We start from the raw sequence: 115,040 nt of genomic DNA, 5'->3' as shown, positions 1-115,040 counted from the left end.
TCACCCCCGCGGGCGGAAGAGTGACGCTCGAGCTGGTGTCGGACGACAGGACCGTGCTCGTGCGCGTGAGCGATACCGGCCCCGGCATCGGCGAGTCGGAGCGCGAGGCGGTGCTGCGTCGGTTCTATCGCTCCGACAAGATGCGCAACACGCCGGGAGTGGGACTGGGACTGAGCCTCGTCGCTGCGATCCTGAAGCTGCACGGCTTCTGCCTGACCATTTGCCCGGCACCCGGCGGACGGGTGGAGATCCTCGCCACGACGGGCGCGACATCACGCGAACCCGCGGCATCGGCGCCGGTTCGTTCGCTTCACGCGAGCCTCGCGCCGATGTGACCGCCGATGCCACGTGCGCGACGTGCGAAGCGGAAAGAGCGGCGAGATCTCTGAAAGCGAATTCAGGCTTGTTAAGTGCAGTTTACTGGCGCCGTCAGTCGGAGGCTTCTTACGTTCCGTTTGCCGGTTCGAATGTGGGAGCAAAAGATGCCAATGCGACATGCGGGTTTGAGCAGGATCGAGACGGCTGAGCCGGGTAGGCGTACGGCGGCCGCTGTGTTCAATGCGTATTCCTCGGTCATCGGCCGTTACGACCTGCTCGAACGCGAGCAGGAGCAGCAGCTTGCGCGTCGCTGGCAGGAGACGAGGGACGGCGACGCCGCGAACGCGCTCGTCACAAGTCACCTCCGGCTCGCCGCCAAGGTCGCGCGGAGCTACAGGGGATACGGCCTTCCGTTCGCCGATCTCATGGCCGAGGCCAATCTCGGGCTGGTGATTGCCGCGTCGCGGTTCGAGCCCGACCGAGCCTCGCGATTTTCCACCTATGCGACGTGGTGGATCAAGGCCGCCATCCACGAATACATTCTGCGCTCCTGGTCGCTGGTCAAGATCGGAACAACGGCCGCTCAAAAAAAGCTGTTCTTCCGGCTTCGCGGCGAGATGAGAAAGGCCGGCCAGGGCGGGATGGCGCGGCTTACCCCCGATGTCGCCGAGGCGATCGCCACCAAGCTCGAAGTTTCGGCGCGCGAAGTGATGGAGATGGATTGCCGCCTGCACGGCGATCTATCGCTGAATGCGCGGGTTGGCGGCGACGAGCAAGGTACCGAGTGGGAGGCCTTGCTTGTGGACGAGGCGAGCGACGCCGAGACCGTCCTTGCCGATCAGGATCAGATGGAGCATCGGACCGATGCCCTGCGCATTGCGCTGAATGGCCTCACGGGGCGCGAGCGGCGCGTGCTGGAGGCAAGGCGGCTGGCGGAGCATCCCCCGACGCTCGATCAGCTCGCCCGCGAGCTTTCGATCTCCAGCGAGCGCGTCCGGCAGATCGAGATTCGCGCCTTTGCAAAGGTCAGGCGTGCCGCGATCCGTGCCACCCTGGAGCCCGCGGCCGCCCGCGGACAGGAACGGTGCGCGGCGTCGTCTCTGTCGCCACCCACCCGTCCCGACACTATCTCGAGCGCGAGGCGTTCGCATCGACGTGAACGATCGAGAGGTCACGATGCTGAACTCGATTTCATTTGAACGGTCAAGCATCGTCGCCATCTGAAAATTTCCCGCAACCTGCTCGAAGTAGTTGTCTCCATGGGAATTGTCCGCTTTGCGCTCCGGTTTCCGCACACATTCTATGTGCTCGCGGCGCTGATCCTGTTTCTGGGCGGCATCTCGGTCTGGTCGATGCCGACGGACATCTTTCCAGAGATCCGCATCCCCGTCGTCACCGTCATCTGGAGCTATACCGGCCTCTCGACGCCGGAGATGGAGCAGCGCGTCTCCACGTACAGCCAGTATTCGATCAGCGCCAATGTTAGCGGCATCAAGAATATCGAAGCGCAGACGCTCAATGGCCTGTCGGTTCAAAAGATCTACTTCCAGCCGGACGTCAATCTCGATCTCGCGATCTCGCAGATCGTATCGGCAACGAACGCCATCCGCGCCCTGATGCCGCCGGGCATTCAGCCGCCCGTGATCGTGCAGTTCAATGCGTCGAGCGTGCCGGTACTGCAGCTCAGCCTCGAGTCCGACAAATTGAACGAGCAGCAATTGTACGACTTCGGAATCTATCGGATCCGGCAGCAATTGGCTCCGGTTCCGGGGGTAACGCTGCCGACGCCTGCGGGTGGCAAATATCGCCAGATCATGGTCGACATCGACCCGAACAAACTCTCGTCGCGCGGATTGACGCCGCTCGACATCGTCAATGCGGTGAACACCCAGAACCTGACGCTGCCGACCGGAACGGCGAAGATCGGCGATACCCAGTACACCGTGCGAACCAACGCGACGCCGGCCTCGATCAAGGATCTCAACATGATCCCGGTCAAGTTCGCGAACGGCGCGACGATCCTGTTGAAGGATGTCGCCCAGGTTCGGGACGGATCGCAGGTCCAGCAGAATATCGTGCGCGAGGATGGTCACCGCGCGGTTCTGCTCAGCGTGATCAAGAATGGCAACGCCTCGACGCTTGCGGTCGTCAACGGGGTCAAGCAGGCCTTGAAGTCGATTCGGGCGTCGGCGCCGGCCGGGCTGAAGATCAGCGAATTGTTCGACCAATCGGTCTTCGTCACCCACTCCGTCGACGGCGTGCTGCGCGAAGGAGCGATCGCGGCCGGTCTCACGGCGCTGATGATCCTGGTATTTCTGGGATCTTGGCGGTCGACGCTCGTGGTCCTGATCTCCATTCCGCTCGCGATGCTGTCCTCGCTCATTGTGCTCCATTTTCTCGGCGAGACCCTCAACACGATGACGCTGGGTGGGCTGGCGCTCGCAGTGGGCATTCTGGTCGACGATTCGACGGTGACGATCGAGAACACGCATCGGCTCTGGACCGAGGAGGGGATGCCGCTGTCGCAAGCGACGCTGCACGGCGCGGCCGAAATCGCCGTACCGACGCTCGTCTCTACGCTCGCCATCAGCTGCGTCTTCACCTCGGTCATATTCCTTGAAGGACCGGCGCAATACCTCTTCACGCCGCTCGGCCTAGCGGTGGTGTTTGCCATGCTGGCATCGTACGCGCTGTCGCGGACTCTAACGCCGATCACGATCGGTCTGCTGCTGAAGGGGGAGCGGCGCCATGGCGAGGGCGAGAGTTCGTCCGGCATGTTTTCGCGCGCGTCCGCCGCGCTCGAGCGCGGCTTCGAGCGCCTGCGCGACGGCTATTCCGAGCTCCTGACGACCCTGCTCCGGAGTCGCAGCATCGTGCCGATCGCTGCCGTGCTCGTGCTGGCACTCGGGGCCGTCACGTTCGTCTACGTGGGCAGGGATTTCTATCCCCTGATCGACGGCGGTCAGATCCAGCTCCATGTTCGTGCGCCCGCCGGGACCCGGATCGAGCGCACCGAGGCCATCTTCCAGGCGGTCGAGGACAAGATCCGCGAAGTCATTCCGGACCGGGATCGCGGGCTGATCGTCGACAATATCGGTTTGCCGGCGCGTCCCTACAATCTGGCCTTCACCGACGGTTCGACGATAGGAGTGAACGACGGCACGATCCTGGTATCGCTCAAGGACGGCCACAGGCCGACTGCGGATTACGTCAGGAAGCTGCGCCAGGTCCTGCCGGCGGCATTCCCCGAGGACGTCTTCTATTTCCAGGCGGCGGATATCGTCACCCAGATCCTGAATTTCGGCCTGCCGGCGCAAATCGACGTTCGTACCGTCGGCTACGGCGCCAACAATCTGTCCGTTGCGAAGGAGCTGCAAAAGCGCCTGGCGGCCATTCCGGGAGTCGTCGACGCGCATCTTCAACAGGAGGTCGACGCTCCCGCGTTCTACGCCGACATCGACCGCACAAGGGCCGCACAGCTGGGGCTCAATGCCAGCACGGTGGCAACCAACATCAATGTCAGTCTCAGCTCGTCGGCCCAGGTCTCACCGAACTTCTGGACCGACCCGACGTCGGGCATCCCTTATTATCTTGCCGTTCAGACGCCGGAGTACAGGGCGAACTCGCTCAACGCACTGGGGAACACGCCGGTGTCGGCCTCATCGGCAGCAAGCGGACAGACGGTGCCTGGCCTGCTCAGCAATGTTGCGACCTTCAAGCGGGGGACTGTGCCCACCAATTTGAACCAGGCAAACGTTCAGCCGGTTTATGACGTCTATGCGAGCGTGCAGGGGCGCGATCTCGGCAGCGTCTCGGCTGACATCGAGAAGGTCACGTCGACGCTTCAAAAGCAGCTCCAGCCGGGAAATTCGATTCAGGTTCTGGGGCAGATCCAGAGCATGCATCAATCGTTCCGCGATCTCGGGATCGGGCTGCTGTTTGCCGCCATCCTGGTCTATCTGCTGATGGTCGTGAACTACCAGAACTTCGGCGACCCCCTTGTGGTCATCATGGCGTTGCCCGCGACCTTCTGCGGTATCATGACGATGCTGTTCATCACGGGGACGACGCTGAACGTGCCTTCGCTGATGGGTGCGATCATGGCCGTGGGCGTCGCATCGGCCAATTCCATCCTGCTCGTGACCTTCGCGCGTGACGCGCAACTGAATGGGCATACCGCGTTCGAGGCTGCGCTGAGCGCGGGCCGCACGCGAATCCGCCCCGTGCTGATGACGGCCGCCGCGATGATCGTGGGCATGATCCCGATGGCGATCGGAGGCCCGGGCGAGGAGCAGAACGCGGCGCTCGCCCGTGCCGTGATCGGCGGGCTGCTGTTCGCAACGCCGACGACGTTGCTGATCGTGCCCTATCTCTTCGCCTGGCTGCGGAAGCGCAACGACGGCAAGCCTCACCACGGCGTGTTCGAGGAGTTACCGGAATGAGCGATGTTCGGGTGCGGACCAATAGTCACGACGTGAGCGAGCCGCCCGATGCGGAAAGCTGCCGCATCGTGGAGCTGCCGGGCAAGGACGCGCGGCCGCGCCGCCGCTACGGCGGCGCATGGCTCGGCGGCGCCATGATCCTGCTCCTTGCCGGCGGTCTCGGCGTGGGCGGCTGGCGGCACTATCAGGCCGCACGCGATCTGGCTGTATCGGCAGAGCAGATCAAGGCTGCCGTCCCGGAGGTTCGGGTGGCGACGGTCCGCGCCAGCCTCGAGTTCACGAAGGTAACCCTGCCGGCGACGACGACGGCATTCGAGGCGGCGAACATCTTCGCACGGGCCAGCGGCTACATCGAGAAGCGCTATGTCGATATCGGCGATCGCGTGAAGAAGGGCGATCTCCTGGCGGAGATCACCGCGCCGGAACTCGACCAGCAGATCGCGCAGGCGCAGGCGACGCTGGCGCAGAACCAGGCGGCGTTGCAGCAGGCGCAGGCGAGTCGGGAGCTTGCCGACGTCACCAATGCGCGGGACAGCAATCTGGTCAAGCAGGGCTGGTTGACGGCCCAGCAGGGCGACAACGACCGTCTCACCCTGCGCGCCCAGCAGGCGGCCGTGAGCGTCGCCCAATCGAACATCACGGCACAAGAGGCGCAGATTCGCGTGCTTCAACAGGAGAAGGCCTACCAGCGCGTGGTGGCACCGTTCGACGGTGTGATCACGCAACGCAACGTGGACAATGGCAGCCTCGTTCAGGCGGGATCGACCTTCATGTTCACGCTGATGCATTCGAACGTGATCCGAACGCAAGTGTTCGTGCCGCAGGACGAGGCCTTCGGCGTCGCGCCGGGCGTCGAGGCCGAGATTCACGTTCCCGAGATCCCGGACCGGGCATTTCCAGGGAAGGTCACGCGCATCGCGACCGCGTTGCAGCCGGGAAGCCGAACGCTGCTGACCGAGATCGACGTCCCCAATCCCGACGGCGCGTTGAGTCCCGGCATCTACTGCACGGTCGAACTGTCGATCCCGCGCAAGACGCCGTCGATGTCGATTCCCGCCGATGCGCTGGTCTTCGACCAGAACGGCCTACATGTCGCAGTCGTGCGCAACGGCACCGTTCATTTGCAGAAAGTCTCGATCGCGCGAGATCTCGGCACGTCGGTGGAAGTGCGCGAGGGCGTGGAGCCCGGTGAGCAAGTCGTGCTCAATCCGGCGGTCAATCTGGCGGAGGGCAGCCAGGTCACCATTCGCAAGAATGAGGCGAGCGAGGGGAGGCAGACATGATCCGGATCGTGTGCGCAGCGCTCGCCGCCCTGCTGCTCGGCTGCCCCGCGGGCAAAGCCCAGGTCGCGACGACCGGCAGCACGGCGATGAGCCTGCCGACCGTACCGGGCGCCATCGTCACCTCACCGCTCAATAGCCCGGGTCCGTTCTCCGCAACGACCGTGCAAGGCGCACCCGATACCACGCTGGCACCCGTTCCGCTCGCGTCGGATCCGACGACCCCCGGTACCGCCGTCGTCTGCGCGCCACCATCGACATCTCTGACGTCGGTGCCGACAATGCCGATTGCATCGAGCATGGGATCGCCGACGGCGGGCAATGTGGCTCCAACCATACCGATCATGGGACAAATCGGGAGCTCGATCGGTACAATCTCCGCTGCCGCGCCGTCAGGGACAGGAGTGACGGTGGCGTGCAGCTCAACGCCGGGCGGGTTGGTGGAGAGCGCTGCGAGTTTGCCGCTCTCGATCCCGCAAGTGCAGGCCGGGCCGCCGCCGGGTACGATCCCGGTCGCGATCAGCGGCGATGTCGGCACGGGCATCGATCCAAGTGCTGTCGTCGCGCCCAGCCCGAACACCTCGACCTGTGCGGAAAGCATGACGATGAATCTGGCATCTCCTGCGACAGTGCTGCCGGCCAACGCGTCAGGTGCGGCGCCGACGCCGGGAGTCTCGCCGATCTTGCCGCCGGGGTGCTGAGAGACAGTCGTGCAGCGCAACCGCCTTATCGCCATGTCGCGACCATCGCGACAGACGGATGGATGTGCTACCCGAAACGGTCGTCGCCGCTCTGCCGGGTGGCGGCAATCATTCATGATGTCGGCACCTCCATCGCCCGTGCAGCGGCGATGACGGAGCGGACGACTCGAGAGTTGTCGATCAAATTGGAGGAATGACAGCATGAGGAGCTGCCATTCCTCTTTTCCGCGTAAGCCAAAAGGCCCCGAGACGCGCAACGACCCGCTTCAGTTCAGCACGCGCAACTGCGTTCTGCCGAGGCAGCGTTGTCCGGCCGGTGCGCTCAATAGCCGGACTTGGGCTCGCAGGGCGGGCGACGCCACGGGGCAGATGCATAGGCGCCGACGTCCGGAGCCCGCGTGCAACCGCGCTTGGAGGTAACCGGAACACGTTGAGCCGACGCGTAGGCATCGACATTCGTCCGCCGCGCGTTCGTATTACCTTCACGCGCCATCGCCGGGGAAGCAACCATGGCCGCAGCGATCAACCCGGCCGAGAACAGTTTCAGTGTAGTCATTGTACATCTCCTTGACAAAGCGACGCCGGGAACGCCTCGGCTCGCGCATCAGACATGTGCATGCGTGCACCGGCTCGGCAGTATCAATTGAACGATCATTTTCGTCATTGCACGAAGGGATGCATGCACATCCACGCCGCGGGGTACGCCGCATCGTGCGGTCGTACTCCGTTCGAGGCGTGAACGATGGTCATCTGAATCTGGTAGCTGTATTTGATTGCTCGTTCGGCTTGTCATCGGCGCCAGTGGTGGTTGCGAACCTGAACCGCGCCAAACACGGGAGCCGCGCCACCGGGGCGCTCGAGCCCCATTCGTCCTGCCGGGGTCAACGCGCCGCCATTCAGCACGTCGCGGTCGGGATACATCGAGGCAAAGGTTGCGGGCTCCTGGTCGGCGAAGGACCAGGCGGCGGAGGCCGACGACACTGTCGCAGTTGAGATCAGCACCGAGGCGATCAGGATCTTGAGTGCATTCATAGCGAGTCTCCATTGCGTTCTCGTGCGGAGAGTCGCTTGGCGAGGATCGCTGCTCGGCTGACGGCGTTTCCGGAATTGTATTCTATGCCGAGATATATAAGTCGCTTTGTTCGCAAAGCCCGTGATTGTGCATCACTGTTGCGAGAAGACGATGGCTTTCGCCAGGTACTTGCCGGCGTGGATTGCACGCGACAGCGCGGCGACCCGACGTCGGGAGGGTGATGCCGGGAAGGCCCGAAGCCGCTTCGCGTGCGATATCGGTGGTGATCTTATCGGACGGGACCGCCGTGCCTTCACGAAATTGACGGTGCGTTTGGGAAGATCGGCATAGCGGCGGTCCGCTAAGTTCCGCTCATGCCATCAAGCGGAGAGCTGCGCGCTTTCGAGCGCCGGGCGGCCGCCGCGTTGCGAGAGGACTTGATGAATCAGCCAGGTAGAGTAGAGCGTTCGAGCCTTGGATGGCTCGTTCTGATTGCCGCCGTGGTCGGCGGCAGCGCCGCCGCCTTTGCGTATACCGCGGGATGGCTCACGCCGGGGCGTCTTACGCCGGATCGCATGATTGCAGCGTTGACGCCTCCGAGCGGCCCGCCGCTGGGGCACCGGCGCAATCATGCCAAGGGAATCTGCTTCACCGGCATGTTCGAAGCGAACGGAAATGGTGTCGAGCTGTCCCGCGCCAAGGTGTTCGTGCAGGGCCGCTATCCGGTTCTGGGCCGTTTCAATCTCGGTACGGCCGATCCGAACACGGTGGACGCGACCGTGCGCGTGCGCGGCATGGGGCTCCAGATATCGGCGGCGGACGGAGAGGAGTGGCGAATGGCGATGATCAACCCGCCATTCTTTGCGGTGTCCACGCCTGACGCGTTTCACGATCTGCTGGTTGCGGCCGGCAAGAAGGATCCGGAGGCGATGAAGACGTTCATCAGCGCAAATCCGGAGTTCGCCGCTTTCGCGGCCTGGTCCAAGGCGGCGCCCTGGACCGGAAGCTACGCGGAGGACTCGTATAACGGTCTCGACAGCTTCGTCTTCACGAACGCGAAGGGCGATGAGCACACCGTGCGGTGGTCGCTGGTGCCCGCGGCAGAGCCTGCTTCCATCGCCCAGGCGGAGCTTGAGAAACGCGGCCCGAATTTTCTCGAGCAGGAGATCACGAGCCGGGTGCGGTCGGCGCCGCAACGGTGGACCATGGTCACCACTGTGGCCGATCCGGGCGATCCCACCGCTGATCCGAGCAAAGCCTGGCCGGAGAACCGGCGCAAGGTCCAGGTTGGAACGCTGGTCGTGCAGCGAATTGAACCCGAGCGGGATGGGCCCTGCCGCGACATCAACTTCGATCCGACGGTGCTGCCGCAGGGAGTCCGGGTTTCGGACGATCCCTTCCCGGCGGCGCGCTCGTCCGTCTACCGCAAATCCTACGATCTTCGCGCAGCCGAAGCCAGCGACTATCCGAGAACCGAGGTTGCCAAGCCATGACCAATGTCCCGCAACGCTTTGCCCCGATCCAGCGGCTGCTGCACTGGCTGATGGCGATCTGCATCATCGCCATGCTCTTCATCGGTGTAGGCATGGTGTCCACCGTGGCTCAGAAATATCTGCCGCTCATCCTGATCCACAAGACGCTCGGCGTTGCACTCCTCGTGCTCGTCCTGGTCAGGCTGGCGCTGCGGCTTCATTTCGGCGCACCGCCATTGCCGGCCGACCTTCCGGCGACGATGAAGCTGGGAGCGCGATTGTCGCATCTGCTGCTCTATGGCTTCATGATCGTCATGCCCTTGCTTGGTCTCGGCATGCTCTGGGCTGCGGCCTATCCGGTCGTCCTGTATGGCTGGATTCGGATTCCCGCGTTGCTGCCGCAGAGCGACCAAGCACACACGCTGCTTTGGAATGCCCACGTCTATCTGGGCCTCGCGTTCTTCGCCCTCGTGCTGCTGCACCTCGCAGCAGCGCTGTTCCACGCCCTGATCCGTCGCGATGGCGTGTTCGCGACGATCTCGCCTCTGCCGCAGCGGCAGCAGATGAAGCCCACCGAATGAGTCACCGCGCGCCTGTGGGCGTGCAATCCGGGAACGATGTTTCAGCACGGAAAGACCGGCTGCCGCCCTCGAGCTAGAAATCGTCCACTTTCCAACAAGGATGCCAACCATGACAAAAGCAGACCTGCAAGGCCCGACCGATCTGGGAGCCAATGCGAACCGGGACATTCCTGCCGCGCTGAGAGCGCTGCTCGCCGACGTTTTCGCGCTGTACCTGAAGACGAAGAACTTCCATTGGCACGTATCTGGCAGTCACTTCCGCGACTACCATCTCATGCTCGATGAGCAGGCCGAACAGATATTCGCCATGACCGACGATATCGCCGAGCGCGCGCGCAAGATCGGCGGCACCACGCTGCGATCGATCGGTCACGTCGCCCGCGAGCAGCGCATTCTCGACAACGACGCGGATTATGTCGATCCGCAGGATATGCTGGCCGAGCTGCGCAGCGACAATCAGCAGCTGACACGGGAAATGCGCCGGGTCCACGAGCTCTGCGACGAATATGGCGATGTCGCCACCGCAAGCCTGCTGGAGAACTGGATCGACGAGACGGAGCGGCGGATCTGGTTCCTGTACGAGACCGGGCGGAGCGGCGCGAATTCGTAAGAAGGCAAGTCGTTCGGCCGGGAGGCGGGTGAAGGATGAGCAGTCTCTCGGAGCTATCGCCGGATAGCGGCACCAACGCGGAGCGCATGTTGCTGCGCGAGCTGGCCCATCAGATCGAGGGCGAGCTCGTGTCCGTGATCGAATTGCTGTCGGAGGCTGCCGGTCGCTGCGAAGGCACGGAGGCGAGAGCGATACTCGCTTCCGTGCAGGATCGACTGGAAAGCCATGTGTGCCTCCACCACGCATTGCAGATGCCCCAGTTCGCCACGACCATTGATCTGGCCTCCTATCTCCGGCAACTGTGCAGGTCGATCAGCCGCTCACGGCTTGAGCATGAGGGCATCGCGCTTTCGCTCCTGCTCCAGCCGCTCAAGGTAAGCTCCGAGCGTTGCTGGTTGCTGGGCATGATCGTCTTCGAACTGATCACCGCCTCGGCGCGTCACCTCTCTCTCGATGGGGCCGGCGCCATCCGGCTCGAAGTCTGGGGAACGGCAAATTCGGTCACGTGCTGTATCATCGACAATAGGATAACTGCCGAAGGCCGGCCCGGGCTCGACCGTTCCGTCGCCGATATCCTCGTTGCGCGTCTGAATGGAACGATGGATATCCGCTTCGGACCCGACGGGACCAGGACCGTCGTCGAGATCCCGCGTCGGGCCTAGCGCGGTCTCGACGCGCGACGACGGGAAACTTCCCGTTCGTGCCCCGCAAGCTCACCGCGCCAACGCTCCGCATCGTGCAGATCAACAATATCGCCGTTTTTGCGAAAGATGGGGCGTGGGCCCGCTTGTACCCTTGCTCCCATTCATGACCGGGAGAGCGGTCATAAGTGCAAGGGTCAAGCCATGACGGACATGTCGAATTCGAAGGCGTCGCTTGGAAGAGCCATCCACGCGATCAGCGGAAAATGGGGCTGGTTCGTTGCTCTGGGCGCAGGCGAATTGGTCCTCGGTGGCATTGCGTCCGCAAACCTGATGGCCGCCAGTCTCGCCTCCGTGCTGGTCATTGGCGCCACCATGGCTGTCGCTGGCGTCTTCCAGATTGTGCATGCTTTTTCGGTGCGCGCTATGCGGGGATTCCTGTTCTGGCTGCTCGCGGGCATTGTTTACGGCGCGGCCGGGATCATCATCCTCTATGATCCGGTCCTGGCCTCGTTCACGCTGTCTCTCGCGGTGTGTGCCTTCCTCGTCGTCGCCGGTGTGATGCGGATCTGGGCAGGTGTTCATATGCGACCGGCTGCGGGTTGGCGCTGGATCGTCGCCGCCGGTGTTTTGACGTTCTGCGCCGGCGCGATGCTGGTGGCGGCTTGGCCCGCGATCGGCCTGCGGCTGCTCGGTGCGATGCTGGTGGTCGACCTGATCTTCCAGGGCTGGGGTTTCATTGCATTCGGGCTGGCGCTCAGAAGCCGGGCGTCCCGCCACTCGGCCCAGCCAGCGACGGTGTGAGCCATGATGACGGGATCGACTTTCACGCGACATTCGGAGATCGCCTGGCGCGGCGGTCAGACGCGGTCGACCTCTCGGCTGATCGCCGAGGAGACGGCCATCGCGCTCACCTATAACGGCTCGACCCATGCCGTGATGATGGGAACGCCCGCCGATCTGGAGGATTTCGGTATCGGCTTCAGCCTCACCGAAGCCATCGTGGGACGAAGAGACGAAATCAGGAGCATCGATCTGATTCCGAACGAGCTGGGCGTCGAGGTGCGGATGTGGCTCGATGGCGACTGCTCGGTGTCCCTGGCTGCCCGCCGCCGTGCCATCAGCGGTCCGGTTGGGTGTGGGCTATGCGGCATCGAAAGCCTTGAACAGGCGCGACGTGCGCCCTCGCGGGTGAAAGATCATAACATTGTCTTTCGCGCACGGGATCTGCTGGACGCGATGCAGGCCCTGTCTCCGCTCCAGACATTGAATCAGCACACGCGATCCGTTCATGCGGCGGCCTTCTGGACGCCGCGCAGCGGCATCGGTCCGGTCAGGGAAGACGTTGGGCGGCACAATGCCCTCGACAAGCTCGCGGGTGCGGTCCTCCGCGACGGCGGTTCGGCCGGCGAGGGCGCCGTGCTCCTGACGAGCCGCGTCTCGGTCGAGATGGTGCAGAAGGCGGCGATGATGGGCGTGCCGGTCGTCGTGGCTGTATCCGCTCCGACCGCGCTCGCCATCCAGACTGCGAAGGAAGCGGGCATCACGCTCGTGGCGATTGCCCGCGATGACGGATACGGCGTGTTCACACACCCGCGACGCGTTTTGCTGCCTGACGAGGCTGCCCCGCGCGCGGAGGCCTGACACTGGGCCGACCGGCATGGCGATGCAAGCCGTATCTCCGGACGCCGCGGCCGAGCCCCGCGCCGTCGCCTATGCTCCGGAGCGATCGCTCCTCGTTGCGGCTCTGCTGACTGTTTCGGGCGGCTTTCTCGATGCCTTCACCTGGCTCTCGCTCGGTGGTGTGTTCGCGAGCTCGCAGACCGGCAATGTCGTCTTCCTTGGCATCGATGCCCTATCCGGGCGATGGCAGCAAGCGGCGCACCATCTGCTGCCGATCGTCGGCTTCCTTCTTGGCGCCTGGGTCGCAATCCGCATGCAGGCGCCGCTGCGTTGTCTCGTTGCGCATATCGTCTGCCTCGCGGCAGCGATGTTGTTGCTGCATCGGATCCCTGATCCGATCGCCATCCTCATGATCTCCTTTGGCATCGCGCTGCAGTCGGCCAGCTTCAGGCGCATCGATCGCTGGAGCTATCTCTCCGTCACCGTGACCGGCAACATGTTGCGCGCTATCGATCAATTCGTGTCGACCTCCGATCGCGACGCCTTGCGTGGTGGCGTGGCCATGCTCGTGCTCTGCCTGACATTCCTTTGCGGCGCGGCCATCGGCGGCTATGCGACGACGTGGCTCGGGGCGCCCAGTCTTTCGGCGCCGATCGTATCGTCGGGGTCCGTGCTGCTGCTCTGCTTGCAGAGCCGGATCCGCCGCGATCCCGGTTGAGCGGTTCTTTCCCGGTGCACCGCCACGCCATGCCATTCGGCAAAGGGGCGTTCGTTCGCGAAAGCAGGCTTGCCGGGCGCAACGTATCATTTCCAGCACGCGTCAGGATGGCGCCTTCCGAGATCAACCGCCACGAGAGCCAGGGATGAACGACCTCCGCAAAGAGACAGACAGCCTCGGTGAAGTGTCCGTTCCCGCGGACAAGCTCTGGGGCGCGCAGACGCAACGTTCGCTCGAACATTTCAGCATCGGCAGAGACCTCATGCCGCGCGAGATGATCCAGTCCTACGCGATCCTGAAGAAAGCGGCTGCGACAACGAACTGCGCCGGCGGCCGCCTCGATGACAAGCTTCACAAGCTAATCGTCCAGGTCTGCGACGAGATCCTCGCCGGCCAGCACGGCGACATGTTTCCGCTCCATGTCTGGATGACCGGCAGCGGAACGCAGTTCAACATGAATGTAAACGAGGTGATCTCGAACCGGTGCTGCCAGCTCGCGGGCACGCCGCTCGGCAGCAAGGATCCCGTTCATCCGAATGATCACGTCAACATGTCGCAATCGTCGAACGACAGCTTCCCTTCGGCCATGCATATCGCCGCGGCGACAAGCGTCACCCAGCGACTCGTGCCGGCAGTCGAGGCGCTGCACGCCGCAATCGCGGAAAAATCGGCCAAGTGGGACGACGTCGTCAAGATCGGCCGCACCCACATGCAGGATGCAACCCCGCTGACACTCGGGCAGGAGTGGTCCGGTTACGCCGGCATGCTCGCGGACGATCTTGCACGCATCGACGACGCGCTCAAGGGCGTCTTCCGGCTCGCGCTCGGGGGCACGGCCGTTGGCACCGGGATCAACGCTGGCCCGGGTTTCGCGGAGGCGGTCGCTGCCGAGATCGCGCGGTTGACCGGCCTGCCGTTCGTCAGCGCTCCCAACAAATTCGCCGTGCAGGGCGCGCACGATGCGCTGGTGCAGCTATCCGGCACGCTGCGCACGCTGGCCGGCTCGCTCTACAAGATCGCGAACGACATCCGCCTGATGTCCTGCGGACCGCGCGCGGGCTTTGCCGAATTGCTGATCCCCGTGAATGAGCCCGGCTCGTCGATCATGCCGGGAAAGGTCAACCCGACACAGGCGGAAGCGCTGACGATGATCGCGGTGCAGGTGATGGCGAACGACGTCGCTGTCGGCTTCGGTGGCGCCGGCGGCTATCTCGAAATGAATGTCTACAAGCCGTTGATCATCCATAATATCGCGCAATCCGTCACGATCCTTGCCGATGGCTGCACGAACTTCCGCACGTTCCTGGTCGAAGGCACCCAGCCGAATCGCAAGAAGATCCAGGAATATGTCGAGAGATCCTTGATGCTGGTGACCGCGCTGGCGCCAGTGATCGGCTACGACAGGGCGTCGCGGATCGCGCACTACGCAATGGAGAACGATCTCACGCTGAAATCGGCGGCGTTGAAACTCGGCTTCGTCACCGAGACGGAGTTCGACCGTATCGTGGATCCCGTGAAGATGGTCAGGCCCTATGTTGCCGAGATCATGGCGTCGTCTGCGATTGGTGAGAAGGCTGGTTGAAGGGAGAGAAGCAATGATCCGCTGTGTACGTCTGTGGACTGGACAGGACGCCAATTCGCATTTCGAGGAGGGTTTCATCGAGCTGGAGCCCGGCCAGCGCGGCGACTTCCTGAGCGGCAAGATCGATGCCGTCAGCGTCTCCTTCCAGGAGACTGAGTCGGGCGGCGCCTTCTCCTGGCACACCGCGCCGGTCCGCCAACTCGTGATCACGTTGAGTGGAACGCTCGATTTCCAGACGCGTGACGGCCATCACTTCCTCATTCATCCTGGCCATGTCCTGCTGGCCGAAGACACCGCAGGATCGGGCCACAGCTGGAAGTTGACGGACGATTCGTCCTGGCGCCGCGCCTACGTGGTGCTGCGGCCGGGAGCAGAAGTGCCGTTCCGCGCCAAGGCGCCGCGGCCGGCGCGGGCCTGATCGGCCATCCAGAGCACAACATCGAACTCCAACTGAACGAAGAGAGGCGCCATGCAAGGAACTTCCGACCACGAATGCGACGTCGTCCTCATTGGCGCAGGCATCATGAGCGCGACCCTTGGGGTCCTTCTCAAGGAGTTGGAGCCCTCCCTCACGATCCAGATGCTCGAGGCCCTTGAGGATTGTGCGCTCGAAAGTTCGGATGCGTGGAACAACGCGGGCACCGGGCATGCCGCCAATTGCGAGATGAACTACACGCCGGAGAGGCCCGACGGCAGCGTCGATATCTCGAAGGCGCTCCAGGTCAATGTCGAGTTCGACCTGTCGCGGCAGTTGTGGTCCTATCTCGTTGGGCGTGGCGCGATCGCCGATCCGCGATCCTTCATTCATCCCGTGCCGCATATGAGCTTCGTGCACGGTGCCGACAACGTCGCCTTTCTCAGGAAGCGGTTTAAGGCGATGGCCGCCCATCACTGTTACGAGGGCATGGAATACAGCGAGGATCCGACGAAGATCGCCGAGTGGGCGCCATTGGTGATCGAGGGCCGCACCGGCGGTGATCCCGTGGCGGCCACGCGTATCATCACGGGGACCGACGTCGATTACGGGGCGCTGACTCATCTTTTGGTCCGTCACCTCGTCGGCCAGCCGGGCTGCACCACGCGCTACAAGAGCTTCGTCACCGATCTCGTTCGCGGGCAGGACGGCCGCTGGCGTATCGAGGTGCGCGATACCGACAGCGGCGACATCCGGTCTGTCCTCGCGAAGTTCGTCTTTATCGGCGCCGGTGGCGGTGCTTTGCCTCTGCTCGAGAAGTCCGGAATTCCGGAGGGACGCGGCTATGGCGGTTTCCCGGTCAGCGGGATCTGGCTGCGCTGCGACGATGCGGAGATCAACCGACGTCACCACGCCAAGGTCTACGGCAAGGCCGCCGTCGGCTCACCGCCGATGTCGGTGCCGCATCTCGACACGCGCGTGATCGGCGGTCAGCGGTCGTTACTATTTGGGCCCTATGCCGGCTTCTCGAGCAAGTTCCTCAAGCACGGCTCTCTGCTCGACCTCTTCGAGTCCATCCGTCCCGCGAACGTCAAACCGCTACTTTCGGTGGCACGCGACAATTTCGATCTCACCGAGTATCTGATCGGGCAGGTGCTGCAGTCCGAGAGCCACCGTCTGGCGGCACTCGACGAATATTTCCCGATGGCCGATCCGAAGGACTGGAGGTTGCAGGTCGCGGGCCAGCGCGTCCAGATCATCAAGCCCGACGTCAAACGTGGCGGATTTCTTGAATTCGGAACCGAACTCGTCGGCGCGGACGATCATTCGCTGGTTGCGCTGCTCGGCGCTTCGCCAGGTGCCTCCACTGCGGCGTTCATCGCCATCAGCGTGCTGGAAAAGTGTTTCCCCGGCGAGCTGACGGCAAGCGCTTGGCTGCCGAAGCTGAGGCAGATCATCCCGTCCTATGGCGTGTCACTGATCGAGGACGCGGATTTCTGCCGCAAGATCCGCGCGGCAACGGCGGAGGTCCTCAAGGTCGAAAACATTCCGCAGCCGGCCGCATGCGCACCGGCGCCCGTGAAGCGAGCGTGAGAAAAGAAGGGGCTTCCCATGGATCCGACGGCGCTTCTCCTGTCCCGGCTGCAGTTTGCCTTCACCATCTCGTTCCACATTATCTTCCCGGCGTTCACGATCGGGCTCGCCGCCTGGCTGACCGTGCTCGAAGCGATGCACCAGTACAGTGGCAGGCCAGTGTACCGGACGCTGTTCGAGTTCTGGCTCAAGATCTTCGGTGTCGCCTTCGGCATGGGCGTCGTATCGGGCGTCGTGATGGCGTTCCAGTTCGGAACGAACTGGAGCGTGCTCTCCAAGATGTCGGGGCCGATCCAGGGCCCGCTGCTGGCTTACGAGACGTTCACCGCCTTCATGCTGGAGGCGGGTTTCTTCGGTATCCTCATCTTCGGTCGGCCTCGGGTGCCGCCCTGGTTCTATCTGTTCTCGACCGCGATGGTCGCGCTCGGAACCACGCTGTCGGCGTTCTGGATCATGGTCAACAACAGCTGGATGCAGGTGCCGACCGGCTATGTCCTGCAAAACGGCCAGTTCGTGCCTGACGATTGGGCGCAGATCATCTTCAACCGGGTGGTCTGGGTCAGATTTCCGCACATGCTGCTCGCCTCTTATCTGACCGGCGCGTTCTGCGTGGCGGCGACCGGCGCGTGGTACGTGCTGCGGCGGACCTATCGGCCCGAGGCACAGGTCATGTTGCGCATGGGCCTCGCGCTCGCGGCCGTACTGCTTCCAGTCCAGCTGTTCATCGGGCATCTCGTCGGCGACTACGTTCACGATTACCAGCCGGCCAAGTTCGCCGCGATCGAAGCGCGCTGGCATGACGAGCAACCGGCTTCGGAGGTGCTGATCGCGATCCCGGATTCGAGCGCCGAATCGAACAGATATGCCGTCTCGATCCCGGTGCTCGGCAGCATCATCGCAAGCATGAGTCTGAGCTCGAAGGAGGTTGGCCTGAGCAGCTTCGCGCCGCAGGACCGCCCGCCGGTGGCAATCCCGTTCTTTGCCTTTCGCATCATGGTCGGCTGCGGCTTCGTGATGCTGGGGCTTGCCTGGCTCGGGACCTGGCTCGGGCTCAAGCATCGGCTCGAGCGCAGCCGCTTGCTGCTGTGGGGCATCTTCCTCAGCTTTCCATTGCCCTGGATCGCCATCCTCACGGGCTGGTACACCGCGGAAGTCGGCCGCCAGCCATGGACGGTCTATGGCGTGCTACGCACGGCAGATGCCGCGACGCCGTTCCTGACCGCGTCGGCCGCCACGGCTTCGCTGATCCTCTTCGTCGCGGTCTATGCCTTCATCTTCTCGTTCGGAACCTATTACATCTATCGGCTCTTGCGCGCCGGACCGGCGGGACTCGGCGGCAAGCCGCTGGACGTTCCCGTGCCCAACCGACCGATGTCGCTCGCCGACAAAATGCCGACAATCGTCGAGGCGGGAGAATAGCCATGGTGACGTTCTGGGTTGCGCTTCTTGCCATCAGCATCCTGATCTATCTCCTTCTGGACGGCTTCGACCTCGGGGTTGGGATGCTGTGCAGCCTCGCACGCAGCGAGGCGAAGCGGGAGACGATGCTGCACACGGTTGCTCCGGTCTGGGATGGCAACGAGACCTGGCTGGTCGTCACCGGCGTGATCATGTGGGGCGCGTTTCCGCTGGCCTATGCCACGGTGATGTCAGCCTTCTATATCCCGGTTATCGTGATGCTGCTCGGATTGATCCTGCGCGGCGTGGCGTTCGAGTTTCGCAGCAAGGCGCTCCGTTCGCGCTGGATTTGGGACGTCAGCTTCGTCGCGGGCTCGTTCGCTGCCAGCTTCATGCAGGGCGCGATGGTGGGCGCCCTCGTGGAAGGACTTCAGTTCTCCAACGGCCACTACGTCGGCGGGATGTTCGGCTGGCTGACCGTCTTTTCTACCCTGTGCGGGATCGGGCTCTGCTTCGGATATTCGCTGCTCGGCGCCTGCTGGCTGGTGCGGAAGTGCGATGGTCTCGTTCGGGACGCCGCGCGGCGCCAGATCCCGCCGCTGGCGATCGGCGTCCTGATGTTCCTGATCGTCGTCTTCGCCTATGCGCTTGCCGAACATCTGCCGATCCTGCAGCGCTGGACCGACCGGCCCTATCTGTTCCTGTTTCCGCTCGTCGGGGCCGGTGCCGCTGCCGTGCTCGCCACGAGTGTCCTGCGTCACGACGATTACTGGCCATTTCACATGGTCGCGCTGATCTTCGCGGCGGCGTTCGGCACGCTCGCCCTGTCTTTCTGGCCCTATATGATCCCGTTCGTCTTGACGATCGACGAGGCCGCGGCGCCTCATGCAAGTCTCGCGTTCATGTTCTGGGGCGCCGGCCTGTTCGTCTTTCCGCTGATGCTGCTCTATGTCGCGGTCGGCTATCGTGTCTTCCGCGGCAAGTCTACCCCGGCAGTCGATCACTACTGACGGCGGCATGGCTCGAACGTGCCGCGAATTGCAGCGGACAAGAAGAAAGGCGCCGTTTTCGGCGCCTTTCTCGTTGAAGGGCTCTCGTTGAGCGGCTTCATTCAGGACTTGGGCATGATGCCGGGACTGTTGTCCGGCCATTGCGCGATCAGCTTCTCGTCGATGTTGAAATGCTGGGCGACGAGCTTGGGCGGCGTGTGCGTCAGCCAGTTGGTGAGCGAGACCTCCTCGTAGCGCGGCGCACGGAACACGCCGACGAACTGCAGCTCGGTGTCGCCGACATTCTCGACATAGTGGCCCAGGTTGCGCCGGACATAGCCGATGTCGCCGGCCGCGAAATCCGTCGTCAGCGCGTTCGGACCGGTGTCGAACACCGTCATCCGCGCCTTGCCCTTGATGTAGTACTGCCACTCATCGGCGTTCGGGTGCCAATGCATTTCCCGGACGGCTCCTGGCGGCATCGTCACCAGTGCCGCGGCGATGGTGGTGGACACCTTGAAGTTGCTGCTGTCGGCAACGCGGATGCTTCCGGCAGAGCTCTCCTTGACCGGGGTCGAGCCGCCGAGCGTGTGGACGAAGGGGTAGGGCGGCGCTTCGGCGTGCCTGGCGACTGCAGCGCGATCGGCGGCGAGATCGCCGGGCACCGTCCCCTGGAAGATCCAGAGATTGTGCAGCGGGATCTTGGCGAAGGCCTCGGCCGGGACGCCGAAATTCTTCGCCAGGACCTCGGGCGGGGTATGGGCGAGCCAATCAGTCACCAGCAGCGTGTTGAACTCATTGGCATGGCCGTCATCGAAGCAGATCACGAATTCGCAGCCATCGGGACCCAATCCCTGCAGCGAATGGGGCGCGCCCGATGGAAAATACCAGAGATCGCCTGCTTTGACGTCGGCGACATAGGGGCGTCCTTGGGTGTCGAGCACCGTGATGCGGCAGGTGCCGTAGGTCATGATCGCCCATTCGGCGGCCTGATGCCAATGCAGCTCGCGGATGCCGCCGGCGGACAGCCGCATGTTGACGCCGGAGATCTCCTTGGAGATGGCGAAGTCCGCGACGGTGACCTGACGGGCCCAGCCGCCATTCTGGATGCGCTTCGGCGCATTGTTGAACGAGGCCCAATCCATCGGCTGACCGCCGACGTCGGTCGCGGGCGGGGTCTGCGCCGATGGGAATTGCCTGGCCAGCGCGGGATTCTGCGGACCGGGATCTGTCAGGCTGCCGGGACTCCTGGCGTTTACGGCCCCTTGCGGTGGCTCATCCGGATTGCCGAAGCTTGCGGCCTGCGCACTTGTGCCGACCATGGCGGCGCCTGCCGCGGACATAGCCAGCAAATCACGTCGTGAAAACATGTTGGGTCGCTCCTGAGGATTGTCCAAAGCCCTCTGTTTCGACGGGGCTCCAACCGCCCAGCCTAGTTTCCCATTGCCGCTTCAGCTTCCGCGAACGGCGCTCTTCTTGCCGGAATGCACGGGCTGTTGCGGCAAGCCGGCCGGGCTCGGCCGTGTGCAATTGAGAAATTCGGCTTCGTTTTGAAAAGACGGCTCTGTCCGCATGATCCTTAACTGACCCAAAGAAGCGCAAGATCGAGAGACATCGAGATGACCAAGAAATCGGTTCGTCCCTACCGTGAACCTGCCGGCGGCTGGGGCGCACTCAAGGCGCTCAGCGAGGCGCTTCTGCTGCAACGGGTGCCGCTGAAGGGCGCGGCGACGCTGAGCCGGATGAATCAGCCGCAGGGGTTTGATTGTCCCGGCTGCGCATGGCCCGATCCGAAGCACACTTCCTCGTTCGAATTCTGCGAGAACGGCGGCAAGGCGATCGCCTGGGAGGCAACGTCAAAGCGCTGCACACCGGAGTTCTTCGCGGAGCATACCGTCACCGAGCTCGCAAGCTGGAGCGACTATGATCTCGAAATGGTCGGGCGGCTCACGCATCCGATGGCCTATGATGCCGTATCCGATCGCTATCTCCCGGTGGAATGGAGCGATGCGTTCGACATGATCGGACGGGAGCTCAGGGCGCTGCCGGATCCGAACATGGCGGAGTTCTACACTTCCGGGCGGACCTCGAACGAAGCCGCTTTCCTCTATCAGCTCTTCGTGCGCGAATACGGTACCAACAATTTCCCCGACTGCTCGAACATGTGCCATGAGGCGACCAGCGTCGGCCTGCCGTACTCGCTCGGGGTCGGCAAGGGCACCGTGCTGCTGGAGGACTTCGACAAGGCCGATTGCATCTTCATTTTCGGCCAGAATCCGGGCACCAACAGCCCGCGGATGATGACCAGCCTGCGCAATGCAGCGCGTCGGGGCGCATCGATCATCTCGTTCAATCCGTTCCGCGAACGTGCGCTGGAGCGATTCCAGGCGCCGCAGAGCCCGGTCGAGATGATCACGCTGACATCGACGGCGATCAGCTCGAAGCTCTTCCAGGTGCGGGTCGGCGGCGACGTCGCTGCCCTCAAGGGGATCATGAAGATCCTGGTCGAGGCGGACGATGCCGCCCGCGCCGCCGAGCAGCCGGAAATCCTGGACTGGGACTTTGTTCGCGGCCACACCGTCGGCGTCGAAGCCCTGATCGACGATCTCAAGCGCACGCAATGGCCCGACATCGAACGTCAGTCCGGCCTGACGCGCGAGGACATGGAATATGCTGCCGGCGCGTACATGAAGGCCGAGCGTGCCATCATTGTCTACGGCATGGGCATCACCCAGCATTGGCGCGGTGCGCACAACGTGCAACAGATCGCCAATCTTGCGCTGCTGCGCGGCAATGTCGGACGAGAAGGCGCCGGCGTCTGCCCGGTTCGAGGTCATTCCAACGTGCAGGGCGATCGCACCGTGGGGATCACCGAGGTTCCCAAGGCAGACTTCCTCGAGCGCCTGGAGCAACGCTTCGGCTTCAAGCCGCCGGCCGCGCCGGGGCACAACGTCGTAACCGCGCTGGAGGCGATGATCCGCGGCGAGGTGAAGGCCTTCTTTGCAATGGGCGGCAATTTCGCCGCGGCCATTCCGGATTGGCAGGCGACGCAGGCGGCACTCGGCAAGCTCGATCTCACCGTCCACGTCTCGACCAAGCTCAATCGCAGCCACCTGATTCATGGCCGCGCGGCCCTGATCCTGCCATGCCTCGGACGCACCGAGATCGATGTCCAGGCGTCGGGGCCGCAGTCGATCACGGTGGAGGACTCGATGTCGATGGTGCATGCGTCCGGCGGCCGCAACAAGCCTGCGTCGGAGCATCTGCGCAGCGAGGTTGCGATCATTGCCGGCGTCGCCAAGGCGACGCTGGGCGAGCGTACGGTGGTCGACTGGGACGGCTTCGTTGCCGACTACGACAGGATCCGCGATGCGATCGAGGCGGTGTTCCCGATCTTCCAGGGTTACAATGCCCGTATTCGTGTCCCCGGCGGCTTCCACCTCACCTCGACGGCGCGCGAGCGGATATGGGCGACGCCGTCGGGCAAGGCGAACTTCCTGGTGTTCCCGGGGTGTGGCGAAGACCCGCAGAGCGATGCCGATTTCCTCTGGCTCACCACCATACGCAGCCACGATCAGTACAACACCACGCTCTACTCGATGTCCGACCGCTACCGCGGTGTGTTCGGCCAGCGCGACGTGGTCTTCCTTAACGAGTATGAGCTGAAGAAGCGGGGACTGGTCGACGGCGACCGCGTCGACCTGATAACCGTATCGACCGATGGCGCCGAGCGGATCGTGCGCAACTTCCGCGTCGTGGCCTATTCGTTCCCGACCGGCTGCTGCGCCGCATACTATCCGGAGACCAATCCGCTGGTCCCGCTCTATGCCCGGGATCCTCTCAGCTTCACGCCGTCATACAAGGGCGTTCCGATTCGCCTTGTGCGCTCGGTGGCGGCCGGGGAATAGAGCCAGCGCCGGGCGCGTTGCGGTCACGCATCGCAGCACGGCGCGTCCACCCGGACGGAGACCGGCAGCGTGAACCAGAAACGGGCTCCGCCATGCGCGCCATTGCCTTCCGCGCCGATCCGGCCTCCATGCGCTTCGACGATCGACCGGCAGATGGACAGTCCCATGCCCATCCCGGTCTCTTTGGTCGTAAAGAAGCTGTCGAAGAGCCGACCGACATGTTCGGCATCGATGCCAGGCCCGTTGTCCTCAACAGAGCAGCACAGTGTCGACGGGTCCGGCGTGACCGTGCTGATGACGATCCGGCGATCGTCATATCCGGCCTGGGTCATCGCCTGCACCGCGTTGATGGCCAGATTGACGATCACCTGCTGGAGTTGGGTGCGATCACCGAGCACCTGCGGCGCGCTCGGGTCGGGCCGGTGCACGATCGTCACTGCGCGGGATTCGAGTTCGTGTCGGAGGAAGAGAAGCGCTTCGTGAATGATGTCATCAAATGACAGGGATGCCCGTTCCGGGGGCCTCCGGGAAGCCATTCCGCGAACGCGCGCCACGATGTTCGCCGCCCGTTGCGCATCTACGACGATGTTTTCGATGGTCTTGCGGATCTCGATGATGTCGGGAGTGGGCCTATTCAGCCATCGCAGTCCGGCGGCGCCATTGGTGGCGATGGCTGCGAGGGGCTGATTGACTTCGTGGGCGATCGATGCGGTGAGCTCGCCGAGCATCGAGACCCGCGCGGCATGTGCGAACTCGGCCTGTACCTGCTGGAGCTTCTGCTGGGTGCGAAGACGCTGTGAGATATCGATCGTGCCGACCAGGCTTATTTCGAGATCATTGATAGGGCCGACGCGCGCGGTCGTGAAGAGAACGTCGACGATTCGACCGTCCCACGTGACCATCTTAGTCTCTTCCTCGAAATTCGTCTCGCCGCGATAGCGGGACTCCATCGCGCGGCGGAACGTATCGGGCCGTTCCCTCCAGGTATCCGCCATGGAAGGTCCGACAAATCCTTCGACGCCTCGCCCGAACATCTGGACGGCTCGTTCGTTGGCCTCCTGGAACGAGAGCGCATCCATGCAGATGCGGAGGAATTCGGGATGGCTGTCGAAATAGGCGCCGAGGTCTTTGACGCCATCGGCACGCAATCTTCGAAACAGCGCGACAAGTCTGCTGGCGTCGAGCTGCTGGAATGCGATCGGCATGCGGCCGAACAGCTGGCGGTAGCGCTGCTCGCTCCGCTCCAGCTCGGCATTGGTCTTCTTCAGGGCCGTGATATCCATGATCGCGCCGACGAGCGTCAGCGAAGCGGCTAGGAAAGCAGCGAAAGCGATCGCCGTGAAATTGTCTCCAAGCAGTGAACAGGCGAAGGACAGCAGGGTCAGAACAAGGCTACCCCAAGCCCACAGCAGAATCCGATCCTGTATTGTCTGGATCGGCAGCAAACGCCGCCACCATCGCTGGGGCTGTACCGGGGTTGAGCCATCCAGGCGTTCGAGCATCATGCGGAAGGTCTAGCGCGCCGCCGACGGGAGGTCTTTTGCGTTTTCGCAGGCGTCTTGTCAAAACGCACGAAACTGCGATCGGGCTTGCTGGATGCGATCCTGGGCCATCTCGGCGGTTGGCCTCGTGACGCCGAATCGCTGCTCGAACTCGGCGACATTGACGACGCCACGGCGGTGGGTGCCGTCGCCGATCTTGCGGTCGCCCTCCCAGGCCTCGACCTCGAACAGGACGCTTCTGGCGTCGATCGCGACGACCCGTGCCGTCGCTCGCACCGTGCGGCCGACCGGCGTCGCGGCCAGATGGCGGATATTGACCATCATCCCGACGCTGACATGACCTGCGGGAAGGAACGGCTGAACCGCCGATCCCGCGGCCATTTCCATGTGCAGGATCATCATCGGCGTGCCGTAGACGGCTGGCATGCCCGGCACCACGTGGCCGACCGTCATCTCGGGCGTGACGGTCACCAGTTTTTCGGCGGTCATGCCGGTCGTCACTTTCTCAAGCGGATTCATGGCTCAATTCCGTCTCGGTCGTGGATGGGGTGGATGTCTTGGCGGCCTGCGGCTTGCGTCCGGTGAACCAGTTGCCGAGCCGATCGAGATAGAGATAGACGACGGGCGTGGTGTAGAGCGTCAGGATCTGCGACAGCATCAGCCCGCCGACGATCGTGTAGCCGAGCGGCTGGCGCAGCTCCGCGCCGGTGCCGGAGCCGATCATCAGGGGCACGCCACCGAGCAGCGCAGCCATGGTCGTCATCAGGATCGGGCGGAAGCGAAGCGTGCAGGCCTGATAGATTGCCTCCTCCGGACTCAGCCCCTGCCGGCGCTCCACCTCGAGCGCGAAGTCGACCAGCATGATGCCGTTCTTCTTGACGATGCCGATTAGCAGGATGATGCCGATGATGGCGATGACGCTGAGATCCATGTGGACAGCCAGCAGCAGCAGCAGCGCGCCGATACCCGCCGAAGGCAGCGTCGACAGGATCGTGATCGGATGGATCAGGCTCTCATAGAGCACGCCGAGAATGATGTAGATCACGATCAACGCGGCCCCGATCAACAGCGGTGTGCCGGACAGGGAGGACTGGAAGGCCTGGGCGTTGCCCTGGAACGAGGTCGACAGCGAGGCGGGCTTTCCCGTATCCTTCTCGATCTTCTGGATCGCCGTCACCGCATCGCCCAGCGCGACGCCCGGCCGCAGGTTGAACGAGATCGTCACCGAGGGAAACAGGCTCTGGTGGTTGATCAGGATGGGCGCAGGCTTGATGACGGCATGGACCAGCGTGCTGAGCGGGACCTGCTGGCCGCTGGCCGAGTTCAGGTAGATGTCCTTGAGCGCCTCGGGCCCGTACTGGAAGCGCGGATCGACTTCCATCACGACGTGGTACTGGTTCAGCGAGGTGAACATGGTGGAGACGATGCGTTGGCCGAAAGCGTCGTCAAGCGCATTGTCGATCGTCGTGGGCAGGATGCCGAAGCTCGAGGCGACCTCGCGGTTGACGGTGACCTCCAGCCGTGGGCCGGCATTGGCCTGGTCGCTCGCGACGTCGCTGATGACGTCGAGCGCGCGGAGCTTCTCCAGGAAGATCGCCGACCAGTGGGTCAGCTCGTTGGAATCGGCATCCGTCAGGGTGTATTGATATTGTGTCTTCGACAAGCGTGCGCCGATCGTGATGTCCTGCGCCGCCTGCATGTAGAGCGTGATGCCCTGGATGTGGGATAATCGCGGGCGCAGCCGGTTGATCACCTGGTCGGCGCTCGCCTTGCGCTCCGGCTTCGGCTTCAGCACGATGAAGATGCGCCCCTGGTTGAGCGTCGCGGTCGGACCGCCCGGACCGATATAGCTCGCCACCGACTGGATCGCGGGATCCTTTGAGAGGATGTCCACGATCGCCTGCTGTCGTTCCGACATCGCGGGGAAGGAGATGTCCTGGGCAGCCTCGGTGATGCCGACGATCTGTCCGGTGTCCTGTTGCGGGAAGAAACCCTTCGGGATGATCACGTAGAGGTAGCCGGTCAGTGCGATGGTCGAGAGCATGACGAGCAGCGTCGCGAAGCGATGCCGCAGCACCACGCGCAAGCCCCGCGCATAGAGCGCAAGCAAGGCATCGAAGCCGCGTTCGAACAGGAGATAGATCCGGCCGTGCTTCCTTCGCGAATCGTCCTTCAGAAGGCGCGCGCACATCATGGGCGTCAGGGTGAGCGAGATGACCAGCGACAGCAGCAGCGCGGCGGTGATGGTGACGGCGAATTCCTGGAACAGCTTGCCGACATAGCCGCCCATCAGAAAGAGCGGGATGAACACCGCGATCAGCGACAGCGTGATGGAGACGATCGTGAAGCCGATCTCGGCGGAGCCCTTGAGTGCGGCCTCCTGCGGCGTCATGCCCTGTTCGAGATGGCGCACGATATTCTCGATGACCACGACCGCATCATCGACCACGAAGCCGACGGCGATCGACAGTGCCATCAGCGAGAGGTTGTCGAGGCTGTAGCCGAGCACATAGAGCACCGCAAACGTCCCGATCAGCGCCAGGGGAACAGTGATCGCCGGAATGACGGTGGCCCAGAAATTCCGCAGAAACAGGAAAATGACCATCACCACCAGGGCGACCGTCAGCAGCAGCGTGAACTGGACGTCGGAAACCGCGGCGCGAATGGTCGCGGTTCGATCTGCGGCGATCGTCACCTTGATCGCCGGCGGAACGGAAGCCTGCAGCTGCGGCAGCAGTTTCTTGATCCGGTCGACGGTCTCGATCACGTTGGCGCCGGGAACGCGTTGAACGGCGAGGATGACGGCCGGCTCCTTGCCGTACCAGCCAGCCAGAAGATCGTTCTCGGGGGCCTCGATCGCCGTGCCGACGTCGCGGAGTCGCACCGGCGAGCCGTTGCGATAGGCGATGATGAGGTCTTCGTAAGCAGAGGGTTTCAGCAGCTGATCGTTGGTGTTCAGCGTGTAGGTGACGCGCGGGCTGTTGAGCGTGCCCTTGGGCAGGTCGACATTGGCGCCGGCGATGACGTTGCGGACGTCTTCGAGGCCGATGCCGCGGGCGGCAAGCGCCTGCGGATTGACTCGAACACGGATCGCCGGCTTCTGCTGGCCGCCGATGCCGACGAGGCCCACGCCCGGCACCTGCGAAATCTTCGGCAACAGGATATTTTCCGCATAGGCATCGACCGTGGTCAGCGGCAGCGAGTCCGACGTCAGCGCGATCAGCATGATCGGCGTCTCCGCCGGATTCACCTTTCTGATCGTCGGCGGATAGGGGATGTTCGGCGGCAGGAAGGGGCTGGCGGCATTGATCGCGGCCAGCACATCCACCGCCGCGCTGTCCACCGTCCGCGACAGCTCGAACTGCACCGTGAGCTGGGCCACGCCGAGCGCACTGGACGAGGTGAGCTGGGTGATGCCGGGGATCTGGCTGAGCTGCTGTTCGAGCGGTGTGGCGAGCGACGAAGCAATGGTGCCCGGATCGGCGCCGGGCAGTTGCGCCGAGATCTGGATCGTCGGGTAATTGACGTTCGGCAGCGCGCCGACCGGCAGCAGCGGATAGGCCGCAAGGCCGCACAGCAGCAAGCCGGCCATCAGCAGGGCGGTTGCGATCGGCCGCAGGATGAAGGGCGCCGAGAGGTTCATGGGATCGCTTCCTGCACGGCGCTCTGCAAGTCGGCTTCTTGCGCAGCTTTGCCATGCAGTTCCCGGACGCGGCTGCCTTCCGTCAGCCGATACTGGCCGTCGACCACGACCACGTCGCCTGACTTCAGCCCCTGGTCGATCAGTGCCTGGCCATCACTGATCTGTGCGACGTGAACAGGGCGCAAGGTCGCCGTCTGGCCGCCGGTCACGACATAGACATAGCTGCCGTTCGGTCCCTGCTGCACGGCCGAGCCCGCGACGGTGAGCGCGTCTTTCCGAATTTCGAGCAGCAGACGCGCGTTCACAAGCTGGCCCGGCCACAGCCGGTGCTCACGATTCGGGAACACCGCCTTGAGCTGGACGGTGCCGGTCGTCCCTGCGATCTCGTTGTTGACCAGCAGCAGCGTGCCTTCGTCGAGCTTCATCTTGTTGTCCTGGCTGTAGGCAATGACCTTCAACGACCCCTTTGCAGCGTGCTCCTGGATTGCGGGCAGGTCGGTCTGCGGCAGAGTGAACAGCAGCGAGATCGGTTCGATCTGGGTGACGACGACGAGACCATTGGGGTCGGTCGGATGGATCACGTTGCCGACATCGATCTGGCGAACGCCCGTGATGCCGGGAATGGCCGACGTCAGGCGCGTGTAGCTGAGCTGGACGTTGGCCTGATCGATCAGCGCCTGGTCGGCCTTCACGGCGGCCTTGAGCTGCGCCACCTGCGCCGTCTGCGTCTCGATCAGTTGCGGGGTCGCGTAGCCCTTGTCGCCGAGCTGATTGTAGCGTGCGAGATTGGCCTCGGCGTTCACGAGTTGCGCCTGGTCCCTGTCGCGGTTGGCCGTCAGCTGCTCGATCTGCGCCTCGTAGGGACGCGGATCAATCTGGGCGAGCAGGTCGCCGGCCTTGACGGTCTGTCCCTCGGTGAAGGCGATCTTGACGATCTGCCCCTGAATCTGGCTGCGCACGACGTCGGTGTTGTAGGCGATCACGGTGCCGATGCCGCGCAGGTAGATCGGAACGTCCTTGCCGGTGACGGTGGCTGCGACGACCGGCACGGCAGCGGGCACCGGCGCGGCCGCCACGGCCGGCCTGTGGTCGCTGCCGTAGAACCAGAGGCCTGCGCCGATCAGGATCGCGGCCAGAGCAACCAGTGCAAGGGTGAGGTTCCGTTTCACGGTGATGGTCCTTCTCGATTTCAGGGATTGCCGGAACCGTTGATTGAATTCGTGTCGCCCATGGGAGCAGGGCCGGGCACCGGCAGGGACGGACTGATTCCGGCGCCGCCGAGCTCGGTGGATCCGAGCGGAATCCCGACGCGTCCGACCGTCGATGTCGAGGGTGGCAAGGCCGATTGGGTCGTCGTGCCGTCGGGGCAGCCGAGTGACGGGCTTCCGGAGAGTCCGCCGCCGTCAAACAAGGCCCCCGACGATCCGGTATTCCCCGTTTGGGAGCAGTTCGTCATTGCTTGCGAGGGATTGATCGGGGATACGCCAGGGGTGGCGATTTCGGTCGAGCCCAGCGGAATGCCTTCAGGCCGCGTGGAGCCCAGGTTGAGCGGCGAGGTTGCGGACATGCCGACAGGGGGCAGCGTCGTCGGCAGCGTCGTTTGCGCACTTGCCGCGGCCGGGATCAGCCATATCAGGCTGGTTGCGAGCGCCATGCCCAGATGCACCGATGCAAATCGGCGGCATCCGAACCACTTCGATGAGGGCTGTTGTCGCATGGGCTGCTCCGGGTTCTTTCATGTGTGCGGGACGATAGGGAGCGGCCGGCGTGCGGGTATTCCCTGAATGCACGTCCCGCTGTCTGGCCGCACGATCGAAAGCCATCCACCCCCGGGATCATTGGCGCCCCTTCCGAAGTAGTCGCTTTGCCTCGGACAGCTCCCGGCGGCACGTGGCGATGTCGCTGGAGCTGTTCGCGGCGCGCGCGCGGTCGAGGGCATCGAGCGCGAGCCGAAGGTACACTCCGCTCGCGCCTTCCGCTTGCGCCAGCGATCGCGGCGTGGGCTGATGACCGCGCAGTGCATCGAGGCTTTCCGGGCTCCAGCCATGTGCGCCGGCATTTTTCTCGATCGCGGCGTCCAGCTGTGCCTGGACACGCCCGATCGAATCCGAACAGGACGCAGCACGAGCCGGGGATGCCGCCTGCAGGAGGATTATAGTGGCAGCTGCAATCCGGATGAGTGAATTCGAAGTCATTGTCGATCCTTCGTGTCGGTAGCGAACCTCTGTCTCCAATGACAGGACCGGTACGCGCCGTCTTTCGCTTGCGAACGTCGGCTGGCTTGCACGCGCGCGAGATCGTGCCATCAGAGAAACCGGAATGTGAGCTGGGTCAGCGCCGGGCCCGATAATTTCCGGCGTGCGAAGTGGCAAGGGCCGTTGCTTGCCGAAATACACAGGCAGGCCGCCAACCTAGTGTCGCATCGTTCCAACCCGGAGTGATCCCGACATGAAGCACCTCGACGCAGGTCTCGCCTTTGTTGCAGCCCTCTCCCTGTTCGCGAGCGTCGCCCCGGCGCGTGCGGAACCCCCTAAGAACATCGTCCTGGTGCACGGCGCCTGGGTGGATGCGTCCGGCTGGAAGCCGGTCTACGAAATCCTGAGCAAGGAAGGCTTTCACGTGACCATGGTTCAGGAGCCGGAAACGTCGTTCGCCGACGACGTCACGGCAGCGAAGCGGATTCTCGATCTCCAGGACGGCCCAACACTCCTCGTCGGCCACAGCTATGGCGGTTCGATCATCACCGAGGCCGGCGTCCATCCCAACGTCGTCGGTCTCGTCTACGTCGCCGCGCACGCCCCCGACGTCGGCGAAGATGAATCGGCGCTGGGCAAGAAGACGCCGAGCGTGCTTGGAAAGACCGAGGGCGTCATCAAGGTCACGCCGGACAAGTTCACCTATCTCGATCCGGTGCAATTCCCAAAACTGTTCGCACCCGATCTGCCGCGTGAGCGTGCCGAGTTCGTGGCACGCTCCCAGGTCCCGGCCGCGGCACAGGTGTTCAGCACCCCACTGACGGCGGCTGCGTGGAAGACCAAGCCGAGCTGGGGCATCGTTGCCGGCGGCGACCAGATCATCAATCCCGATCTGGAGCGCTGGTACTACGAGCGGGCCAAGAGCCACACCACGGTGATCCCGGGCGCGAGCCACTCGGTCTACGAGTCGCATCCCAAGGAAGTGGCGGCCGTGATCACACGCGCCGCACGCGGCATCGATCAACCGGCCACCCGCTGACGATGCAGTTTGCCGGTCCTGACGTACGGCCGGCGAAAAGAAGGCCGGCGGGGGAGACAGCACTCCCGCCGGCCTGACTGCCCACCCCCGGAGAATTCCATGAGCGTGATCGAGAAGACCAGCGCAAGTCGGGGACCGGTCCGGGACCTGACGCGCGTCAAGGAGCAAAGGCCATGACGAGCTGGCAAACCAACCGCGCCATGCGTGATGCCCGCATCGCCGCAGGCGGTGGACTTGCCCGCGGCAAAGTCGTGGAAGCGGGCAATGCCACGCGCCTGCTCGAGGCCGTGATCCGGCCGGGCGACCGGATCTGCCTGGAAGGCGACAACCAGAAGCAGGCCGATCTGCTCAGTCGCGCGCTGCTCGCGGTCGATCTCTCCAGGGTCAACGATCTGCACATGGTGCAGTCGGGCGTCGTTCTTCCAGAACATCTGGATCTGTTCGACCGCGGCGTCGCGAAGCGGCTGGACTATGCCTATTCCGGGCCGCAATCGGCCCGCATCGCGCGCATGCTGTTCGGCGGCAAGATCGAGCTGGGCGCGGTCCACACCTATCTCGAACTGTTCGCACGCTACTTCATCGACTTGACGCCGCACGTCGCGCTGATCGCCGCCGTCAGCGCCGACCATGACGGGAATCTCTACACCGGTCCGAACACCGAGGACACGCCGACCGTGGTGGAGGCAACCGCCTTCAAGGACGGCATCGTGATCGCCCAGGTCAACGAGATCGTCGAGCAGGTTCCGCGGGTCGACATCCCGGGGGACCGCGTCCACTTCATCGTCAAGTCCGACAAGCCGTTCTTCGTCGAGCCGCTGTTCACGCGCGATCCGGCCGCGATCACCGAGGGGCAGATCCTGACCGCGATGCTCGCCATCAAGGGCATCTATGCTCCCTATGGCGTGCAGCGGCTCAATCACGGCATCGGATTCAGTACGGCCGCGATCGAGCTTCTGCTGCCGACCTTCGGCGAACGGCTTGGCCTCAAGGGCAAGATCGCGAGCCATTTTGCTCTGAACCCGCATCCCGCACTCATTCCGGCGATCGAATCCGGCTGGGTCCGGCAAATCCACTCGTTCGGTTCGGAGGTCGGCATGGACGACTACATCCGCGCCCGATCCGACGTCTACTTCACCGGCCCCGACGGCTCGCTGCGCTCGAACCGCGCCTTTTGCCAGACCGCCGGGCTCTATGCCTGCGACATGTTCATCGGTTCGACGTTGCAGATCGATCTGCAGGGAAATTCGTCGACCGTCACCACCTCCCGCATCGCCGGGTTCGGCGGGGCGCCGAACATGGGAGCGGATGCGCGCGGCCGGCGTCATCCGAGCGAGCCCTGGCTGAAGGCCGGGGCGGAGTCCGATCCCGACGGCTCGCCCCTGATGCGCCGCGGCCGCAAGCTGGTCGTTCAGATCGGCGAGACGTTCGGCGACAAGAACGTGCCGCTGTTCGTCGAGAAGCTCGATGCCATCGAGCTCGCGGAGAAGCTGGAGCTCGAGCTCGCGCCCATCATGATCTATGGCGACGACGTCACGCACATCGTCACCGAGGAGGGCGTGGCCAACCTGCTGCTGTGCCGCACCGCGCAGGAGCGGGAGCAGGCCATCCGCGGCGTCGCCGGCTACACCGATGTCGGTCGTCGGCGGGATCACGGCATGGTCGCGCACTTGCGCGAACGCGGGGTGGTCCGCCGCCCGGAGGATCTCGGCATCAATCCGCTCGATGCGGATCGCAGCCTGCTCGCGGCGCGCTCGATCAAGGATCTCGTGCGCTGGTCTGGCGGACTCTACGCGCCGCCGTCGAAGTTCAGGAACTGGTGAGGACGGGCCATGGAAGATCTTAGGTTTGAGCACAGCGTTCGCACCAGGGCCGGCGGCGCCAGGCAGAGCGCGATCGTCGGCGTTGTCGCCTCGGGCAATCTGGAGGTGCTGGTGGAACGCGTCCTCCCGGATGCGGAATGCGCCATCGAGATCAGGACCGCGGCGGTTGGCTTCGGCGAGGTCTGGACTGCCGTAATCGGCGATTTCGTCGAGCGCTATTCGCCCGGCGGGCTGAGATTCTCGATCAATGACGGCGGCGCGCGCCCCGATACGGTCTCGCTTCGGTTGGCGCAGGCAGTGCGATTGATCACGGAGAACGGCCAATGACCACACCACTCGAGGACGTGACGCCGGCCGAGCGCGCCCGCAGCACCAGCTTCTACGAAGCGTCGGCCCGCACGCGGCTGGAGTTGCTGCTTGACGCCGGCAGCTTCGTCGAGTTCATCGGTCCGGAGCAGCGCGAGGTCAGTCCGCATCTGAAGATTTTTGATCTGCCCGAGCAGTTCGACGACGGCATCGTCGTCGGCCATGGCCGCCTCGATGACTCGCCGGTGTTCGTCGCCGCACAGGAGGGCCGTTTCATGGGCGGCGCCTTCGGCGAGGTGCATGGCGCCAAGCTGATCGGGTTACTCCGCGCGGCACGCCAGATCGCATCGATCCCCGTCCTGATCCTGTTCGACACCGGCGGCGTCCGGTTGCAGGAAGCCAATGCGGGCGAGCTCGCCATCGCCGAGATCATGCGGGCGGTGATGGAGGCGCGCAGCGCCGGCGTGAAGGTGGTCGGCCTGATCGGCGGGCGGTCCGGATGCTACGGCGGCGGTGGGTTGATCGCAGGCTGCTGCTCGGCTCTCGCCGTCTCGGAGCCCGGGCGCATCGCGGTGTCGGGCCCCGAGGTCATCGAGACCAATCGCGGCGTCGAGGAGTTCGACTCCCGCGACCGCGCGCTGGTCTGGCGCACCATGGGCGGCAAGCATCGCCGGCTGCTCGGCGCCGCGGATGTCTTTGCCGATGACAATGTGCAGGATTTCCGCGAAGCCGCGCTCGAACTGCTGGGCCTGATCGGACCTTTCGGTCTCGACAGCCTGAAGGCAGAGCAGGAGCGGCTTGCCGACCGGCTAAGCCGCTACGGCGCCTGCCTGGATGCCGTCGACATCTGGGCGGCGCAGGGCATCGCGCGCGCTGAAACGGTTCCGGAGCTGCCGGCCGATCAATTCATTACGCTCGCCGACAGAATCGGGAGGACCAGCCGTGACGCTCGATGACATTCTTGCCTCGCTCTTCCCCGACGGCCATGAAGTCAGGAACGACAAAGGCGTCCTTCTCGGCTCGGCGACGCTGCGATCCGGCGACAAAATGCTCGTCCTCGGTGTTGCGGATCTGACCGCACTGGGCGTCGACGAGGCGATCAGATTGTCCGGCCATGTCCTGGCGTCGATCGGCCGGGACTCTGGCCCGATCCTGGTGCTCGTCGACAGCGACAGCCAGCGCATGAGCAAGCGCGACGAGTTGCTCGGGCTGAACGAATTCCTCGCGCATCTGGCGAAAGCGTTGATCCACGCGGACATGAATGGCCGCCCGACCATCGGCCTTCTCTACGGTCACTCGGCGGCGGGCGCTCTGCTCGCGACGGGACTTGCAACCCGCGTGCTGGTCGGGTTGCCCGGTGCACACCCTGCAGTGATGGACCTGCCGTCGATGGCGAAGGTCACCAAGCTGTCGATGGAAGCGCTCGAGGAGAAGGCGAAATCGACGCCGGTGTTCGCGCCGGGGCTGTCCAATCTCGTGCAGATGGGCGCGGTTCACATGACATGGAGCAATGACGCCTCGCTCGCCGATCAACTGGAGGCGCTGTTGGCCGACATGCCGGCCGCGCGAGACCAACGGGATGCGCTTGGTAAGGCGCGTGGTGGCCGGCTGAAGGCCGCGGATATTGCGGAGCGCGTTCGTGACCTGGCCCTGCAAGCACGGTGAGCTTTCACCGGGTCGTCATGACCTCGTCTTCGTCAGCCCGGCGGGATGGCGTGCGATGCTGGAAGCGCGCGGCGATCTTGCTGCCGATGCGTTGGTCGCACGTTGGTCCAAAATGGGCTGGCCGGCGATCAGGCGGCGCGCTCTGTCATGCGAGGAAACCGGTCTTGCTCTGGGCCTGCCATTGCCGCCCTCGGCCGGCAAGAAGCGGATCTCCCTCCTAGTTGATATCGACCACGTCGTCTCGGTCGCGAGGCCGCCGTCGCTGCGGCAGGCGCGCGCTTACGCGCCACGCAACTGGTGGCCGACGCTCGATCGGCTCTACCGGTTGGAGCTTCGTCACTCGGTGGACGCGCGCGTCTTCGGCAGCCTGGCCTGGCAATCGCTGACCGGTCTCGACTACGTGACGGACCGATCGGACCTCGATGTGCTGTTCGAGTTTCGCGGTGAAACCGACATCGATCGTTTCGTTGCCGATGTGGCTGCGATCGAGAACGAAGCGCCGATGCGGATCGATGGCGAGCTGATGCGCGCGGATGGTGCTGCCGTGAACTGGCGCGAGTTCCACGGCGGCGGAAGCGAGCTTCTGGTGAAAAGCATCGAGAGCGTGATCCTGCTCGGCAGGAATCGATTCATTTCGGGAGCGAGGGGATCATGATCACCGCGGCTATGCGAGGTTTGGAAAGGTCGGTTCAGCGTCGGGCGCGCATCACGCTCGACGTTTCCGCCATCGGCGCCATCGCCGCCCGCTGCCTCGTCGAGGAGCTGGAAACCTGGCCGAAGCCGGGGCTCGTGAGTCATATCGACAATGGCAGTCACGATGATATGGATGCCGGCACGTTCCGTCGCAGCGCCGCGGCGATCGAGCCCCATCTTCAGCGCCTGGCCGATGCAGGCGCGCGCGGCTGCGGCATGGGGCGGCTGCGGATCATCGGCCTCGAGGCCGAGCACGCGATGTTTGCGGCGACCTCTGGCGTCAACACGCATCGCGGCGCGATCTTCGGGCTCGGCCTGTTGTGTGCGGCGGCCGGTGCGAGGGCGGGCGGGTTGGTCGATCCCGAGCTTTCGCTTGGCGAGGTCGTGAGGCGCCTGTGGAGCGACGGCATCCTCGACGGTCCAGTGCTGTTGCACAGCCACGGCAGCGCGGCCCGACGCCGTTTTCACGCCGGCGGTGCGCGTACCGAGGCCGCGAACGGATTTCCGAGCGTCTACCGGATCGGATTGCCGGCGCTGCGCAGGGCGGCGCATGCCGTGCCGGAAGATGGGGAAGCCGCCCGGGTCGAGGCATGCTTTGCCCTGATCGCCTCGGTCGAGGACACCAACCTCCTGCATCGCGGTGGGTTCGACGGCCTTCGCTTTGCGCATGATGCGGCGCGCCGCTTCATCGATGCCGGCGGCGTCACCGCGCCTGGTTGGCGTACGCGGGCGCAATCGATCCATGACAGCTTCGTCGCCCGTCGTCTCAGCCCGGGTGGATCGGCCGATCTGCTTGCGATGACACTCTTCGTCGACGCCCATGAGAGCCCATGCCGATGATGTCCAATGCAATCCTGATGGCGCTCGTGCCGGTCTTCTTCGTTCTCTTGTTGGGATACGCTGCCGGCAAACTTCATGTCGTCGACAATCTCCATGTCGACGCTCTCAACGCGCTCGTGATGGATTTTGCATTGCCCGCTTCACTGTTCGCCGCGACCGCCTCAGCGTCGCGCCGTGAGATGATCGACCAGGTCCCGCTCTTCCTGGTGCTCGGCGTCACGATGCTGCTGCTCTATCTTGCCTGGTATTTCGCCGCACGCCGGCTCTCCAAGCTCTCTCAGTCCGAGGCGGCCCTGCAGGCGTTGACGATCGGCTTCCCGAATCTCGCCGGGGTGGGTCTTCCGATCATGACCTCAGTCGTGGGTCCAACCGGCACCGTTCCGGTTGCCGTCGCGTTGGCGGCGGGCTCGATCCTCATCAGCCCATTGACCCTGATCGTAGCGGAAATGGGTGCCGCCAAGGCTCGTGGCGAAGAAATGGCGGCGCGGCAGATCTTGACGGCAGTCCGCCGTGCGATCACCAAGCCGGTGGTGCTGGCGCCCGCGCTCGGCATCGTGTTCTCGTTGTCGGACGTGAGCCTCGACGCGCTGGCGCATGCGAGCCTCGCCCTGATCGGAAGCTCGGCCGCCGGCGTCGCCCTGTTCCTCACCGGAGCCATTCTGTCGGCGCAATCGTTTCGGCTGGATTGGAAGATCAGCGCTGCAACGGTGGCCTCGGACATCGTCCGCCCGTTGTTGGCTGTCGCGGTCATTCTCGTCCTTCCGATCGCGCAGGATGCAGCGAAGACGGCCATTCTGCTCGCCGCCGTTCCCTCGGGCTTTTTCGGGATTTTGTTTGCGGTCAACTACCGGCTGGATTCCGCGAGGGTGGGGTCCATGGTTATCGCCAGCACCGCATTCAGCGTCCCGACGCTGGCGATTGTGATTGCGCTGCTCTTTCCGCATTAGGGCGCGACCATGACATTGGCAATCCTTTGTTCGGGGCAGGGCAGGCAGCATCGCGACATGTTCGCCCTCACGGGCGATGCGCCGCAGGCCGCGCCCCTGTTTGCGCATGCGGCGACATTGCTTGATGGCAAGGATCCACGCGATTTCGTGCGCGCCGAATCCGACGAGGCCCTGCATCGCAATCGTGCCGGCCAGGTTCTTTGCACCTTGCAGGCCCTCGCCGCCGCGGCGGCGCTCGGAGATGCCATTCCACCTGGCGCCATCATTGCCGGCTACAGTGTCGGCGAGGTCGCGGCCTGGGGTGTCGGCGGCCTGTTTGACGCGACCGTCACGCTGGACCTCGTGACACGCCGGGCGGAGGCCATGAATGCGGCGACGCTCGCCGGCGATGGACTGGTCTTCGTCCGCGGTCTTTCGCGAGAACAGGTCGGTCGCCTTTGCGAGCGCTACGGAGCCGCGGTTGCCATCGTCAATCCGGGCGATGCCTTTGTCATCGGCGGTGACCGGCAGGCGCTCGATCAGATCGCGAAAGACGCGAGGGCGATGCACGGCGTGAGGATCGTCGCCTTGCCGGTTGAGGTTGCCTCCCACACCGAACGGCTCGCTGAAGCGTCTGTGGCATTTCGTGAGGCCTTGCGCCTTGCGCCGGTGATATTCCCGCCGCGGACCGGTGCGCGCATTCTGAGCGGAATCGATGCCGCTCCGGTCGTCTCGCGCGAGACTGGTCTCGACAAACTCGCCGCGCAGATATCGCAAACCGTGCAATGGGCCGATTGCCTGCAAGCCTGTGTCGAAGCGGGCGCGACAGGGTTTCTCGAGCTCGGGCCGGGACATGCGCTGAGCGGCATGGCTGCGGAAATCGCGCCCGGAGTTCCCGCGCACTCGCTGGATGATTTCAGGAGCCTTCAGGGCGTCCGCACCTGGCTCACGCGTCACGTCATCCTCTAGCTAGCGCCGGCAAATCGCGAACGGGACGATGGCCTCGATCGCGCATTGTGCCGTCGAAAAAAAGGGGCCGTCCCTTGGGGGAGGACGGCCCCTAAAATGCTCGGATGCCTAGGGAGGAGGGAGGCTCGAGCCGTGACTTGGGGGTCTCAGTCACCTAACACGCACACCATCGCCGATCCCGCAACCAGAGTATTTCAAGAACCCCCGCCGTTTCTCATTTCGCATGATCCACGAGAGGCCCGGACGCAGCACGTGAGATCGGGCTTTGCGGTGTCGAGGCCAGGTCGCCGCACGGAACTGCGTGCTGGGTTGCTGCGCTGGTGCGTGCGGAGGAGACGAGACACATGGCGCGTCTTGTCCAGGTCAGGCGTCCTGGCCTGCTTCAGGGCAGGCGTGGCGAGGCGTTGATGCCGGGTGTCAGGCCGGGCGCGATCTTCTCTGCCGGAGGAACCGCGGGCTCGCGCGTATAGGGAAGTACTTCCACCTCGGGGCGCTGCTGCGATGTCGCCTGCAGGCAGTCCGGACGAGGCGGGCGGCCTGCGCCGAACAGATCGGAGACGGGATCGACGAAGTTCGCGCGGAACCGGTCGTGCCAGGTTTGGCCCTCGCTCGCGGAGGGCTGCCGAATCGTCACCGTCGCTGTCATGCCGGAGACGAGCGGCACATCAGGCGGCACGGTGTCGATGGCGAGGCGAACCGGTACGCGCTGCGCGAGCCGCACCCAGGTGTAGATCGGGTCCACGTTGGGCAGGCCCTGTGTACCCGCGGCGGCGTTCGACACGCTGACGCCGCGTGTCACGGTCTTCACATGTCCCAATATCGGCTTGGGATAGCCGATCAGTTGTGCTTCGGCGCGATCGCCGATGCAAACCCGCGCCATCTTGGTTTCCTCGAAATAGCCGTCGATCCAGAAACTGTTGGAATCGATCACGGAAACGTTGCTGACGCCGGTGACGGCGTAGTCTCCCGCGCGCAACAGGAGATTGGTGACGTAACCATCGACGGGACTGACCACGCTCGTGCGCTTCAGGTTCAGCTCCGCCTGTGCGAGCTGGTGTGCCGCAGCCTCGTAGGCAGCCTTCGCCTGCGCCGCGTTGCCTGCATAGATTTGCTGTTCTTCGGGCGTCGTCGCAAGATCGGACAGGTGCTGCCGGCGGTCGAACTCGGCCTGCTTCACCACGAGGTCCGCCGCCCGCTGGTCGACCAGAGCCTTGCCGACCCGAACGGCCACCTCGAAGTCGAACGGATCGATCACGTAGAGGACGTCGCCCTTGTGGACGAACTGGTTGTCGGCCACCCGAAGCTCCACGATCTTGCCCGCCACTTGCGGCGCCACGTTGGCGACCTGCACGCGGACGCTGCCGTTCCGCGTCCAGGGCGCGGTGACGTAGTGCTGCCATGTTGAAGCCGCTATGAGAATTGCGACCAGTGCGATGCCAAGTGTCGCAAGGTGCCTGCCGGCACCGCGCATGAAGCGGCCGACCGCTTGGCGCAGGCGCCTCGTGGCGGGCGTAGCCCATGCGGAGGGTCTGATGCTGTGCAGTGCCCGATCGCTGGTGTCGCGCGCCACGGTCTCCGACGCGTTTGAACCGTCCACGGCGTCTGCGGCATCAACCGGTGCTTCGGCTGGGGGCTCGCCATGAAGCGGGGTGACGTCCCGAGGCAGGGTGGCTTCCATGGCACTTCTCCCTAGAAGAACAGCGCGAGCGTGCCGAACATCGCCACGTAGAGGCAAAGTTCGGCCAGCGACGGGTTGCTGAAGACTCTCGCGAAGCCGACGAAGCGCAGCAGCGGGCGAAGCATCAGGTACGCAAGCAGCGCGATTGCGGCATAGGAGACGATGGGAGCAATGAGCACGCCACCGATGACGAGCTCCCGATATGTGTTTGTCATGGCTGCTTGCCTTGGCTGCGGTCTGTTGGAGACTGTGATGGTGCAAATATGGTGCTTGCCGGAACCAGCACGGCGATGGCCGAATTGGCGGACAGGTTGTTTTGCGATGCCGCCGTGCTCAGCGCCCCGGCAGCGGCGAGGATCGCGGCACCGTTGCGCTGGGCGAGGGCGTCTCGTGCGTCCTGCACCACCCGGGCGAGCGGATCTTGGGTCAGCCGCTCCAGTTCGGCGCGGCAGCGTCGCAAGCTCTCAGCCTGGTCGAAACAGCACATCGCCTTCGCCGCGATCTGACCATTGAGAGCGGAGGCGCCGTTTGCGCTCAAGATCTGTTCGACTCGCCCCGCGTCGCGAAACGCGGCTTCCTCTGGCGCGAGGTCTCGAACTCGCCAGTGGTCGAGGTGGCCCAGCTCGCTCGTGGCCTCTCGCAACAGCAGACGAACTCGCTGGTCGCCCGACAATGGAGGAAGCAGCGTCTGCGCTGCGAGCACGAGCAGGGACGACAGGCAGGCAAAGAAGCTCGTCACGAGAAACACCTCAGGGTCGTAGCTCTGCGGGTTGGTCGGTGCGAGTACGGCGATCGTGAACACCAGGGTGAGCCGGCCGAGGGAGGACAGCAGCGGGTTCGGCGACGAGATCAGCAGCGCGAAGCCGATGACGACAGGTGCGAGACCGATCGCCAGCAGTTGAAATTCGGACACGCCGTTGAAGACGAAATATTTCAGGATGCCGGCCAGCGCGCAGGCGATTGGCATCGCCATCACCGTGACCTTCGTGAAGGTGCGTGGCGCGGGCGCCGTCGAGCCGAGGCCGAGGATCACCGCGACGAGCGAGAGGCAGAGCTCGGTGGTCGGCCATCCTGTCAACACGAAGAAGAGCCCGATCAGCGCGAACGAGATCGCGGTCCTTGCGCCGGTTTCCGCCGCGATGCGGCGCGAGCGGTAGAGCGGCGTGCGCCATGCATGATACGGACGTACCCCTTGGTGCAGCGCATCGAGGCTGCTGCGGACCTCGGCAAGCTTATGGCCGATCTCGCTGCGGAGCCAGGATCGGGAAATGGCCGTCAGCCTCGCCGCCTTCTGGCCCGGGCCGTTCGCACTCTGCGCCGGGGCGGACGTGACCGGGAGCGCCGCGAGCATGCGCCCAAGGGAGAGGACGCTGACAAGGTCGACCAGCGCGGAACGTGCGGCCGCAGTCCTTGCCGTGCCGATGCTCGATTCCGTCGTAAGGCTGGCGATCTCCGGACGTATCGCAGCGATGTCGTGCAACAGGCTCGCCGCAGCCGCTGCGGAGCCACGGTCGGTACCGTGCGCGAGCGCCTCGACCCGGTCGTACAGCGCCTCGATGCGGCCTGCCAGTACCGGATGATAGTCCGGCGCGGCCAGCACCTCGTTGACCAGCGCCACCGCAAGCACCCCGATGCCGATGGCGGCGCCGCGCGCGATGCCGGTCGGAAACACCTGGAGCGGCGTGTCGATCTGCTGGATGGCGATCAGGGCGACGGTGATGCAGCCGAGCGCCGCCGCATAGGCACGATTGCCGTCCAGCATGGCGGCGACATAGACGCAGAGCCCGACCCAGATGCCGAGCACGGCGAGCAGGAGGCCGTCGGTCTGAGAGAACACGCCGGCGATCGCAATCGATGCCATGACCCCAATCGCCGTCGCGAGCAGCCGGTAGCCGGCCTTTTCCATGCCCTGACCGCGTGTCGGCAACGCCAGGATCGCCACGGTCAAGGCCGCTGACGAGGGGGATTCGAGCTCGAGCCAGAAGCTCGCATAGAGTGCGAGCATCATCGCCAGCCATACCCGCAGCGCAAAGGTCCAGGAGCTTGCCGGGAAGCCGGCGAAGACCAATGGGGACGGCGCGGCAGCACTGGTGGCGTTCACGGGCATCGTGCCTCATCCGTTTTTCGGCAGAGCGTGCCGCCCTGCCGAAGTCGAAAAAGTCGACAACGATTATGAGGTTTGCAGTTCCTGCCGGTATTTCCGGTCCACCAACCCAGTTGCCGGAATGCACGTCTGGTTGGGGACGAGAGCCGTTGCGCGAGGGAGGGACAGACAGGCTAAGCCGCGTGGCCTGCCAGCGCCTCTTCGAGGCAGCGGATGATCTCATCGCCGCTGGAGGGCTTGCCGAGAAAGCAATGCGCGCCTGCGGCCATTACGCGCTGGCGCACGGATTCGCTTGGAAATGCCGTCATGAAGATGATCGGGAAGCGGCGGCCGGCGGCGATCAATTGGGCCTGCAACTCATCGCCCGTGATGACCGGCATCTGCACGTCGGCGATCATGCATGCCGGATCGTCTCCGGGCGCATGCCGCAGGAAGTCCAGGCCGGACTCGTAGGCATCGGCCTCGTAGCCGAGCGAACGCACCAGGCTCGCAAGCGAAGCGCGAACGCCTTCATCGTCGTCCACAATCGCAATCACAGGGGTCTTGGCCATTTGCGCACAATCCTGACCGCGGTGTTCCGCAAGGCAAGGAGGATATCTCCCGTTGCGCGGCCGATACCGCCTTATGCACCCGGGGCCCGGACCGCCGAAATTATACTCAGGTTTGGTCCGTAGTCCTGCGGGTTTGGGAAACTCCGAGCGCCTCGGCCTTGCGAACGAGGTCGGCCAGTGACCTAACACCCATCTTGCGCATGACGTTCCCGCGGTGGATTTTGACCGTGATCTCGCTGAGGCCGATCAGGGCCGCCACCTGCTTGTTCATCAGCCCGGCGGTGACATGGCCCATCACCTCGCGTTCGCGCGCCGTCAGGGTCTCGTACTGGGCGCGGATGTCCTCCTTGGCCGCGGCTTCGGCACGGTGCTGCGCATCGCGCTCGAGCGCCGCGGTCACGGCATCCAGCATGTCCTGGTCGCGAAACGGCTTTGAAAGGAAGTCGACGGCACCGGCCTTCATGGCACGCACCGACATCGGAATGTCCCCATGGCCGGTCATGAAGATGATCGGATAGCTGATGCCCTGCCGGACGAACTGGCTCTGCAGATCGAGCCCGCTCACGCCCGGAAGGCGGACGTCCAGCACGATGCAGCCGGGACCGTCGGGCAGCGAGCCGGCAAGCAATTCGGCGGGCGAGCCGTACAGGCGCGTCTGCAGGCCGACGGACCGGAACAGGCTGTCGAGCGAGGCGCGGATGCCTTCGTCGTCGTCGACGACGATCACCAATGCACTGGAGGGTTGGGCGGGCGGCTGCGCCTGGTTGGGTCGGGTCATGGCAAGGCGTGTTCTTGGCTAAATGGCAATGTCAGGTGGAATGTCGTTCCCGAGCCCGGAGTGCTCGCCACCGACAACCGGCCGCCGTGAGCTTCCACCGTGGTTCGGCAGATCGCAAGTCCCATGCCCATTCCGCCATCCTTCGTCGTGAAGAACGGATCAAACAGGCGCGGCAGGTCCTCGGGTTGGATACCCGGGCCGCTGTCCTGTACCATGATGGAGAGGGTTTCGCTGCCCTCGCTGCCGGCGCGCAGCGTGATGGTGCGGGAACCGGGCTGGCCTGACATGGCCTGGCCGGCATTGATCAGAAGATTGACCAGGACCTGTTGCAGCTGGACCCGGTCGCCGCGAATCGGTGGCAGATCGTGCTGCGACTCGACGGTGAGGGTGACCTCGTCCTTGGCGAGCTCGCGCGCGACCAGTGCGGTCGCCTCCTCGATGATCTCGCCGATTTGCAGCATATCCCGCTGGGGCGGGGCCTTCTTCAGGAAGGTGCGGATGCGGGTCACGATCTCGCTGGCGCGGCGGCCCTGAGCGACGACATGGCCGATCGTCGTCGTGACCTCCTTGAGATCGGGGACGTCGCGCCGCAGCCACCGCAAGCCGGCCTCGCCGCTGGTGACGATCGCCGCCAGCGGCTGGTTCACCTCATGTGCAATTGACGCGCTGAGCTCGCCGAGGGTTGCAACGCGTGCAGCATGAGCGAGCTCGGCTTGCGCCGCGAGCAGCGCATCCTGCGCCTGCCGGCGCTCGGTAATGTCCACGACGAAGATGAGCACGTTGTGATCTTCGTCGGATTGAGGCGGAAAGGTGATCGTGAACAGCACGGGGACCTTGCGTCCGTCGAGGCGCACGAGCTCGCTCTCCCCTTCGTGGAACTGCTCTCCTTCCGCGAATGCCACCAGCGCGTCGAGGAAACTGCGATCGTTCTCGCCCAGCAGCTTGTCCACGTTCTCGATGAAGGCCGCAGAGCTGCTCGCCCCCGCCATCTTCTGCAGGGCAGGATTGACGTCGGTAATTCTGGCAAGTCCGCGGGCATGGCGGACGAAATCGGGATGTCGTGCCAGATAGTCGCGCAGGTCCGCCCCTCGGGTCGGTAGCGAATGCAGCGCGGTCCGTAGTCCGCTCCAGTCTTCCTCTACGACGCCGATCCGGCTTGCGTCGAACATTCGGCGGTATCGTTGCTCGCTCTGCACGAGCGCGCTGTGCGCCGCCACCTGGTCCGTGACGTCGGTGTGCGTTTCGAGCACCCCGACGGGTTTGCCGAGATGGTCGTGTTGCAGCGCCCAGCGGGCATCGACCGCGAGTACGGCACCGGCCTTCGTGCGCTGCTCAACCCTGCCTTCCCATCGCCCGGTATCGAGCAGGGTGGCCTCGATGACTTCCCTCCGGTCGGGATAGCTGGTTCGCAGAAGCTTGTCGGCGATCTGCCCGAGCGCCTCCTCGGTGGTCCAGCCGTAGGTCTGTTCCGCGGCCTTGTTCCAGAAATTGATCACCCCGGCGCGATCGCGGACGAAGATCATGTCATGCGAGAGGTTGAGCAGGCGCGCCTGTGCCGCCAAGCGATTGGTTGCGGCATGGTTCTGGAGCGCGAGCAGCGTGGTGATAGCGATGGCCGCGAGGCTCACCAGGGCACGAAGGGCCGGTGAGCCGATGGGCTCGTGATCATGCGATAGCAGATACGCGGTGATCGTGAGGGCGGCACAGCCAATCGCGGCGACGATGATGTCGTTGCGCCGGTTCGTCCTCGCCGCGAGCAGAATCGCAACGACGTAGAGAACCGCGACCGCGCCCTCGAGCGGCGTCAGCACGTCGACCATGAAGACCGCGAGGGCGAGGACGGCGGACCAGAACCGCAGGCCGGCGCGGCTCATGGACGAGCCCGTGGGCCGATCAAAGTTCGTCATCGTCTCAGGTGGGGTTTCTTCTCATTGCAACCGCGTTGATGCCGCGATTTAATCGCGCCCACAATATCCCGCCAGCTGATTTTCGTGCCCTCTTGGAAGACCTCGTGGATAGTCCAATGCGGCGAGGGCGGCGACACGGAAATTCCCCTGCGGAACAAGGCTTATCGGTGATTTTGCCGATCGCGGACGCGTCAACTTACCGCAGGCAGGGGGAGCTTCAGGGCTCGAGCGTGGGGCGGAGTGTTCCGCTCGCCCTCTCGCCCCGGGATCATACCTACGTATGACTCGGTTAACCCGAGACCTTATCCATGCACCCGCGCGTAGAATGGAGCGCGCGGATCGCCGAACTACTCTGCTCCCATAGCATTCGGACAAGCCGGCCAGGCATTGCTGGTGCGAATTGGGACAAGGAGGTTCGACGATGTCGCTGCAGATATCATACTCGCAAAATGCCAAGGATCATGTCGCCGCCACGATGGACGTCTCTCCCATCGACGGCCCACAGCTGCGGTCGTCGAAACGTTCGTCGCGCTCCGGCGAGGAGGCGGTGATGCTCTCTCTCGTGCATCTGGATGTTGCGCTGGCCATCGAGCCACCAGCACCGGGCGTGCAGGGATCTGCCAGTGGCGGGCCGAGCTTCAGGGTGTCCGCGAAACGTCTTGCGCACGTGTCCGCGGAGTCCGATCGGGAGACGGGTGCGGAGGGAAGTGTGGACCCGGTGATGCGGCGCCTCTCGGATGCCCTCGCGGCAACCAAAGCCATGCAAGATCCGCATTCCGCCATTCTCGTCGACGCATTGCGCCTGGCCATTCTGACCCGCAAGGCCAGCGGAGGGACGACGGCCGCACGAGGCCAGTCCGAGCCGGCCGAGAGTGACCGTGGAGGGCACGCCTGCCGGGCGGTGCGGTCGCTGCAAAAATGGCGCCTCAAGCGCGTCATGCAGTATATCGACGACAATCTGGACGCGAAGGTTACCTTGCAGCATCTGGCCGCCGTTGCCGGCCTCAGCCGGATGCACTTCGCCGCGCAGTTCCGGGCGGCCGTCGGCATGCGGCCGCACGAATATCTGCTGAAGCGGCGGATCGAGCGTGCTCAGGAATTGCTGCAGCGGCCGGACATCTCGCTCGTAGACATCGCCTTGACCGTCGGGTTCCAGACGCAGGCTCATTTCACGACAGTCTTCAAGCGCTTCGCCGGCAATACGCCATATCAGTGGAGGAGTGCTCATCTTGCGCAATTCCTGCCGCTGCCGCGCCCGGAAGCGAGGGCGTCATGAGCGGCGTCGGTATGCAGGCCCTGTTGCTGCCGCTGCTCGGTATTCACTCGGCACTGGCGCACCACGAACTCATGGGATTGTACGAGATCGCGCGTATTCTCGGTGCCTCCTATCGCTTCGCATCCTCGCAGCCGGGGTCAGGCGCCCTATATGGTCGCTTCACCCTGAACTTCTGCAAAGCTATCGTCGGAGGCGTCGCACACTATGTGTTGATGGACCGGTCGATAGATGACGCGGTCCCGCAGACTTGAAATAGACAGGCGCTGGACTGATACGAGCAGCTCCGCGGTCGCTCGACGGGCCATTATGGCCGAGCGCTCCGCCGGGATGCGCTGTGGCGAGCAGGTGTTCGAGGTCGATGGGCCGCGCAGTGACAGTGGGATTCAAGCTCGCAGGACGGCCTCGATCTCTTGCGCTGCTCTAAGCAGCGAGCGGTCTTGCCCACGGGCGCCGATGATCTGAAGGCCGAATGGAAGGCCGCACCGGTCCGTTCCGCACGGAATCGAAATTGCCGGCAGGCGGGCATGATTGACAAAGGGCGTGAACACCGCGTGGGCACGCGGGCTCACGGCTTTTCCGCCGATCATGTCCGGGCCGAGATGCGTCAGCGGCCACGCGACGCATGGCACCGTCGGCGTCAGCAAGAGGTCAACTTCGGTGAAGAAAGCCGAGAAGGCATTGGCGATCGCGGCGCTCGCGAGCAGTGCTCCGGCAACCTCAGCACCCGACCAGGAGAGACCTCGCTCGATCTGCTTGGCGATGTCGGGATCGAAGACGGTGGGATCCTTGCGGAAAGTATCACCATAGAGTGCCGCGAGACCCGCATGCTGAAGCGGCATGATGGCGTCTTCCGTGGCGCCTGCCGGCCAGACGGGATCGCGCTGCGTGATGCACAAACCTGCCGCCGAAAGGCGGTCGATGGCGGAGACGAGCCCATTCGCGACGACGTCATCGATCGCGGCATCGAGACCGAGGCGCTGCGAGAACGCGATGCGCTGGGCGCCGATGTCTTCGGCCTGGAGCGCAACGACGGCAGAATCCGGATCGCGCGGATCGGCGCCGACCATGGCTTCGAACGCCAGCGAAATATCGGCCGTATCAGATGCGATCGGCGCGATGACGGAGAGGCCGAAGAAGGGCTCGGCGAAACCTGGCCCGTAGGGGATCGCGCCATAGGACGGCTTGAAGCCGGCGACCCCGACATGGGCTGGCGGCCTGCGGCTCGAGCCGCCCGCATCGGTGCCGATCGCGAGCGGCACGAGGCCGGCGGCGACGGCCGCCGCCGGGCCGCCCGATGAGCCGCCGGGCGTCAGCGCGAGATCGAGGGGGTGCCGCGTTGGCCCATACAGCGGCGAGGTGGTGACGCCCTTGCAGGCGAACTCGGATGTTGCGCCGATGCCGACGACGACCGCTCCGGCCCTGCGCAGGCGCTCGATCGCGATGGCATCGCGCGGTGCGATAAAATCGCGAAACAGGCGCGAGCCCTGCGTCACACGCCAGCCGCCGACCCAGATGTTGTCCTTGACGATGACGGGGACGCCGGCGAGCGACATTGTCTCGCCGGCACGCAGGCGACCGTCGACCGCCGCAGCGTCGGCCAGCGTGCGCGCGGGATCGATCGTGACCACCGCGTTCAACGCCTTGCCGGCCTCAATGCGGGCGAGCGCGGCCTTTGTGGTTTCGACGGCGCTCGTCCGCCCGGCTGCGACATCGGCCGCGATCTTGCGGGCACTATGCGCTGGCATTGTCACGGCCTCCCCAGAACAGTGCCACCGTGCCGCAGAGGGCAAGGCACGCCAAGGCAAAGAAGGCCGCGCCGAGGCCGGCCACACCATCCAGGATTGATACCAGTGCAGGCGCCGCCAGCAGGCCGGCATAGGATGCGGTCAACACCGCGCCGGTGGTTTCGCCGATCCGGTCTTGCGGGGCGAGGCGGGCGATCTCGGCGATGAAGACGCCGTTCCAGCCCGACGCCGTCAGGCCGAACAGCGCCGCAATCACGAACTGCCAGGTGCGACTGAGCGATCCGCCGTCGAGGCCGAGCAGCGCGGCGCAGAATGCCATGCCGAGACCAATGACGATGAGCACCATGCTCGGAGCATCGAGCCGCATCGCCACAAATCCCCAGCCGAGCCGGCCGACGAGGCCGCCGGCTTGCGCGCAGGCGAGCGCCATGCCGGCCTCGATATGGCTGAGGCCGAGTTCGCGGGTGCCGAGCGTGACGAACACCGTGTTGAGCGACACCTGCATCGCGCTGAACGGCATCGAGGCCAGCGCCAGCATCGCGATGCGCCGGTCCGCCGTCATCAGCGCCAGCCGCGCGCGGAGATCGAGCTTCGGGGGCGGGACGAGCTTGACGGCGTAGGTGGGCCGCAACCATTCAAACAGAACGATCGCCAGCAGCGCGCAGAGGCCCACCACCGCATAGCACCAGGCGGGCCCGAACGCGATGGCGATCGCGGGCAGGGCCAGCGAGCCGCAGACGGCGCCAATCTGGTTGCCGGTCTGGCGCACCGAGAACACGAAGGCGCGCCGCTCGGCAGTCACGAGCCGCGCCAGCAGCGCCGCGCTCGCCGGTGTCTCGGGCCCCATCGCAAGGCCAAGGCAGATGCCCGCGGCCAGCAGGGCGGCGGTCGATCCGAGCGCGGCCAGCACCATGGCGACGACGATGGCCGCCGCGCACAGGCTCGCGATCCGCAGCGAGCCGGCCCGCGCGATGAAGCCGCCGCCCCAGAACGAGGCCGGGATGCCTACGGCGAACACAGCGCAGGAGAACATCGAGAGCTGCCAGACCTCGATATGGGCGCGCGGCGCGACCACGCCTGGCGCGAACAAGGCAAACGCAACGAGGGCCTGCAGCAAGGTCATTGCGCCAAGGGCCGGCAGCAATGCGGGTGCTGGCCGAACGGCCGCGTTTCCGTCTACCATCGCGGCTTGCTCATGGGAGGATCAACGTGGCAGGCGGCATTTCCATTCACGCGGTCGATGTGGCGAGCGGGCGCCCGGCACAGGGGCTGCGCGTCGAGATCTGGCGGATCGAGCCGGACTCCTCGCGCATCGCCGACGGGCGGCTCGGCGCCAACGGCGCGCTCGATCATGCCGTCGCGCAAGGCGCTGGCGTGACGGCCGGCGAGTACGAGGTGCTGTTTCATCTCGGCGAGTTTTTCGGCGACAGCGGCGGTTTCCTGACCGTGACGCCGTTCCGCTTCCGCATCAAGAACGTTGACGAGCATTTTCATCTGCCGCTGAAATTCACGCGCTGGGGCTACTCGCTGTTTCGCGGTGCCTGATCAGTTGGTCAGCCGCCGCGACAGGCCGGTGACACGCTCCATGACCGCGACCAGCGCGACGGTGGCGATGATCAGCACGCCGGAGAGCGCGGCGATGGTAACGTCGAGCTTGCCTTCGAGATCCTGCCACATCCGGATCGGCAGCATGTCGGTCGCGGCATCGCGCAGGAACAGCGACACCGGCACGTTGTCGAAAGACGACATGAAGGCGATGAAGGCGCCCGCGATGATGCCGGGCCGGATCAGCGGCAGCACGATGCGCCGGAACGTGTAGAGACGGCTTGCCCCCAGCACGGCCGAGCTTTCGAGCAGGGTCGGCTCGAGCTGGGCGAGGGCGGCGACGGTGTTGCGCACGACATAGGGGACGCAGACCACGGTGTGTCCGATCACCAGCGTCAGCGGCGACACCGGCAGGCCGACCAGCGAGAACAGCATCAGCGCGGCAAGGCCGAAGGCGAGCGCCGGCAAGACCAGCGGCGACATGAAGAGGGAATCGAGCAGCCGTGCGGACAGCGTCCGCGACCGCGAGATTGCGAGCGCGGCCGCGACGCCGAGCACGACGGAGAGGCCCGTTGCCCAGAACGCCACGATCAGGCTGTTCTTCGCCGCGAAATGCAGCTGCCAGGCATTCCACAATTCGGCGTACCAACGCAGCGAATAGCCGGGCGGCGGGAAGCGCAGCGAGAAACCGCTCGTGAAGGAGACGATCACAACCACCAGCGATGGCGCGATGATGATGATCAGCGCGATCACCGCGATCACGGCCATGACCAGCTCGAAGCTCAGGGCTTCCAGGGTACGCCTGCGGCCGCTCATCACGCGCCTCCATAGCCGCGCGACAGGCGGCCGAGCGTGGTGAAGACCGAGACGACCGCGAGCACGGCGAGCAGGAAGATGATCGAGATCGCCGCCGCAAACGGCCAGTTCTGCAGCGTGGAGGCTTGCTGATAGAGATACATCGGCATGAACAGCATCTGCCCGCCGCCGACCAGCGACTGGGTGATGAAGGCGGTGATCGCGGCGGCATAGGTCAGCGTGCAGCCGGCGATCACGCCGGGAAGCGACAGCGGCAGCACGATGCGGAAGAAGGTTCGCCAGCTTCCGGCGCCGAGCGAGCAGGAGGCATCGTCGAGATTGGGGTCGATGCGGCCGAGCGCGGTGATCAGCGGCAGGGTCATCAGCGGCATCTGCACCTGCGCCAGTGCGATCACCACGCCGAACTGCGTATAGAGCAGCTTGAGGGGAGTATCGATGACGCCGAGCGATTGCAGCGTGGCGTTGATGATGCCCTGCCGACCCAGGATGACGATCCAGGCGAAGGTGCGAACGACCACGCTGGTCAAAAGCGGCAGCAGCACGATCAGGATGATGATGGTCTGAAGCTTTGGTCCGACTCGTTGATAGAGCCACGCGATGGGAAAGCCGAGCAAGAGACAGACGGCGGTTACCTCGGCGCCCAGCAGCAGCGTCGAGCCGAGCACGCCCAGGCTGAATGGATCGGTGAGAAAGTGCAGGTACTGGCCGAGCCCCCAATGGAGCCCGGCCGTGTCGTTGTGCAGCGAGAGCCAGAACAATTGCAGCAGCGGCGCGACGAAGAAGAGGAGGAAGAACAGCGCCAGCGGCGCTGCCAATCCCATCCCGTAGGATGTCACATCGCGTGATGCCGGTGCTGTGCCCATGGCTCAGATCTTGATTTCGCGGTTGAAGCGCTCGATCCAGGCCGAGCGCTGCTCGTTGATCTTCTTCCAGTCCTGGAACACGAACTTCTTCTTCAGCTCGGCCGTGTCCTTGGCCAGCACGCGCGCGATCTCGCCGCCCATCGTGACCTTGGAATTGGTCGGCACGATCAGATAGGGCGGGTTCATCAGCGTGGTTTGTACCTCCGGCGTCAACGCCGCCTCGATCAGCTTGAAGGCGAGCTCGCGGTTCGGCGAGTTCTTGACGATGTGGATCGTGGTCTTGAAGGCGATGGCGCCTTCCTTCGGCGCCACGAATTCGACCGGCACGCCCCGCGCTTTCAGGATCTGGATGGCGTTGAAATTGCCGGGCGAGATGTCGATCTGGCCTTGCTGGAACAGGGTCGCGAGTGCGCCGGGATTGGCGGCGACCGCGGCGAGATTGGGCTTCAGCTCTTCCAGCGCCTTGAAGGCGGGATCGACATTGGCTTCCGAGCCGCCGCGCATCTTGGCGATCTCGACCAGCCATCCGGTGCCGAGCGTCGAGTTGAGATTGGTGATGCCGACGCGGCCCTTGAACTCGGGCTTCCAGAGATCGGCCCATGACGTCGGCGGCGTCTTGACGGCTTCCGGATTGTAGGTAAGGCCGACGACCTGAAAGAACGGGGCGGGGCCCATCGGCTCCTGCGCCTCGGCGATCAGGTCCTTGTAATGGGTGCTTTTCTCGACCGGATAGGGCTCGACCAGGTCCTGGCCGATGGCGACGAGTGCAGGGCCGGGATCATGCAGCATGACGTCGATCGGCGGATTGGCCTTGGCGGCGTTGACCTTCGCGATCTGGTCGACCGAGAGCATCGGGTCGAGCACGATCGCGGCGTCTGCATTCGCCTTGCGAAAGGCCGGCACCAGCACGGCCTTGTGGGCTTCCTCCCAACTTCCGGTGAAGGTCGCAAACACCAGTGGGCGAGCCTGGGCGAGGCTCAGTCCGGGAAACGCTTTCATGGCGCCGAGTGTGAGGGCGGTGGTCAGCAGGCTTCGGCGGTTGAGGATCATGTCGAACTCCGTTTGGACTATGACTGCATTTCAAAGCGTTGCGGGAAAGGCGTTGGCGAGCGACGGGGCGAGCGGCGCGAGGCGCACCGCAGCACCGTTCTCCAGCGCGCGCGTCTCGCCGATGCGCGCCTGGGAGACCTTGACGCCGGAGCCGTCGGCAGTGGTGACTTCGTGCACGACGGTGGCTCCCAGCGGCAGCGACATGCCGACCACACCGGCAAAGCCGGTCTCGTCGCCGACGAATTGCAGATGCTCGGGACGGATGCAGACGGTGACGCGGCCACCCTCACTGAGTGCCCCGCCGGCGGGCCGTGCGATGATCTCCGCGCCGGCGTCGAGGCGCACCTTGGCGGCGGTACGGTCCGCCGAAACCACCACGCCGGGCATGCGGTTGGTCGAACCGACGAAAGTGTTGACGAACAATGTCTGCGGCCGGTCGTAGACGTCGGACGGTGTGCCGAACTGCTCGAGCTTGCCGTGGCTCAGCACGGCGACGCGGTCTGCCATCGATAGCGCCTCTTCCTGGTCGTGAGTGACGATGAGCGTGGTGATGCCGGAGACGCGCTGGAGCCGCTTGACCTCGATCTGCATGTCGAGCCGCAGATTCTTGTCGAGCGCGGCAAAGGGTTCGTCGAGCAGCAGGATGGACGGCTTGATCGCGAGCGCCCGGGCCAGCGCGACGCGCTGCTGCTGGCCGCCGGAGAGTTGCCGCGGCAGCCGCTCACCCATAGCAGGCAGCTGCACCAGATCCAGCAGGCGCTGCGCCTCGCGCTGGCGCGTCGCCTTGTCGATGCCGCGGGCGGCGAGGCCGTAAGCGACGTTCTCGCTGATCGACAGGTGCGGAAACAGCGCGTAGTTCTGGAACACGATGCCGACCGCGCGGCGGTTCGGCGGCAGCGTGTCTACGATGTCGTCGCCGATGATGATCCGTCCTTGCGTCTGCGCGATGAAGCCGGCGATGATACGTAAGAGCGTTGTCTTGCCGCAACCGGACGGGCCGAGCAGGGCGATGATCTCGCCACCCTTGATGTCGAGATTGATGTTCTCGACTGCAAGCGCGCCACTCGGGTACCGGTGGGTGACCGCGTCGACGACGAGCGATCGGCCGCCTTGCGTTTCAACCATGGTGTTGCCTCCCGTTGCCCCAGAGGAGAAAGCAAGTCTCATGCCCGCGCCTGTCGCTTTTCGGCGCGCGCTCAGGCATGGTGGCCCGATGACATCGGATCGATCGGTTTGCGACCTTACTGCCACGGAGCTTGCGCGCGGGATTGCGAGGCGCGAGCTGTCCTCGCGTGAGGCCGTTGAAGCGCATCTTGCGCGGATTGCGAGTCTCGACAGTCAGTTGGCGGCGTTCGTGACGGTCGATGCTGATGGTGCTCGCCGCGCCGCGCAGATTTGCGATGCGGCATCGGAGCCGCTCGGTCCGCTGCACGGTGTGCCTATCGGGATCAAAGACCTCACCGACACCGGCGGGCTCAAGACGACTTATGGATCGATGCTGTTTCGCGACCACGTTCCGGCCGAGGACGATCTGGTGGTCGCGCGGCTGCGCCGCGCCGGTGCGATCGTTCTGGGCAAGACCAACACGCCGGAGTTCGGTTTCGGCGCGGTCTGCACCAACCGATTGTGCGGGCCGACGCGCAATCCCTACGATTCCGCACTGACCTCCGGCGGATCGTCCGGCGGCTCTGCCGTCGCGGTCGCGGCCGGCATGGTGCCGCTGGCGCATGGCACCGATTTCGGCGGCTCGGTGCGCACGCCCGCAAGCTTCTGCGACGTCGCCTCGATCCGGCCGACGCCCGGCCGCATTCCGTCGCCGCGCCGGCCGCTCGGCTGGGACATGCTCGCCACCCACGGTTTCCTGGCCCGCGGTGTCGATGACCTCGCGCTTGCGCTGTCCGTGTGCGAGGGAAGCGATGTGCGCGACCCCGTATCGATCGGCCTCGGCAGCGACGATTGGTCGAACGCGGGGCGTCCGAGGATCGCCGTCACGCCCGATTTCGGTGTTGCACCGGTCGCACGCCACGTTCGCGCGCGTTTCAACACCGCATGCGAGGCGCTGTCCCGGGTTGCCGAATTCGTGCCGTCGTCGCCCGATTGTAGCGGCGCGGTCGAAACCTTCCGCGTGCTGCGCGCTGCGCACATCGCCAACAGCTATGGCGAGTTGCTGAGGACCCGGCGTGCGGAACTCACTCCGGCGGTGATCTGGAATATCGAGGCCGGCGCGAAACTGTCCGCGCAGGATTACCTCGACGCCGAGCGGCGTCGCACCGCCATCTACCGCAGCTTTCGCGAGCTGTTCATCGGTGCCGATTTCCTGATTGCGCCAGCCGCGTCCGTCTTCCCCTGGCCGAACGAGATCAGCGATGTCACCGCAATTGACGGGGCGGCATCGGAGACGCCGATCGACTATCTCGCGGTCACCTTCATCGTGTCGCTGGTCGGCTTTCCGGTCCTGACCATGCCGGTACGACGAGACGCGAGCGAACTGCCCTTCGGCATCCAGATCATCGCGCCGCCGGGCGGCGAATCCCGCTTGTTCGCCTTCGGCCGTAGTCTCGAGAACGAACTGGGTTTTTCGCATCGCCGGCCGCCTTTCTGATCAGCTGTCGCGATGCTCGATCCGGGCGGCGAGCGCCGCGGCGAGACCAAGGGTCGGCTTGGCGGCGGGCCGGCGGAACGTTCCCGCTGCTGCCTTGCGCAGGCGCAAGGCAACCAGCGCTTCGGCCTGCTTCACTGAGGCGACGACCTGATCGACCACGGGAACGGGAATCCGGTCGGCGACGCGCTCGGCGAGGCCGGAGAGCGGGGCCCCGGCAAAGATCAGCACATCGGCCTTGTCCTCGACGATGGCGCGGTGGGCGAGCTCGACCAGCACGTCCTCCTTCTCGGTGCCGACCTCGGAGATGGCCTGGAACGGCGTATCGAGCATGCGGATGCCGGCGCAACGCTCCCACAATCCATGCGCGCGGACGCACTCCTCGTACCAGGGCCCGAGCGCCTGGGCGAAGGTGACGATGGCGAAGCGGCGCCCGGCCATGCAGGCGGTCAGCATTGCCGCTTCCGCCATGCCGATCACGGGAATGTCGAAGGTCTCGCGCGCGGCGAACAGGCCGGGATCGCCGAAGGCCGCGATGATCGCGGCATCGACCCTCCTGTGCTGCTCGGCCAGCATCTCCAGCGCAATGGCCCCGCCGATCTGCGCCTCGGTGCGCGTCGCGATATAGGGCACGCCGCGGGTCGCGGTGCAGGGGATCAGCTCCGTCCCGGGCGAGACCGCCCGCTGCCCGACACCCATCATCAGGTGCGTGACCTCGGCGCTGGTGTTCGGGTTGAGCAGCAGCAGCTTCATGACTATGCCGCCGTCTGCTTGGCCTGAGAGGCGGCGAGGACTTCGAGCAGGGCCGTGCCGGTGCGCGCGACATGCGCGCCGAGCAGGCGGCCCGCCGCTTCGCCGTCGCGCGCTTCGAGCGCGGCCAGGATATCGGCGTGCTCGTCGACCGAATTGCTCCAGCGCCGTTCGGCGCCGAGGGCGAGATATCGCGCGCGCTCGGCCCGGGAGATCAGCGTCTCGTGAGCTTCCCGCAGCGGCGTGTTACGGGCCATGCGGACGATGGCGTTGTGGATCTCGCCGTTGATGGCGAAATAGTCGTCCAGCTTGCCGCTGCGGTGATGACCCTCCATGCGGGCCTGAAGCGTGCGCAGGCGGGCGAGGTCGCGCTCGGTCGCGCGCTCCGCAGCGAGCTCGGCGGCGAGCCGCTCGATACCGGCGAGCGCTTCGAACAATTCCGAGATGCCGTCCGCCGCGATACCGGCAATGCGCGGGCTGCGGTTGGGACGAAGCTCGATCAACCCCTCCGCGGCAAGCACTTTCATCGCCTCGCGCAAGGGGGTGCGCGACACGCCGAGCTCCTTCGACAGCCAGGTCTCCTGGGTCTGCGACCCCGGTGGCAGTTCGCCGCGAATGATCATCGTCCGCATCCGCGCCGCGGCACGCTCATGCAGGCCCATCCGCTTGAGTTTGGGCGACTTTCGTCCCTTTGACGCTTCCGGTTTTGGCTGCACGCGTGCCTCGCTTCTCACCTTGATCTTAGCCGCTTCCGGCTCCTTGGCTTGCTCAAAATATCGACGTATCTCGCTGAAAACAATGGCATAGCGCGCAAATTGTATGCAGCATGCAGAAAGTGGATTGCGTTGCGGCGAAGGGCGACGGATGATCCTGCGCAACGCGCGGATATCGCGCTTTCGAAGCGGAGTAAGCGATGCGGACGAGTTTGCGACTGGGGCTAGTGGCGATGGCGGCAATGCTTGGCGGAAGCGGTCTCGCCTCGGCGCAGACGGCGAAGATCAAGCTCGGCTACGCCAAATGCGCGCACTGCCTGCCGATGTCGCTGATCCCAGGCATGGCCAAGGGCGTCGAGGTCGAGGCCACCGGCTTCAACTCGGGGAACGACGTTCTCACCGCCTTGATATCGAAGAGCATCGACGTCGCGCAGGTCACCTATCTCCATTACATCACCGCGCTCGACAAAGGCTTTGACGTCGTTGCCGTGTCCGGTCAGATCAATGGCGGCTCGGAATGCCTGTCCTCCGCGAAGCTGAGCCTGCCGCCCGAGGACTGGGCCACGTTCAAGGCAACCGTTGCGAAGGCGAAGAGCGACGGTCAACCGCTGAAGGTTGCGGCCTCCCGCGGCAACGCGCAGGACATCCACATGCGCGGGGCGTTCCTCAAGCAGGGCGTCGATCCCAACAAGGACATCCAGTTCATCAACATTCCCAATCCGTCCGACCATCTCGCGGCACTCCAGCGCGGCGAGGTCGACATGATCTGTTCGGTCGAGCCGTTTGCATCGCAGATCCGGCTCGCCGGTGCCGGCAAGCACTTCGTGTTGCCGTATGAACAGGCCGCAGGCAATTTGACCAACTTGATCGTCACCCGCTCCGATGTGATCGCGGGCCAGCGCGCCGGCGTCCAGGGCGTGGTCGCCGCCGTGGTCGAGCTCGACAACAAGCTGATCGCCGACAAGGGGCCGTGGATCGAGGTCATCAACAAGCTCACCGGTCTCGACAAGACGGTCGCGACGGAGGCGCTGAAAAATGCCTCGCCCGATCCTGCGATCCATCGGTCGCAGACGCTGGCGATCGCGGCGATGATGCGCGACCTCAAATACATCTCCAAGGACGTCTCCGCGGAAGCGGAGAAGAACATGGACTATTCGTTCCTGGAAAAGGCCACGGGAAAGGCCAAGAATGACCTCGGTTACTGACGTCTCGCCCGCGAGGCCAACGGTCCGGCTGACGCGGGCGTTCCAGGGGCTCGAACGCCTCGTCGTCCCCGCGCTGTTGATTGCGGGCTGGGAGGCGTTTGCCCGCAGTGGCATGCTGCCGCCCGCGCTGCTGCCGGCGCCGAGTGCGGTACTGCATGCGCTCGGCGATTGGGTGTTCGGCTTCGACGAGACCACGCAGACCTACTCTGGCCATTGGCTGCGTGATGCGCTCGCCAGCGCGCTTCGCGTCTTTGGCGGCTTTGCATTGGCAAGCCTGCTCGGCATCCTCGCCGGGGTCGCGATCGGCTGGTCCCGGCTGTTCGAGAAGACGCTGGAGCCGACACTGCAGATGTTGCGCCCGATCCCGCCGGTGTCCTGGATTCCGCTCGCGATCATCTGGTTCGGGATCGCCGACAAGCCGGCCATCTTCCTGGTCTTCCTCGGTGCATTCTTTCCGGTGCTGATGAACAGCATCCATGGTGTCAAGACCGTCGACCACAATCTCGTGCGGGCCGGCGCGATGATGGGCGCCAACGGTCGGCAGATGCTGACCGACATCGTGCTGCCGGCGGCGCTGCCCTCGATCTTCGCCGGCCTGCGCATTGCGGTCGGCTCGGCCTGGATGCTGACTGTCACGGCCGAGATGGTCGCGGTGAAGAGCGGCCTCGGCTACGTGCTCTGGGATTCCTACTACTTCCTGCGCTACGACATCGTGCTCGCGGCAATGATATCGATCGGGCTGCTCGGCTATCTCTCCGACCTCGGCCTCAAGGCGATCATGGCGCGCACGCTGCGCTGGCAGCAGACAACCACCGTTCAGGGCAGGGCGGGCTGATGGCGGCAATCGAGCTTCGCAACATCGTCAAGGTGTTCTCCGACAAGCGGCGCGGCCGCGACCTGCTGACGCTGGACAACATCAATCTCGACATCGAGGCCAACGACTTCGTCTGCCTGCTCGGCCCCTCTGGCTGCGGCAAGTCGACCCTCCTGAACATCATCGCCGGCTTCGAGCAGGCGACGTCCGGGCGCACGCTGGTCGACGGCAAGCAGGTGGAGCGGCCCGGCTCGGACCGCGGCGTGGTGTTCCAGCAGCCGACCCTGATGCCGTGGCTGACGGCCATCGACAACATCGCCTTCCATCTCAAGCTCAAGGGCGTTGCCAAGGCCGAGCGGCACCACCGCGCCATGGAGTTCATCGACCTCGTCGGCCTTCGCGGTTTCGAGCATCATCATCCCTCCGAAATGTCGGGTGGCATGAACCAGCGCGTGGGCATCGCCCGCGCACTGTTGATGAATCCGAGCGTCATCCTGATGGACGAGCCGTTTGCGGCGCTGGATGCCCAGACCAAGCTCGAAATGCAGGAGGAGCTGGTCGCGATCTGGCAGAAGCGCCGCTGCACCATCGTGTTCGTCACCCACAGTGTCGACGAGGCGCTGGTGCTCGGCAACAAGATCGTGGTCATGACCAGGCGGCCGGGCCGGATCCGGGAGGCCGTCAATTTCGACCTGCCGCGCCCGCGCGATATCACCAGCCCCGAGTTCAACGACGCAAAACGCCACATCCTGTCCCTGATCCGCGAGGAGTCGACGCGCCTGGCGCAGGCGTCGTAAGGTTTCGGCATGCGCAAGCGTCTCGGCATGATCACGCCGTCCTCCAACTCGGTGCTCGAGCCCGTCACCAGCGCCATGCTGGCGGGCGCTCCCGGCGTCACTGCGCATTTCTCGCGCTTCCGCGTCACGGAGATTGCGCTCGACGCCGCCGCGCTGAACCAGTTCGACGCGTCCGTGATGCTTCCGGCAGCGGATTTGCTGGCGGATGCCAAGGTTGGTGCCATCGCCTGGAATGGCACCTCCGCGAGCTGGCTCGGGATCGGCCGCGACAGAAGCCTGTGCGAAGCGATCGCGGCGCGCACGGGTATCCCGGCGACAACGTCGACGCTGGCCTGCATCGACGCCGCTCGTGCGCTCGGCGCCAGACATGTCGGATTGGTCTCGCCCTATACCGATGACGTGCAGCAACGCATCGCGGAGGTCTGGGCCGGGGAGGGAGTCGCGCCGCATGCCGAGCGGCATCTCGGCCTGCGCGACAATTTTTCCTTCGGCGAGGTCGCGCCTGCGACCATCGCCGAGATGATCCGGGCCGTGGCGACGGAGGGTGCCGACGCGATCGTCATCCTCTGCACCAATCTCGACGGCGCCACGCTGGCGGCCACGCTGGAGCGGGAGCTGGACATCGCCGTGCTCGACTCGGTTGCGGTGACGCTTTGGCGATCCCTCGGCCTCGCCGGCGGCGACGTCACGACCCTTGCGCAATGGGGCCGGATCTTCCAGACAATGCCAGCCATCAAGTGACGGAGGCCTCAGTGATGCAGCTCGATCTCGCCATTCGCGGCGGCACCATCGTGACGGCCAGCGACGAGTTTCGCGCCGATATCGGCATTCGCGACGGCCGTATCGTCAGCATTGCAGACAGCATCGAGGGCGCGGCACGCGAGATCGATGCGACGGGATTGCTCGCGCTGCCGGGCGGCATCGACAGCCACGTCCACATCTCCCAGCCGTCGGGCCCCGATGTGGTGATGGCCGACGATTTTGCCTCGGCGACGCGCGCGGCTGCTGCCGGCGGCAACACCATGGTGCTGCCCTTCGCGCTCCAGGAGAAGGGCACCTCCCTGCGGACCTGCGTCGAGAACTACCGTAAGCTTGCCGAGGGCGAGTGCTATATCGACACGGCGTTCCATCTCATCATTTCCGATCCGACCGCGGTTGTGCTCGGCCAGGAGCTGCCGGCTCTCGTCAAGGACGGCTACACCTCGTTCAAGGTGTTCATGACCTATGACGACCTCGTGCTCAGCGACAAGCAGCTGCTCGAGGTGTTCGAGGTGGCGCGCCGTGAGGAGGCGCTGGTCATGGTCCATTGTGAGGGCTACGACGCCATCCGCTTCCTCACCAGCAAGCTGGAACGCGAAGGCCATATCGCGCCTTATTATCACGGCACCTCGCGGCCCCAGGCCGTCGAGCGCGAGGCGACGCATCGTGCCATCAGCCATGCCGAGGTGATCGGCGTTCCCATCATGATCGTGCACGTCTCGGGCCGAGAGGCGATGGAGCAGGTGCGCTGGGCCCAGCAGCGCGGCTTGCCGGTGCATGCGGAAACCTGCCCGCAATACATCACGCTGACGGCCGACGACATGAAGGGCCTGAACATGGACATATCAGGTGCGAAGTACGTCTGCTCGCCGCCGCCGCGCGACGTCGAGAGCCAGCAGGCGATCTGGGAGGGTATCACGTCAGGCGTGTTCCAGACCTTCTCGTCCGATCATTGCCCGTTCCGTTACGACGATCCCAAGGGCAAGCTGACGCCGAATGCGCGCACCTCGTTCCGCTGGGTGCCGAACGGCATCCCCGGGGTGGAGACGCGGCTGCCGATCCTGTTCTCCGAGGGCGTCTCGAAGGGACGCGTCACCCTGCAAAAGTTCGTCGAGCTGACCGCGACCAACCACGCCCGCATCTACGGCCTCTATCCGCGCAAGGGCTCGATCGGCGTCGGCTTTGATGCCGACATCGTTCTCTGGGATCCCAAATTGAAGAAGCCCATCCGGCAGGCCGATCTGCATCACGGCTCAGACTACACGCCATGGGAAGGCTTCGAGGTCACGGGATGGCCGGTGACGACGATCGCCCGCGGCCAAATAGTCTATCATCAGGGTCGGATCGTCGGCGCCAAGGGGGCAGGCAATGTGCTGAGCCGGGGCAAGTCGAGCCTGATCTGATCCGGCTCGATGCGCCGTCAAGGCTGAGTTCTAGAAGGTCGTGGCCATTGCAGCGAGGCGCCGATGGGCCCTTTCACGGGCGGCATCGATCGGCTGCTGAGGTCCGGTGGTTGGACCGATCAGAACGAAACGGACATTGATGATTCCGATGAAGCGCAGGATCTCCCGCAGGTAAGGCGTTGCCATATCGGTGCGGCCACGGTTCATGCCGGTGGCAAAATCGCTGCCGCTGGCCAGGATCACCAGCGTCGGTCGATCCTGCAGCAGCGGAAAATATCCGTGTGACGGATCGAAGTGAAAGGTGAGCCCGGGCTGGACGATGATGTCGAACCACTGCTTGAGCTTGTAGGGAATACCGAAGTTCCACATCGGGGTCGAGATCAGCACCCGATCGGCAAGCGAAAAGCGCAGCGCCATTCGCTCGGCCTCGGCGAAGCTGTCGCGTTGGGTGTCGTTGAAGGCCTGAGCCTTCATGCGTGCATATTTGGCCTCGACGATCGGGCCCGTGAATTCCGGCATCCGCTCGCGCCAGATGTCCACGACGTCGACGTCCCAATCCGGGCGCGCCTGGCGAAATCTGTCGAGAAAGATGCGCGCCCCGTCACTCGACTCGGACTCGGCGCGGGGCGAGCAGGTCAGATGCAGCAGCTTCGCCACAGCTCATCCCAGCGCTCTGATGACGGCATCGGCCCTGGTCACGACCGCGACGTTCTGCATGGCAAAATTGATCGAGGCATTGTGCCAGTCGGAATTCATCGTCGAGCAGCAATCCTCGGGCACGATCATGAAATAGCCCTTGTCAGCACCGGTGCGCGCGGTGTGCTCGACCGACATGTTGGTCCACGCGCCGGTATTGATGATCATGTCGCGGCCGGTGGCCTTGAGAATCGTCTCCAGCCGCGTGCCTTCCCAGGCGCTCATGCGCATCTTCTCGACCACGAAATCGCCGGGCCGCGGCTCGAGGCCGGAAACGGGCGCGACGCCCCAGCTTCCGCGCACCATCGCCTTGCTGTCGACGAGGCCCTCGAACAGCGGTGCATTCAGCGTGACGCCGGGGGCGCCGGGCTCCACGACGAACCAGACATGGATGATGGCGACACCGCGCCCGCGTGCGGCTTCCGCCAGACGGCGCACATTCTCCACGACATGCTGTTGCTTTGCATGACCCGGCGCGCCTGAATCGGCGAAAGCGCCGCCGTCCATGATGACGTCGTTCTGGAGATCCTGGATGATCATGGCGCAGCGCTGCGGATCGAGCCGCATCTCGCCCTCGGTCAGAACAGGCGAGGCCGGCGATGAGCTCGGGCCTGCTCCGCCGCCTGCGCGCTTGCCGCTCATGTAAGGCTCGTGGCGGGGCCCGACCCTGGTCGGGATTGCGTACACCGAATGCGTCGAGGTGAGATAAAGCGTGCGGAAATCCGGCCCGCCCCAGGTGAGGTTGGCGACCAGCTCCGGCACGCGGACCTTGCCGAGCAGTTCGCCGCGTGGCGAATAGACCCAGACGCCGCCGGGCGCGGTGACCCAGATATTGCCGTGCTGGTCGCACTTCATGCCATCAGGCAGACCGGGTTCGAGCTCGGACTTGATCCCACTCGCAAACACCCGTGCATTCGAGAGCGAACCGTCGCTGCTGACGTCGAATACGCGGATCAGGGCTTGCACGGTGTCGTTGACATAGAGCAGCTTCTCGTCCGGCGAGAAGCACAATCCATTGGGCTGATCGAACAGGTTTCGATCGACCACGAGCTTCGGTTCGCTGCCGGGCACGACCCGATAGACGCCCTGGAAGCCGAGCTGGCGCGGTCGCTCGACGCCGTAGACCGGCATGCGGCCATACCAGGGATCGGAGAAATAGATCGCGCCGGACGAATGGACGCAGACATCGTTCGGGCTGTTGAGCTCCTGACCGCTGAAATGCGAAGCGAGCACCTCGCGCCGTCCGTCCGGGCATTCGCGGACCAGCGACGACGTCGCGTGCTCGCAAACGATCAGGTTGAGCTCGGCGTCGTAGGTCATGCCGTTGCATTTGTTCGACGGGCGTTTGACCTCGACGACGCCCCGCCGCGCATCCCAGCGCCGGCGCACGTCGCCCGGCATGTCGGAAAACAGCAGATAATGATCGACCGGATGCCAGATCGGCCCCTCCGTGAAATCGAATCCGGTGCCGATCTGTGCGACCGGCGCATAGGGGTCGATCAGGTTGTCGAACTCGCTTCGCAACGTTACATGCGTCATCGGTTGATCCTCGACAACATCAAGCCGGGAACCAGTTGCGCTGGGGGAGCGACTGCACGATCGGACCAGGAACTTGGTCGTGCAGGCGCCCCACGACATTGCCGCCTTCGATCTTGGCGGGCCGGTCGTGGACGGGGAGCAGGTAGCGTGAATTGCTGAGCAGCTTCTTGATCGCCGCCTTCTCGGCACGCTTGCTGGTGCCATGGTTGCCGGTGGTGCGCGGCTCCCAATCGTGGATTTCGTGGAACGGCGTCACGATCTGATCATTGAAATCGTAGATCACGTCGCCGCAGATGGTGGCGATGCCATCGGCGGTGTGGACGATGATGTTCATCGATCCTTCGGTGTGAGCGTTGGCGGCGTCGCAATAGACCCCGGGCATCAGCTCGATCGGGCCGGTGATCTCGAGGTCGAGGAAGCGCAGCGCGCTCTTGGTATGCAGGCGGTCGATCAGGTGCTTGATGTCGGGTGCCGGATATTGCGGATGCATCAGGCCGGACACCGAATATTCGAGCTCCTTGCGGTTGAGCACGACGGTCGTGTTCATCGGGAACAGGTCGTCCTTGCCGGCATGGTCGATGTGCAGATGCGTGTGGCAGACGAAGCGGACGTCGCCCATGCGCACGCCGTGCCGCGCCAGCTGGTTTTCGATCATGTTCTCGTGGTACTGAAGTCCCCGCATGCCCAGCGTCTCCATGATCTGGTTGGAGCGATATCCGGTGTCGACCACGACCGGATAGGGGCCGCCGAGGATCAGGAAGCCAAGGGTGAGGACACGGCGGGTACGGCCGCAATCGCGGCCGAGCACCAGGAAGCTCGATTCCAGCTCGATATCGCCGTAGTCCAGGATCTTGATCTCCAGCGCCATTCCTTGCCCTCCCTGTCCTGTTTTTTGTCTTTCAAAGCCGATACACGCGCGCCGCGGTGGCACTGAAGATCGCGTCCTGTTGCGCGGGACTCAGCCGCGCGGCGGCCGCGCGAAACGCGCCAACCAGCTCGCGATAGCTGGTCCACAACTTCTCGATCGGGAAATTGGAGCCGAACAGGCAGCGCTCGGCGCCGAAGATCGCGACCGTGTCGGTGAGCACGGCGGCGATGTGCGCGGGATCGTTGCGATGGATGAAGGTGCCGAGACCTGAGAGCTTCGAGACCACGTTAGGACAGGCCGCAAGCCGCGCCATGCCGGCGCGCCAGGAGCTGCGGCCAGACGGTGAGAGGTCCTCCAGCATGCCGGCATGCTGAAGGATGAAGGTCACCTTTGGACAAGCGTCGGCCAACTCCGCGGCCTCCGGCATCTGTGGCGTGAACACCTGCAGATCGAAGCTCCAGCCATAGTCGGCGAGACGCGCGACGTTGCGGCGGATCAAGGGGTCGGCGCAGAGATCCGAGCGGGCCGCAAAGCGGTAGAGCGGGTTCTCGTGCCAATGCAGCTGCATGCGCACCCCGCGCAGCAGCGGATAGCGTTTGAGGCGGTCGAGCTGCGGGCGCACGTCGTCCACGGCGAAGTTGGCGTAGGCGACGATGGCGTGCGGCCAGCCGTGCTCATCAGCCGTCTGCTGCACCCAGGCAGCCTCGTCCTCGAAACGGTCATTGGCCCAGTTGGTCTGGACGTAGACGGAACGGGTGACGCCGGTGCCCTCGAGGTCGTCGAGATATTCCTGGATCGGATAATCGCGCCGGATCGGCTCGTAGGGGCCGAAGATGCGCGGCTGCATGGGGCCGGTCAGCCAGGGCAGGTCGGCTTGCCGCCAGATGTGATGATGGCCGTCGACAATATGGTTCACGCCGCTCTCCTTCCCAGTGCCAGTACATGAGCGACGATCGTGGCGCTCGATCCGCCGTCCACGAGATCGTCGACGAAGCGTTCGATCGCGACCAGCGCTTCGGTCTGCGGACGGAAGCCGGGGCCTGTCGCGAGGGGCGTCAGCCAGCTCAGGCGCCAGGCCCGCATCGACAGTTTCGCGACGGCGTCGCGAAGGGCGTCCGGCTCGCCGCGCTCGAGTCCGTCCGACAAGATGACCACGGCAGCGCCGCGGGCGTAGCCGCCGAACCGCGGGACCGCGAGAAAGGCCTGCAGCGCGTCGCCGATGCGGGTGCCGCCGTCCCAGTCGCTGACGAGATGCGCTGCCGCATTCAGCGCCTGTTCGCGGCGTTTCAGCCGCAGCGCGCGGGTGACACGGGTCAGCCGCGTGCCGAAGGTGAAGACTTCGACGTTCGGCGCGGCCTGCACCAGCGCGTGGGCGAGCTTCATGTTCTCCTCGGTGCGGCTCTTCATCGAGCCGGAAACGTCGATCAGCAGCAGGATTTTTCTCGGGCGCTGACGCCGCTTCATATGGCCGAGACGCAGGATCTCGCCATCGCTGCGGACGCTGTCGCGCAAGGTGCGGCGGAGATCGGCGAAGGGGCCGCGGCGCGCCCGCATGCGGCGGTGCCCGCGCCGCCGCGGCAGGCGGCGGGGAGCTTCTCGTGCCAGGCGCCGGAGCGCATCGATCGTGGAGAGTTGGGCGAAGCGCCGCTCGACCAGCGCCTCGGTGCGCGTCGCGGTAAGGCCGGACTCATTGGCATCGTCGGAGAGCAGGGGCTCCTCGTCGCCGCGACCTTCCTCCTGGAGACGCACGGTCTCGTCGTCCTCGCCGTCTTCGGCATGCTCGATCGCCTCGCTGCCGCGGAAATGGTGATCAAACAGCCGGTCGAAGGTGGCGCGGCGCTCGGGCGGCGGGGCGAGGGTGGCGAGCGCAGATTGCCTGATGTCGCCGAGGTCGCGCGGGCCGAGCAGTGCGATTGCCGTGAGGAAGGTGGTGGTTTGCTCCGGGGCAACGGCAAAGCCGTTGACGCGCAGCAGCGCGGCGAAGGAAACGAAGATACGGGCGGCGCGCGGAAGCTGCAACTCGGTGCTCATGCGGTCGTCTCCGCGAGCATGGCATCGAGCCGGGGCGCGATGAAGTGCAGATCCTCCTCGTCCTTCAGCGCTACGCCGATTGAGCGTTTGAAGGCGTCCGGCCAGCGCGCGCCGCCCCTGTTGAGGAGCGTCGCGGCCTCGGCCCAGTCGACAGCTTCGGCGATGCCGGGCGCCTTGCTCAGCGGTTCGCGCCGCAATTTCTCCACGGCCGCGACGACGGCGCGCGCCGTGGTTTCGGCGACGCTGGATGCGCGCATCATGATGATCCGTGCCTCCCGCTCGGCGTCGGGATAGTCGATCCAGTGATAGACACAGCGGCGGCGCAGGGCTTCGTGCAAATCGCGTGTCCGGTTCGATGTTAGCACGACCACCGGCCGCTCGGCCGCGCGGACCGTGCCGCGCTCGGGGATGGAGATCTGGAAATCGGACAGGAACTCGAGCAGGAAGGCTTCGAACTCCTGGTCGGCACGGTCGATTTCGTCGATCAGGAGCACGGTGGAATCGGGCGCGCGGAGCACCGCCAGCATCGGTCGTTCGATCAGGAATGCCTCGCCATAGATGTCGATGCTCTCGTCGCCGGCCTGGCGGATGGCCAGCATCTGGCGCGGGTAGTTCCATTCATAGAGCGCAGCGGAGGAGTCGATGCCCTCGTAGCATTGCAGGCGGATGAGGCGGCGGCCGAGCACGGCGGCGATCGCCTTTGCTGCTTCGGTCTTGCCGACACCGGGGGCGCCTTCCAGCAGCAGCGGCTTGCCGAGGGCAAGGCCGAGATAGGCCGCCGTCGCCAGTCCCTCGTCGGCGAGGTAATAGGCCGCGCGCAGCGCCTTCTCCAGCGCCTCCGGGCTGTCAATGCCGACGATGTTGCTGCGAACCGCCACGGCCGATCCCCTAGCGCCGCGCCTGCGGCCGTGCGCCGCCTTGCGCCTTGATCGCGCGCAGCACCTTCTCGGGCGTGATCGGCAGATCGTCGATGCGCACGCCGACGGCGTTGAAGATCGCATTGGCGACCGCCGGCAGCACCGGGTTGGCGCACATCTCGCCGGGTCCCTTGGCTCCGAACGGGCCATCGGGAGCGGGACGTTCCAGCACCGCGATGTCGTGCGGGCAGATGTCACCGGGGCCGGGCATCAGATATTCGACGAAGTCGCGAGGCCCGTGAGCTGGATCCGGGTAGTAGGGTTCGGGCGTCTCGTAGAGCGCGTGACTGACGCCCATCCAGGCGCCGCCGACGAGCTGCTGCTCGACCAGGCGGGGGTTGAGCGCGCGGCCGAGTTCGTAGGCGGAATCCATGCGGACCATCGCGACCTCGCCGGTCTCGTCGTCGACCTCGACCTCGGCAACGAGGCAGGCATGGGCGTAGCAGGTCGCCGGCGACATCTCGCCGGTTTCGGGGTCGACGTCGGACAGCGGCACGAGGAAGATACCGCGGCCGGAGATGGTCTTGCCCTGCTTGAACTGCGCCGCGATTGCGACATCCTTCGTCGAGATCGAGCGATGCGACGCGCCCTTGACATGGATGTTGCCGCGGCCGTCGGTTTCGAGATCGGCGGCGTTGACCTCGAGCTCCTCGGCCGCCGCTTCCATCATCACGCCCCGCGCCTCGCGAGCGGCGGCCATGACGGCATTGCCGACACGATGGGTGCCGCGCGAGGCGAACGAGCCCATGCAATGCGGGCCGGTGTCGGAATCCGCCGTGTCGACATAGACGTCCTCGACGGGCACGCCGAGCGTCTCGGCGCAGATCTGCCGCGTCACCGATTTCATGCCCTGACCAAGGTCGATCGACGACAAAGCCACCGTGAACTTGCCGCTCGGATTGGAATGCACCAGCGCCTGGCTCGGATCGCCGCCGAGGTTCATGCCGATGGGATAGTTGATCGACGCCATCCCGCGTCCGCGATGCCGGGTCATCTAGCGCCTCCTGGTCCCGAATACGGAGGAGAAACGGGTCGCGCCATGCGATGGCGTGGCCGGCCGCGGAGAGGTCGGTGGCGGAGCCGGCGGTGGCGGCTCGCGCGGCGGTTCGCGGCTGACGGTGGGCGGGAGCCGATCGTAGCTGGTGCGCTGCTGTGCTGGAGCCGTCGCCCTCGCACGCGCATCCGCCGGCGTTGGCGGGATCACGGCGCGGCTGCCGCCGCCATCCTTGCGGGAGGACGCGCGCCTGAACTCGTCGCGGATCGGCCATTTGGCCTTTTCCGCGGCGACCTGCACGCATTCGATCAGCGCCGTGTTCTTGGCCTCGCGCCGGTGCGCCTTCATGTCGCCGTCGCGGTAGGCGTTGAGGATGCGGAACTCCATCGGGTCCATGCCGACGAGGTTTGCCAGCTTGTCCATCTGGCATTCGATCGCAAAGTCCATCGCGGTGACGCCGAAGCCGCGCATGGCGGTGGCCGGCGTGCGGTTGGTGAAGACGCAATAGACGTCGCCATGGACGTTCGGGATGGTGTAGGGGCCCGGCAGGTGGGCGGCGCACTTGACCGCAGCGTAGCTCGACAACCGCGTATAGGCGCCGCTGTCGAAATAGGCGCGGATCTTGCGCGCGACGATGCGGCCGTCCCGCATGACGCCGTCCTTGATGTAGATGCGCTCGGCGCCGCGCGGCGGGCCGTATTGCATCTCCTCCTCACGGCCGAACACGTAGCGGACGGGGCGTCCGGTCAGCATGGCGCCGAGGATCGCGAGCGGTTCGGTCAGCGTATCCACCTTGCCGCCAAACCCGCCGCCCACCGTGCCGCCGATGAAGTGGAAGGTGTTGGAGGGCACGTCCAAAATCTTGGCGCAGGTGTCGACCGAGAAGAACAGCGCCTGCGTCGAGGTGTAAACCACGTAGCGGCCGTTGGTGTCGGGCGCGGCGATCGCGCCGTTGGTCTCGGTCGGTGCGTGCTCGATCGGCGACATCTGGTAGCGCTGCTCGAGCACGTGATCGGCGCTCGCGAGCGCGGCATCGGCATCGCCGAAGCGCAAACGCTGGTGGTCGTAGACATCGTGATAGATGAATGCGTTCTTCGGATAGGTCTCGTTGACCACCGGCGCGCCCGGCTTGAGCGCATCCTCGACGTCGAACACGGTCGGCAGCGGCTCGTAGTCGATCCGGACCTTTGCGATGGCCTCGAACGCCTCGCGCTCGCTGTCGGCGACGACGGCAAGGATCGGCTCGCCCTTGTAGCGCACCTTGTCGACCGCAAGCGACGGCTCGTCGTCCCTGCCGAAGTTGATGAGGCTGAGCAGCGTGTTGAGATTGCGTGGCACGTCGGCGCCGCGGATGATGCGCCGTACGCCCGCCGAGCGCTCCGCTTCCGTGGTGTCGATGCGACGCAGTCTCGCATGCGCATGAGTCGAACGCACGACCTTCAGATGCAGCATGCCTTGCAGCTTGTGGTCGCCAAAATAGCTGGACGTGCCCGTGACATGGCCGAGCATGTCCTGGCGCTGGGTGCCCTTGCCGATTTCGTTCAGGTTGTCGTCGCGCTCGTCGGCGAAGATGTCTTTGCGCAGTTCCAGCATGGTCGCGTCCCTCTAGGCGCTGACCCGGCCGCCGGCGGCGGCGAGGATGGCGTTGATGATCGGCTCGTAGCCGGTGCAGCGGCAGATGTTGCCGGAGATTGCCTCGACGACCTCGTCGCGGCTCGGCGAAGGGTTGCGGTCGAGCAGGGCTTTTGCCGCCATCAGCATGCCCGGTGTGCAATAGCCGCACTGAGCGGCAAAATTGTCCGCGAAGGCGCGCTGGAGCGGATGCAGGTTTGGGCCCTGTTTCATGCCATCGAGCGTCTCGACCGAGCGACTCGAGACCGTCTCGGCGAGTGTCAGGCAGGAGAGGTGAAGTTCACCGTCGATCAGCACGCTGCAAGTGCCGCAGCCGCCCTGGCCGCAGCCGAATTTCGGGGTCATGTCGCCTATCAATTCGCGCAGCGCCACCAGGAGATTGGTGCCGCCATCGACGAAGATTGCGACGTCGCGGCCGTTGTGACGAAATTGCAGGGGTATCTTGGACATGGCGATCTATTCCTGTCCCGACAGCAAACGGCGCAGATGCACGCCGACGATCTCGCGGCGATACCAGGCGCTGCCGAGCGCGTCGTCGGATGGCGATGTTCCTTCGTTCGCTGCCGATGCGGCAGCCGCGATGGTCGCGGCATCCAGCGAACGACCCTCGAGCGCGCGTTCGGCGGCGCGAGCGCGGATCTGCGTCGGGGCCATCGATCCCAGCGCGATCCGGGCGCCGGCAATCCGGCCGCCGCTGATCGGCAGATGCGCGGCAAGGGTGATGACCGAGCCGCCCTTGGGCTTGATGCGGGCGATCTTGCGATAACGAAAGGCGTCCGTGCTCCCCGGCCGGGTGCAGGAGACCGATAGCACCAGTGTCCCGGCCTGCCGGTCGCGCGCCTGCAAGAACTCTTCAATCGGGATGTCGCGGGTGCCGAATCCGCCTTGCACCGTGACGGTGGCGTCGAGTGCCAGCAGCGCGACGGTGAAATCGCCGTAAGGGTTGGGCGCGAAGAGATTGCCGCCGACCGTGCCCATGTTGCGCACGGCAGGACCTCCGATCGAGCGGGCGGGCGCGTGCAGAAAAGCGAGGTCGCGTTCGGCGAGAATGCGCGCGAAGGTGACGGCGGCCCCCAGCATGATACGCGGGCCGGACGCATCGATTCGGGTGAGCGCGGGATCGCTGGCGCGAACGACCGTCGAGATCGAGACGTCGCCCTCGTTCAGCGCCCGCATCACCAGCGTACCGCCGCCGAGATAACGCGCGTTGCGATCCGAGGATATTGCCCCGGCCGCTTCGCTGGCGCTGGCAAAGGTCTTTACTGTCACAGCCATGGCTAGGCGGCCTCCTTCAGATGGCGGCGGATCGCCTCGAATCCCGCCTGGTAGATGTCTTCCGCCACCATGTGGGTGATGCGGTCCCTGTCATCGGGCTTCGTGGTGAAGCGCGATTCCCAATGCCAGAAGGTGCGGTCACCATCGGTGACCGGCAGCAGGCGGACATGGGCGACGTAGTTGAACATCGGGATCGGCGTATCGAGCAGACAATAGCTGAAGGTCTGTTCGAGGTCGGACAGCGCCAGCAACTGTTCGCGCAGCTCCGAGCCGTCTTTGAGCCTGAACCGCCTGACACAGCCGATCTTGTCGGCCGACTGCGCGCGTTCGATGGTGGAGGTCGCGACCGCAGGATGCCAGCGATCGTGCCCGTTGAAATCGCGCAGCACGCTCCACACCGCCTCTGTCGGCGCGTTCAGGATCGTGCTCTTGACGACGTGGGGCACGGCTAACCTCCGAACACGCGCTTCAGGGCGTCGAAGCCACCCTGAAACACGCCGCCGCCGATGTTGCTGACGAGCTCCGTCTCGCGTTCCGGCGCGCAGTCGAATTCCGCGGTCCATTCCATGAAGGTCTGGTCGCCGTCGGTGACGGGCGTCAGCCTCAGCGTCGCGACGTAGTTCTCGACGCCCATCGGGGATTCCAGGATCGAATAGGTGCAGAACATGTCGTAGTCCGAGAGTCCCAAAAGCTTCTCGCGGATGCGATCGCCGTTGCGCAGGCGGAAATCCCGGACGCAGCCGATCTTGTCGGAAGGCTCGCCACCCTCGATCCGGCTTTCGGCGATGGCCGGGTGCCAGTTCGGCAAGCCGTTGAAATCGCGCACCCGTGCCCAGACGCGGTCGTTGCGGGCGTTGACGACAGTGGAGACGTAGACGCGGGCCATGGCGCGACCTCAGCTCTTCTTCCTTGGACCGCGCTCCGCCGATGGCTCGCCTTCGGCAGCGGGCGGGGCAGCAGGCTTGTCGCCGCCGCCACCCTTGCGCGCGGCCTCCTTGATGCCCTGCATGTCACGGGCCTCGCGGATCAGGCCCGGCATTTTCGAGAGACTGCCGCCCTCGACGCCGATGTCCGACAGGATGGAGTCGATCAGCGGTGCCTGAACCCGGTAGCGGAGGGCGGAGTCGATCACCTCGTCGGTGGCGCTGCGGCCGCCATTGCCATTTCCGTGACCGTTGCCGTTGAGCCCGTCGACCTGGAGGATGCGGATGCCCTCGATCTTCTCCATCGGCTTGACGCTCTCGCGGACAATGCCCTCGATGCGGTCGAGCAGCTTGCGCCGGAACAGCGAGTATCGCGCCTGGTCGGTGAGCACGTTCTCGGCCTCGTTGAGCATCCGCTGCGCCTCGGCCTCGACCGCCGCGCGCACGCGCTCGGCTTCGGCCGCGATGCGCGTCTCTTCGGCCTGCTTCTCGGCGAGCAGGATCTCGACGGTCTTGCGCCGCTTGGCGATCTCGCTCTCCCGCGCCGTGACGACGCGCTCGGTAGCTTCCGTCGCGCGCATGCGCGCTTCCTCGGCCGACGCCTTGGCCGCGGATTCCTCCAGGGACTTCAGATGGATCGCAATCGCCTTCTCCATCAGGACGGTCTCGACCTCCTTCTCGCGATTGACCTCGAGCTTGCGCAGCTCGCGCTCGCGGCCGATGCGGGCTTCGTCGAGACCGCGGTCGGAGGCGATGCGGGCACGCTCGACCTCCTCGCGCGCGCCGATTTCGGCTTCCTGCAGCGACTGGACGCGGGCGACCTCGAGCTGCTCGATGGCGCGCCGCCGCTCGATGCGCGCCGCCTCCAGCGCTTGCTCGCGGGAGACATCGGTGGTCTCGACCTCCTTGCGGGCGACGATCTCGGCCTGCTTTACCTGGCGGTCGGCATCGATCCGTTCCGAGCGCTTGGTCGAGAGGGCGATGACGCGCTCCTCGTCGGCGATCTCGATCGCCTTCTTCTGCTCGATGTTCAGCACCTCGCGCTGCTTGGAGGAATTGATGCGCTCGGCCTCGAGCGCCAGATCGACCGTGATACGCTGGCGTTCGATCGCGTCGCGACGCTTCAGCTCGGCCGCCTCCAATACGCCGGTCCGTTCGATCTCCAGCGCGCGGGTTTCGCGCTCGGCCTGGATCCGCTCGGCCGCGACCGCCTTTTCTTGGGCGATGCGCGCCGCCTCGATCGCCTCGCGCGAGGCGATGTCCGCTTCCTCGACGGCGCGGTTGCGGGCGATCTCCAGCGAGCGCACGCGCTCCTCCTGGGCGATGCGCGAGGCCTCGGTGGTCTCTCGGGCGGCGATGCCGGCGACGTCGAGGGCCTGATTTCGCTCGATTTCCAGTTGCCGCGTCTTCTGCTCGGCGGCGATCCGCTCGGCCGCCAGTGTCCGCTCGCGCGCGATGCGGGCAGCCTCGACGGCACGCTGGGCCTCGATCTCGGCTTCCTGGATGGTTCGGACCTGCTGGATCTCCAGCGCGCGGGTACGCTCGTCGGAGGAGATGCGCTCCACATTGACGGTCGTCGTCTGGGCAATACGGGCCTTTTCGGTCGCCTCGCGCGCGGCGATCTCGGCTTCCTCGACGGCGCGGGTGCGCTCGATCTCGCGCCGCCTCGTTTCCTCCTCGTTGGCGATCCGCGCATCGGTGACGACGCGGTCCTGCTGAATCCGCGCCTTCTCGATGGCTTCGCGGGCCGCAATCTCGGCTTCCTCGACCGTGCGCATCCGCTCGATCTCGCGTTGGCGCACCTCGCGCTCGGAGGCAATGCGGGTGGTGTCGATCGAGCGCTGGTTGGCGATCCTGGTCTTCTCGATCTCCTCGCGCGCCAGCAGCTCCTTCTCCTCGATGGTGCGGGTCCGTTCGATTTCCCTCTGGCGGGTCTCGCGCTCGGAAGCGATGCGGGCCTCGGCGATCGCCTGGTCATTGGCGATGCGGGCACGCTCGATGGCCTCGCGGGCGGAGATCTGCGCCTGTTCGGCCTCGGTCTCGCGGAGTGCCCGTTCGCGGGCGACTTCCGTGCGCTGGAGCGCGCGGCGCATCTCGATGTCGCGTTCCTGCTCCAGGCGCGCGGTCTCGCTCTCGCGCTCGATCTCCAGCGCCTGCCGCTCGGCCTCCAGATTGCGGGCGCGGATCTTGATCATCGAGTCCTGCTCGATGTCGTTGCGCAGCTTCCGCTTGGCCTCGATGTCCTGCATCAGCTGGGTCAGACCTTCGGCGTCGAACCGGTTCGAGGGGTTGAAGAATTCGAGATCGGTCTGGTCAAGATCGGTGATGGCGACCGATTCCAGCTCGAGGCCGTTCTGGGCGAGGGCTTCCGCCGCTTCGGTCTTGACGCGCGCGACGTAGTCGCCGCGCCGTTCGTGCATCTCCTCCATGGTCATCTCGGAGGCGACCGAGCGGATCGCGGAGATGAATTTTCCGGCAAGCAGCGCATGAAGTTGCTCCGGCGCCATGGTGCGGCGGCCGAGCGTCGCCGCGGCGATCGAGACCGCTTCACGGGTCGGCTGCACCCGGACGTAGAAGTCGGCCTCGATGTCGACCCGCATGCGGTCGCGGGTGATGACGGCATCCTGTTTGGAGCGGACGACACCCATCGGCAGCACGTTCATGTTGACCGGCGTGAAATCGTGGATGAATGGCAGCACGAAGGCGCCGCCATTGATCACCACGCGTTCGCCGAGGAAACCCGTCCGGACGAACGAGGTCTCCTTGGAGGAGCGATGGTAGAGCCAGTTCACGATATAGACGCCAACCACGATCACGATGATCGCGACGATCAGCCAGAGGATCAATTCACCGACCAGCATCCCTGACATCTTTCCCTCCCTCGAACCTTCCGGCGTTACCGCGCGCCGATCGCCTTGAACTGACGCACCTGCTCCGTCAGCGCCCGCTCGACCGGCAGTCGCTCCATCGAGGAGGCGCCGTAGAAGCCATGGCAATGGCGGGTGTTCTTCATGATGAAATCGGCGTCGGCGGGATCCGCGATCGGACCGCCATGCGCCAGCACCAGGATGTCCGGATTGACGCTGAGCGCTGCCGAAGCCCAGGTGTCGATACGCGCGGGGCAGTCCCCGAGCTTTGGCGCGGTGTGCGCACCGATCGTGCCGCCGGTCGTCAGGCCCATGTGACAAACGATGATGTCGGCGCCCGCGATCGCCATGGCGGTCGCCTCTTTCTCGCTGAACACGTAGGGCGTGGTCAGCATGTCCTTGTCGTGCGCCTTTGCGATCATGTCGATCTCGAGCGCATAGGACATGCCGGTCTCTTCGAGATTGGCCCGGAAGGTGCCGTCGATCAGGCCGACCGTCGGAAAGTTCTGGACCCCTGCGAAACCCAGCGCCTTCAACTGGTCGAGGAAGACGTCCATGTCGCGAAACGGGTCGGTGCCGTTGACGCCCGCAAGCACCGGGGTCTGGCCGACCACGGGGAGCACTTCGCAGGCCATCTCCAGCACGATGGCATTGGCGTCCCCGTAGGCCATCAGGCCGGCGAGCGAGCCCCGGCCAGCCATGCGATAGCGGCCGGAATTGTAGATGACGATGAGATCGACACCGCCGGCTTCCTCGCATTTGGCCGACAGCCCGGTGCCAGCACCTCCACCAACGATCGGCACGCCGCGCCTCGCCATGTCGCGAAACTTCTTCAGGAGGGTTGCGCGTTCAAATCTGGCCATCGGTCACCTCGCTAGTCTCCGCCGCGCGCCGGCGCGGCCGAACAGGGTTCGGAACGCGCCGACGATGGCGGCGGCGAAGTCGGGATCGTTGATGTTCTTGGGGACGCGAACGATCTGACGGTTGCCGGTCTGCCGCACGTTGCGCTCCAGCGCACGGAACAGGGCTGCGTCGGCTTCCGGGTCCCAGAACGGCTGGCCTCGCGCATCGAGCGCGGAGACGCCGCCCTCCGGCAGGAAGAAGCGCACCGGGCCGTCCATCTGGTTGAGCCGCTCGGCGATCCAGCGGCCCATGCGCTCGTTCTCCTCGGCGGTCGTCCGCATCAGCGTCACTTGCGGATTGTGGACGTGGAACTTGCGGCCGCGGTAGCGTTCGGGAATGGTGTCCGGCGCACCGAAATTGACCATGTCGAGGGCGCCAACCGAGCCGACATAGGGCAGGCGGCTGCGGATAATCGCGCCAAGACGATCTTCCGTCGCCGGAAACACGCCCCCCATCAGCAGGTCGCAGATCTCGGTCGTGGTGAGGTCGATCACGCCGGCGAGCTGACCGGACTCGACGAGCTTCTCCATGGAACGGCCACCGACGCCGGTGGCGTGGAACACGAGACATTCGAAATCATCGCGCAGCTCCGCCGCGATTTTCTGAACGGCCGGTGTGGTGACGCCGAACATGGTGATGCCGACCGAGGGGAGGCCGCGGGGCTCGCGCGCCGTTGCGGCGCGCGCCTCGAGCCGCGCCTTCACCATGCCGGCAAGCGCATTGGCACCGTTGGCCAACACCGCCCGCGAAATCGAGTTCAGCCCCTGCACGTCGGTGACCGAGTGCATCATGGTGATGTCGGCTGGTCCGACATAGGGCCCGACATCGCCGGAGGCGACGGAGGAGACGATCAGCTTGGGCACGCCGACGGGAAGGGTGCGCATGGCCGGCGCCACCAGCGACGCCGCGCCCGAGCCGCCGGCCGAGATCACGCCGGCGACATTGCCCTGGCGCCGCAGCCAGCTGGCGAATGCATCGGCCATCGCCGTCACGGCGGCGCCGCGATCCGGGCCGAACACAGCGGAGCCGCCGCGGCCGTGGTTCAGAGCGATCTCCTGCGCGGAGACGTCGCACGACGAATGCTTGCCGCTGGTCGAAACATCGACCAGCCGCGTGCGCAGTCCGCTTTCCGCGATGATGTCGCGGATGTAGCGCAGCTCGGGGCCCTTGGTGTCGAGCGTGCCGACGACCAGCACGACAGGCGGGCCCGAGGCCTGGGCCGCTGAGGGTTCGCGCTGGCGGCGCGCCGCCTCGTCCAGCCGCGTCACCTGCGTCGAGACCGTGCGGGCGGCGGCCTCGATGCGGGCGATCGGCACGGGTTGGGACCATCGCGTCGGAAGCGTCGGGTTGGAGATGTAGATGCGGAGCGGCCCGTCGCGGCGTGGCGCAGGCGCCGGCTTTACTTCACGGCCGGACGGTGCGATGTCGACATCGGGCTCGAGCTCGGCGTGAAGCCCGACGCCGAGCAGGCGCTGCTGAAGTTCGCGGTCCGCGGCAAGGCGCGCGGAGTCGATGATGCGGTTGATGCGGCCATTGACCATGATCGCGACGTTGCGCGAGACCGCGGTGGCAACGCCGATGTTCTGCTCGATCACGAGCACCGACATGTCGCCGTCCTCGCCCAAGCGCAGCAGCATCTCCTCGACTTGAGTCACGATGACGGGCGCGAGGCCCTCGGTCGGCTCGTCCATGATCAGCAAATGAGGATTGGTGAGCAGCGCGCGCGAGATCGCCAGCATCTGCTGTTCGCCACCGGAGAGCTGACCGCCGCCATGATCCTTGCGCTCGGCCAGACGCGGGAAGGTGTCGTAGATGCGCTCGACGGTCCAGGCGCCGGCGCGCATGCCTCCGGCGAGCCGCAGATGCTCGTCGACGCTAAGCGAGCGCCAGAGGCGGCGGCCCTGCGGCACATAGCCGACGCCGAGCCGGGCGATCTGCGCCGGTGGCCGCCGTGTGACGTCCTCGCCCCGCACGCGGATCGACCCACCGCTCACGGGCACCAGCCCCATGATCGCCTTGCACAGGGTGGTCTTGCCCATGCCGTTGCGGCCGACGACGGAGAACACGCCGCTCTCCAGCGTGAGGTCGACCCCTTGCAGCGCGTGCGAGTGGCCGTAGTAGACGTCGAGGCCGCGGACCTCGAGTGCGGCACTGCTGCGGCGGGCCTCATTCATGGCCGCCTCCGAGATAGAGCTCCTGCACTTGGGGATCCGACTGGATCTCCTCCGGCAGGCCCTCCTTGAAGATGCGGCCGTTGTGCATCATCGTGACGCTCTCGACGACGCGCAAGGCGACGTCCATGTCGTGCTCGATGATGATGTAGCCGATGTGCGCCGGCAGCGAGGTCAGGATTTCGATCAGCTCGGCCCGCTCGGTCGGCGACAGGCCAGCAGCAGGCTCATCGAACAGGACGAAGCGCGGGGCGCCGGCGAGCGCGAGCGCGATCTCGAGCTGACGCTGCTGGCCGTGCGCGAGCTCGGCCACGCGCTGGTCCTTCACCGCGGAGAGATGCACGGCCTGCACGAGATTGTCGGCCGCGTGCATCAGGGCATCGTTCTGTCCCGGACGCAGGAACGAGAAGCGCCCGCGCGAGACGCCGCGGCAGGCGAGATAGACGTTGTCCTGGACGGTGAGGCCGGGGAACAGCGCCGAGATCTGATAGGTCCGGCGCAGCCCGCGGCGGATGCGTTCATAGGGTGGGAAGTGCGTGACGTCCTCGCCGAAGAAGCGGATGGTGCCGGAGGAGGGCGGGAAATCGCCGGTGATGCAGTTGAATAGCGTGGTCTTGCCGGCGCCGTTCGAGCCGAGCACGGCGCGCCGCTCGCCCGGACGCACGGTGATGGTGACGTCGGTCAGCGCCGCCAGGGCGCCGAAAAACCGTGTCACCCCGCGCAGCTCGAGAGCGGCACCGGCGCCAACGGCGGAAAGGCGTTGAGCGACGCTATCCATGGCCGCTTCCTCCGCCCGGGCGGTCCCTTCGTGGACGCTGGCTCTGACGCCAACGCTGCCATAGGCCGATGACGCCATCCGACGACCAGAACACGATGGCGAGGAAGCCGAGCCCGATCAGCAGGCGGAAGCGGTTGCCGTCGAGCCCAAGCCGGACCAGGAAGTCGAGCGCGAAGGTGCGGAGCAGCACGAAGATCAGCGCGCCGATGAAGGGGCCGATCGGGCGCGTGATGCCGCCGACGACCGCGATGATCAGTACGTCGATGCAGGCGCCGACGCTGACCGAGCCCGGTGAGATCTGGCGATAGTTCCAGACCTGGAGGACGCCGGCGAGCGCGGCCACGAAGGAGGCGAAAGCATAGGCCGCGACACGGTGGGCATTGACGTTGAAGCCGAGCGCGGCCATGCGCCGCGGATTGTCGCGCACGCCCTGAAGGGCAAGGCCGAAGGGCGCGCGCGAGAGATACTCGACCGCGAAATAGCAGAGCGCCGCGACCGCGAGCACGATATAGTAGAAGGGAATGTCTGCGCGCCAGTTGACGCCCCAGAAGTGCGGCGTCGCCACGGTGTTGATGCCCGTGTGGCCGTTGAAGATCGCCCAGTTCTGATTGGTGAAATAGTAAAAGGCCGCGCCGATCGCGAGCGTGATCATGATGGTGTAGATGCCTTCGGTGCGCACCGCGAGCGCGCCGCCGAGGGTGCCGAAGGCGGTCGCCAGCGCCAGCGCCATCGGCACCGCGAGCCACCAGGGCCAGCCCAGGCTGATATTGGCGTTGCCGCTGACGCCGAACACGGCGACCATATAGGCCGAGAAGCCGGCGATGGTGAGCTGCATCAGGCTGACCATGCCGCCATAGCCGGCGAGGAACATCAGGCTCAGCGCCATGGTGCCGAGGATCAAGGTGGAGGCGAAGATCTCGATCAGGAAGAATCCGTTGGCGATCAGCGGCATGATCAGGAGAACGACCGCGACGATCCAGGCGGCGGGATTGTTGACCTCCGGCCATGTCCGCGTCGGGCGTTGCGCCACGGCGGCGGGACGAACGGCAACGTGAGCATCGTGAGCGAGCGACATCTCAGCGCCCCGCCAATAGGCCTTGGGGCCGGATGGCCAGCACCAGCACCATGATCAGGAAGGTCACGACGATGGCATAGGTCGGGATGTAGACCGAGCCGAGCTGCTCGGCGAGGCCGATGATGAGCGCGCCGAGCGCGGCGCCGGGGATCGAACCCATGCCGCCGACGATCACGACCACGAGCGAGGCGAGCAGGAAGCGGATGTCTTCGCCCGGCGACAATGACTGGAAGGTGCCGCCGACGACGCCGGCGATGCCGGCAAGTCCCGCGCCGAAGGCGAACACCAGCACGAAGACGAGCTGGATGCGCACGCCGGTCGCAGCCAGGATATCGCGATCGTCGACGCCGGCGCGGATGATCATGCCGATCCGGGTGCGGTTGAGCGCGAGCCACATCGCCACGCCGATGACCACGGACGCCGCGAAGATCACGAGCCGCACCGAGGGATATCTGAGATAGACCGGCTCGCCGGAGGATTTGATCGCGGTGATCAGTGGCAGCTCCACCGGCCCGATCAGCCAGTTCGGGGTCTGGATCTGGTAGAAGTCGCCGCCGCAGGCCCACAGCATGAGGTCGGCGAACACGATCGAAAGTCCGATCGTCACCATGGTCTGCCTGAGATCCTGTCCCTCCATTCGGCGGAACACGATGACCTGAAGCAGGACGCCGACGAGAGCGGTCAGGATGAAGGCGGCGATGAAGCTGAGGACCCAGGACCCGGTCGAGGTGCTGATGGCATAGCCGACATAGCCACCGAACAGATAGAGCGAGCCGTGGGCGAGGTTGACGTTGCGCATCAGGCCGAAGATCAGCGTGAAGCCGCTGGCGACGAGGAAGTAGAGGCCCCCGAGCGTGATGCCGTTGAAGACGGCGTTGAGGAAGACGCGCTTGCGGCCGACGGCCTGTTCGAGACCCGGCGGCCAGATGGCGAAGACCAGCCAGAGCATGACGGCAACGGCAATGATCGCGATCAATGCCCAGGCGGGATGGCGTTCGACAAAGCGGCTCATGTGCGCCGTCCGGTTTTCCGGGCCACAGGCCGAAGGTTCACTGAATGCAGGTCGAACAGCCTTGCAGCGGCTGCAGGCCTTGCCATGGACGTGCGCTCCCGTCGGTCGCGATCATCTCAGGATCGCGTTGACTACATCCTACCCGGGCGGCGAGGGCGGCGTTTGATCGTGAGTATCTTTTCGTGGCCCGCGGTCAGGCGCGCAAAACCTTGGCTGCGCGACGATAATCGGTCGGGGCCATCCCCACATTGGCGGCAAAGAAGCGGGTGAATCCGCTCTGCGAGGAGAAGCCGAGATCGAAGCCGATGTCGGCGATCGGCGTTTCGCTCGCGACCAGCGCTTCGAGCGCCTGTTCCATGATCAGTGTATTGAGATAGAGGTTCGGCGTGAGGCCGGTCTGCACGCGGAACAATCGGTAGAAGTGGGGCCGCGACAGGCCGGATTCGCGGGCGATGGTGTCGAGCTCGATCTCGGCACCGGGGCTTTCCGACATCATCTTGATGCATTTGCGCACGCGAAAGTCTGTGACGGAGCCGCTTGCGCGCGGATCGCGCGCGATCTCGGCCTGCTGCCAGCTTTCGTCATAGCAGATGTCGATCAGCCTCCTCAGCTCGGAATCGAGACTGGAGAGCGATGGTGCGCCGCACACGAGCGCGGCGGTCCGCCTGATATGCTTGTCGAGTGCAGGAGTGCGCCTGAATTGGGTGCGGCCGAAGCGCAGCCGGTCGCTGCCCGAGGCATCGGGCGCAAACCATTCGGCGTTGACGTAGAGCACGAAAAAGATGGCGCCGCCATCGAGATCGGCCGGCAGGAAGTTGTGTGGCTCCCACGGATTGACGGCGACGACGGACGATTCGGTGAGATCATAATGCCCGTTGGAGACATCAATGCATGCGGGCATGCCGCCGACATGAAAGATCAGATGACCTTCACGATGGGCGTGGATATTGAAAGGGCGGTTCAACTGGTAAACCGTCGCCCGGCCGAAGCGGCCATGGAAGACGGCGAGCGCACGGCTCATGCCTTCCCCTCCCGAATGTTCTCTTTTCGGTCAGCGTTCAACAACGCCGACGAGATTGCAAGAGCGGAGAGCGACCGCGTCAGCAAGTCGCTCCCCGTCTACGTACTGCCGAGGTGATGCGTCAGTACTTCTTACATTCCGGAACGGTGCGGCTTGGCAGTCCGATCTTGGAGAAGACGGCCGGATCGTAGCCGAGCGTCTGGTTCACGTTCGGAATCACCTTCACGACCTTGCTGAACAGCGCGCCCTTGCCGTCGTCGACGACCTCGGTCACGAAGTTGGTGCCGATGGCCTGGCGGTTGGAGTCGAGCTTGATCTTGCCGTTCGGCGCATCGAGCTCGATCTTCGCCAGCGCTTCCTTGAATTTCGCCTGGTTGTTGGAGAGATCACCATTGACCTGGCGCAGTGCGAGGATCAGCGCCATGGTTGAATCATAATAGTTGGTCGCCAGCAGCGAGGGGCTCGGGAAGCGCTTGTTGGGCGGGAAGGCGTCCTGATAGGCCTTCACGAACTTCTGCCAGCCCGGATCGTCCCAGGTGTCGGCCTGGCCGCTCGCCGCAATGGTGCCGATGAGGGCGTTCTTCGCATTCCCTTTTGACGACAGGATGGTCTGGTCGATCATGATGGAACCGCCCATCAGATGCGCCTTGCCGCCGGCCTGCTGATATTGGTTGAGGAAGTTGACGGCATCCGCGCCGCCAAGCCCGAGATAGATGGCGTCGACGTCGTCGGGCAGGGCGGCGATGACGGAGGCGAAGTCCTTCGTTCCCAGCGGCACCCATTGTCGGTTGGTGACTTGCCCGCCCATTCCGCAGAACTCGAGCACCAGTCCGAACACCTGGGTGTAGATGAAGGAATAGTCTTCGCCGACGGTTGCGATCTTGCGGTACTTCTTGTCCTCATAGGCGTATTTGCCGAGGCCGACCTGCCACTGGGCACCGTCCATATTGTAGCGGAAGAAGTTCGGGGCAGGGTCGACATAGGTCGTTTCCTGCGCGCCGGAGGCCGCATTGATGAAGGTCAGCTCGGGATGGGTCTTTGCAAAGTTCTTCACCGCGATGCCCTCGTCGCCAGAGAGCGGCGACAGCAGGATCTGGACCTTGTCCTGCTCGATCAGCTTGCGCACAGCGCGCACGGCTGAGTCCGGCGTTGCGTCGGTCGAGGCGACGATGAATTCGAGTTCCTTATCGCCGATCTTCTTGCCCAGCACATTGAGTGCCGTCTGATGGCCGCGCATTCCATCCTCGCCAAGCACGGTATAAGTGCCTTCGAGTGTTGCGGTCACGCCCACCTTGATCTTTTCCTGGGCGATTGCTGCGCCTGAAAGAAACAGGCTGCTCAACGCGAGCAGTCCCATGCTGCATTTCGACATTTGCTCCTCCCCTGTGTCGTCGTTCTGTTGCCGCGCCGACCTGCGCGACGCCCGTGGCTCTCGAAGGCCGCGGCTTTAGAGGGAAGCTAGCCGAAGTCGAATGCGGTGCACGCATCGGTGTCTCGTTCGGTTTGACTGGCAGTCTCATTTTTGAATGTTGCGGCGCAAGTCGTTTCGCGGTGCAGCAGGGGCTCGCGCCGCAAAAAAATCATGCCGCAGCCGACCCTGAACAATCGCATCCGCCTATGATCGTGATGCAGATCCGCGCACCTACGATTTCCGCGACGGGACCGCCGAACCCAACTGTCGCGAACCAAGTCCCGATCGACCCCTGACCAACCGCCTGTCGCGTGACGGCACGTTGGCAACCCTACGCCAAAATGGCGGGAAGGATCTGCGCCTGGTCATCTCCACGAGATCGAACGACGCCGTGACCACCCTGAAGATGAAAAACATCAGCGAGAACGGGTAACTGGGCTGACTAGTGTACGCGGTGCGACTCGGTTCCCAGCATTCGAGCGGGGAAAACATCGAGCTGGCGTAGGCGAGCCTACGATCACGAGTAGCTCAATAAACGTCCTGACCCGAGAGTGTTACTACGGTCCGGATCATGATGCGAATGTCCAACCAAATGCTCCAATTGGTGACATACCAGACATCGTACTCGACGCGTTTCTTCATCAGCTCGATGGTCGGTGTCTCGCCGCGGAGACCGTTCACCTGAGCCCAGCCCGTAAGGCCGGGTTTGACGTGGCGACGACAGGCATAGTTGCCAATCATCTGATCGTAGTAGTTGTCATGCGCGAGAGCGTGCGGCCGCGGACCCACCAGCGACATTTCTCCGCGCAGCACGTTCCACAGTTGAGGCAATTCGTCGATGCTGGTTTTGCGCAAGATCCGCCCGACCCGGGTAACTCGCGCATCCTGTTTGCTGGCCTGCTTGATCTCGGAGCCATTCTCCGACACCGTCATGCTGCGGAACTTCCAGATATTAAATAGCTCGCCGTTGAAGCCCCGGCGTGTCTGACGGAAAATGATGCTGCCTGGTGAATCGAGCCTGACTAGGAGCGCCGTCATGGCGAGTAGAGGTGCGAGGCATAGAAGGCCGAGCGAGGCAAGACAGATATCGACGCTGCGCTTCAAGGCTCGTTCGCTGACCGAGAGAGGCGCTCTCTGGACTTCGATCACCACAGAGTCGCCTACGGGCGTGAACGGCCGCGATACCAGGTCGGCGATCTCAAGATCTGGCAGGAGGCGAACCGGATTTGGTACCTGGCGCAGAGATTGGCTGAGGCGCTGAAACAGCGCTAGATCGCGCCAATTGAAGGCCAGAAGGAATTCGTCGACGCCTGCTCCGCGCGAATTTCGAATGATGGTGGCCAGCTCGCGCTCCATTGCTGCGTCGTCGGACTTCAACGTAGCGTCCAGAACGAAGTGGCGTACCACCTGAAAACCGTTCCTACGCAAATCCTTGAAGCGGATTGAGGTAAAGTCGAGCGGCTCTCCGCTGATCAACACGACCCTTCGTTTGACGGAGTGTCTTCGCGCGAAAGATGAGATCAGAGCGAATCGCCAGATCACGCGATGCGCGCCGAGACCAGCAAGGCCGATTACTGCGAACAGAACGATGGTGATACGGGACAGCTCGGCGGTCGATCTCAGCAGGAAAGCAGAGAATACAAGAATCGCAAGCGAGAGAAGCCAGACGGATGAGGCCTTCCGCAACTGCCAGTTCGTATTGGCCAGGTTGTGGTTATCGTAGCCCCCCCTGAAAAAGGCGATCGCGATGAATGCGGTCGCTACAAGAAAGGCGACGCCGACGGAAAGTTCCCGTTCGGCCAGTGTCGTCATGAACTTGCGGTGGACCAGGTTGGCGGCGACGTAGCTGAGCAAAATGAGCAGGAAGTCGCCTGCCATAATGGCAAATTGAACCGGTCTCTGTAGTGAGACACCGCGTCTTACCAAAATCGAGGATGAGGACTTCGAACCGTATGTGGTCAATGACATGAAATGCCTCATTCCAAAAACGTCACGTGGCAATGCATTAGCTAAAGCAAGGGTGCGTTCAAAAAGCCTAGATCGAGAGGTTACAGGTCCGATGATATCGGTGCAGCTCCTCGCGAGATTTTCAAGGACGGCGATCGCAAATATAAACTGTGCCTAGTGTACCTATCGCGGCGCCAAGGTCCGCAGACACGGCGAGGGTCCGGCTGCAGTGCGCCGCGTGCTGGTGGCTGTAACAGGAAGCGGAGACTCCGCCAGGGGTGGGGGTGGATCTGCGACAAACTGCGCTGTGCTGCCCGAAAAGAAGTAGAGTGTTGACCAATCTGGGGAGAGCTCGACCCAGTTGCTGCTGCCGGCTGCTCGATTATTGGCGCCGTTATGCGGCGAGTCCGAAGAACGCCACCAGTCGGCTCCAACGTTGGCAACCACTTTCATTTCGGGGTCGGTCGTCTTCATCTCTATCTGGACGTAGACAGAATCGACAGCTCCGGCGGCGAAGTCGCCGCGTCTCACGAGCCACATCAGGTCGTTGCGGCCGGGAGGGGGACTGTCAACAAGGGTAGTTCCATCCGTCTGAACTTTAATCTTCATCTCGACAGCAGCGTTCTTGGGAGCCATTACGTCAAAATGGGCCCCGACGATCTCGTTCTCTGCCTGATCTTGTACCAGGATCCATTCCTTCGTGCTGCGAAGGCGTACATATGTCTTTCCGTTGGCGACGAGGATCTTGCCGTCCTTGTTCGGTGTGGTCGCACCAAACTTTGGAAATATTGATGCCATTCCTGTGACGGCAGTGAAGTCGGCGGGAGGTTCGCCGTTTTCGGGCTTTGAGGCGCCGTTGCACCAGGAAGAGGTCTTGGGGACGCCCGCAGGATATGCCTGGCTGTAACCAATGCTGTTTTGCTCGATGACACTCGAGGCGAGACCCACGGAGGTGACGGCGTCCGGTCTCCCGCTGGCCGCATCGGCACTCTTCGGAGAGATGGCCAGAATTCCGATGAGACCGAGTGGCAGGAACCAGCCCGAGACAGATCGCTCGAGGACGTAAATCATACGCGCAATAGCAGCGGGCGGCGAGCAGAACGGGATCGAATGGGAGGTGCCAGACATAGACCGACCCATAACCAGTTAAACTTCTTTTCATATCGTAGGCACTGGAGGCGCTGCAGAGTTGACGAACGTCAAGAATGGGCATGCGATTTGGGGTGCCGATAGATCGGTGCACGCCTGGGGCCGTAATGCTCGTCACGCCCGGTCTATACGTTTGCGCCTCTGCAAGTTGCTCCAGCGGACCTTGGCCAGTGCTCCCATGGTCAGGGCGAAAGCCAAAAGGCAGTCGTTCGACAAGGCTTGGACTGCTGTGATTGGATAAGCAAGCATGGCGCGTGAACCGGAGTTGATCGACTGAGGCCAGATCTCTTCCGCGAGTGGAAATTCCGCGGTTCCGTTTGCCGTGGTGTGTTTCTGGTCTCTTGAGGTGGAGGCAGGTCCACCCGGTTCATTCGGGATGAAGTTCTCGCCGCTCCGCGTTGGCGTAGGAGGGCGTGTGGGCGGCATCTCCCTCACCAAGTCGCGCAGCGGCGGAGCCGGGTTCGCGCGAAGGTCCTCGGCGCTCATGGAATAGAATCCGATCGTCTTCCACTGGGTCGAAAGTTCGATCCAGTTACTGCCGCCAACGCCCGGATTATTGCTGTGATCGTCGAGATAGGGCGCTCGCGCGTCGCGCCACCAGTCGGCGCCGACCATGGCGACGAGACTTAGGTTCGGATCGGTAACCCTCATCTCCATCTGAACGTAGACGGCGTCCACAGTGCCGGCCGCGTAAGTTCCGCGCGCCTTATACCAAAAATGGTTGTTGTAGCCAGCCGGAGGCACATCAAAGGCGATCGCCGCGCCGGCCAGAGGGGTGGCTTTCATGGGAATGGCAACATTGCCAGCGAAATCCGGGACGAAATGTCCCCCAGTCAACTGCGTTCCCGACTGGTCTTGAACCAACGTCCATTCGCCGGCTTGCTTGATGCGAACGTAGGTCTTGGCGTTGGCGACCTCGACCGCCGCGCCCGGACTTGAATACGACGGTGCCCCCACCTTCGCATAGACTTGTCCCCAGCCCTCAACAGCGGTGAAATCATCGGGTGGCGACCACAGTCCGTCATCATTCCATCCGTGATACCAATTGTAGCTTGACGGTACGCCTGCCGGAAAGCCTTCGCTGTTTCCGGGAGTGTTTTGCTTGATGAGTTCGGAGAGTGAGAACTCCATCAATTATGCTTTCTTGCTCGCGCCGGACGAGCTGCGTTCCGGCCATTTCGGAGACGTAAACCGGCCCGCGTAAGAAAAGAACAGCGCCATCGAAGTGAAATTGTCGATGAGGTTTTCGGATAGAAAGTAGATGAGAAGCACTGTGTACATCGTCTTGGCAGCCCGATCCTTCAGTGAAAACACAATGCTGAAGACGAAGACGACGAAAACAATGCAATTCAGAAGTCCATACTCTGCCAAGACGCGCAGATAGTCATTGTGCGGCGGCAGCGGCAAGACGGTAAGGATGCCGGTCTGACTCGCACCATATCCGAACAATATTCCGCCGAGCCCCAGCGACGAGTATATCTGCCAGATGTTCGTCCAGTGGGTGATGCGGAAGAACGCGGACATGTCCGTCGATCCGGTCAAATCGATCAATTGCTTCGTCGTCATTCTGGCGACAGTGCTGGGGTCAAGGCTCCAGATGACTGAGATTGCGTTCAAACCGGTTATCAATCGATCGAGCGCGCCCACGGCGTAGGCGGCGACGCTGGCGCACGCCAACAGGATGATCACGACGAAGACTTGCGGTCGCAAGGGAAAAAAGGACCAGAGGCCAATCGAGATGATGGTCGCCAGGGCAGGCCCGACACGGTTCATGATCGCGGCGTTTACGAACTGGGCAATCAAGACCCTGTTTCCGAACCAGGGAGAAAGGGCAAACAGTAGGGCCGAGAAGTAAAGCGCTGCCGTATTTGTGTTCGGAAAGTAGGAGAACACGTCGGGATATTCGATGCCGGTGTAGACTTGAGTCTGGCCGATCGCCTTGAACAGGAGCGGCAGTGCCGCAAGCACGTAGATGCAACGCCTTTCGGCTGGCTGTATCTGCTCGGCCATGCCGCGGCCGGCGACGTAAAATGAGTAGATTGAGACGAGCTTCAGCCCATCGGACAGCTCAAAGGAGCCAAAGTTCACCAGGTAGCTGGCACCCGTGAAGACGCAGGCGAGCGCCAACAGGAGATTGTAGAAGTAGCTTCTCTCGTTCGCGATCAGCACGTGGCGCGCAGACCACAGGATCAGAAGCAGGCTCGTCGAATTGCTCAGGACGTTGAATATGGTCGATCCGGTGAAGTGATAGAGAAAGGTCAGGAGGTTCAGGAACACAAGGCCGAAGCAGGTCACCACGAAGAAGCGACCGTGCATGGTCATCGAACCGGAAGCGAGGTGCGGTGTACCCTCTCTTCCCAGAGCCAGATCGTTCACGGCAGGCGTACTCCGCGCTTCTGAAGAGTTCGGTTCCGCGGCGCCACTCCAAGCGGGAGCGACCTGCCAGGGACCGACCGGTCGGCCCAAGTTGTCGGGAATTGCCAAGTCTGAGTTGACGGTCGTCAATACCTGCCCGAACGCTTCGGTAGACCCTAAGCCGTCAAAAGAAGTGGAGCCGGTGGTGGAACGTAACACGAGCAGTGCATTCGCCAGAGCTTTCGGTCTGCTATGGCGGCGGCAATGGGTCATATATCTGTGCCTATTGTTGACGTCCGGCGCGGCCTTTCTCTACTACGCAGCGGTTGGAGACCGTTACGAGGCCTACGTCTTGCTCCGTGCCGGGCAGGGGATCAAGGAACGCTCTTCGAGCAACGCAGCCTCGCCATTCGGGGAAGGCGTTGACCTCCAAAGTCGCATGGAATCCCTGTCGCGGATCGCCAAGATCGATCTGGTCATCTTGGAAGCGGCGAAGAACGTCGGCTACGAGAGGCTATCGTCCGACGCAAATCCAACGCTTCTGGCCAGGTTTATGGCCTGGGGCAAGGAGATCGATCTTCGGGATGTGTTCGCCACGGAATCTGCAGAGCCGAAGGAGCGGCCGAAGCCTGTCGACGAGACGGAAGAAGATATCGAGCGTAACCAGGCGGGGATTCTCAGCTTGCGAGACCGCGTGAATGCGAAACAGGAGGGGCGCTCCGATCTGTTGAGGATAACGTTCCGTCACAAGAATCCGGTGGTCGCCGCGAGCTATCTGAACGAGCTCGCGAGCGCGTTGGTCACGGTGCAAAGCCTGGACGTGCAAATGCCGGGCGCGCAGGAGTTCTTCCAGCAACAAACGAAGCGGCTGGAGGAGGAGGCCGAGATCGCTGCAGCGGATCTGAAGCGCTTCTCCGTCGAAGCCTCAATCTATGCCGTCGACGACCAGCGGCAGCTGCTGCTCAAACGCGCCAGTGATCTGTCTGCGCTGATTGCCACGACGCGAGGAGCGATCGAGGACAAGAAGGGACAGAAACTGTCGGTCGCCGATCAGTTGGCCATATTGCGGCCTGTTGCCCAGAACAAGGCCGTGAGTAGGATGGTGACCACTCTCGGAGGGCAAGATAACCGTAAGAGTCTTGACCCGGTCGCCAAGCCGCCTGAGCATTTCGAGGAGCAGCCGCCGTTGCTTCTGATCAAGGTTTACCAGGACAACATGGCAACGCTGATGAAGCTGAATGCCGAACTCAATGGGCAGACGGAACTCCTGAATCAACTCGGCATGGAGCTCGAGAAGGTGAACGCGGAGCTGGCCTCGCTTTCCGCGAAGGAAGCGGAGTACGGAAGATTGAAACGCGTTCTCACAACCGCATCGTCTGCCGCCGCACAATATGCAGCTCGTATTCTCGAGGAGCAGATAAGCTCCGAGGTCGCCAAGAAGAGCCAGCTCTCCAGCCTTAGAGTGGTGCAGAAGGCCATAACGCCAACAGCGCCTGTGTTTCCGCAAGTCTCGCATCTGATCGCGTTGGCGGCCGCTGGCGGAGTTCTGCTCGGCTTGGGTGCCATCTTCGGTCCCGCGCTTGCCAAGACCACCATGCATCCGGCGTCGAGCTCGGTCACCGGCGCCGAAGATCACGATCCTATCAAGAGCTTGTTGATGGCTGCCCAAAGAGGAGATGGCGTGAGGTCGCTACATGCTGCCGGGCGGGCCGACTACGAGGAAGGCGGTGTCGGGAGTGATGCACGATCATCCAGAATGCCTCCGTTACGGGGGTGAAAACAGTGATGTCATGCGTGCGCCGTGTGAGACGTCGGTAGCCACCGCCGGTACCAAGGGCAATCCCGACATGAAGATATTCAGCATTTGTTGTGTTCGAGACGAGAACGACATTGTCGGCGAGACGCTGAAAGCGGCTCTCGCATGGAGCGATCGGATCTTCGTTTTCGACAATGGAAGCACCGATGGAACCTGGGAGACGCTTCAGGACCTCGCGAAGCGCTATCCCAAGATCGAGCTCGTTGGCCACGACGATCGCACGTTCACCGACGAACTCCGCGGAGAAATATTCGAGGCCCGACGGCACGTAGCGTCGCCGGGGGACTGGTGGTGCAGGCTCGATGCTGACGAGTTCTTCATCGATGACCCGGCACAGTTTCTTGGGAACGTGCCCCAAAGCTATGGCTTCGTCTTTTCGGCAACAATGAACTTCTATTTCACGGATGCCGATTTGAAGAACTACGAGGAGAATCCGGCGGCATGGCTCGCCCGTCCCGTGCAAGAGCGGCTCAGGTACTATCAGAACAATTGGAGCGAGCCGCGCTTCGTTCGCCATCGGAGGGATCTGCGCTGGGGTGGACTGATCTGGCCCCACAACCGCGGGCGGACATTGTCATCGCGGATACGTTTGAAGCATTTCCCATATCGCTCGCCGGCGCAGATATCCAAGCGGCTGGCGATACGCCAACAGCAGCCGGGACTGTTCAAGCACGAGGCGAACCGAGCGCTCGCGAAAGGTGGTCAGTCTGACTGGATCGATAAGGACCCGATGCCCGTGCATGAGCTGGCCTCCTGGCGCGATCGCGTGAGGGAGGCGGCCGAATGTGACGTTGATCGGGGCGATGGAATGTTCCTCACGCGCGATGACCTGATGCCTCCACTTCCATCGCCGGCCTTGGACCTGGTGAAGGTCGGCCTGCGGCGGACCGAGGTGGGGAGAGCAATGCTGTCAACGCTCGTGAGATGGCGTCGAAGTCAGTTCGGCTAGCGGTAAGCCATTTGGCCCACCGGCGCGCAAGATCAACGGCCTGGCCGAGTTGGACTGAAATTGATAGGGAGCGGAGAGATGATGGTGAAAGAGCGACTGAAATCGTTTGTAAGGTCGACAGGCTACGAAATTCGCCGTCATCACCCGAATTTGGCGGAGTTCCTCCAATCTCGTTCCGTGGGCCTTGTTCTGGACGTCGGCGCGAACGAGGGCCAGTTCGTGGACGATCTGCGATCGCAGGGATACGCAGGGCGGATCGTCTCCTTCGAGCCCGTGCTTGACGTGTTCAAAAGGCTCGAGAAGAGGTGCGAGGCCGATCAGAAATGGGATTGCCGAAATATCGCATTGGGAGATGTCAATGGGGTCATCCAGATCAATGTGAGCAAGAACACGGCCATGAGTTCTATCGTCAACCAGACCGAGATCGGCCGGAACAGCATCTACGAATCCGAAGTAGTTCGCGTCGACAAGGTCCGGATCGCCACGCTCGATTCGATATTTGAGGAGTTTGCCGGAGAGCGTGTGTTCCTGAAGGTCGATACGCAGGGATTCGAGCAAAGCGTCCTGCGCGGTGGTGTCAACGCGCTTCATACCCTGCTTGGCGTTCAACTCGAATTGCCCCTGATCCATCTCTATGAGGATACCTGGAAGTTCGATGAAGCAGTCCGATTCATGCGCGAGGCTGGCTTCACGCTGAGCCAGTTGCGTCCGGTGACCTACTACTCCAGGGATCCCGCTTCGCTGCTCGAGGTAGATTGCCTGTTTAGGCGGACTGACTACGCCGATGGCTTTAGCTAAGACTAGTCGCCGAACATTCTTGAATCTGCAACTAGGCGCCCACTCTGCGGGAATAGGCGTTCGAGCTCGGGAAGCCGAACAGCAACCAGTAGCGCCATAGTGCGATGATAAGCGATGTCAACAGAATTGCTGCTCCGGCGCCATGGAGCCCGGCGAGCGGCAGCAGCGCCAATTGTGCTACCACCAGAATGCCTACCGAGGCCAGGTTCGTGACCGTCGTCAGACGGTCTAGATGCGCTGTAAACAGGCCCAAGGCTCCGAAATCGGCCATATAGCGCACCGCCAGCCCAGCTACTATCAACCAGAATGCCGACCACTGGGCGACAAGCCCGGGTTGAGCGACCCATGGCAGGAGCACCTGGAAAGCAAATCCGATTGCCGTGCTGAGCGCGGCGGTCGCGAATGCGGTCGTCTGCAGGTAGCGCCAGGCCAGCAGCCGGTGCGCAGAGGGACCGCTGGTCCGATATGCGCTGATCAGCGATGGTCGTTGCTTTTGTTGTAGGACGAGAGCCAGGAATGTGGTTGCAGAATTGCCGACCGTCCAGAAGAGGAAGTAGATGCCGGCGACTTTCAAACCGAGGAACAGTGTGATCAGGTAGCGGTCGATATACTGGCTCGTGATAAAGCCGAGGTCGCTCAGCAGCATGAGGAAGGACTTCTGGATCGCGTCGGTGATCACTCTGAGCCTGAACGGCCGAGAGAAGGATGCCCGCCATGGCCATGACCGGCTGAGGGCAGCGAACAGCCCCATCGAGGCGACACCTCCCACCAACCAGAAGCCGAACAGATGCGAAAGCGATCTGAAGCTGGGGTCCCAAATAGCGAGCGGAATATAGATCAGGATCCAGGCTGCGCCGCGGATGAAGCCGATGGCGTTTGCCCAGACGTGGTGCTGCAGGCTGGAAAGGAGGTAAAAAATGTCATTGCCAACGTGCTCGAACATGATCACGGCAACGATGAGGATCCAGAGAGGCGAAGTGCCGACGAGGACGGTGAAGAGCGTCGTGATCGTCAGAAGGACCGCGTACGCAAAGGCCACGAAGCCCCAATAGTGGCGCATGCTGTCGATCATTTCGCTGGTGGAGGCTGTTACGGCGTCGCGCATCAGCAGGTGGTTCATGCCAAGATTGACCACGATCGGAACGGCTGCGATCGCGCCGGCGGCGAGGCCATAAAGACCCAGCGACGACAAGTCGAGATAGCGGGCAATGAACAGGGCGAGACCGAACTTGCAGCCCATGACGCTCGCCCGCATGGCCATGACCATGAGATCGACGAGGAGGCGGCTGGGTGAGCCGGGCAGAGCTGGTGTGCTCATGATGCAGGCAGTGAATTAGGCATAACGTCACCATCGCCTTGATCTCGCGTTCGGTTCGCTTGATCGGAAAACCAGTGAATCTTGGGTCAGCCTATGGGTGCAAGAGCCGGGCGAATTTGAGGGCTATCAATAACGGTTCAAGCCGATAAATTGTGGCCGACCGTTTTGCACTTGGTATCGGAATCGTGTGCGGGGAGACCGACCATAACTCGTGCCATTGCCGTCAAGCGAGTTGTTCCGGGGTGCCGCGCCTCAGACGACGCAGGCGAGCGGCGAGAAGCGGCGGACAAAGGGCGACAACAACGAAGCGAAGGACAGCTTGCAGGCTCACACCGTGGAGATCGCGGCGGAAGTGCCAGGCCATGCTCAACATATCGAGCATGCTTGCTCCGTTCTTGCGAACGTCTGTCAGCGCGATCAGCCCGCGACGTGCGAAGCAACGCCAAGCCTGGAGCTGGATGGTCTTGCGCAGCTGTGTGTCCTGAACACAAATCTCCGCAGTGTCCGCGATCAAATCGGCTACCTTGCGTCCGTCGTGCAGAAGCCGTTCCACCCCCAATCGAGCCGTTTCGGAATCGTCGTGATAGGTGTAGGTTGCGCAGGCTTCGTTGACGAGACCGGCCTTGCCGAGAAGCAGCAGCGGCGCCCATGCAGCGACGTCGGCAGTGTGCGGCAGATCGAGCGGGATGCCGCCACGTTCGCGCAGAAGGGCGGTGCGCATCACCACGCCGCACATATTGACGGTGATCTGGTCAGTAAGGAACGCATTCAGAATCGCAGTGCCGTCCCGAATGCCGGTATCGAGAGTCCGGCTGACGCGCGGGGAGCGCGTTTGACCGAGTGAGGCCGCGTGTAGATTGCTCAGGGTAATGACGATCGGAAGTTGCGGGTGTTGGCGAATGAGCGTCACGCATCGCTCGAGCAGCTCCGGCATGATCCTGTCGTCATCGGATACGAAGATGATGTAGTCGCCTCGGGCATTCGCGAGACATGCATTCCAGTTCGGGAGCAGGCCGATATTCGTATCCTGGGTGATGACGCGCAATCGCAGGTCGCTAAACTCGCCCAAGATCTGTGCCGTATCGTCCGGCGAAGCGTTGTTCGAGACGAGAACCTCGAAATGAGGGTAGGTCTGCGCCAAGGCAGATGCGATGCATCCTCTCAACAGCGCGGCCCTATTGTATGTAGGAATTGCGATCGTTACGTAAGGATGGTCAGTCTTTGCCGAAAGTGCGCTGTTCACGGCTCTGCTAGCAGAACTCGCGGGCGAACACTCCATGATATTTCCCGAATGTGTCATGGATTTCGGTTGTCAGGACTGTCGTCGCGGCAACCGCCACGAGAAGCTTGACCCGGCGTTTCTTGGCTTCCGATCGGAGGTGGACTTGCTGCAATGCATGGCCGGCTCCTTCCATGTGCGATATCGTATGGACGGCGAACGGCAATATTCTGGGCGCGCCCAGCATCATCTAAGCTGATACAGGCATGTCGGAGTTGACGGCTATCAATTCCGCGAGGCTGCTCGTAGAGCGGCGCCTGCTGGCTGGAAGGCGCTCCTCCGCGCTCGCAACGCAAACCGCGGGGGCCGTAAATCGGCGCCCCGCGATTTGACTTATAGCCTATCGCCGGGGAACTAGTGTTGTGCCGGCAACGAGAGCGTCTGCGAGAGCAAAGTGGTCGTATCGGTTGCAAGGGGACCACTCGTCACCGCACCGGTCGTGATCGCATCGGTCGCGGTGTACTGGTTCATCAGCGCAACTGCCTGGCTTGCACTGCTCAGCAGGGACGCCGAGGCAGGGTTTGCCTGCTTAGCAACCAAGGACACATTGTCATAGAGCGCACCGAGCCCGTCACCACCCTGGCTCGCAACCTCGCGGAATGTCACGCGGTCTTGTCCACCTGTCCCGGTCACCGTGAAATCATAGTTCTTCCAGTCGGCGTCTGGCGGAACGACCCCAACGACCGAGCCATTCCAGAGGACTTCGATCGAACATGTCGAGTCTGAGAACCCCGGCCGTGAGCGCGCGTCGAAGGAAAGAGCATATTGCTGACCGGCGACCGTTTTCACATCCTGGTAAAGTCCATCACGGGCTCCGAGATAGTCCAGTTCGCCGTAATTGCCGCCGTCACTTGCTGTCGCGCCGTTCAGATTATTCCAGAGCTCGATGGTTCCGCCACTAATGGCGTGCCAGCCGGGAATGGCATCGAAGCCCGCCCAGCCGCCGGGCGCCAGTGAAGATGACTCGAACGACCCGTTCATCAGGAGATTCTTATCCCCGACCTCCGGCAGCGGAGTGGTTGGCGCCGCTGTGGTGGCGGTGAGCTCGATATTGTCATAGAGGGCACCCAAGCCATCGCTACCTTGGCTGGCCACTTCGCGGAAGGTCAGGCGATCGTTGCTGCCAGTGCCCACGACCTTGAAGTCATAGTTGGTCCAGTCGCTGCCGGGTGGAACGGTCGCGATGACCGAGTCATTCCACAACACCTCGATCGAGCAGGTTGCACCGGTGAAGCCGGGGCGCGAGCGTGCATCGAAGGACAGTTGGTAAACCTGTCCCGCGACGGTCTTTACGTCCTGGTAGAATCCATCCCGAGCACCGAGATAGTCGAGCTCGCCAAAATTGCCGCCATCGCTCGCCCTGACTCCATTGATATTGTTCCAGAGCTCTATCGTGCCGCCGGAGATCGCGGTCCAGCCCGAAATCGACTTATAAGCTCCCCAGCGGCCCTCACCGAGGGGCGACGAGTCCGTCGTCTCGAACGACCCGTTGACCAGCAGGTTCTTTCCGTTTGCCGGCGGTGAGATGAGGGGCTCGCTCACCGTCACATTCAGGGCACCAGACTTCGTGCTGACATTGCCTGCAGCATCGGTGGCCATCGCAGTAAACGCGTGGTTCCCGACGGCCAACTGTGCCGTCGTCAGGCTCCAGGCGCCGCCTGCGTTAGCTTGAGTTGTGCCCAAGACGGTCGTTCCCTCAAGGACCTTGACCGTGCTGCCTGCTTCCGCTGTGCCCGTCAGCGTCAATTGGCTGACGTTGGTCACCTTGTCCCCGACGGTACCAGTATCCGGTGTGAATGCCGTGATCCTGGGTGCCACCGGCGCGAGCGTGTCCACCCGCATACTGAGAGAAGCCGATTGTGGACTGACGTTGCCTGCAGCGTTTGTGGCGGTCGCGGTGAAGGCATGGTTCCCATCTGCCAACTGGGCAGTGGTCAGGCTCCAGGTGCCACTCGCATTGGCCTTGGCCGTACCAATTACGGTCGAGCCCTCAAATACCTTGATGGTGCTGCCCGCTTCTGCCGTTCCGCTCAGCGTCAGTTGTTTGGCATTGGTGACCTGGTCTCCGACGGTACCCGCATCCGGCGTGATTGCGACTATCTTGGGCGATGCCGGTGCTACCGTGTCAGGAGCCTCGACTGGAGGCGGTTGAGTGGATCCAAGCAGAGGCGGAGGCAAGTTTGCCTGGAACGCCGCGGTGCTCATGGAATAGTAACCGATCGTCTTCCATTGCGTCGATAGCTCAACCCAGTTGCTGCCTCCGACACCTGGATTGTTGCTGTGGTCGTCAAGATACGGCGCTGACGCGTTGCGCCACCAGTCCACGCCAACCATACCCACCAGATTCGCGTTGGGGTCGGTCTGCCTCATGTCCATCTGGACGTAAACGCCGTCGACCGTACCAGCCGCATAAGTCCCACGCGCTCCGTACCAGAAATGATCGTTGTATCCGGTCGAAGGCGCATCAAAGCTCACCGCTCCGCTTGCCAGGGTTGTCACTTGCATCGGGTAACCTGAGTTACCGCTGAAATCAGTGACGAAATGTCCGCCTGCGATTCCAAGCTGTGACTGGTCCTGAACCAGCAACCACTGGCCGGTCTCCTTGATATGGACGTAGGTTTTTGCGTTCGCGACTTCGATGTCCGAATTTGGGGACGCGGGAGCCCCTTCTTCCGTATAGACTTGCGCCCAACCTTCGACCGCGGTGAAGTCGGCAGGCGGGGTTAGCAGTCCATCAGGATTCCAACCCTTGTACCAATTGTAGCTGTGCGGAACACCGTCTGGATAACCCTCGCTCTGCCCAAGCGTGTTTTGTTTGATCAGCTCTGATAACGAAATCCCCATTTCACCTTTCCTAGTCGTTCGAATTTGTGATGTGAGATGACTGTGTTGTGCGGCATACGTTCGACGCCGACCGCGAAGGCGGACAGCCAGAACGCATGCTCGACCTCACGCCGCTCGCCTGCTGCTTCTGCTGATACTCGAGAATTGCAAGAGCTGGGGCCGGACGCCCTGCGGCCATCTCTTGCACCACCGAATCGGACTTACCGAATCACTTTGAGCCTTCCCCATAAGCATGAACCAAGCCAGAAAAAGTTCAACCGACCATGTCGCGGCGAACTCTTCGCAGCTTCTGTGACTGCACTCATTTCGAGCAATTGGTCGTCAGAGAGACGACCTGCAAATGTATTCCGGCGCATTTCGCGATTTCACGCTTGCAACAGAATCTGTCGTCAATGTGATTGATTTGTTGCCGAATGGGGTGTCAGTGAGGCGCTCTCCTATCATTGCCGTCATATGGCCGCGTTTACTTCTCGAGGCAGCAGGAGCAAACGGATAGCCAGCCCTGCTATCGCGAGGAAATATCGGCCGTTCTTGTCTTTCGCGCACTGTGCGGTGGTCGTACGGGGAGCGCGTTGCGTCGAATTGTCCCGCCTTGGCGAGGCGCGTGCCGCCTCTGACATTTGAGACTTCGGACATCGGAGTGTGGTGGCCAGAATCGGTGCGACGAGAGGTTGCCGTGTCCGCTACCATTGCGCCGCTCACTATTGAGCATCGTCAACTCGATCGGAAACGTTGGAGCCAAGTGAGAAGAATGGCGTCTCTCTGAACGGTAAATGCGTAAGGTAGATGCCATGCGTAATCGGCCGCCGAGTGACGGGTCCGACGTTGGAATTGAGCGGTCCGGGATACATCGCGAGATAGCTGACGAGGAGTGCGGCCAGATCCTCTCCGGTGCGGTTCGAGGCGAGCACGGAAGCAACGAAGCCGACAAGGCTGACGAGAGGCAGCCGGCGCGAAAAAGCGATCCGGGTTCGATTGAGCAACAGCGCCACTCCGCACAGGCGCGCAGGAGATCGAATCCTGCGGGTCGTCCCTTCGCCGCTTCCCACTTGTCACCAATCGATGTCGTCGCGTGCCCGCCAGGGTAGTAGGCGTTCGCCTCGAACTTCGAACATTGGAGTTCGTATCGGCAAGTTGACGAACGTCGGATCGTTACGTCCGCGAACGCTTGTGATGACGAGAGGTGCCGCATCGAGCGAGGCCGCTTTGCCGAGTTGACGGTCATCAACTCGGTCGTGCCGCAGCGAACTACGGTCCGGGCTGCGCCATCCGAAAATGCATCCGCGCATGTTCGGTGGGGAACCCAGGATAGGAGATCCCTATGAAGGTTGTTATTCTCGCCGGTGGCTACGGTACGAGATTGAGCGAGCACACTTCGGTGGTCCCGAAGCCGCTGGTTGAAATCGGTGGTCGTCCGATCCTGTGGCATATCATGAAGCTGTATTCCCACCACGGCCTGAACGAGTTCGTCATTTGCTGTGGCTACAAGGGTACGGTGATCAAAGACTATTTCATGAGCTATTTGTCCCATCAGGGAGACTTCACGATCGACCTTCAGCGGAACCGCGTCGAAGTGCATCGCAACGGATCGGAGCCCTGGCAGGTTACGCTGGTCGATACCGGAGAGAAGACGATGACCGGGGGACGCATCAAGCGAGTGCGCGAGCATCTCGGGAATTCGACCTTCTGCATGACATACGGCGATGGCGTCGGCGACGTTGATATCCGTGCGCTAATCAAATTCCACCATCAACAGGGCGCCCTGGCGACGGTCACCGCGGTCCAGTTGCCGGGCCGCTTTGGCGCGATCAATCTCTCGTCTGACCGCCCCCGCGCGGCCGGCTTCCGCGAGAAGGACGCGAGCGACGGTCAGGTCATCAACGGCGGGTTCTTCGTCATCGAACCTCAGGCCCTCGATCTCATCGACGACGATAGCACGAGCTGGGAAAGCGAGCCTCTTGCCCGTCTGACCGAGCAGGACCAACTGGCTGTCTACAGGCACCGCGGCTACTGGCAGAATATGGATACCCTGCGCGACAAGGCCATTCTGCAGGATCTCTGGGATAGCGGAGATCCACCCTGGTGCGTCTGGAATAAGGACGCCGTCGCGAATGGAAGCACCAAGGTACAACACCCCGCAATCCCGGATCGGGCGACCCTTTGAGGAGATGAATCAGATGCGCGTTCTCTTCACTGGAGCTGACGGATATATCGGGGCGGTGCTCGGCCCGAGACTGCTTGATCAGGGTTACGATGCGGTCGGGATCGACACGGGTCTCTACCGCCGCGGCTGGCTGTTCGATGACGGCAGGACTCGTCCAATGGTCATGTCGCGCGACACGCGGCAGCTATCGCCGTCTGATTTGGAGGGCTTTGACGCCGTGGTTCACCTGGCGGAGCTCTCCAATGATCCGCTGGGGGAGAATGATCCTGCGATCACGATGGAGATCAACCATCGTGGCTCTGTAGAGTTTGCCCGCAAGTGCAAGCAGGCGGGCATCGGGCGATTCATCTATGCGTCCTCATGCAGCATCTATGGAGCGGCCGGCAGCGAGGTGAAATCCGAGACGTCCTCTTGCGAACCTCAGACGGCCTACGCGCGATGCAAAGTGCTCGTCGAGCGCGATCTCGTCGAACTGACCGACTCCCGGTTCACGCCCGTGTTTCTACGTAACGCGACCGCGTTCGGAGCGTCTCCCCGACAGCGCTTCGATCTCGTCCTGAACAACCTTGCAGGGTGGGCGTTCACGACGGGGAAGATTCGCGTCATGAGCGACGGCACGCCCTGTCGCCCATTGGTCCACATCGAGGACATCTGCCAGGCGATCTTGTGCGCTCTGAAAGCGCCGCGCGAAGCGGTTTGCGCCGAGGCGTTCAATGTCGGCGATGAAAGTCAGAACTATACGGTGCGAGAGATCGCGGAGATCGTGAACGACACGTTCACCGGCTGCGATCTTTCCTTCGGCCCCAGTGGCCCGGACAATCGCAGCTATCGGGTGTCCTTTGCGAAGATCAAGGCCCACATGCCGGATTTCCGTTGCCAGTGGAATGCGCAACGTGGTGCGCGACAGCTAAAGGGAGTGTTCCAGCGCATCCAACTGGATGAGGCGACCTTCAATTCCGCGCCATTTACGCGCCTGTCGGAGCTTCGCCACTTGCAGCATACTGAGCAGTTGGACCCTCATTTGCGCTGGACGCCAATTCCTGAATTCCTTCCGGCGATTGCGCGCACTTAGTGTTCTCTGCTGCGAAAAGGTTCACGCATTTGTCTGCCGACGCCGATGGAACCATATCGGGCCATCGGCGCAGCAGTGTCTGGAAACGAACATTTATAATCAGTTGACTCTTTCCCAACAAATCATAATATTTTCCGCAATGCAGAAGAGAAGGAACACCTAGCAGAATATCGAAGTCATATTGTCGTTTCATTGGTTCAGACTGCCAACGATGTGAGAGTCCCGGGTAAGAGTACGGGATTGTTCGGAGATTGCGCAGTGGCTGTTATTCTAATTGTTGATCAGCATAGTGTTTATCGCAGTGGCCTCCGAGATGTGATCGAGGCCCGTTTTAAGAAGTCCCGCGTCATAGACGCGTCACAGCTTGAGAATTGCGAGCTTGAGACAAGCATCGATTTGATCCTGATCGATCTGGGTAGTCTTAACCAAAGTTCGCTCGCGGTCCTCTCGGAAATCGTCGACTTAAGACCCGCAACTCGTATTGCGGTGATGTCGGCTTCGAGCAGCCGAACGGACGTGTTGAAATGTCTTTCGGCTGGCTTTCACGGATTCCTGCCCAAGCTTCAGGCGGATGAGGAATTGCTGTCGGCAGTCGGCGATCTGCTGTCTGGGCGCATTTATGTTCCGCGATGGTTGGCGGATGATGATGTGAGCCGACCGGAGCCCCCTCAGACCGTTAACTTCAATTTGGAAGCTCTGCGATTGACACGTCGGCAACGCGAAATTCTTCCGCTGCTGGCTCAGGGAATGTCGAACAAAGAGATCGCGCGCGAGCTGAGCATCGCGGAAGGCACCAGCAAGATCCATACAGCGGCGCTCCTGCGCGCGCTCTGTGCGCGCAATCGGACGGAGGCGGCCTTTATCGCTGCGAAGTTGGTCGGTCCCAAGGACAGGCTGGCCCGTAAAATGACAAGCAAGAGGTTCTCGATGGACCAGGGGAATGGCTCAGGCCCTGGCTCCGAGTTGATCGTTGGCGATCGATGGGCGCAGTCCACGGACAGGTTTGCCTTTCGAAGACCAGCCGGGTGATCGGCGCATTCCCTGGCCTGTGCGTGCTCAGCAATAGAGTCTCGTTCGGTGGCGGCCTACTGGAGATGGCCTCATGGAGGCCACGTCTCCGGTGATGGCGTAAGCTCCCTGCAGCAAAGCCGTTCCCGCCCCCCTGACATCTGTCGTTGCGGTTCAGCTGCCTTGTGGTGGACACTGGAGAGTCACCAGTAGGATCGGGTTGCCATGCGCCAGCGCAACCGAGGAGCCGCCCGGTGATCCGCAGTATCATGCAGCTCCGCACGCGTGCGGACGAGAAGATCAAAACCTTGTCGTCCGGGTCGAGGCGTGACTGGCTGCATCGGTGGATCGACGTCACATCGGTGAAAGGCGCTGCGCCAGGGATGCATCGTCAGGCCTGGCAAGCGTTGCCGTATCACCTCCTGAGCATTGCCCTGGCGCGGGCGGCTGGCTACCATGGGATTCATAGGAACCTCTCGTGAGGCTCGTTCTCAAGCGTAATTCTTCCCAAAATCGACCCAGGGAAGGCGCTGTTGAGTTGGGCAAAGGTGGCGCACGCGTGAGCAGTTCTTCCGCGAAGTAGCACGAGCTTTTTGCGCTTTTTAATGCCGCATAGGCAGCGGATAGTTTTACGACTAACGGGACTAGTCCAACCGGCCTATGTGGAACCCGTATAATCCTAACGCTTTAGCCTGAATATCCCTCGAATTAAGTACGTCTACACTGAAGGGTATTGGATTACGTGCTGAGGTGATTTCAAATGCTTACAGAATCCACATTTCTCCAGAACACAAAACCCCCTTCACAACTTCATAAATCGAACAAACTTCCCGATTTCCGACGCCCGTCTACGTCCTTCGTACCTCGCTGCAGAGCTCTCTTTTGGGAAGGAGAGGAAGAAGCTCAGAAGATCGAGATCGTCGAGGGCGTCGTACGGGCGGTCCGCCTTCTGGAGAACGGAAATCGCCAAATCCTCGCTTTCTACTGGCCCGGCGATGTCGTCATGCCGACCCATTCAACCCATCAGCAGTTTACTGCGGAAGCCGTGACAGATTGTCGCGTCATTCGATCGAGAACTTCTGGAGTTTGCCGGAGCGATGAGCCCTGTGGTGCCCACCAGGTCCTGGCAGATACCCTCACCTTGGTGATGACCATGAGCCAGAAGAATTGTGTGGCGCGCATCGCCTGGCTGTTGCTGCGCATTCGGCCACACTTGCCTGCAGACCCCAAGCGGCCTGGTGCACTCCGACTTCAGTTGCCCCGGGCCGATATCGCAGACCACGTTGGAACGTCGCTCGAAACGGTTTGTCGTACGCTGGCCGAGTTCAAGGCGAAGAAGGTCATCGACCTTCCAAATCGCAAGACGATCAAGTTCACCGATATCGAGGGGCTCGCGAGGATTTCCAACGGGCGAGCAGTTTGATTAAGGCGCGATGCGATCAGGATGAATCGTCATCGCGCTTTCGGGTGTTGTTTAGGCATGATCTTTTCGGAAAGCCGCTACGCACTTCTCCGGATCATGCTCTAGACCGATCCATGTCTCGAGCATCCCGCATCGAACCGTTCCTTGCGGTCGCGGCGGGTGCTCCGGATGCCGACGTGATCAGAGTTCGGCTACCCCGATACAACCCGCTGCGTGCCGGGCATTGATTGACTAGCTGGCTTTCGCTTTCCTTGAACCGCGAACTTTCGTTCTCGGCGTTCCGGCCGAAGTCGAAGTGGCTCGCCGGCGGAACACCGGCGCCACCGGTCGGCCGATCAGATGGGCTTCCGGCCCGTCCTCCAACGCCTTCTGATATACGGCGAATGCGCCATCGATGGCCTCGATGGTTCGGTCGATATCATCGTTGGTGTGCGAATAGCTTGTGACCAGTGAGGGCGCCAGCACGCCACGGCGGATTGTCTCCTGGAGAAACAATGTGCGGAACGTCTGCGACGGCACTCCGTCACGATCACAGCAGGCATAGACCATATTGGACGTCCGGCCGACGAGCCGGAAATAGCCGGCTAGTCCGCGGCGCTGCACGGCGCTTTCGATGCCGGCCTTCAGGCGACTTCCTTGGCGGTGTAGCGTCTCGATGACCGGTTCGTCACGATAGGTGTTCATGACGGCCAGGGCTGCGGCCAAAGCGTGAGTCTCGGCACCATGTGTCGTCGAAAGCAGGAAGACGCGATCGCGATCATGGTCGAGGCCGCCCAGCTCCATGATCTCGCGTCTGCCGAGCAGCGCAGAGATTGCGATGCCGTTGCCCATCGCCTTGCCGAAGGTCGATAGGTCGGCCTCAACTCCATGGTGACGTTGGGCGGAGCACTCCGGCCATCGGAAGCCCGTGATCATCTCGTCCAATATCAAGAGAGCGCCGTTCCGATGACAGAGTTCACGCAGCGTGGCGAGATATCCCGGCGCCGGCGGGACCTCTCTTTCCGCTTCGAGGATCAGGGCTGCTATCCGACCCGGATGCTGCGCAAAGAGCGCCTCCGCCGAGGACAGGTCATTGTACCGAAATCCCTGTGTCAGCTGCGCCATGGCCTGGGGAATGCCGGCGTTCATCGGTGTCATACAGATCGCCCAGTCGTCGTAAGAGAAGAAGGGGTGATCGGTGCAAACCGCTATCATGTCCCGGCCCGTGTAAGCTCGGGCAAGCCGGATTGCAGCCGTCGTGGCCGTCGATCCGTCCTTGGTGAACTTTGCCATGTCGGCGCCGGGGACAAGCGCGATCAGCCGCTCCGCGCATTCGACCTCGAGTGCCGAAGGCCGCGTAAAGTTCGTGCCTCGGGACAGCTGTTCAACTGCTGCTTCCACGACAGCTGGAAAGCCGTGGCCCAGCGACACCGCGCGCAGTCCCATTCCGTATTCGATAAATTCGTTGCCGTCGACGTCCCATACATGGCAGCCCAAGCCTCTCGAGATGAAGCCTGGCGCGAGGAGCGGATACTGATCGTCGCCCTTCGCGTAAGTATGTGCTCCGCCTGGGATCGCAGCCCGCGCTCGAAGCCGCAGCTCTCCTGACCTTCCGAAGTTGTCCTGGTTCTCCTTGGAAAAAAAACGCGACCGAATATTCATTGTCAAATCCCTCTCAACGCGTGATTGTTGAAGAATGCTGTTACGCGCCGCCCGCGTCGCATTTCAGGACGCAAGAAGGTTCCCGAAGTTGAGGGTTCTCAACTTTGCTATCAGCGGTGACCAGGATTCCAGGCGATCTTTCTAATTGCTGCAGGTGCGTTCGGGCGACGCACAAGAATACTCGACCTTTTGGCAGCGCCTGGCTGGACGGACGCAGCGGCCTGGGCGGGGGCATCACCCGCTGCCCACAGCATCGTTTGGATGCCACCGTCGCATAGCCCGCCGTTATTGAGCTTCGTCAGGTTATCGAGCCACGGTCTGGCTAGAGTGTCGTGAGGTCACGTCACAGATTGAGCGGGCAATGTCTGAATTCGATCGACTCAGGACCGCAAGCTATGCAACCCAGTTCAGGGCCGCGAAAGCTGCGAGCCGGGCTCTCGACTGGCCCGTCCTCGGTATCGCAGTTGCGCTGGTTAGCGTCGTTGCGTGGGACCTAGCCCTGCTGTGGCTTGCCGTCAAACTTTGTTGGATCGTGTTCCTGTAGCAGCCCAGCCATCTCATTCACCGCATGATATTTTCCGAAACAATCCTCGCGGGCGCCTACACCGTGGAGATAGACAGGCATCAGGACAACCGAGGATACTTCGCTCGGGTGTTCTGCGCCGACACGTTCCTGGCGCATGGCCTCAAGCCTGTCGTCGCACAGGCAAGTATCAGCTACAACGCAAAACGCGGTACCCTGCGGGGCCTGCATTTTCAGTATCCGCCCGCGGCGGAAAACAAGTATGTCCGATGCACCAAGGGAGCGGTGGCCGACGTGATCGTCGACCTGCGGCCGGAATCGGCAACCTATCTGCGACATGTCATCGTTAATCTCTCCGCGGACAACGGCCGCGGGCTCTACATTCCGGAGCGCTTCGCGCATGGCTTCGTCACGCTTACTGACGATACGGAGTTGATCTACCTGATCAGCAACTACTACACGCCAGGCGCGGAGGGCGGGTTGCCGCATGATGATCCGTCGCTTGGGATATCCTGGCCAGCGGAGGTGCGCGTGCTCTCGGATCGAGACAGGGCATGGAAGCCTCACAGCAATATCGGGGACGAGTTGAAGGCCCGCATGAACGTCGCAGTCCACAACAGGTCGTAGGTGAGAGCTCCACGTTCGCAAAAGCCAAACGTGACTTGACGACCGTCAATTGCTCTGGCCCGACCAGCGTTAGCGTGTCGGCGACTTCACAGATTGCCACGGCAGGAGCCATAGAATGCTGAAGGAAGCGACATCCACCCTCAACGTCAAGGCACCAACCGCGCATGCAACTGAGTTGAGCTGCTGTCGTTTCTGCAGTGCGCCTCTTGAACGTGTGTTTATCGATCTCGGAATGTCTCCGTTGGCAAATTCCTATCTTCGGAACGAGCAAGCCAAGCAGGACGAGCGCTTCTTTCCCTTGCGGGCTTACGTCTGCGGAGAGTGCTTCCTTGTCCAGCTCGAGGAATGGGAGGCGCCGGAGAATATCTTCGGAGACTATGCCTACTTTTCATCCTACAGCGATTCATGGCTGCAGCATGTCAAGTCCTACGTCACTCGAGTCATCGACAGATTCGGTATCGGGGCGCACAGCAAGGTCGTCGAGATCGCAAGCAACGACGGCTACCTGCTGCAGTACTTTGTCGAGGCCGATGTGCCGGTTCTAGGCATCGAGCCGGCTCAGAACGTCGCTGCCGTGGCGCGCGCGAAGGGCATTCCGACGCGTGTGGAATTCTTCGGCGAACGCGCAGCCCGTACCTTGCGACGCGAGGGGCTGCGCGCTGATCTCTTGATTGGAAACAATGTCCTGGCTCACGTGCCGAACTTGAACGACTTCGTCAAAGGCATGAGCCTTCTTCTCGCCGATGCGGGGGTTATCACGATGGAATTCCCCCATCTGATGCGTCTGTTCGACGAATGTCAGATCGACACGATCTATCACGAGCATTTTTCATACTTCTCGTTCATCGCCGTCGAGAAGATCTTTGCGGCACATGGCTTGACGTTGTTTGATGTCGAAGAGTTGCCGACCCATGGTGGTTCGTTGCGAATCTATGCGCAGCACGCCAACAAGGGATGGCATCCGATCTCCCATCGCGTCCTGGACCTCAGGCGTCGCGAAATCGACGCCGGATACGCCAATCTTGATCACTACGACGCGTTCGAAGAGCGCGCCTTGGAAACCAGGCAGAAGCTTTTGTCGTTTCTTGAAGAGGCAAAGCGACAGGGCAAGCGCGTCGTCGGGTACGGCGCCCCTGCCAAGGGCAACACTCTCTTGAACTACTGCGGCATCACCGCGGACCTCATTGAGTATACGGTCGACCGAAACCCGCACAAGCAGGGGTCGTTGCTGCCGGGATCTCACATTCCAATTTTCGAGCCTGAACGCATCAACGTGACGAAGCCGGACTACATACTCATTCTACCCTGGAATCTGAAGCGGGAGATCGTCAGCCAGTTGTCGTTCGCCCGCAGCTGGGGAGCTCAGTTCGTAGTGCCGATTCCCGAGCCCAGGATCGTGGATTGAGCCCATTGGATCCGAGGGAGAGGGCGCATGGATGATATCGCAAGGCATGCAGACCTCGCGGATCTCAGGGAGAGTGACGCGGCCGTTGATCTGTCGGCGGACAAGACCGGACGTGCACTCCACGAGTTCATTGCAGAGATGTATCCCATCTCCCGCAGCATAACGGGAGCGGGGACCCGAAGAACGATCGATCTCATCCGAAACTATATCCCGCTTACCACGTGCGAAGTACCGTCCGGCCTGCAGGTATTCGATTGGACCGTTCCACCAGAGTGGAACGTGCGTGATGCATACGTCAAGAACAGCGCCGGCGAGCGCGTGATCGACTTCAAGAAGTCGAACCTGCACCTTCTTGGTTACAGCGTCCCGGTGAGGGCGCGCATGACGCTCGACGAGCTTAGGCCTCACCTCTACTCGGACCCGGAAAAGCCGGACTGGATCCCCTATCGGACAAGCTACTACCAGAAGACCTGGGGCTTCTGTCTTCCGCACAATCAACTATTGGCAATGCCCGACGGCGAATACGAGGTCTGTGTCGATGCAGATCTTGCCGCAGGCCATCTGACTTATGGGGATTTGAGATTGCTCGGCCGTACCTCGGACGAGGTGCTGATCTCCTGCCATATCTGCCATCCGTCGCTCTGCAATGACAACCTGTCCGGGATCGCGGTGGCAACCGCGCTGGCGCAGTATCTGCGGAGGATGGAGCTCAGGTATACCTATCGCTTCGTCTTCATACCGGGGACTATCGGAGCGATCACCTGGTTGGCGCTCAACCAGGCTCATGTCGGTCGGGTGAAGCACGGATTTGTGTTGACCTGCGTCGGCGATTCGGGGGCGATGACCTACAAAAGGAGCCGCCGCGGCAACGCAGAGATTGATCGTGCCTGGTCCTACGTGCTTGAGCAGAGCGGCCAACCGCACGAAATTCAGGAGTTCTCACCTTACGGCTACGATGAGCGGCAATATTGCTCGCCTGGCTTTAACCTGCCGGTTGGGACCGTGATGCGAACGCCCTTCGGTCAGTTCGCGGAGTATCACAGCTCTGCCGATAATCTGGACTTCGTTCGCCCTGCTGCGCTGTACGATACTCTAGCGAAGGCGATAGCGGCGATCGATGTCATCGAGAACAACGCCTGCTTTCGGAACGAAAAGCCGTTCTGCGAGCCAAAATTGGGCAACTATGGCCTTTATGGTGGATTGGGCGGGCTCGCGGCCGGAGACTTCCAGATGGGGCTGCTGTGGATCCTGAACATGTCGGACGGGGATCATTCACTTCTCGACATCGCCGAACGATCCAAATTGCCCTGGGAGGTGATAAAGAAAGCCGCCGCCGCGCTCAGCCGGGCTGGCCTCATCAAGCAAGCCGAGCCCGGTCTGACAAGCTAAAGCGCGCCTGGATGCTTGATTGCATCGACGGCGGTGCCCTCCCTCTCCCGCCAGCGGGCAGGGCAATCGCATATGGATTTCACGGGGATTGTCCGCTGGCTTGCTCCGCCTCTCCCGCTTGCGGGAGAGGCCGACGCGCTCGCAGAGCGCGGCGGGTGAGGGCTCTCGCTACGCAGGGACGTCCTCAGTTAATCTCAATAATCTCAGCGCGGATACACCCTCTCCCCAACCCTCCCCCGCAAGCGGGGGAGGGAGCCTAGTGCCGATGCCGCCGCGCCGTGCGCACCATATGCGATTGCCCTGCGCCAGCGGGAGAGGGCTGGGGAGAGGGTGTATCCCAGATGGGACAATCTCCGAGAGGAGCAAGCCCTCTCCCGGCGCTTTGCGCCGACCTCTCCCGCAAGCGGGAGAGGTGACCGGCCCGCGGCGATCGATTGAACCTAAAGCCGCTTTGGTATCGTCAGGGCGGGTGGTGTTTCGTCGCCGATAGAGGACTGCTGAAGGGGTGACGAGCTGATGGCGCCGCTGGAGATCGCTCGCCAGCACGTCGGATCTGAGCATTCCCGGACCAGCGAGAGCTCGTGATCCAAAGGGCGGCGCTCATTGTCGGGTTGGAGCGAGTACGCTTTCATAGTGCTCGCATGCTACCGCTCCCGCATGCTCTCCTGTTTGTACCGCATGATCGGTGACAAGAGATAGCTGATGACACTGCGCGATCCAGACTTGATCTCGACGGTGGCGGCCATGCCGGGAGAAAGGCTGACACGCTTGTTCTCGATGTTCATGTAACTGCGGTCGAGCGACACCCGCGCCGCGTAGACAAGCTCCTGTCCAATGGGTTCGCTGCTTGCTGTCCCGGCACCGAAGGACTTCGCGTTATTGTTCTCCGGTGGCTTGTTGCGCGGAATGGCGTCCTGGGAGATGTTAAGGACCTTGCCATGTAGCAGTCCGTACCTGGTAAAATTGAAGGTGTCGATCTTTATGGCCGCGTCCTGGCCTGCCTCGACGAAGCCGATATCCTGGTTCGAGATCATGGCCTCGACTTCGAGATTGCTGTCGATTGGAACGATCATCATGATTGGTTGCGCCGGAGTGACCACACCGCCAACAGTGTGAACGGCGAGCTGCTGTACTATGCCGTCGATCGGTGCCGTCAGATTTTGTAGGCCGGTGTGCCGTTCGGCCTTGATGACGTCCTGGCTCAGGCCGGCAGCTTTCTGTTCCGCCTTTGCGAGCTCCTCGAACAATGCGCGTTCGTACTCGGCAATGGTTTTGTTGCGGGTCTCCACCAGGACCGCGATGGCGGCATCCGCTTCGCTAAAACGGCTTTGCTGAACGAGTATTTCCTGCCGTTGGCCGACCAGCTCCTGGTACTCCGTCAAATACTGCAGCTTGGATCCGAGTTCCTTCTGGTACAGCTGCTCGCGTATCTCGACGCGCTGCTGGAGCGGGCCGATTGTAGCCTTCAGCTTGTCGATCGACGCCCTGGAAGTGGCTCGTTCAGCTTCCCTTTGCGAGATCTGGCGATCAATCGCGGCAATCTTGGCGGCCTGCTCGGTGTTCTGGCTGACGAGAAAGCGACGATGCATCTCGGTCAGGGCAGGTGTGGTCGACGGTGGCGGGTTGAACGCCGAAGCTGGATCAGTCTTGTTTGACAGCAACGCCGTCAAACGGGCGGCGTCGAGCTGCGCACTCGTCAGGTCGCTCTTGAGGCGGTTCAGTTCTGCGGCCGTAATGGTCGCATCCAGATCGATCAAGCGCTCTCCGGCCCTGACGGTCTGGCCGTCCTGAACGTAAATTGCACGCACAACGGCGGTCTCGAATGGCTGAATGGTCTTGGTTCGATCGCTCGGGATGATCTTGCCCGGAGCGACAGCAACAATGTCGATGGTGCCAAGGCTGGCCCACAGCAAGGCGACAACGAAGCCGGCCGCGATGCTGATGACGATGGTACGTCCAATCGGCGAAGGAGGGCTCTCGACGATTTCGAGCGCTGCTGGGAGGAATGCGAGTGCTTCGCTCGGATGAGACCCGCGGGAAGGTGTCAGCCCCGCGACGGCGCGTCCGAGCTTGCGTGCGTGATCCGCGAATACAATGACAGCGCTCCCGCTGTTCGCATTCCGGGGAGGCTCCGTCGGCGCGGCCGGCCGCTGCTTTGCCGGCGCGCGATCGGCGAGAGACGAAAGCATACGAGCCAGTCGTGCCCCGACGATCAGGGAGCGTTCCTTTGCACGCCGAATGAACTCCAGGCAGTATCGCGAGAAGCGCAGGAGCCGAACGGTGACGGCGCGTCGTTGGGCGACCACGACCAGTCGCCCGTCCCAATTGGCCTCGAGCTCGTGTCTTGAAATGATAGACGGCCTTTCGGCGCCAGAGGTCATCACCACAGCCTCGTGGCCATGCACCCTTCCAAGCAAGAGAAAGCCTCCGCCGCGAATCGGCAGGATGCCAGGTAAGGTCGATGTCGACAGTCCATCCCAATCGGTCAGGGCACAGCTTGCGGAAAGATCAAGCTCTTTCGCGTAGGCGAGCATCTCCGGGACATCGATAGGCGCTTGATTGAAGCGCTGGCGAATATGGTCGAGGCTGCTGTCGACACCACGCAGTCGGAGCAGGAGGTCGAACACAAACAACCCCGGATCGTCGAACGTTCTTGCGGTTGTTTGTTTCATGCGGCCTCGTCGATGCTGATGTGAGCTCCATCGTGGCGCCTGTTGGTCTCGGCGCTCGCGAAATGTGGACTATGTAAGGTCATGGAAGCCCGACTGTAGGCGGTAGAGCTTTGAATAACGTCCTCCGCGCTTGACCAGATCCTGATGAGGACCATCCTCGACCAGGCGGCCTTCTTCAATCGTGATGATCCGGTCGGCCATTCGTAAGGCCGATAGCCGATGCGCGATGATGAGTACGGTGCGGCCCTGTACGATTTTTGCCATGTTCTGTTGAACGATGTGCTCACTCTCATAGTCGAGTGCGCTGGTCGCCTCGTCAAAGATCAGGATCCGGGGATCGGTCACGAGCGCGCGTGCGATCGCAATGCGCTGACGCTGTCCGCCGGACAGGCTGCTCCCGCGTTCTCCGACGACCGTGTCGTATCCGTTCGGTAGTTGTAGAATGAAATTGTGCGCACCGGCCATCGTGGCTGCTTCAATTACACGCTCCGTCGATGTCGCGGGATCCGCGAAAGCGATATTGTCCCTGATTGAACAGTTGAAGAGGACGCTGTCCTGGAGAACCACACCGATCTGTCGGCGTAACCAGGCGGGGTCCACCTGAGTCAGGTCGATCCCATCGACCAGAACCCGGCCTCGCTCCGGGATATACAGGCGCTGCACCAGTTTGGCCAAAGTGCTCTTTCCCGATCCCGAGGAGCCCACTATTCCAATGACCTGCCTTGCCGGAATGTGCAGCTGCACATCTCGAAGGATCTCGGGCCCATCGATGCGGTAGCGAAAGGTCACCTGTTCGAACGCAATATCGCCTCGGATGGTACTCAGCGCCATTTTTCCGGGGCTGTAGACAGGCTCCGGTTCTGTATTGAGGATGTCGCCGAGGCGCGCGATCGAGAGCCTCGCTTGGTGAAAATCCTGCCAGGTTTGAGCCAATCGAAGGACCGGCGCGCTGATGCGACCGGAGATCAGATTGAAGGCAACCAATTCGCCGACGGTAAGATCGCCGGACATGACGAACCGGGCGCCGAAATAGAGGATGGCCACGCTGACCAGTTTGTTCACGAGTTGGACCGATTGGCTGGATACGTTCGCCAGGCTGATGACACGAAAGCTCGCCGCGACGTACCCGGCCAGCTGTTGCTCCCAGCGGCGTTGCATCTGAGGCTCCACGGCCATCGCCTTGAGCGTTTCCATGGCGGTGACGCTCTCAACGAGAAAGGCCTGGTTCTCCGCACCCAGCTGGAATTTTTCGTCGAGCCGCCGCTGGAACAAAGGCGTCGCTCCGGCAGAAATCGCGACATAGACCGGAAGCGAGGCGAGAACGATCAAGGCTAGCGTCGGCGAGTAGAAGACCAGAACGGCGATGAAGACAACCGAAAAGGACAGGTCGATGATCAAGGTCAGAGCCGAGCTCGTCAGGAAATTGCGGATATTTTCGAGTTCCCTGACCCGCGCGACGGAGTCACCCACCCGCCGTGCCTGGAAGTAGCCGATCGGCAACGCCAACAGGTGACGGAACAGCCGAGCGCCGAGTTCGACGTCGATGCGGTTGGTGGTATGAGAGAAAAGGTAGGTGCGCAGAATTCCAAGGATCGTTTCAAACAGCGCGGTCGCGACGAGGCCGATGGCGAGTACGTCCAGCGTGCTCATGCTGCGATGCACGAGAACCTTGTCGATAACCACCTGGAAGAAGAGCGGTGATACGAGGGCAAACAGCTGAAGGCAGAACGAGGCCGCAAGGACTTCGAGGAGCAGTCGTCGGTATTTTCGAATTGCGCCGAGAAACCACGTTATGTCGAAACGCCGCGCAAGATCGGAAAGAGAAGCTCGACGCGTCATCAGAATGACCGCGCCGTCCCAGATGGCTTCGAGTTCCATCCGCGACATCATGACCGGTTGTGGACGACCCGGCTCCAGCGCGATGACCCGCTCGTCGGTTGCCTTTCCGAAGATGAGAAATCTGTCCTCACGAAGGATGGCGAGCGCGGGCATCGGTAGACGGGAAAGCCTAGTCCAATTGGTCCTGACGACACGGGCCTTCAAGCCGAGCTCCTTGGCACAGCGGAGAACCTCGGCGACCCTGATAATAGTCCCGAATTGATGACGGATGCGCTCGGGATCCACGGCAAGGCCGTTAAATCGGAGCATCATGACCAACGCGATCAACCCCTGATCGGGGGCTGCGCCAGTTGGCTCAAGGTGCTCGGGCATCCGCGCTCCGCATTGTATCGAGCAGTTGCGCTCCGGCAGTCACGGTGCAGTTCTCGCTGATTATGAAGATATGTCGTTTTGACGCTCGAGCGCGTCCCAGACG

At 63.3% G+C, this 115,040-nt stretch carries 99 protein-coding genes and 1 pseudogene (1 of these 100 cut by a window edge); 46 read left to right on the top strand and 54 right to left on the bottom strand.

The annotated features are described in order from the left end of the window. The 5 genes from AC1RQP_RS19245 to AC1RQP_RS19225 all read left to right on the top strand — a co-directional run. Positions 1-335 carry the end of a sensor histidine kinase gene (locus AC1RQP_RS19245; RefSeq protein ID WP_492938123.1) on the top strand. It extends 1,090 nt beyond the left edge of the window, so the window shows 335 of its 1,425 coding nt (coding positions 1,091-1,425); the start codon falls outside the window, past its left edge; the stop codon is at positions 333-335. A 147-nt stretch (positions 336-482) separates the two neighbouring features. Next, positions 483-1,517 carry an RNA polymerase sigma factor RpoH gene (rpoH, locus tag AC1RQP_RS19240; RefSeq protein WP_492938122.1) on the top strand — a complete coding sequence of 345 codons (1,035 nt, stop codon included), beginning with the start codon at positions 483-485 and terminating at the stop codon, positions 1,515-1,517. A 60-nt stretch (positions 1,518-1,577) separates the two neighbouring features. Then, positions 1,578-4,760: an efflux RND transporter permease subunit gene (locus tag AC1RQP_RS19235; RefSeq protein ID WP_492938121.1), complete on the top strand. Its 3,183-nt coding sequence runs from the start codon at positions 1,578-1,580 to the stop codon at positions 4,758-4,760. After that, entirely contained in the window at positions 4,757-6,043 is a 1,287-nt protein-coding gene (locus tag AC1RQP_RS19230) for an efflux RND transporter periplasmic adaptor subunit (RefSeq protein WP_492938120.1), read from the top strand. The genes AC1RQP_RS19235 and AC1RQP_RS19230 overlap by 4 nt, the downstream gene beginning before the upstream one ends. Then, the gene (locus AC1RQP_RS19225) at positions 6,040-6,741 is read left to right on the top strand and encodes a hypothetical protein (RefSeq protein ID WP_492938119.1); all 702 of its coding nucleotides are present in this window, start codon (positions 6,040-6,042) and stop codon (positions 6,739-6,741) included. The genes AC1RQP_RS19230 and AC1RQP_RS19225 overlap by 4 nt, the downstream gene beginning before the upstream one ends. Positions 6,742-7,063: 322 nt before the next feature. On the opposite strand, the gene AC1RQP_RS19220 is transcribed toward AC1RQP_RS19225, so the two are convergent. Next, positions 7,064-7,297, bottom strand: coding sequence for a hypothetical protein (locus AC1RQP_RS19220; RefSeq protein WP_239622747.1), 234 nt, complete (start codon positions 7,295-7,297; stop codon positions 7,064-7,066). A gap of 233 nt (positions 7,298-7,530) precedes the next feature. Beyond that, positions 7,531-7,773, bottom strand: a complete 243-nt coding sequence (locus tag AC1RQP_RS19215; RefSeq protein WP_239622748.1) for a hypothetical protein — start codon at positions 7,771-7,773, stop codon at positions 7,531-7,533. Between the two features lie 420 nt (positions 7,774-8,193). On the opposite strand from AC1RQP_RS19215, the gene AC1RQP_RS19210 reads away from it, so the two are divergent. From AC1RQP_RS19210 to cydB, 12 genes and pseudogenes are all read left to right on the top strand, one after another. Further along, on the top strand, positions 8,194-9,246 hold the full coding sequence (locus AC1RQP_RS19210; protein ID WP_492938117.1) for a catalase family peroxidase: 1,053 nt from the start codon (positions 8,194-8,196) through the stop codon (positions 9,244-9,246). After that, the gene (locus AC1RQP_RS19205; protein WP_492938116.1) at positions 9,243-9,806 is read left to right on the top strand and encodes a cytochrome b; all 564 of its coding nucleotides are present in this window, start codon (positions 9,243-9,245) and stop codon (positions 9,804-9,806) included. Before AC1RQP_RS19210 ends, AC1RQP_RS19205 begins: the two co-directional genes overlap by 4 nt. A 109-nt stretch (positions 9,807-9,915) precedes the next feature. Beyond that, positions 9,916-10,416, top strand: a complete 501-nt coding sequence (locus AC1RQP_RS19200) for a Dps family protein (protein ID WP_492938115.1) — start codon at positions 9,916-9,918, stop codon at positions 10,414-10,416. An 86-nt stretch (positions 10,417-10,502) separates the two neighbouring features. Continuing rightward, positions 10,503-11,078, top strand: a complete 576-nt coding sequence (locus AC1RQP_RS19195; RefSeq protein WP_492938114.1) for a histidine kinase dimerization/phosphoacceptor domain -containing protein — start codon at positions 10,503-10,505, stop codon at positions 11,076-11,078. Positions 11,079-11,186: 108 nt separating this feature from the next. After that, a pseudogene (locus AC1RQP_RS19190) lies at positions 11,187-11,810 on the top strand (HdeD family acid-resistance protein); the annotation flags it as partial. A 54-nt stretch (positions 11,811-11,864) separates the two neighbouring features. Continuing rightward, a complete protein-coding gene (fdhD, locus tag AC1RQP_RS19185; RefSeq protein WP_492938113.1) occupies positions 11,865-12,701 on the top strand; it encodes a formate dehydrogenase accessory sulfurtransferase FdhD in 837 nt (278 codons plus the stop codon). A gap of 16 nt (positions 12,702-12,717) precedes the next feature. Further along, positions 12,718-13,398, top strand: coding sequence for a YoaK family protein (locus tag AC1RQP_RS19180; RefSeq protein WP_492938112.1), 681 nt, complete (start codon positions 12,718-12,720; stop codon positions 13,396-13,398). A gap of 145 nt (positions 13,399-13,543) precedes the next feature. After that, a complete protein-coding gene (fumC, locus tag AC1RQP_RS19175; protein WP_492938111.1) occupies positions 13,544-14,980 on the top strand; it encodes a class II fumarate hydratase in 1,437 nt (478 codons plus the stop codon). A 13-nt stretch (positions 14,981-14,993) separates the two neighbouring features. Continuing rightward, positions 14,994-15,398, top strand: a complete 405-nt coding sequence (locus AC1RQP_RS19170) for a cupin domain-containing protein (RefSeq protein ID WP_492938110.1) — start codon at positions 14,994-14,996, stop codon at positions 15,396-15,398. Positions 15,399-15,449: 51 nt separating this feature from the next. After that, a complete protein-coding gene (gene mqo, locus AC1RQP_RS19165; RefSeq protein ID WP_492938108.1) occupies positions 15,450-16,988 on the top strand; it encodes a malate dehydrogenase (quinone) in 1,539 nt (512 codons plus the stop codon). Between the two features lie 18 nt (positions 16,989-17,006). Beyond that, a complete protein-coding gene (locus tag AC1RQP_RS19160; protein ID WP_492938107.1) occupies positions 17,007-18,407 on the top strand; it encodes a cytochrome ubiquinol oxidase subunit I in 1,401 nt (466 codons plus the stop codon). 2 nt (positions 18,408-18,409) lie between these two features. After that, on the top strand, positions 18,410-19,396 hold the full coding sequence (gene cydB, locus AC1RQP_RS19155; protein WP_492938106.1) for a cytochrome d ubiquinol oxidase subunit II: 987 nt from the start codon (positions 18,410-18,412) through the stop codon (positions 19,394-19,396). A gap of 101 nt (positions 19,397-19,497) precedes the next feature. On the opposite strand, the gene AC1RQP_RS19150 is transcribed toward cydB, so the two are convergent. After that, positions 19,498-20,745: an oxalate decarboxylase family bicupin gene (locus tag AC1RQP_RS19150; RefSeq protein WP_492938105.1), complete on the bottom strand. Its 1,248-nt coding sequence runs from the start codon at positions 20,743-20,745 to the stop codon at positions 19,498-19,500. Between the two features lie 249 nt (positions 20,746-20,994). Here AC1RQP_RS19150 and AC1RQP_RS19145 point away from each other — a divergent pair, with 249 nt between their 5' ends. Next, positions 20,995-23,283: an FdhF/YdeP family oxidoreductase gene (locus AC1RQP_RS19145; protein WP_492938104.1), complete on the top strand. Its 2,289-nt coding sequence runs from the start codon at positions 20,995-20,997 to the stop codon at positions 23,281-23,283. Between the two features lie 23 nt (positions 23,284-23,306). On the opposite strand, the gene AC1RQP_RS19140 is transcribed toward AC1RQP_RS19145, so the two are convergent. The 6 genes from AC1RQP_RS19140 to AC1RQP_RS19115 form a co-directional block, all read right to left on the bottom strand. Further along, complete coding sequence (locus AC1RQP_RS19140; RefSeq protein WP_492938103.1) at positions 23,307-24,788, bottom strand: sensor histidine kinase; 1,482 nt, start codon at positions 24,786-24,788, stop codon at positions 23,307-23,309. A 57-nt stretch (positions 24,789-24,845) separates the two neighbouring features. After that, positions 24,846-25,304, bottom strand: coding sequence for a thioesterase family protein (locus tag AC1RQP_RS19135; RefSeq protein WP_492938102.1), 459 nt, complete (start codon positions 25,302-25,304; stop codon positions 24,846-24,848). Beyond that, on the bottom strand, positions 25,291-28,428 hold the full coding sequence (locus tag AC1RQP_RS19130) for an efflux RND transporter permease subunit (RefSeq protein WP_492938101.1): 3,138 nt from the start codon (positions 28,426-28,428) through the stop codon (positions 25,291-25,293). The genes AC1RQP_RS19135 and AC1RQP_RS19130 overlap by 14 nt, the downstream gene beginning before the upstream one ends. Then, positions 28,425-29,597: an efflux RND transporter periplasmic adaptor subunit gene (locus AC1RQP_RS19125; RefSeq protein ID WP_492938100.1), complete on the bottom strand. Its 1,173-nt coding sequence runs from the start codon at positions 29,595-29,597 to the stop codon at positions 28,425-28,427. Before AC1RQP_RS19125 ends, AC1RQP_RS19130 begins: the two co-directional genes overlap by 4 nt. Positions 29,598-29,617: 20 nt before the next feature. Next, positions 29,618-30,145 carry a hypothetical protein gene (locus tag AC1RQP_RS19120; protein WP_492938099.1) on the bottom strand — a complete coding sequence of 176 codons (528 nt, stop codon included), beginning with the start codon at positions 30,143-30,145 and terminating at the stop codon, positions 29,618-29,620. Between the two features lie 118 nt (positions 30,146-30,263). Then, entirely contained in the window at positions 30,264-30,623 is a 360-nt protein-coding gene (locus AC1RQP_RS19115) for a hypothetical protein (RefSeq protein ID WP_492938098.1), read from the bottom strand. A 253-nt stretch (positions 30,624-30,876) separates the two neighbouring features. Between AC1RQP_RS19115 and AC1RQP_RS19110 the strand changes: the two genes are divergently transcribed. The 9 genes from AC1RQP_RS19110 (at position 30,877) to AC1RQP_RS19070 (ending at position 38,881) form a co-directional block, all read left to right on the top strand. Next, entirely contained in the window at positions 30,877-31,662 is a 786-nt protein-coding gene (locus AC1RQP_RS19110; RefSeq protein ID WP_492938097.1) for an alpha/beta hydrolase, read from the top strand. Between the two features lie 173 nt (positions 31,663-31,835). Then, positions 31,836-33,482, top strand: coding sequence for a malonate decarboxylase subunit alpha (mdcA, locus tag AC1RQP_RS19105; protein ID WP_492938096.1), 1,647 nt, complete (start codon positions 31,836-31,838; stop codon positions 33,480-33,482). Positions 33,483-33,491: 9 nt separating this feature from the next. Then, positions 33,492-33,809, top strand: a complete 318-nt coding sequence (gene mdcC, locus AC1RQP_RS19100) for a malonate decarboxylase acyl carrier protein (RefSeq protein ID WP_239622769.1) — start codon at positions 33,492-33,494, stop codon at positions 33,807-33,809. Next, positions 33,806-34,744: a biotin-independent malonate decarboxylase subunit beta gene (locus AC1RQP_RS19095; protein WP_492938094.1), complete on the top strand. Its 939-nt coding sequence runs from the start codon at positions 33,806-33,808 to the stop codon at positions 34,742-34,744. The genes mdcC and AC1RQP_RS19095 overlap by 4 nt, the downstream gene beginning before the upstream one ends. After that, positions 34,731-35,453, top strand: a complete 723-nt coding sequence (mdcE, locus tag AC1RQP_RS19090; RefSeq protein WP_492938092.1) for a biotin-independent malonate decarboxylase subunit gamma — start codon at positions 34,731-34,733, stop codon at positions 35,451-35,453. Before AC1RQP_RS19095 ends, mdcE begins: the two co-directional genes overlap by 14 nt. Continuing rightward, positions 35,428-36,108, top strand: coding sequence for a malonate decarboxylase holo-[acyl-carrier-protein] synthase (mdcG, locus tag AC1RQP_RS19085; protein ID WP_492938091.1), 681 nt, complete (start codon positions 35,428-35,430; stop codon positions 36,106-36,108). Before mdcE ends, mdcG begins: the two co-directional genes overlap by 26 nt. Further along, complete coding sequence (mdcB, locus tag AC1RQP_RS19080) at positions 36,105-36,986, top strand: triphosphoribosyl-dephospho-CoA synthase MdcB (RefSeq protein ID WP_492938090.1); 882 nt, start codon at positions 36,105-36,107, stop codon at positions 36,984-36,986. The genes mdcG and mdcB overlap by 4 nt, the downstream gene beginning before the upstream one ends. Continuing rightward, entirely contained in the window at positions 36,983-37,933 is a 951-nt protein-coding gene (locus tag AC1RQP_RS19075) for an AEC family transporter (RefSeq protein ID WP_492938089.1), read from the top strand. The genes mdcB and AC1RQP_RS19075 overlap by 4 nt, the downstream gene beginning before the upstream one ends. A 9-nt stretch (positions 37,934-37,942) precedes the next feature. After that, complete coding sequence (locus tag AC1RQP_RS19070) at positions 37,943-38,881, top strand: acyltransferase domain-containing protein (protein WP_492938088.1); 939 nt, start codon at positions 37,943-37,945, stop codon at positions 38,879-38,881. Between the two features lie 382 nt (positions 38,882-39,263). Here AC1RQP_RS19070 and AC1RQP_RS19065 read toward each other — a convergent pair whose 3' ends face one another. From AC1RQP_RS19065 to AC1RQP_RS19040, 6 genes are all read right to left on the bottom strand, one after another. Beyond that, positions 39,264-40,559, bottom strand: a complete 1,296-nt coding sequence (locus tag AC1RQP_RS19065) for an HlyD family secretion protein (RefSeq protein ID WP_492938087.1) — start codon at positions 40,557-40,559, stop codon at positions 39,264-39,266. Positions 40,560-40,570: 11 nt separating this feature from the next. Continuing rightward, entirely contained in the window at positions 40,571-40,774 is a 204-nt protein-coding gene (locus tag AC1RQP_RS19060; RefSeq protein WP_492938086.1) for a DUF1656 domain-containing protein, read from the bottom strand. After that, a complete protein-coding gene (locus tag AC1RQP_RS19055) occupies positions 40,771-42,666 on the bottom strand; it encodes an FUSC family protein (RefSeq protein ID WP_492938085.1) in 1,896 nt (631 codons plus the stop codon). Before AC1RQP_RS19055 ends, AC1RQP_RS19060 begins: the two co-directional genes overlap by 4 nt. Positions 42,667-42,836: 170 nt before the next feature. Further along, complete coding sequence (locus tag AC1RQP_RS19050; RefSeq protein ID WP_492938084.1) at positions 42,837-43,214, bottom strand: response regulator transcription factor; 378 nt, start codon at positions 43,212-43,214, stop codon at positions 42,837-42,839. A 106-nt stretch (positions 43,215-43,320) separates the two neighbouring features. Beyond that, positions 43,321-43,992, bottom strand: coding sequence for a response regulator transcription factor (locus AC1RQP_RS19045; protein ID WP_028179426.1), 672 nt, complete (start codon positions 43,990-43,992; stop codon positions 43,321-43,323). Beyond that, positions 43,989-45,899, bottom strand: a complete 1,911-nt coding sequence (locus tag AC1RQP_RS19040) for a PAS domain-containing sensor histidine kinase (RefSeq protein WP_492938083.1) — start codon at positions 45,897-45,899, stop codon at positions 43,989-43,991. Before AC1RQP_RS19040 ends, AC1RQP_RS19045 begins: the two co-directional genes overlap by 4 nt. A 421-nt stretch (positions 45,900-46,320) precedes the next feature. Between AC1RQP_RS19040 and AC1RQP_RS19035 the strand changes: the two genes are divergently transcribed. Both AC1RQP_RS19035 and AC1RQP_RS19030 read left to right on the top strand, forming a co-directional pair. Further along, the gene (locus AC1RQP_RS19035) at positions 46,321-47,175 is read left to right on the top strand and encodes a helix-turn-helix domain-containing protein (RefSeq protein ID WP_492938082.1); all 855 of its coding nucleotides are present in this window, start codon (positions 46,321-46,323) and stop codon (positions 47,173-47,175) included. Further along, the gene (locus AC1RQP_RS19030; RefSeq protein WP_239622781.1) at positions 47,172-47,426 is read left to right on the top strand and encodes a hypothetical protein; all 255 of its coding nucleotides are present in this window, start codon (positions 47,172-47,174) and stop codon (positions 47,424-47,426) included. Before AC1RQP_RS19035 ends, AC1RQP_RS19030 begins: the two co-directional genes overlap by 4 nt. A 132-nt stretch (positions 47,427-47,558) precedes the next feature. Here AC1RQP_RS19030 and AC1RQP_RS19025 read toward each other — a convergent pair whose 3' ends face one another. Beyond that, positions 47,559-48,920, bottom strand: coding sequence for an amidase (locus AC1RQP_RS19025; RefSeq protein WP_492938081.1), 1,362 nt, complete (start codon positions 48,918-48,920; stop codon positions 47,559-47,561). Then, positions 48,907-50,103, bottom strand: coding sequence for an MFS transporter (locus tag AC1RQP_RS19020; RefSeq protein ID WP_492938080.1), 1,197 nt, complete (start codon positions 50,101-50,103; stop codon positions 48,907-48,909). The genes AC1RQP_RS19025 and AC1RQP_RS19020 overlap by 14 nt, the downstream gene beginning before the upstream one ends. Positions 50,104-50,129: 26 nt before the next feature. Here AC1RQP_RS19020 and AC1RQP_RS19015 point away from each other — a divergent pair, with 26 nt between their 5' ends. Beyond that, positions 50,130-50,465, top strand: coding sequence for a hydroxyisourate hydrolase (locus AC1RQP_RS19015; RefSeq protein ID WP_492938079.1), 336 nt, complete (start codon positions 50,130-50,132; stop codon positions 50,463-50,465). Here AC1RQP_RS19015 and AC1RQP_RS19010 read toward each other — a convergent pair whose 3' ends face one another. Genes AC1RQP_RS19010 through AC1RQP_RS18995 form a run of 4 tightly spaced genes read right to left on the bottom strand, consistent with a single transcriptional unit; the run spans position 50,466 to position 54,319 of the window. Continuing rightward, on the bottom strand, positions 50,466-51,281 hold the full coding sequence (locus AC1RQP_RS19010) for an ABC transporter permease (RefSeq protein ID WP_492938078.1): 816 nt from the start codon (positions 51,279-51,281) through the stop codon (positions 50,466-50,468). It abuts the gene before it with no gap. Next, positions 51,281-52,144, bottom strand: a complete 864-nt coding sequence (locus AC1RQP_RS19005; protein WP_492938077.1) for an ABC transporter permease — start codon at positions 52,142-52,144, stop codon at positions 51,281-51,283. Before AC1RQP_RS19005 ends, AC1RQP_RS19010 begins: the two co-directional genes overlap by 1 nt. Positions 52,145-52,147: 3 nt before the next feature. Then, the gene (locus AC1RQP_RS19000; RefSeq protein WP_492938076.1) at positions 52,148-53,194 is read right to left on the bottom strand and encodes an ABC transporter substrate-binding protein; all 1,047 of its coding nucleotides are present in this window, start codon (positions 53,192-53,194) and stop codon (positions 52,148-52,150) included. Between the two features lie 30 nt (positions 53,195-53,224). After that, positions 53,225-54,319, bottom strand: coding sequence for an ABC transporter ATP-binding protein (locus AC1RQP_RS18995; protein WP_492938075.1), 1,095 nt, complete (start codon positions 54,317-54,319; stop codon positions 53,225-53,227). A 40-nt stretch (positions 54,320-54,359) separates the two neighbouring features. Between AC1RQP_RS18995 and AC1RQP_RS18990 the strand changes: the two genes are divergently transcribed. After that, positions 54,360-55,796, top strand: coding sequence for an amidase (locus tag AC1RQP_RS18990; RefSeq protein WP_492938074.1), 1,437 nt, complete (start codon positions 54,360-54,362; stop codon positions 55,794-55,796). Here AC1RQP_RS18990 and AC1RQP_RS18985 read toward each other — a convergent pair whose 3' ends face one another. Then, on the bottom strand, positions 55,797-56,546 hold the full coding sequence (locus AC1RQP_RS18985; RefSeq protein WP_239622789.1) for an aspartate/glutamate racemase family protein: 750 nt from the start codon (positions 56,544-56,546) through the stop codon (positions 55,797-55,799). Positions 56,547-56,548: 2 nt separating this feature from the next. Then, the gene (locus tag AC1RQP_RS18980) at positions 56,549-57,328 is read right to left on the bottom strand and encodes a GntR family transcriptional regulator (RefSeq protein WP_239629688.1); all 780 of its coding nucleotides are present in this window, start codon (positions 57,326-57,328) and stop codon (positions 56,549-56,551) included. Between the two features lie 128 nt (positions 57,329-57,456). Between AC1RQP_RS18980 and AC1RQP_RS18975 the strand changes: the two genes are divergently transcribed. The 5 genes from AC1RQP_RS18975 to hydA are packed head-to-tail and all read left to right on the top strand — an operon-like array spanning position 57,457 to position 62,234. Continuing rightward, positions 57,457-58,461: an ABC transporter substrate-binding protein gene (locus AC1RQP_RS18975; protein WP_492938072.1), complete on the top strand. Its 1,005-nt coding sequence runs from the start codon at positions 57,457-57,459 to the stop codon at positions 58,459-58,461. Further along, a complete protein-coding gene (locus AC1RQP_RS18970; protein WP_239622791.1) occupies positions 58,445-59,296 on the top strand; it encodes an ABC transporter permease in 852 nt (283 codons plus the stop codon). The genes AC1RQP_RS18975 and AC1RQP_RS18970 overlap by 17 nt, the downstream gene beginning before the upstream one ends. Beyond that, positions 59,296-60,072 carry an ABC transporter ATP-binding protein gene (locus AC1RQP_RS18965; protein ID WP_061020907.1) on the top strand — a complete coding sequence of 259 codons (777 nt, stop codon included), beginning with the start codon at positions 59,296-59,298 and terminating at the stop codon, positions 60,070-60,072. The genes AC1RQP_RS18970 and AC1RQP_RS18965 overlap by 1 nt, the downstream gene beginning before the upstream one ends. Before the next feature lie 9 nt (positions 60,073-60,081). Beyond that, entirely contained in the window at positions 60,082-60,813 is a 732-nt protein-coding gene (locus AC1RQP_RS18960; protein WP_492938071.1) for a maleate cis-trans isomerase family protein, read from the top strand. Next, complete coding sequence (gene hydA / locus AC1RQP_RS18955) at positions 60,774-62,234, top strand: dihydropyrimidinase (RefSeq protein ID WP_492938070.1); 1,461 nt, start codon at positions 60,774-60,776, stop codon at positions 62,232-62,234. The genes AC1RQP_RS18960 and hydA overlap by 40 nt, the downstream gene beginning before the upstream one ends. 30 nt (positions 62,235-62,264) lie before the next feature. Here the strand turns inward: hydA and AC1RQP_RS18950 are convergent, their stop codons facing one another. From AC1RQP_RS18950 to AC1RQP_RS18835, 24 genes are all read right to left on the bottom strand, one after another. After that, complete coding sequence (locus tag AC1RQP_RS18950) at positions 62,265-62,891, bottom strand: FMN-dependent NADH-azoreductase (protein WP_492938069.1); 627 nt, start codon at positions 62,889-62,891, stop codon at positions 62,265-62,267. 3 nt (positions 62,892-62,894) lie between these two features. After that, entirely contained in the window at positions 62,895-64,469 is a 1,575-nt protein-coding gene (locus tag AC1RQP_RS18945; protein WP_492938068.1) for an isochorismatase family protein, read from the bottom strand. 19 nt (positions 64,470-64,488) lie between these two features. Beyond that, positions 64,489-65,337 carry an MBL fold metallo-hydrolase gene (locus tag AC1RQP_RS18940; protein WP_239622797.1) on the bottom strand — a complete coding sequence of 283 codons (849 nt, stop codon included), beginning with the start codon at positions 65,335-65,337 and terminating at the stop codon, positions 64,489-64,491. Positions 65,338-65,368: 31 nt separating this feature from the next. Further along, positions 65,369-66,253 carry an amidohydrolase family protein gene (locus AC1RQP_RS18935; protein WP_492938067.1) on the bottom strand — a complete coding sequence of 295 codons (885 nt, stop codon included), beginning with the start codon at positions 66,251-66,253 and terminating at the stop codon, positions 65,369-65,371. Next, positions 66,250-67,368 (bottom strand): vWA domain-containing protein, encoded by a 1,119-nt coding sequence (locus tag AC1RQP_RS18930; RefSeq protein WP_492938066.1) that lies wholly within the window; start codon positions 67,366-67,368, stop codon positions 66,250-66,252. The genes AC1RQP_RS18935 and AC1RQP_RS18930 overlap by 4 nt, the downstream gene beginning before the upstream one ends. Beyond that, positions 67,365-68,246 (bottom strand): AAA family ATPase, encoded by an 882-nt coding sequence (locus AC1RQP_RS18925; RefSeq protein ID WP_492938065.1) that lies wholly within the window; start codon positions 68,244-68,246, stop codon positions 67,365-67,367. Before AC1RQP_RS18925 ends, AC1RQP_RS18930 begins: the two co-directional genes overlap by 4 nt. Positions 68,247-68,256: 10 nt before the next feature. Further along, on the bottom strand, positions 68,257-69,279 hold the full coding sequence (locus AC1RQP_RS18920) for a xanthine dehydrogenase family protein molybdopterin-binding subunit (protein WP_492938064.1): 1,023 nt from the start codon (positions 69,277-69,279) through the stop codon (positions 68,257-68,259). Beyond that, entirely contained in the window at positions 69,280-70,872 is a 1,593-nt protein-coding gene (locus AC1RQP_RS18915; RefSeq protein ID WP_492938062.1) for a xanthine dehydrogenase family protein molybdopterin-binding subunit, read from the bottom strand. It lies immediately after the preceding gene. A 12-nt stretch (positions 70,873-70,884) separates the two neighbouring features. After that, positions 70,885-71,361, bottom strand: coding sequence for a (2Fe-2S)-binding protein (locus AC1RQP_RS18910; protein WP_492938061.1), 477 nt, complete (start codon positions 71,359-71,361; stop codon positions 70,885-70,887). Positions 71,362-71,367: 6 nt separating this feature from the next. After that, positions 71,368-72,186, bottom strand: coding sequence for an FAD binding domain-containing protein (locus tag AC1RQP_RS18905; RefSeq protein WP_492938060.1), 819 nt, complete (start codon positions 72,184-72,186; stop codon positions 71,368-71,370). A 2-nt stretch (positions 72,187-72,188) separates the two neighbouring features. Beyond that, the gene (locus AC1RQP_RS18900; RefSeq protein WP_492938059.1) at positions 72,189-72,632 is read right to left on the bottom strand and encodes an SRPBCC family protein; all 444 of its coding nucleotides are present in this window, start codon (positions 72,630-72,632) and stop codon (positions 72,189-72,191) included. A 2-nt stretch (positions 72,633-72,634) separates the two neighbouring features. Next, positions 72,635-73,072: an SRPBCC family protein gene (locus AC1RQP_RS18895; protein ID WP_018643039.1), complete on the bottom strand. Its 438-nt coding sequence runs from the start codon at positions 73,070-73,072 to the stop codon at positions 72,635-72,637. Positions 73,073-73,081: 9 nt separating this feature from the next. Then, positions 73,082-75,979: a flotillin family protein gene (locus AC1RQP_RS18890; RefSeq protein WP_492938058.1), complete on the bottom strand. Its 2,898-nt coding sequence runs from the start codon at positions 75,977-75,979 to the stop codon at positions 73,082-73,084. A 26-nt stretch (positions 75,980-76,005) separates the two neighbouring features. Further along, positions 76,006-76,839 carry a phosphoenolpyruvate hydrolase family protein gene (locus tag AC1RQP_RS18885; protein ID WP_239622810.1) on the bottom strand — a complete coding sequence of 278 codons (834 nt, stop codon included), beginning with the start codon at positions 76,837-76,839 and terminating at the stop codon, positions 76,006-76,008. Positions 76,840-76,842: 3 nt separating this feature from the next. Further along, positions 76,843-79,053, bottom strand: coding sequence for an ABC transporter permease (locus tag AC1RQP_RS18880; RefSeq protein ID WP_492938057.1), 2,211 nt, complete (start codon positions 79,051-79,053; stop codon positions 76,843-76,845). After that, entirely contained in the window at positions 79,046-79,828 is a 783-nt protein-coding gene (locus AC1RQP_RS18875; protein ID WP_239622813.1) for an ABC transporter ATP-binding protein, read from the bottom strand. The genes AC1RQP_RS18880 and AC1RQP_RS18875 overlap by 8 nt, the downstream gene beginning before the upstream one ends. Continuing rightward, positions 79,821-80,903, bottom strand: coding sequence for a branched-chain amino acid ABC transporter permease (locus AC1RQP_RS18870; protein WP_492938056.1), 1,083 nt, complete (start codon positions 80,901-80,903; stop codon positions 79,821-79,823). The genes AC1RQP_RS18875 and AC1RQP_RS18870 overlap by 8 nt, the downstream gene beginning before the upstream one ends. Before the next feature lies 1 nt (position 80,904). After that, complete coding sequence (locus AC1RQP_RS18865) at positions 80,905-81,915, bottom strand: branched-chain amino acid ABC transporter permease (RefSeq protein ID WP_239622817.1); 1,011 nt, start codon at positions 81,913-81,915, stop codon at positions 80,905-80,907. Between the two features lie 193 nt (positions 81,916-82,108). Then, positions 82,109-82,936 carry an AraC family transcriptional regulator gene (locus tag AC1RQP_RS18860; protein ID WP_239622818.1) on the bottom strand — a complete coding sequence of 276 codons (828 nt, stop codon included), beginning with the start codon at positions 82,934-82,936 and terminating at the stop codon, positions 82,109-82,111. 121 nt (positions 82,937-83,057) lie between these two features. Further along, a complete protein-coding gene (locus tag AC1RQP_RS18855) occupies positions 83,058-84,308 on the bottom strand; it encodes an ABC transporter substrate-binding protein (protein WP_239622819.1) in 1,251 nt (416 codons plus the stop codon). Positions 84,309-84,875: 567 nt separating this feature from the next. Beyond that, a complete protein-coding gene (locus tag AC1RQP_RS18850) occupies positions 84,876-86,315 on the bottom strand; it encodes an undecaprenyl-phosphate glucose phosphotransferase (RefSeq protein WP_492938055.1) in 1,440 nt (479 codons plus the stop codon). A gap of 162 nt (positions 86,316-86,477) precedes the next feature. Next, on the bottom strand, positions 86,478-87,422 hold the full coding sequence (locus AC1RQP_RS18845; protein WP_239622822.1) for a hypothetical protein: 945 nt from the start codon (positions 87,420-87,422) through the stop codon (positions 86,478-86,480). 135 nt (positions 87,423-87,557) lie between these two features. After that, positions 87,558-88,577, bottom strand: a complete 1,020-nt coding sequence (locus tag AC1RQP_RS18840; RefSeq protein ID WP_492938054.1) for a hypothetical protein — start codon at positions 88,575-88,577, stop codon at positions 87,558-87,560. After that, entirely contained in the window at positions 88,578-89,819 is a 1,242-nt protein-coding gene (locus tag AC1RQP_RS18835; protein WP_239622824.1) for an O-antigen ligase family protein, read from the bottom strand. Between the two features lie 115 nt (positions 89,820-89,934). Here AC1RQP_RS18835 and AC1RQP_RS18830 point away from each other — a divergent pair, with 115 nt between their 5' ends. The 3 genes from AC1RQP_RS18830 to AC1RQP_RS18820 all read left to right on the top strand — a co-directional run bounded on the left by AC1RQP_RS18830 (position 89,935) and on the right by AC1RQP_RS18820 (position 93,361). Beyond that, complete coding sequence (locus AC1RQP_RS18830) at positions 89,935-91,575, top strand: GumC domain-containing protein (protein ID WP_239622825.1); 1,641 nt, start codon at positions 89,935-89,937, stop codon at positions 91,573-91,575. Further along, positions 91,538-92,563, top strand: coding sequence for a glycosyltransferase family 2 protein (locus tag AC1RQP_RS18825; RefSeq protein ID WP_492938053.1), 1,026 nt, complete (start codon positions 91,538-91,540; stop codon positions 92,561-92,563). Before AC1RQP_RS18830 ends, AC1RQP_RS18825 begins: the two co-directional genes overlap by 38 nt. Before the next feature lie 78 nt (positions 92,564-92,641). Continuing rightward, positions 92,642-93,361, top strand: a complete 720-nt coding sequence (locus AC1RQP_RS18820; protein ID WP_239622827.1) for an FkbM family methyltransferase — start codon at positions 92,642-92,644, stop codon at positions 93,359-93,361. 31 nt (positions 93,362-93,392) lie between these two features. On the opposite strand, the gene AC1RQP_RS18815 is transcribed toward AC1RQP_RS18820, so the two are convergent. The 4 genes from AC1RQP_RS18815 to AC1RQP_RS18800 form a co-directional block, all read right to left on the bottom strand. After that, on the bottom strand, positions 93,393-94,679 hold the full coding sequence (locus tag AC1RQP_RS18815; protein WP_239622828.1) for a lipopolysaccharide biosynthesis protein: 1,287 nt from the start codon (positions 94,677-94,679) through the stop codon (positions 93,393-93,395). A gap of 223 nt (positions 94,680-94,902) precedes the next feature. Next, positions 94,903-95,922: a glycosyltransferase family 2 protein gene (locus AC1RQP_RS18810; protein WP_492938052.1), complete on the bottom strand. Its 1,020-nt coding sequence runs from the start codon at positions 95,920-95,922 to the stop codon at positions 94,903-94,905. 390 nt (positions 95,923-96,312) lie between these two features. Beyond that, positions 96,313-98,802 carry an Ig-like domain-containing protein gene (locus tag AC1RQP_RS18805; RefSeq protein WP_492938051.1) on the bottom strand — a complete coding sequence of 830 codons (2,490 nt, stop codon included), beginning with the start codon at positions 98,800-98,802 and terminating at the stop codon, positions 96,313-96,315. Between the two features lie 701 nt (positions 98,803-99,503). Beyond that, complete coding sequence (locus AC1RQP_RS18800) at positions 99,504-99,785, bottom strand: hypothetical protein (protein ID WP_492938050.1); 282 nt, start codon at positions 99,783-99,785, stop codon at positions 99,504-99,506. A gap of 338 nt (positions 99,786-100,123) precedes the next feature. Between AC1RQP_RS18800 and rfbF the strand changes: the two genes are divergently transcribed. The 4 genes from rfbF to AC1RQP_RS18780 all read left to right on the top strand — a co-directional run bounded on the left by rfbF (position 100,124) and on the right by AC1RQP_RS18780 (position 104,469). Further along, positions 100,124-100,966 (top strand): glucose-1-phosphate cytidylyltransferase, encoded by an 843-nt coding sequence (gene rfbF / locus AC1RQP_RS18795; protein ID WP_492938049.1) that lies wholly within the window; start codon positions 100,124-100,126, stop codon positions 100,964-100,966. Between the two features lie 13 nt (positions 100,967-100,979). Continuing rightward, positions 100,980-102,038, top strand: a complete 1,059-nt coding sequence (locus AC1RQP_RS18790) for an NAD-dependent epimerase/dehydratase family protein (protein ID WP_239622833.1) — start codon at positions 100,980-100,982, stop codon at positions 102,036-102,038. A 258-nt stretch (positions 102,039-102,296) separates the two neighbouring features. Continuing rightward, entirely contained in the window at positions 102,297-103,067 is a 771-nt protein-coding gene (locus AC1RQP_RS18785; protein ID WP_239622834.1) for a LuxR C-terminal-related transcriptional regulator, read from the top strand. 739 nt (positions 103,068-103,806) lie between these two features. Then, the gene (locus AC1RQP_RS18780) at positions 103,807-104,469 is read left to right on the top strand and encodes a Crp/Fnr family transcriptional regulator (protein WP_239622835.1); all 663 of its coding nucleotides are present in this window, start codon (positions 103,807-103,809) and stop codon (positions 104,467-104,469) included. Positions 104,470-104,700: 231 nt separating this feature from the next. Here the strand turns inward: AC1RQP_RS18780 and AC1RQP_RS18775 are convergent, their stop codons facing one another. Continuing rightward, a complete protein-coding gene (locus AC1RQP_RS18775; protein ID WP_492938048.1) occupies positions 104,701-106,110 on the bottom strand; it encodes a glutamate-1-semialdehyde 2,1-aminomutase in 1,410 nt (469 codons plus the stop codon). A 568-nt stretch (positions 106,111-106,678) separates the two neighbouring features. Between AC1RQP_RS18775 and AC1RQP_RS18770 the strand changes: the two genes are divergently transcribed. From AC1RQP_RS18770 to AC1RQP_RS18760, 3 genes are all read left to right on the top strand, one after another. Then, positions 106,679-107,260: a dTDP-4-dehydrorhamnose 3,5-epimerase family protein gene (locus AC1RQP_RS18770; protein WP_239622837.1), complete on the top strand. Its 582-nt coding sequence runs from the start codon at positions 106,679-106,681 to the stop codon at positions 107,258-107,260. A 115-nt stretch (positions 107,261-107,375) separates the two neighbouring features. Beyond that, positions 107,376-108,665, top strand: coding sequence for a methyltransferase domain-containing protein (locus AC1RQP_RS18765; RefSeq protein WP_492938047.1), 1,290 nt, complete (start codon positions 107,376-107,378; stop codon positions 108,663-108,665). A gap of 27 nt (positions 108,666-108,692) precedes the next feature. Then, positions 108,693-110,054 carry a DUF4910 domain-containing protein gene (locus tag AC1RQP_RS18760; RefSeq protein ID WP_345946108.1) on the top strand — a complete coding sequence of 454 codons (1,362 nt, stop codon included), beginning with the start codon at positions 108,693-108,695 and terminating at the stop codon, positions 110,052-110,054. 644 nt (positions 110,055-110,698) lie between these two features. Here AC1RQP_RS18760 and AC1RQP_RS18755 read toward each other — a convergent pair. Beyond that, positions 110,699-112,726, bottom strand: a complete 2,028-nt coding sequence (locus AC1RQP_RS18755; RefSeq protein ID WP_492938046.1) for an HlyD family type I secretion periplasmic adaptor subunit — start codon at positions 112,724-112,726, stop codon at positions 110,699-110,701. Between the two features lie 69 nt (positions 112,727-112,795). Then, a complete protein-coding gene (locus AC1RQP_RS18750) occupies positions 112,796-114,937 on the bottom strand; it encodes a type I secretion system permease/ATPase (RefSeq protein WP_239622839.1) in 2,142 nt (713 codons plus the stop codon). Positions 114,938-115,040: the final 103 nt, after the last annotated feature.

It is taken from the genome of Bradyrhizobium sp. GW821-FHT13H06, assembly GCF_058803975.1.
Note: the sequence above shows the minus strand (reverse complement) of the source record. Positions and strands in the feature narration are given on the sequence as shown.

Excerpts from the sequence above, each read along its gene's own strand:
- AC1RQP_RS18965 (WP_061020907.1), top strand. The coding sequence starts at position 59,296 with ATGGCGGCAATCGAGCTTCGCAACATCGTCAAGGTGTTCTCCGACAAG.
- AC1RQP_RS18910 (WP_492938061.1), bottom strand. The coding sequence starts at position 71,361 with ATGTCCAAGATACCCCTGCAATTTCGTCACAACGGCCGCGACGTCGCA.
- AC1RQP_RS19120 (WP_492938099.1), bottom strand. The coding sequence starts at position 30,145 with ATGCGACAACAGCCCTCATCGAAGTGGTTCGGATGCCGCCGATTTGCA.
- AC1RQP_RS18920 (WP_492938064.1), bottom strand. The coding sequence starts at position 69,279 with ATGACCCGGCATCGCGGACGCGGGATGGCGTCGATCAACTATCCCATC.
- hydA (WP_492938070.1), top strand. The coding sequence starts at position 60,774 with ATGGGGCCGGATCTTCCAGACAATGCCAGCCATCAAGTGACGGAGGCC.
- AC1RQP_RS18885 (WP_239622810.1), bottom strand. The coding sequence starts at position 76,839 with ATGGCCAGATTTGAACGCGCAACCCTCCTGAAGAAGTTTCGCGACATG.
- AC1RQP_RS18850 (WP_492938055.1), bottom strand. The coding sequence starts at position 86,315 with ATGTCATTGACCACATACGGTTCGAAGTCCTCATCCTCGATTTTGGTA.
- AC1RQP_RS18940 (WP_239622797.1), bottom strand. The coding sequence starts at position 65,337 with ATGGCGCTGGAGATCAAGATCCTGGACTACGGCGATATCGAGCTGGAA.
- AC1RQP_RS19065 (WP_492938087.1), bottom strand. The coding sequence starts at position 40,559 with ATGGAAGCCACCCTGCCTCGGGACGTCACCCCGCTTCATGGCGAGCCC.
- AC1RQP_RS19140 (WP_492938103.1), bottom strand. The coding sequence starts at position 24,788 with ATGATGCTCGAACGCCTGGATGGCTCAACCCCGGTACAGCCCCAGCGA.
- AC1RQP_RS19220 (WP_239622747.1), bottom strand. The coding sequence starts at position 7,297 with ATGACTACACTGAAACTGTTCTCGGCCGGGTTGATCGCTGCGGCCATG.
- AC1RQP_RS18860 (WP_239622818.1), bottom strand. The coding sequence starts at position 82,936 with ATGAGCCGTGCGCTCGCCGTCTTCCATGGCCGCTTCGGCCGGGCGACG.
- AC1RQP_RS18770 (WP_239622837.1), top strand. The coding sequence starts at position 106,679 with ATGATATTTTCCGAAACAATCCTCGCGGGCGCCTACACCGTGGAGATA.
- AC1RQP_RS18755 (WP_492938046.1), bottom strand. The coding sequence starts at position 112,726 with ATGAAACAAACAACCGCAAGAACGTTCGACGATCCGGGGTTGTTTGTG.
- AC1RQP_RS18870 (WP_492938056.1), bottom strand. The coding sequence starts at position 80,903 with ATGTCGCTCGCTCACGATGCTCACGTTGCCGTTCGTCCCGCCGCCGTG.
- AC1RQP_RS18760 (WP_345946108.1), top strand. The coding sequence starts at position 108,693 with ATGGATGATATCGCAAGGCATGCAGACCTCGCGGATCTCAGGGAGAGT.
- AC1RQP_RS18790 (WP_239622833.1), top strand. The coding sequence starts at position 100,980 with ATGCGCGTTCTCTTCACTGGAGCTGACGGATATATCGGGGCGGTGCTC.
- AC1RQP_RS18855 (WP_239622819.1), bottom strand. The coding sequence starts at position 84,308 with ATGTCGAAATGCAGCATGGGACTGCTCGCGTTGAGCAGCCTGTTTCTT.
- AC1RQP_RS19050 (WP_492938084.1), bottom strand. The coding sequence starts at position 43,214 with ATGGCCAAGACCCCTGTGATTGCGATTGTGGACGACGATGAAGGCGTT.
- AC1RQP_RS19040 (WP_492938083.1), bottom strand. The coding sequence starts at position 45,899 with ATGACGAACTTTGATCGGCCCACGGGCTCGTCCATGAGCCGCGCCGGC.
- AC1RQP_RS19055 (WP_492938085.1), bottom strand. The coding sequence starts at position 42,666 with ATGCCCGTGAACGCCACCAGTGCTGCCGCGCCGTCCCCATTGGTCTTC.
- AC1RQP_RS18990 (WP_492938074.1), top strand. The coding sequence starts at position 54,360 with ATGCCCGCGCCTGTCGCTTTTCGGCGCGCGCTCAGGCATGGTGGCCCG.
- AC1RQP_RS19075 (WP_492938089.1), top strand. The coding sequence starts at position 36,983 with ATGATGTCCAATGCAATCCTGATGGCGCTCGTGCCGGTCTTCTTCGTT.
- AC1RQP_RS19150 (WP_492938105.1), bottom strand. The coding sequence starts at position 20,745 with ATGTTTTCACGACGTGATTTGCTGGCTATGTCCGCGGCAGGCGCCGCC.
- AC1RQP_RS18930 (WP_492938066.1), bottom strand. The coding sequence starts at position 67,368 with ATGAGCACCGAGTTGCAGCTTCCGCGCGCCGCCCGTATCTTCGTTTCC.
- AC1RQP_RS19230 (WP_492938120.1), top strand. The coding sequence starts at position 4,757 with ATGAGCGATGTTCGGGTGCGGACCAATAGTCACGACGTGAGCGAGCCG.
- cydB (WP_492938106.1), top strand. The coding sequence starts at position 18,410 with ATGGTGACGTTCTGGGTTGCGCTTCTTGCCATCAGCATCCTGATCTAT.
- AC1RQP_RS19195 (WP_492938114.1), top strand. The coding sequence starts at position 10,503 with ATGTTGCTGCGCGAGCTGGCCCATCAGATCGAGGGCGAGCTCGTGTCC.
- AC1RQP_RS19010 (WP_492938078.1), bottom strand. The coding sequence starts at position 51,281 with ATGAGCGGCCGCAGGCGTACCCTGGAAGCCCTGAGCTTCGAGCTGGTC.
- AC1RQP_RS19030 (WP_239622781.1), top strand. The coding sequence starts at position 47,172 with ATGAGCGGCGTCGGTATGCAGGCCCTGTTGCTGCCGCTGCTCGGTATT.
- AC1RQP_RS19235 (WP_492938121.1), top strand. The coding sequence starts at position 1,578 with ATGGGAATTGTCCGCTTTGCGCTCCGGTTTCCGCACACATTCTATGTG.
- AC1RQP_RS19205 (WP_492938116.1), top strand. The coding sequence starts at position 9,243 with ATGACCAATGTCCCGCAACGCTTTGCCCCGATCCAGCGGCTGCTGCAC.
- AC1RQP_RS19035 (WP_492938082.1), top strand. The coding sequence starts at position 46,321 with ATGTCGCTGCAGATATCATACTCGCAAAATGCCAAGGATCATGTCGCC.
- AC1RQP_RS18970 (WP_239622791.1), top strand. The coding sequence starts at position 58,445 with ATGACCTCGGTTACTGACGTCTCGCCCGCGAGGCCAACGGTCCGGCTG.
- AC1RQP_RS18815 (WP_239622828.1), bottom strand. The coding sequence starts at position 94,679 with ATGAGCACACCAGCTCTGCCCGGCTCACCCAGCCGCCTCCTCGTCGAT.
- AC1RQP_RS18975 (WP_492938072.1), top strand. The coding sequence starts at position 57,457 with ATGCGGACGAGTTTGCGACTGGGGCTAGTGGCGATGGCGGCAATGCTT.
- AC1RQP_RS18775 (WP_492938048.1), bottom strand. The coding sequence starts at position 106,110 with ATGAATATTCGGTCGCGTTTTTTTTCCAAGGAGAACCAGGACAACTTC.
- AC1RQP_RS18875 (WP_239622813.1), bottom strand. The coding sequence starts at position 79,828 with ATGGATAGCGTCGCTCAACGCCTTTCCGCCGTTGGCGCCGGTGCCGCT.
- AC1RQP_RS19130 (WP_492938101.1), bottom strand. The coding sequence starts at position 28,428 with ATGAACCTCTCGGCGCCCTTCATCCTGCGGCCGATCGCAACCGCCCTG.
- AC1RQP_RS19170 (WP_492938110.1), top strand. The coding sequence starts at position 14,994 with ATGATCCGCTGTGTACGTCTGTGGACTGGACAGGACGCCAATTCGCAT.
- mqo (WP_492938108.1), top strand. The coding sequence starts at position 15,450 with ATGCAAGGAACTTCCGACCACGAATGCGACGTCGTCCTCATTGGCGCA.
- AC1RQP_RS18880 (WP_492938057.1), bottom strand. The coding sequence starts at position 79,053 with ATGAATGAGGCCCGCCGCAGCAGTGCCGCACTCGAGGTCCGCGGCCTC.
- AC1RQP_RS19005 (WP_492938077.1), bottom strand. The coding sequence starts at position 52,144 with ATGGGCACAGCACCGGCATCACGCGATGTGACATCCTACGGGATGGGA.
- AC1RQP_RS18960 (WP_492938071.1), top strand. The coding sequence starts at position 60,082 with ATGCGCAAGCGTCTCGGCATGATCACGCCGTCCTCCAACTCGGTGCTC.
- AC1RQP_RS18895 (WP_018643039.1), bottom strand. The coding sequence starts at position 73,072 with ATGGCCCGCGTCTACGTCTCCACTGTCGTCAACGCCCGCAACGACCGC.
- AC1RQP_RS18985 (WP_239622789.1), bottom strand. The coding sequence starts at position 56,546 with ATGAAGCTGCTGCTGCTCAACCCGAACACCAGCGCCGAGGTCACGCAC.
- AC1RQP_RS19160 (WP_492938107.1), top strand. The coding sequence starts at position 17,007 with ATGGATCCGACGGCGCTTCTCCTGTCCCGGCTGCAGTTTGCCTTCACC.
- AC1RQP_RS18765 (WP_492938047.1), top strand. The coding sequence starts at position 107,376 with ATGCTGAAGGAAGCGACATCCACCCTCAACGTCAAGGCACCAACCGCG.
- AC1RQP_RS18750 (WP_239622839.1), bottom strand. The coding sequence starts at position 114,937 with ATGCCCGAGCACCTTGAGCCAACTGGCGCAGCCCCCGATCAGGGGTTG.
- AC1RQP_RS18890 (WP_492938058.1), bottom strand. The coding sequence starts at position 75,979 with ATGTCAGGGATGCTGGTCGGTGAATTGATCCTCTGGCTGATCGTCGCG.
- AC1RQP_RS19135 (WP_492938102.1), bottom strand. The coding sequence starts at position 25,304 with ATGAATCCGCTTGAGAAAGTGACGACCGGCATGACCGCCGAAAAACTG.
- AC1RQP_RS19025 (WP_492938081.1), bottom strand. The coding sequence starts at position 48,920 with ATGCCAGCGCATAGTGCCCGCAAGATCGCGGCCGATGTCGCAGCCGGG.
- AC1RQP_RS18845 (WP_239622822.1), bottom strand. The coding sequence starts at position 87,422 with ATGTCTGGCACCTCCCATTCGATCCCGTTCTGCTCGCCGCCCGCTGCT.
- AC1RQP_RS18995 (WP_492938075.1), bottom strand. The coding sequence starts at position 54,319 with ATGGTTGAAACGCAAGGCGGCCGATCGCTCGTCGTCGACGCGGTCACC.
- fdhD (WP_492938113.1), top strand. The coding sequence starts at position 11,865 with ATGATGACGGGATCGACTTTCACGCGACATTCGGAGATCGCCTGGCGC.
- AC1RQP_RS19180 (WP_492938112.1), top strand. The coding sequence starts at position 12,718 with ATGGCGATGCAAGCCGTATCTCCGGACGCCGCGGCCGAGCCCCGCGCC.
- AC1RQP_RS19115 (WP_492938098.1), bottom strand. The coding sequence starts at position 30,623 with ATGACTTCGAATTCACTCATCCGGATTGCAGCTGCCACTATAATCCTC.
- AC1RQP_RS18905 (WP_492938060.1), bottom strand. The coding sequence starts at position 72,186 with ATGGCTGTGACAGTAAAGACCTTTGCCAGCGCCAGCGAAGCGGCCGGG.
- AC1RQP_RS18780 (WP_239622835.1), top strand. The coding sequence starts at position 103,807 with ATGCTTACAGAATCCACATTTCTCCAGAACACAAAACCCCCTTCACAA.
- AC1RQP_RS18820 (WP_239622827.1), top strand. The coding sequence starts at position 92,642 with ATGATGGTGAAAGAGCGACTGAAATCGTTTGTAAGGTCGACAGGCTAC.
- AC1RQP_RS18945 (WP_492938068.1), bottom strand. The coding sequence starts at position 64,469 with ATGACGCATGTAACGTTGCGAAGCGAGTTCGACAACCTGATCGACCCC.
- AC1RQP_RS19045 (WP_028179426.1), bottom strand. The coding sequence starts at position 43,992 with ATGACCCGACCCAACCAGGCGCAGCCGCCCGCCCAACCCTCCAGTGCA.
- AC1RQP_RS19020 (WP_492938080.1), bottom strand. The coding sequence starts at position 50,103 with ATGGTAGACGGAAACGCGGCCGTTCGGCCAGCACCCGCATTGCTGCCG.
- AC1RQP_RS19215 (WP_239622748.1), bottom strand. The coding sequence starts at position 7,773 with ATGAATGCACTCAAGATCCTGATCGCCTCGGTGCTGATCTCAACTGCG.
- AC1RQP_RS18805 (WP_492938051.1), bottom strand. The coding sequence starts at position 98,802 with ATGGGGATTTCGTTATCAGAGCTGATCAAACAAAACACGCTTGGGCAG.
- AC1RQP_RS18865 (WP_239622817.1), bottom strand. The coding sequence starts at position 81,915 with ATGAGCCGCTTTGTCGAACGCCATCCCGCCTGGGCATTGATCGCGATC.
- AC1RQP_RS18915 (WP_492938062.1), bottom strand. The coding sequence starts at position 70,872 with ATGCTGGAACTGCGCAAAGACATCTTCGCCGACGAGCGCGACGACAAC.
- AC1RQP_RS19225 (WP_492938119.1), top strand. The coding sequence starts at position 6,040 with ATGATCCGGATCGTGTGCGCAGCGCTCGCCGCCCTGCTGCTCGGCTGC.
- rfbF (WP_492938049.1), top strand. The coding sequence starts at position 100,124 with ATGAAGGTTGTTATTCTCGCCGGTGGCTACGGTACGAGATTGAGCGAG.
- mdcA (WP_492938096.1), top strand. The coding sequence starts at position 31,836 with ATGACGAGCTGGCAAACCAACCGCGCCATGCGTGATGCCCGCATCGCC.
- AC1RQP_RS19145 (WP_492938104.1), top strand. The coding sequence starts at position 20,995 with ATGACCAAGAAATCGGTTCGTCCCTACCGTGAACCTGCCGGCGGCTGG.
- AC1RQP_RS19210 (WP_492938117.1), top strand. The coding sequence starts at position 8,194 with ATGAATCAGCCAGGTAGAGTAGAGCGTTCGAGCCTTGGATGGCTCGTT.
- rpoH (WP_492938122.1), top strand. The coding sequence starts at position 483 with ATGCCAATGCGACATGCGGGTTTGAGCAGGATCGAGACGGCTGAGCCG.
- AC1RQP_RS19070 (WP_492938088.1), top strand. The coding sequence starts at position 37,943 with ATGACATTGGCAATCCTTTGTTCGGGGCAGGGCAGGCAGCATCGCGAC.
- fumC (WP_492938111.1), top strand. The coding sequence starts at position 13,544 with ATGAACGACCTCCGCAAAGAGACAGACAGCCTCGGTGAAGTGTCCGTT.
- AC1RQP_RS19000 (WP_492938076.1), bottom strand. The coding sequence starts at position 53,194 with ATGATCCTCAACCGCCGAAGCCTGCTGACCACCGCCCTCACACTCGGC.
- AC1RQP_RS19200 (WP_492938115.1), top strand. The coding sequence starts at position 9,916 with ATGACAAAAGCAGACCTGCAAGGCCCGACCGATCTGGGAGCCAATGCG.
- AC1RQP_RS19110 (WP_492938097.1), top strand. The coding sequence starts at position 30,877 with ATGAAGCACCTCGACGCAGGTCTCGCCTTTGTTGCAGCCCTCTCCCTG.
- AC1RQP_RS18825 (WP_492938053.1), top strand. The coding sequence starts at position 91,538 with ATGCACGATCATCCAGAATGCCTCCGTTACGGGGGTGAAAACAGTGAT.
- AC1RQP_RS19095 (WP_492938094.1), top strand. The coding sequence starts at position 33,806 with ATGACCACACCACTCGAGGACGTGACGCCGGCCGAGCGCGCCCGCAGC.
- mdcC (WP_239622769.1), top strand. The coding sequence starts at position 33,492 with ATGGAAGATCTTAGGTTTGAGCACAGCGTTCGCACCAGGGCCGGCGGC.
- AC1RQP_RS19060 (WP_492938086.1), bottom strand. The coding sequence starts at position 40,774 with ATGACAAACACATATCGGGAGCTCGTCATCGGTGGCGTGCTCATTGCT.
- mdcB (WP_492938090.1), top strand. The coding sequence starts at position 36,105 with ATGATCACCGCGGCTATGCGAGGTTTGGAAAGGTCGGTTCAGCGTCGG.